The 115,343-nt window shown below is 40.9% G+C and carries 94 protein-coding genes, 1 tRNA gene and 2 pseudogenes (1 of these 97 running past the window's edge); 88 read left to right on the forward strand and 9 right to left on the reverse strand.

Annotated features, from left to right (window positions below; genetic code table 11):
• The first annotated feature begins 188 nt into the window (after positions 1–188).
• Positions 189–1,580: an ATP-binding cassette domain-containing protein gene (locus J2S23_RS01795; RefSeq protein WP_307121059.1), complete on the forward strand. Its 1,392-nt coding sequence runs from the start codon at positions 189–191 to the stop codon at positions 1,578–1,580.
• Between the two features lie 628 nt (positions 1,581–2,208).
• Here the strand turns inward: J2S23_RS01795 and J2S23_RS01800 are convergent.
• Positions 2,209–3,396: a helix-turn-helix domain-containing protein gene (locus J2S23_RS01800; protein ID WP_307121060.1), complete on the reverse strand. Its 1,188-nt coding sequence runs from the start codon at positions 3,394–3,396 to the stop codon at positions 2,209–2,211.
• 121 nt (positions 3,397–3,517) lie between these two features.
• Here J2S23_RS01800 and J2S23_RS01805 point away from each other — a divergent pair, with 121 nt between their 5' ends.
• The 43 genes and pseudogenes from J2S23_RS01805 to J2S23_RS02015 all read left to right on the forward strand — a co-directional run bounded on the left by J2S23_RS01805 (position 3,518) and on the right by J2S23_RS02015 (position 60,754).
• A complete protein-coding gene (locus tag J2S23_RS01805) occupies positions 3,518–4,900 on the forward strand; it encodes an MFS transporter (RefSeq protein ID WP_307121061.1) in 1,383 nt (460 codons plus the stop codon).
• Positions 4,901–4,952: 52 nt separating this feature from the next.
• Entirely contained in the window at positions 4,953–7,688 is a 2,736-nt protein-coding gene (locus J2S23_RS01810) for an alpha-L-rhamnosidase (RefSeq protein WP_307121062.1), read from the forward strand.
• Between the two features lie 111 nt (positions 7,689–7,799).
• A pseudogene (locus tag J2S23_RS01815) lies at positions 7,800–8,966 on the forward strand (serine hydrolase domain-containing protein).
• Between the two features lie 36 nt (positions 8,967–9,002).
• A complete protein-coding gene (locus J2S23_RS01820; RefSeq protein WP_307121063.1) occupies positions 9,003–11,540 on the forward strand; it encodes a beta-glucosidase in 2,538 nt (845 codons plus the stop codon).
• Between the two features lie 99 nt (positions 11,541–11,639).
• Complete coding sequence (locus J2S23_RS01825) at positions 11,640–12,803, forward strand: AraC family transcriptional regulator (RefSeq protein WP_307121064.1); 1,164 nt, start codon at positions 11,640–11,642, stop codon at positions 12,801–12,803.
• A 283-nt stretch (positions 12,804–13,086) separates the two neighbouring features.
• A complete protein-coding gene (locus tag J2S23_RS01830) occupies positions 13,087–15,723 on the forward strand; it encodes a glycoside hydrolase family 3 protein (protein WP_307121065.1) in 2,637 nt (878 codons plus the stop codon).
• 10 nt (positions 15,724–15,733) lie between these two features.
• Positions 15,734–16,696, forward strand: a complete 963-nt coding sequence (locus tag J2S23_RS01835) for an alpha/beta hydrolase (protein ID WP_307121066.1) — start codon at positions 15,734–15,736, stop codon at positions 16,694–16,696.
• Between the two features lie 281 nt (positions 16,697–16,977).
• Positions 16,978–18,795, forward strand: coding sequence for a family 43 glycosylhydrolase (locus tag J2S23_RS01840; RefSeq protein WP_307121067.1), 1,818 nt, complete (start codon positions 16,978–16,980; stop codon positions 18,793–18,795).
• A 27-nt stretch (positions 18,796–18,822) separates the two neighbouring features.
• Positions 18,823–20,157, forward strand: a complete 1,335-nt coding sequence (locus J2S23_RS01845; protein WP_307121068.1) for an MFS transporter — start codon at positions 18,823–18,825, stop codon at positions 20,155–20,157.
• A gap of 91 nt (positions 20,158–20,248) precedes the next feature.
• Positions 20,249–22,009: a sulfatase gene (locus J2S23_RS01850; RefSeq protein WP_307121069.1), complete on the forward strand. Its 1,761-nt coding sequence runs from the start codon at positions 20,249–20,251 to the stop codon at positions 22,007–22,009.
• Positions 22,010–22,027: 18 nt separating this feature from the next.
• Complete coding sequence (locus J2S23_RS01855; RefSeq protein WP_307121070.1) at positions 22,028–23,137, forward strand: radical SAM/SPASM domain-containing protein; 1,110 nt, start codon at positions 22,028–22,030, stop codon at positions 23,135–23,137.
• A 9-nt stretch (positions 23,138–23,146) separates the two neighbouring features.
• Positions 23,147–23,917, forward strand: coding sequence for an SGNH/GDSL hydrolase family protein (locus tag J2S23_RS01860; protein ID WP_307121071.1), 771 nt, complete (start codon positions 23,147–23,149; stop codon positions 23,915–23,917).
• Between the two features lie 53 nt (positions 23,918–23,970).
• Positions 23,971–26,475, forward strand: a complete 2,505-nt coding sequence (locus tag J2S23_RS01865) for a glycoside hydrolase family 2 protein (protein WP_307121072.1) — start codon at positions 23,971–23,973, stop codon at positions 26,473–26,475.
• On the forward strand, positions 26,469–29,258 hold the full coding sequence (locus J2S23_RS01870) for an alpha-L-rhamnosidase (RefSeq protein ID WP_307121073.1): 2,790 nt from the start codon (positions 26,469–26,471) through the stop codon (positions 29,256–29,258). The genes J2S23_RS01865 and J2S23_RS01870 overlap by 7 nt, the downstream gene beginning before the upstream one ends.
• Before the next feature lie 91 nt (positions 29,259–29,349).
• Entirely contained in the window at positions 29,350–30,243 is an 894-nt protein-coding gene (locus J2S23_RS01875) for an alpha/beta hydrolase (protein WP_307121074.1), read from the forward strand.
• 584 nt (positions 30,244–30,827) lie between these two features.
• The gene (locus J2S23_RS01880; RefSeq protein ID WP_307121075.1) at positions 30,828–31,301 is read left to right on the forward strand and encodes an 8-oxo-dGTP diphosphatase; all 474 of its coding nucleotides are present in this window, start codon (positions 30,828–30,830) and stop codon (positions 31,299–31,301) included.
• A gap of 9 nt (positions 31,302–31,310) precedes the next feature.
• On the forward strand, positions 31,311–31,739 hold the full coding sequence (locus J2S23_RS01885; protein WP_307121076.1) for a GNAT family N-acetyltransferase: 429 nt from the start codon (positions 31,311–31,313) through the stop codon (positions 31,737–31,739).
• 9 nt (positions 31,740–31,748) lie between these two features.
• The gene (locus J2S23_RS01890) at positions 31,749–32,531 is read left to right on the forward strand and encodes a class I SAM-dependent methyltransferase (protein WP_307121077.1); all 783 of its coding nucleotides are present in this window, start codon (positions 31,749–31,751) and stop codon (positions 32,529–32,531) included.
• 24 nt (positions 32,532–32,555) lie between these two features.
• Positions 32,556–33,377 carry a DNA-formamidopyrimidine glycosylase gene (mutM, locus tag J2S23_RS01895; RefSeq protein WP_307121078.1) on the forward strand — a complete coding sequence of 274 codons (822 nt, stop codon included), beginning with the start codon at positions 32,556–32,558 and terminating at the stop codon, positions 33,375–33,377.
• Complete coding sequence (coaE, locus tag J2S23_RS01900) at positions 33,374–33,961, forward strand: dephospho-CoA kinase (RefSeq protein ID WP_307121079.1); 588 nt, start codon at positions 33,374–33,376, stop codon at positions 33,959–33,961. Before mutM ends, coaE begins: the two co-directional genes overlap by 4 nt.
• Before the next feature lie 71 nt (positions 33,962–34,032).
• Complete coding sequence (locus tag J2S23_RS01905; protein ID WP_307121080.1) at positions 34,033–35,547, forward strand: helicase HerA-like domain-containing protein; 1,515 nt, start codon at positions 34,033–34,035, stop codon at positions 35,545–35,547.
• 26 nt (positions 35,548–35,573) lie between these two features.
• Positions 35,574–35,723 carry a 50S ribosomal protein L33 gene (rpmG, locus tag J2S23_RS01910; RefSeq protein ID WP_307121081.1) on the forward strand — a complete coding sequence of 50 codons (150 nt, stop codon included), beginning with the start codon at positions 35,574–35,576 and terminating at the stop codon, positions 35,721–35,723.
• A 45-nt stretch (positions 35,724–35,768) separates the two neighbouring features.
• Positions 35,769–36,002 (forward strand): preprotein translocase subunit SecG, encoded by a 234-nt coding sequence (secG, locus tag J2S23_RS01915; RefSeq protein ID WP_307121082.1) that lies wholly within the window; start codon positions 35,769–35,771, stop codon positions 36,000–36,002.
• Positions 36,003–36,101: 99 nt separating this feature from the next.
• Entirely contained in the window at positions 36,102–38,453 is a 2,352-nt protein-coding gene (gene rnr / locus J2S23_RS01920) for a ribonuclease R (RefSeq protein ID WP_307121083.1), read from the forward strand.
• On the forward strand, positions 38,416–38,883 hold the full coding sequence (gene smpB / locus J2S23_RS01925) for an SsrA-binding protein SmpB (protein WP_307121084.1): 468 nt from the start codon (positions 38,416–38,418) through the stop codon (positions 38,881–38,883). The genes rnr and smpB overlap by 38 nt, the downstream gene beginning before the upstream one ends.
• Before the next feature lie 215 nt (positions 38,884–39,098).
• Positions 39,099–40,184, forward strand: a complete 1,086-nt coding sequence (locus J2S23_RS01930; RefSeq protein WP_307121085.1) for an ABC transporter permease — start codon at positions 39,099–39,101, stop codon at positions 40,182–40,184.
• Positions 40,184–40,873, forward strand: coding sequence for an ABC transporter ATP-binding protein (locus J2S23_RS01935; protein ID WP_307121086.1), 690 nt, complete (start codon positions 40,184–40,186; stop codon positions 40,871–40,873). The genes J2S23_RS01930 and J2S23_RS01935 overlap by 1 nt, the downstream gene beginning before the upstream one ends.
• Positions 40,870–41,280 carry a peptide deformylase gene (locus tag J2S23_RS01940; RefSeq protein WP_307121087.1) on the forward strand — a complete coding sequence of 137 codons (411 nt, stop codon included), beginning with the start codon at positions 40,870–40,872 and terminating at the stop codon, positions 41,278–41,280. The genes J2S23_RS01935 and J2S23_RS01940 overlap by 4 nt, the downstream gene beginning before the upstream one ends.
• Positions 41,281–41,486: 206 nt before the next feature.
• The gene (locus tag J2S23_RS01945) at positions 41,487–42,245 is read left to right on the forward strand and encodes an amino acid ABC transporter ATP-binding protein (protein ID WP_307121088.1); all 759 of its coding nucleotides are present in this window, start codon (positions 41,487–41,489) and stop codon (positions 42,243–42,245) included.
• A gap of 307 nt (positions 42,246–42,552) precedes the next feature.
• Positions 42,553–43,554, forward strand: a complete 1,002-nt coding sequence (locus J2S23_RS01950) for a uroporphyrinogen decarboxylase family protein (RefSeq protein WP_307121089.1) — start codon at positions 42,553–42,555, stop codon at positions 43,552–43,554.
• A gap of 21 nt (positions 43,555–43,575) precedes the next feature.
• Entirely contained in the window at positions 43,576–44,436 is an 861-nt protein-coding gene (locus J2S23_RS01955) for a transporter substrate-binding domain-containing protein (RefSeq protein WP_307121090.1), read from the forward strand.
• An 11-nt stretch (positions 44,437–44,447) separates the two neighbouring features.
• Positions 44,448–45,137, forward strand: coding sequence for an amino acid ABC transporter permease (locus tag J2S23_RS01960; protein ID WP_307121091.1), 690 nt, complete (start codon positions 44,448–44,450; stop codon positions 45,135–45,137).
• Between the two features lie 9 nt (positions 45,138–45,146).
• Complete coding sequence (locus J2S23_RS01965; protein ID WP_307121092.1) at positions 45,147–45,830, forward strand: amino acid ABC transporter permease; 684 nt, start codon at positions 45,147–45,149, stop codon at positions 45,828–45,830.
• Positions 45,831–45,940: 110 nt separating this feature from the next.
• Entirely contained in the window at positions 45,941–48,196 is a 2,256-nt protein-coding gene (gshAB, locus tag J2S23_RS01970) for a bifunctional glutamate--cysteine ligase GshA/glutathione synthetase GshB (protein WP_307121093.1), read from the forward strand.
• Between the two features lie 260 nt (positions 48,197–48,456).
• Positions 48,457–49,605 (forward strand): glycerate kinase, encoded by a 1,149-nt coding sequence (locus J2S23_RS01975; protein WP_307121094.1) that lies wholly within the window; start codon positions 48,457–48,459, stop codon positions 49,603–49,605.
• Between the two features lie 308 nt (positions 49,606–49,913).
• A complete protein-coding gene (locus J2S23_RS01980) occupies positions 49,914–50,375 on the forward strand; it encodes a MarR family winged helix-turn-helix transcriptional regulator (protein WP_307121095.1) in 462 nt (153 codons plus the stop codon).
• A complete protein-coding gene (locus tag J2S23_RS01985) occupies positions 50,375–52,141 on the forward strand; it encodes an ABC transporter ATP-binding protein (RefSeq protein WP_307121184.1) in 1,767 nt (588 codons plus the stop codon). Before J2S23_RS01980 ends, J2S23_RS01985 begins: the two co-directional genes overlap by 1 nt.
• Positions 52,131–53,891: an ABC transporter ATP-binding protein gene (locus tag J2S23_RS01990; protein WP_307121096.1), complete on the forward strand. Its 1,761-nt coding sequence runs from the start codon at positions 52,131–52,133 to the stop codon at positions 53,889–53,891. The genes J2S23_RS01985 and J2S23_RS01990 overlap by 11 nt, the downstream gene beginning before the upstream one ends.
• An 837-nt stretch (positions 53,892–54,728) precedes the next feature.
• Positions 54,729–55,706 carry a LacI family DNA-binding transcriptional regulator gene (locus J2S23_RS01995; RefSeq protein ID WP_307121185.1) on the forward strand — a complete coding sequence of 326 codons (978 nt, stop codon included), beginning with the start codon at positions 54,729–54,731 and terminating at the stop codon, positions 55,704–55,706.
• A 124-nt stretch (positions 55,707–55,830) separates the two neighbouring features.
• A complete protein-coding gene (locus J2S23_RS02000; protein WP_307121097.1) occupies positions 55,831–56,748 on the forward strand; it encodes an ABC transporter permease in 918 nt (305 codons plus the stop codon).
• Positions 56,749–56,757: 9 nt separating this feature from the next.
• Positions 56,758–57,645: a carbohydrate ABC transporter permease gene (locus J2S23_RS02005; RefSeq protein WP_307121098.1), complete on the forward strand. Its 888-nt coding sequence runs from the start codon at positions 56,758–56,760 to the stop codon at positions 57,643–57,645.
• A gap of 71 nt (positions 57,646–57,716) precedes the next feature.
• Entirely contained in the window at positions 57,717–59,330 is a 1,614-nt protein-coding gene (locus tag J2S23_RS02010) for an ABC transporter substrate-binding protein (RefSeq protein WP_307121099.1), read from the forward strand.
• An 8-nt stretch (positions 59,331–59,338) separates the two neighbouring features.
• Positions 59,339–60,754 (forward strand): glycoside hydrolase family 32 protein, encoded by a 1,416-nt coding sequence (locus tag J2S23_RS02015; RefSeq protein ID WP_307121100.1) that lies wholly within the window; start codon positions 59,339–59,341, stop codon positions 60,752–60,754.
• Positions 60,755–60,805: 51 nt separating this feature from the next.
• Here the strand turns inward: J2S23_RS02015 and J2S23_RS02020 are convergent, their stop codons facing one another.
• Positions 60,806–61,381, reverse strand: a complete 576-nt coding sequence (locus J2S23_RS02020; RefSeq protein ID WP_307121101.1) for a TetR/AcrR family transcriptional regulator — start codon at positions 61,379–61,381, stop codon at positions 60,806–60,808.
• Positions 61,382–61,489: 108 nt separating this feature from the next.
• Between J2S23_RS02020 and J2S23_RS02025 the strand changes: the two genes are divergently transcribed.
• From J2S23_RS02025 to glpK, 3 genes are all read left to right on the forward strand, one after another.
• A complete protein-coding gene (locus J2S23_RS02025) occupies positions 61,490–62,191 on the forward strand; it encodes an ABC transporter ATP-binding protein (protein WP_307121102.1) in 702 nt (233 codons plus the stop codon).
• A 10-nt stretch (positions 62,192–62,201) separates the two neighbouring features.
• Positions 62,202–64,832 (forward strand): ABC transporter permease, encoded by a 2,631-nt coding sequence (locus tag J2S23_RS02030; RefSeq protein WP_307121103.1) that lies wholly within the window; start codon positions 62,202–62,204, stop codon positions 64,830–64,832.
• Positions 64,833–65,409: 577 nt separating this feature from the next.
• Entirely contained in the window at positions 65,410–66,918 is a 1,509-nt protein-coding gene (gene glpK, locus J2S23_RS02035; RefSeq protein ID WP_307121104.1) for a glycerol kinase GlpK, read from the forward strand.
• Between the two features lie 520 nt (positions 66,919–67,438).
• Here glpK and J2S23_RS02040 read toward each other — a convergent pair.
• The gene (locus J2S23_RS02040; protein ID WP_307121105.1) at positions 67,439–68,518 is read right to left on the reverse strand and encodes a M24 family metallopeptidase; all 1,080 of its coding nucleotides are present in this window, start codon (positions 68,516–68,518) and stop codon (positions 67,439–67,441) included.
• 170 nt (positions 68,519–68,688) lie between these two features.
• On the opposite strand from J2S23_RS02040, the gene ccpA reads away from it, so the two are divergent.
• From ccpA to J2S23_RS02070, 6 genes are all read left to right on the forward strand, one after another.
• Entirely contained in the window at positions 68,689–69,693 is a 1,005-nt protein-coding gene (gene ccpA, locus J2S23_RS02045; protein WP_307121106.1) for a catabolite control protein A, read from the forward strand.
• 97 nt (positions 69,694–69,790) lie between these two features.
• The gene (locus J2S23_RS02050; RefSeq protein ID WP_307121107.1) at positions 69,791–70,786 is read left to right on the forward strand and encodes an LTA glycolipid anchor biosynthesis glycosyltransferase, IagA/BgsA family; all 996 of its coding nucleotides are present in this window, start codon (positions 69,791–69,793) and stop codon (positions 70,784–70,786) included.
• Positions 70,787–70,789: 3 nt separating this feature from the next.
• Positions 70,790–72,118 carry a glycosyltransferase family 4 protein gene (locus tag J2S23_RS02055; protein WP_307121108.1) on the forward strand — a complete coding sequence of 443 codons (1,329 nt, stop codon included), beginning with the start codon at positions 70,790–70,792 and terminating at the stop codon, positions 72,116–72,118.
• A 22-nt stretch (positions 72,119–72,140) separates the two neighbouring features.
• Positions 72,141–72,518 (forward strand): hypothetical protein, encoded by a 378-nt coding sequence (locus J2S23_RS02060; protein WP_307121109.1) that lies wholly within the window; start codon positions 72,141–72,143, stop codon positions 72,516–72,518.
• Between the two features lie 371 nt (positions 72,519–72,889).
• Positions 72,890–74,836, forward strand: a complete 1,947-nt coding sequence (gene thrS, locus J2S23_RS02065; RefSeq protein WP_307121110.1) for a threonine--tRNA ligase — start codon at positions 72,890–72,892, stop codon at positions 74,834–74,836.
• Between the two features lie 94 nt (positions 74,837–74,930).
• Positions 74,931–75,272: a DUF2500 domain-containing protein gene (locus J2S23_RS02070; protein ID WP_307121111.1), complete on the forward strand. Its 342-nt coding sequence runs from the start codon at positions 74,931–74,933 to the stop codon at positions 75,270–75,272.
• A gap of 30 nt (positions 75,273–75,302) precedes the next feature.
• On the opposite strand, the gene J2S23_RS02075 is transcribed toward J2S23_RS02070, so the two are convergent.
• From J2S23_RS02075 to J2S23_RS02085, 3 genes are read right to left on the reverse strand one after another with little or no spacing between them, the layout of a single operon-like run.
• Positions 75,303–76,118 carry a TIGR03943 family putative permease subunit gene (locus tag J2S23_RS02075; protein ID WP_307121112.1) on the reverse strand — a complete coding sequence of 272 codons (816 nt, stop codon included), beginning with the start codon at positions 76,116–76,118 and terminating at the stop codon, positions 75,303–75,305.
• Positions 76,118–77,014: a permease gene (locus J2S23_RS02080; protein ID WP_307121113.1), complete on the reverse strand. Its 897-nt coding sequence runs from the start codon at positions 77,012–77,014 to the stop codon at positions 76,118–76,120. The genes J2S23_RS02075 and J2S23_RS02080 overlap by 1 nt, the downstream gene beginning before the upstream one ends.
• 2 nt (positions 77,015–77,016) lie before the next feature.
• Positions 77,017–77,151, reverse strand: coding sequence for an SPJ_0845 family protein (locus J2S23_RS02085; RefSeq protein ID WP_307121114.1), 135 nt, complete (start codon positions 77,149–77,151; stop codon positions 77,017–77,019).
• A 147-nt stretch (positions 77,152–77,298) separates the two neighbouring features.
• Here J2S23_RS02085 and J2S23_RS02090 point away from each other — a divergent pair, with 147 nt between their 5' ends.
• From J2S23_RS02090 to ilvD, 34 genes and pseudogenes are all read left to right on the forward strand, one after another.
• Positions 77,299–79,458, forward strand: coding sequence for a Tex family protein (locus J2S23_RS02090; RefSeq protein WP_307121115.1), 2,160 nt, complete (start codon positions 77,299–77,301; stop codon positions 79,456–79,458).
• Complete coding sequence (locus J2S23_RS02095) at positions 79,445–79,891, forward strand: SprT family protein (protein WP_307121116.1); 447 nt, start codon at positions 79,445–79,447, stop codon at positions 79,889–79,891. The genes J2S23_RS02090 and J2S23_RS02095 overlap by 14 nt, the downstream gene beginning before the upstream one ends.
• A 120-nt stretch (positions 79,892–80,011) precedes the next feature.
• Positions 80,012–81,274, forward strand: coding sequence for a UDP-N-acetylglucosamine 1-carboxyvinyltransferase (gene murA / locus J2S23_RS02100; RefSeq protein WP_307121117.1), 1,263 nt, complete (start codon positions 80,012–80,014; stop codon positions 81,272–81,274).
• A 114-nt stretch (positions 81,275–81,388) separates the two neighbouring features.
• Entirely contained in the window at positions 81,389–81,964 is a 576-nt protein-coding gene (locus tag J2S23_RS02105) for a GNAT family N-acetyltransferase (protein WP_307121118.1), read from the forward strand.
• Complete coding sequence (locus tag J2S23_RS02110; protein ID WP_307121119.1) at positions 81,951–82,811, forward strand: methionyl aminopeptidase; 861 nt, start codon at positions 81,951–81,953, stop codon at positions 82,809–82,811. The genes J2S23_RS02105 and J2S23_RS02110 overlap by 14 nt, the downstream gene beginning before the upstream one ends.
• Positions 82,812–82,820: 9 nt before the next feature.
• A pseudogene (locus J2S23_RS02115) lies at positions 82,821–83,639 on the forward strand (YihY/virulence factor BrkB family protein); the annotation flags it as partial.
• A gap of 75 nt (positions 83,640–83,714) precedes the next feature.
• Positions 83,715–84,407 (forward strand): phosphoserine phosphatase SerB, encoded by a 693-nt coding sequence (gene serB / locus J2S23_RS02120; RefSeq protein WP_307121186.1) that lies wholly within the window; start codon positions 83,715–83,717, stop codon positions 84,405–84,407.
• Positions 84,408–84,717: 310 nt separating this feature from the next.
• Positions 84,718–84,918, forward strand: coding sequence for an ATP synthase F0 subunit C (gene atpE, locus J2S23_RS02125; protein WP_307121120.1), 201 nt, complete (start codon positions 84,718–84,720; stop codon positions 84,916–84,918).
• A gap of 38 nt (positions 84,919–84,956) precedes the next feature.
• Positions 84,957–85,670, forward strand: coding sequence for a F0F1 ATP synthase subunit A (atpB, locus tag J2S23_RS02130; protein WP_307121121.1), 714 nt, complete (start codon positions 84,957–84,959; stop codon positions 85,668–85,670).
• A 24-nt stretch (positions 85,671–85,694) separates the two neighbouring features.
• Positions 85,695–86,195 carry a F0F1 ATP synthase subunit B gene (gene atpF / locus J2S23_RS02135; RefSeq protein WP_307121122.1) on the forward strand — a complete coding sequence of 167 codons (501 nt, stop codon included), beginning with the start codon at positions 85,695–85,697 and terminating at the stop codon, positions 86,193–86,195.
• 1 nt (position 86,196) lies between these two features.
• Positions 86,197–86,733, forward strand: a complete 537-nt coding sequence (locus J2S23_RS02140; protein ID WP_307121123.1) for a F0F1 ATP synthase subunit delta — start codon at positions 86,197–86,199, stop codon at positions 86,731–86,733.
• Positions 86,734–86,747: 14 nt separating this feature from the next.
• On the forward strand, positions 86,748–88,253 hold the full coding sequence (atpA, locus tag J2S23_RS02145) for a F0F1 ATP synthase subunit alpha (RefSeq protein WP_307121124.1): 1,506 nt from the start codon (positions 86,748–86,750) through the stop codon (positions 88,251–88,253).
• 24 nt (positions 88,254–88,277) lie between these two features.
• Positions 88,278–89,153, forward strand: coding sequence for a F0F1 ATP synthase subunit gamma (locus J2S23_RS02150; protein ID WP_307121125.1), 876 nt, complete (start codon positions 88,278–88,280; stop codon positions 89,151–89,153).
• A 19-nt stretch (positions 89,154–89,172) separates the two neighbouring features.
• Positions 89,173–90,579, forward strand: coding sequence for a F0F1 ATP synthase subunit beta (atpD, locus tag J2S23_RS02155; RefSeq protein WP_307121126.1), 1,407 nt, complete (start codon positions 89,173–89,175; stop codon positions 90,577–90,579).
• 10 nt (positions 90,580–90,589) lie between these two features.
• Entirely contained in the window at positions 90,590–91,006 is a 417-nt protein-coding gene (locus tag J2S23_RS02160) for a F0F1 ATP synthase subunit epsilon (protein ID WP_307121127.1), read from the forward strand.
• Positions 91,007–91,359: 353 nt separating this feature from the next.
• Positions 91,360–93,336, forward strand: a complete 1,977-nt coding sequence (locus J2S23_RS02165; protein WP_307121128.1) for a DUF2207 domain-containing protein — start codon at positions 91,360–91,362, stop codon at positions 93,334–93,336.
• Positions 93,337–93,709: 373 nt separating this feature from the next.
• Positions 93,710–94,720, forward strand: coding sequence for a tryptophan ABC transporter substrate-binding protein (gene trpX, locus J2S23_RS02170; protein ID WP_307121129.1), 1,011 nt, complete (start codon positions 93,710–93,712; stop codon positions 94,718–94,720).
• A 36-nt stretch (positions 94,721–94,756) separates the two neighbouring features.
• Positions 94,757–95,620, forward strand: a complete 864-nt coding sequence (locus tag J2S23_RS02175) for an ABC transporter permease (protein WP_307121130.1) — start codon at positions 94,757–94,759, stop codon at positions 95,618–95,620.
• Complete coding sequence (locus J2S23_RS02180; protein WP_307121131.1) at positions 95,617–96,375, forward strand: ABC transporter ATP-binding protein; 759 nt, start codon at positions 95,617–95,619, stop codon at positions 96,373–96,375. Before J2S23_RS02175 ends, J2S23_RS02180 begins: the two co-directional genes overlap by 4 nt.
• A gap of 184 nt (positions 96,376–96,559) precedes the next feature.
• Positions 96,560–97,990 carry a 6-phospho-beta-glucosidase gene (locus J2S23_RS02185; RefSeq protein ID WP_307121132.1) on the forward strand — a complete coding sequence of 477 codons (1,431 nt, stop codon included), beginning with the start codon at positions 96,560–96,562 and terminating at the stop codon, positions 97,988–97,990.
• Positions 97,991–98,036: 46 nt separating this feature from the next.
• On the forward strand, positions 98,037–98,375 hold the full coding sequence (locus J2S23_RS02190; protein ID WP_307121133.1) for a PTS cellobiose transporter subunit IIB: 339 nt from the start codon (positions 98,037–98,039) through the stop codon (positions 98,373–98,375).
• A 96-nt stretch (positions 98,376–98,471) separates the two neighbouring features.
• Positions 98,472–98,786, forward strand: a complete 315-nt coding sequence (locus tag J2S23_RS02195; protein WP_307121134.1) for a PTS cellobiose transporter subunit IIB — start codon at positions 98,472–98,474, stop codon at positions 98,784–98,786.
• A gap of 55 nt (positions 98,787–98,841) precedes the next feature.
• Positions 98,842–100,854: a BglG family transcription antiterminator gene (locus J2S23_RS02200; protein WP_307121135.1), complete on the forward strand. Its 2,013-nt coding sequence runs from the start codon at positions 98,842–98,844 to the stop codon at positions 100,852–100,854.
• Positions 100,851–101,165 carry a PTS cellobiose transporter subunit IIA gene (locus J2S23_RS02205; RefSeq protein ID WP_307121136.1) on the forward strand — a complete coding sequence of 105 codons (315 nt, stop codon included), beginning with the start codon at positions 100,851–100,853 and terminating at the stop codon, positions 101,163–101,165. Before J2S23_RS02200 ends, J2S23_RS02205 begins: the two co-directional genes overlap by 4 nt.
• Before the next feature lie 25 nt (positions 101,166–101,190).
• Positions 101,191–101,697, forward strand: coding sequence for a hypothetical protein (locus J2S23_RS02210; protein WP_307121137.1), 507 nt, complete (start codon positions 101,191–101,193; stop codon positions 101,695–101,697).
• Between the two features lie 30 nt (positions 101,698–101,727).
• Positions 101,728–103,074, forward strand: coding sequence for a PTS cellobiose transporter subunit IIC (gene celB, locus J2S23_RS02215; protein WP_307121138.1), 1,347 nt, complete (start codon positions 101,728–101,730; stop codon positions 103,072–103,074).
• A 262-nt stretch (positions 103,075–103,336) separates the two neighbouring features.
• Positions 103,337–104,998, forward strand: a complete 1,662-nt coding sequence (locus tag J2S23_RS02220; RefSeq protein WP_307121139.1) for a ribonuclease J — start codon at positions 103,337–103,339, stop codon at positions 104,996–104,998.
• Between the two features lie 66 nt (positions 104,999–105,064).
• On the forward strand, positions 105,065–105,838 hold the full coding sequence (locus tag J2S23_RS02225; protein WP_307121140.1) for an alpha/beta hydrolase: 774 nt from the start codon (positions 105,065–105,067) through the stop codon (positions 105,836–105,838).
• A 129-nt stretch (positions 105,839–105,967) separates the two neighbouring features.
• Positions 105,968–106,675 carry a M57 family metalloprotease gene (locus J2S23_RS02230; RefSeq protein WP_307121141.1) on the forward strand — a complete coding sequence of 236 codons (708 nt, stop codon included), beginning with the start codon at positions 105,968–105,970 and terminating at the stop codon, positions 106,673–106,675.
• 13 nt (positions 106,676–106,688) lie between these two features.
• Complete coding sequence (locus J2S23_RS02235; protein ID WP_307121142.1) at positions 106,689–107,039, forward strand: hypothetical protein; 351 nt, start codon at positions 106,689–106,691, stop codon at positions 107,037–107,039.
• Between the two features lie 83 nt (positions 107,040–107,122).
• A complete protein-coding gene (locus J2S23_RS02240) occupies positions 107,123–109,042 on the forward strand; it encodes an ABC-F family ATP-binding cassette domain-containing protein (protein WP_307121143.1) in 1,920 nt (639 codons plus the stop codon).
• A gap of 230 nt (positions 109,043–109,272) precedes the next feature.
• On the forward strand, positions 109,273–110,130 hold the full coding sequence (locus tag J2S23_RS02245) for a VOC family protein (protein ID WP_307121144.1): 858 nt from the start codon (positions 109,273–109,275) through the stop codon (positions 110,128–110,130).
• A 178-nt stretch (positions 110,131–110,308) separates the two neighbouring features.
• A tRNA-Ala gene (locus J2S23_RS02250) sits at positions 110,309–110,381 on the forward strand.
• Between the two features lie 272 nt (positions 110,382–110,653).
• Positions 110,654–112,354 (forward strand): dihydroxy-acid dehydratase, encoded by a 1,701-nt coding sequence (gene ilvD, locus J2S23_RS02255; RefSeq protein WP_307121145.1) that lies wholly within the window; start codon positions 110,654–110,656, stop codon positions 112,352–112,354.
• A gap of 77 nt (positions 112,355–112,431) precedes the next feature.
• Here the strand turns inward: ilvD and J2S23_RS02260 are convergent, their stop codons facing one another.
• The 3 genes from J2S23_RS02260 to murT form a co-directional block, all read right to left on the reverse strand.
• Positions 112,432–112,773: a metal-sulfur cluster assembly factor gene (locus tag J2S23_RS02260; RefSeq protein ID WP_307121146.1), complete on the reverse strand. Its 342-nt coding sequence runs from the start codon at positions 112,771–112,773 to the stop codon at positions 112,432–112,434.
• 165 nt (positions 112,774–112,938) lie between these two features.
• On the reverse strand, positions 112,939–113,730 hold the full coding sequence (gene gatD / locus J2S23_RS02265) for a lipid II isoglutaminyl synthase subunit GatD (RefSeq protein WP_307121147.1): 792 nt from the start codon (positions 113,728–113,730) through the stop codon (positions 112,939–112,941).
• Positions 113,730–115,073, reverse strand: coding sequence for a lipid II isoglutaminyl synthase subunit MurT (gene murT, locus J2S23_RS02270; protein WP_307121148.1), 1,344 nt, complete (start codon positions 115,071–115,073; stop codon positions 113,730–113,732). Before murT ends, gatD begins: the two co-directional genes overlap by 1 nt.
• Positions 115,074–115,181: 108 nt before the next feature.
• Between murT and cdaA the strand changes: the two genes are divergently transcribed.
• Positions 115,182–115,343, forward strand: the beginning of a protein-coding gene (gene cdaA, locus J2S23_RS02275; RefSeq protein ID WP_307121149.1) for a diadenylate cyclase CdaA. The gene runs 696 nt beyond the window's last position; 162 of the gene's 858 nt are visible here — the first part of the coding sequence; its start codon is at positions 115,182–115,184; the stop codon falls past the right edge of the window.

The raw sequence follows: 115,343 nt of genomic DNA on the forward strand, positions 1-115,343 counted from the left end.
ATGTGTTTGTGGTGAACTACATTATATCTCTCTGAGGTGTTTTTGTATACTTTTTTCTCAACTAGAAAGTGGCTAACTTCATTTTAGAACTTTCGTCTTAATTTCGGGAGTGTTAATAATTATTTTTGTAATAATGATTCAAAAGACCATTTTAAGAGACGAACAATTGAAATGAGGGGATGAAGGTAATGAAAACTATTTTACAAGTCAACAATCTAACCGTCCAAAATGAAAAAGGAATTTTGTTTGAGGTTCCTGATTTTAAAATTACAGAAGGAGAAAAAATTGGTTTTATTGGTGAGAATGGAATAGGTAAGACGACATTTTTTTCTCAGTTATTCACTCAAGAGTGCTCTAATATAAAAAGAGCGACATCAATTGGATATTTAGAACAATTATTGGATTTTAATAATTTAAGTGGCGGACAACAGGAGAGATTACAGTTGGAAAATATCCTATTTTCTGATGATGAATTAATTCTTCTTGATGAACCTACAACCAATCTTGATGCAGAGAATATTGAATGGTTAACTAATATGGTTAGCTTTATAAATAAAACAGTTCTGATGATTTCACATGATAGAGAGTTTCTTGATCGAACAGCTGACCGAATAATTTTTGTGGAAAATGGAAAATTGCAGAATTTTTATGGAACTTATTCAGAGTTTCAAATTTGGGAAGAACATAAAATAGAAAAGCAGCTAGCTCAATATAAACAGGATATCAAAAAGAAAAAACAACTTGAGAAAGCTTTGAGGGAAAAGAAAGAGAAAGCAGATAAATTATTAAAGAAAAAGAAAAGCGTGTCACAATCCGAATGGAAGATGCGATCGTATGTTGGTGACTATGAAGGTAAGGCTAAATCGCTAGCAAAAAGTGCTAAGAGTATGGAGAGTCGCTTATTAAGGGAAGATGTTACCACTCAGCCACAAAGACGTAAGCAATTGACAATTAGGGTCCCTGAAACGTTATCAATGAAGAAGGGAAAATCGCTAATTAGAATAGGGGACAGTAGTTACAAGAATTCTAATAATATTGCTTTAAAGATAAAAAACTTTAGTGTCAAGGCAGGGGATAAAATTTCTTTAGAGGGAAAAAATGGAGCAGGTAAAACTCAATTTCTTGAACTACTCTGTTCAATTAAAGACTTTATCTCTAGGGAGGATTACATATGTGATAATCTATCTATCGGATATTTTAAACAATCTTTAAACCTATTTGATGAGGAAGCCGAGTTGCTAAAAACATTATTACAGGAGTCCGAACAAGATAATCAAATTGTATTCGATACATTAGCTAGTTTAGGTTTTAGAAATGATGAAATGAAACGAACATATGGCCATCTAAGCGGTGGTCAGAAGGTCAAGTCGAACTTAGCTAAAATATTATTAGGAAATTATAATCTTTTACTCCTTGATGAGCCTAATAACTACTTAGATATTGTAGCTACGGTAGCCTTGGAGAATTTTTTGAAGCGCTATGATGGAACATTTATTCTAGTTACACATGATAAGAGGCTTAGAGAGTCAGTGTGTGACAAACAAATTACAGTCGATTCATTGGAGATATGTTCTCAGTGAGAAAGTTGAAAAATATTGGTAACTTGCATACGGAGTTAGATAAAATCAATTAAGAATACTCAATCCATTTTGATTACATGGCAACCTTGGTACAAGCTATTAAAAAATTAGCTATTAGAGATGTTGTTTTGTATGCTGATAAACAGATTGAAGTAACAAAAGAAGTTGTAGCAAAATAAAAAAACGCAGGCTGGGTTGAGCCTGCGTTTTGGATTCCACAAATTTTAGAAAAGACTACGCTATTTCAAAAATTTTTAGGAATGAGAATAAATGACTAGTCTATTTTATGGTGTTAATTGGTGTCAATTTTATCCAAATGAATGGATTTCAGTCCATTTTTATGGAATTTTCAAACTGTAAAATGTTGATATAAAGGGATTTATGAGGATTGAGTATTCTTAGTTTTCAACCGAGAAATTCTCAAAACATTGACCATCACGAAGACTGCAGATTTCACCTATCCGCTGTAAAAATACGAAACTGGGAATTTTTTTCAGAAATAGTAAATGGCTTAGGATAACGTCATCAAAAAACGTTAACTCTAGGCCATTTTGTGTTCTTTACTTTTTAGTAGAAAGCTTAAATTTTTAGTTTTTAAACAACCTCTTTAGTACTTTTTTCTTACCAATTAGAGACTATTTCTATAAGCTAAGGGAGTTTGGTGAAATTTCTTTTTAAATTGCTCTGAAAAATAGCTTGGAGAACTAAAAGAAAGGTAATGACTGATTTCAGCAATTGGGATTTGGGTATTTTTTAAGAGGGAACATGCCTCTTCCATTTTTTCGTTTAGGATGTAGGAATTGATGGATTGTTGAGTTTCTTTTTTAAATTTTTGACTGAGATAATAAGGGGTATATCCCAGTTCATTAGATAGGGCTTCGAGAGAAATTTTTTCAGTAATATTTTGTTGTATATAATTGATGACATCACGTGTTAGTTGACTGAAATTTCGGCTCTTTTGTAGTTTATTTACCCTTTTGACGAAGGTTTCAACGATTTCTTTTGAAAGCATAATAACCTCGGAAATAGTTCTACTTGTCTCAATTTTTTGAATATAGTAATCAGATAAATTGTAAGAAGTTTCAGGTGACATACCACCAAAAATTGCTGCTCGACTTGCTAAAACAATTAGGACGATGATTTCGTTCTTAGATTGTCTAAGTGGGTTACTTGGTGCCATATTTCCAACAGTTCCGCTACTAGTTTGATGATTAGTTTTGTTAAGAAGGTTAAGATCACCGTTTTGGATAGCTTTAAAGAGTTTCTGTTCAATTTGCCAGGTTCCATGCCAATTTTTTTCTTGCCACTCTGGCTCCGTAATGGGTGATATCGGTTGTTGAACTTTAACAACAATCGTTGAAGTTTCTAACGTTTCTGAATAAATAGTGTAATGAAGCATTCCTAGTAAGGAGGTTGCTATACGTAAATTTATTACAGGAAAAAAGGAACGGTGATAGAGAAAATCCTCTAACCACTTTTTATCTTTTTGTTTGAAGTGCAGAAGTTGATTTTCAGACTCATCACTGATAAAAATAGGACCTAATATATGGAAGAGAGAAGACAATTCTCTTTTCTCATAGAGAATTAACCAAACTAGACCAGTTTGCTCACAGAGAATAAGTGGAGAAGAATGATGTTTGAAATGATCCGTTATCATTTCAATGTTAGTGCTTTTGATGAGCTGTTCCAATCCAAAGGTTCGGTAAGGGCAGTTGGTACTATTTAATTGGTAGGACTCGTCTAGTTGCCAATAATAAACGATATGGGTAGATAGAAGTAATTTTTGTAAAAAAGTTAATTGATTTGAATAAGTCATCTGAAAAATCCATTTTTATTTTATTTTAGGCGAAAAAATGATAAAAAACAAGAAAAAACGATAACGAAGACACAGGAAAACGCTTATAATTTAGTTATAAAATATTAAAGGAGTCTTTCAGATGAAAAGGAGAGAGAATCAAAAATCTAATTGGCTGGATCCCAATACAACAGCTGAGAATGAACGATTACCAAAATGGTTTGGTTTAGCATGGACAACTAGAGGCACCTCAGTTACAATAAATGCAGTGTTTATCGCCTACATCACTTATTATGCAACAGATATGCTAGGACTTTCTGCTGGATTAATTGGTTTTTTAATCTTGCTTTCAAAAATATTCGATGCCTTTACGGATTTGATTGCAGGTTTTATTATTGATAAAACCAATACCAAGTGGGGTAAGGCTCGTCCTTATGAAATTTTTATTTTGTTTACTTGGTTATTTACCATTATCATGTTTTCTATTCCAGACTGGAGTACAACAGCTAAGGCAAGTATTATTTTTATCATGTACAGCTTAATTAATGCTGTCTGTATAACTTTTTTGGGAGCAGAAGATGCCGTCTACATGGCACGTTCTATTAGAAATACTCAAAATCGTATTTCAGTAATGTCAGTAAGTGGAGCAATTGGTATGATTGCTGCGGTGGTTTTTAGTATTATTTTCCCTCAATTGATGGCAACAGTAGGTGCTACAAAAGAAGGCTGGTCTTATTTGGCCATGATTATTGGTATTCCATGCGGTTTAATCGGTCTCTTACGTATGGTTCTTATTAAAGAAGTAGTGGTTGATGAGAAAGTGGAGACAACTTCAGAAACCAAGGTAAGCTTTAAACAAACACTAGGTGCTGTAATGAAAAACAAATATATTTTTATTATTGCACTCATTAATTTTATTACTTTCTTAATTGCTAATTTAAGTACAACTGTAACTACTTATTATTTTAAATACATTGTTGGAGATATTAGATTGATGTCAATTGCTAGCTTGGGAGTGTTAGCAACTCCTGTTTTGTTGATTGTTTTTCCTATGCTAACTCGTAAATTTGGTACAACAAATATTATGCGAGGCGCCATTGTCTTCGGAATTATTGGTTTGATTATTCGTTCTATCGGTGGTACAAACATGACCACAATTGTTATTGGAGGTTTGATTGCTAGTATCGCATCTATTCCAGTAACGGTTATGATTAATGCTTACTTAATCGATTGTATGGACTATGGTGAGTGGAAGTCTGGTATCAGGGTTGAAGGTATGTTAAATTCAATTTCAAATTTCATGGCAAAATTTGGAACGGCGGTTTCATCAGGTGTAGTAGGATTGATTTTGAGTATGGCAGGTTATAACGGAGCTACAGAAACTCAAGTTGCTTCAGCTAATCAAGCTATCATCGCTTTATATAATTACTTGCCGCTGGCTCTTTATGTTGTCATGTTTTTACTTGCAATGGCTTATACGATAGATAAATTTATGCCTAAAGTACGTGAATCGTTGAGTAAATAAGAACGGTCAGGGCTGATTTAATTAGCCCTGATATTAGTAAGGGAGCTTAGAAATGGATATAAAGCGTTTAAAAATCAATGGAATTGTGGAGCCCCTGGGTTTTCATTTTGATGATATTATAGTAAGCTGGACGGTTGAGAATTCTACAGGGACACATAGCCATTCGGAATGTATTCTTGTTGCACTAGACAGTGAATTTAAAAATATTATTTTTGAATCAGAGCAAGGATTACTAGATTCTTCAGGTGTTTCTATTCCCATAACACTCGCTCCTCGGACTCGTTACTATGTCAAGGTCCTTGTTGAAGATGATATGGGAGACAAGGCAGAAAAAATCACTTTCTTTGAGACTGGAAAAAGGGATGAAGACTGGCAAGGGCAATGGATTACAACCAGCCAGGATGACGAATTTCATCCCTTATTTTCAAAATCTTTTATCAGTGAAAAAACAGTCAAAAAAGCAAGACTTTATATCTGCGGCCTTGGATTGTATGAAGCATACCTGGGAGCCGAAAAAATTGGGAATGAATATTTAACCCCCAACCTTAATGATTATCAAAGTGCCTTACAGGTTCAAACTTACGATGTTACCCATCTGATTAAGAGGGAGAATACATTTTCTGTCCTGCTTGGGAATGGTTGGTATAAAGGAAAATATGGTGATGAAAATAGTGTTCCTTACGGAGCGCAGTTCGGCTTGGTTGCTGAGCTCCATATCAAATCCACAGATGGAGAAGTTTGTGTGATTACTACTGACCAGAGTTGGACTTATATTCCAAGTAATGTCGAGCAAAGTGGTATATATTTTGGTGAAAGTTATAACAGAATATTATGGGAGAATCATGATAATATGCCAAAGTCAGCTCAATTGATGACCATGAGCGTTCCCTTGATTGATCGCTATAGTTTACCAGTTGTTGTCAAAGAAACCTTAGCCGTTAAAGAGCTCATTGTTAGCCCAAAAGGTGAAACTATTTTAGATTTTGGTCAAAACTTTACTGGTTGGGTTGAATGGGACAACTGTCTGCCGAAAGGTACTAGAGTTCAGTTGGAGTTTGGGGAAATATTGCAAGACGGTAATTTTTACAATGATAACTATAGGACGGCTGAATCAGTTTTTATTTACACTTCAAATGGTGAGAAAGAGCGCGTGCGCCCCCACTTTACTTTCTTTGGTTTCCGTTATGTGAAAGTAACAGGTTGGGTTGGAACTTTGGATACTAGTATGTTCCGAGGCTCTGTTGTTTATTCAGACTTGGAGAGAACAGGATTTATTCAAACAGGTCATGAGAAAATCAATCGACTTTACCAAAACTCTCTTTGGGGAATGAAATCAAACTTTTTAGACTTACCGACAGATTGTCCCCAACGTGATGAACGCCTCGGTTGGACAGGTGATGCTCAAGTCTTTTCCAAAACAGCTTCTTACCATATGGATACAAGAGCCTTTTATCATAAGTATCTGTGGGATATGAGACTAGAACAACAAAAGAGACACGGAGGAGTTCCGGCCTTTATCCCTGTTCCTCCAAATAGTAATTTGGCTTTTGAGACTGCTATTTGGGGAGATGCTGCAACCTTTATCCCAAATACTCTTAAAGAATTTTATGGTGTGTCACAATATTCGGAAATCTACTATAAACAAATGAAGGATTGGGTTGACTTTGTTGCTCGCAGATTAGAGGATGTCAAGGGTACTAAAGTTGCTCTTTGGGATTTTAGCTTTCAATTTGGAGATTGGTTAGCCTTAGATGGACCTAATGAGCAATCGTTCAAAGGAGATACGCCAGATGATTATCTGGCTACGATGTATTTTTGTCGGAGTCTAGAAATTGTTGCTTTGTTTGGTGAAGCCTTGGGTAAGGCTGAATCAAAAACTTATCGTTCCTATTATGAGGAGCTAAGACAGTTTCTTTTAGATACCTATTTTACACCTGTGGGACACTTGTCTTCAGGTACACAATCTTCTTATATTGTTGCTTTGAATTTTAATATTTACAGAAATCGAGCAGTCTTGATTGATGATTTTACTAAATTATTACAAAAGCACCAAAATTCTATCAAGTGTGGATTTGTTGGGGCACCTCTGATCTGTCAAACCTTAGCAGAATGTGGTCGTCATGATCTAGCTTATCAATTGCTTTTTAAAGAAACGTATCCAAGTTGGCTATATGCGGTTAATTTGGGGGCGACTACGATTTGGGAACGATGGAATAGTGTTTTACCTGATGGTCACATGAGCGGTACTGGTATGAATAGTTTAAATCATTATAGCTACGGTAATGTTGTAGAGTTCTTATATCGTTATGCTGCAGGACTAGCTCCCAAAGAAGCAGGATTCAAAACAGTAAAAATTTCTCCTAAACTCAATGGAAAACTGAAATTCTGTGATTGTCAATTTGATTCGGCATATGGTCGCTATCGTGTTAAATGGGAAATTTTGGAAAATCGGCAAGTTACTTATGATTTACAGATACCATTTAATTGTCAAGCTGAAGTTGAGCTAGAAGGTTGTGAAGAAGTCATGGTTTTGGAAACAGGCAATTATCATTTCCAATTTGAAACAAAGAGTGACTATACACAGCGCTATCATGAAGATTCAACTTTGGGTGAAATTTTTGAAAATTCAGCAGCTACTGAAATATTTAAAAAAATTGTTCCTGTGTATGAGTTAATGGCAGATAATGGCGCGATGAGAATCAATCAGTTAAGAGAACTTGTGATGCTAGGACTAAGTCAGGAAACGGAGAAGGAATTATTACGGGAACTTAAACATTTTAAGTATTAGAAAAAGAAACTCAGTCTGGCTAAAATTGGCATAAGCTTGATTTAAAAGATATGAGAAAGGAAAAATAGATGTTTGAAACTCATAAAATTGATGATATTTTAATAAAATTTGTTGAACAAAAATGAAATAGCAGGTGCTTCTATGATTGTTCGTAAGGAAGGGAAAGTGGTTTATCATAATGCTTTTGGCTATGCTGGTATTCAAGGGCAAGTTCCTATGAATACGGATACGATTTTACGCCTTGCATAAATGACTAAGCCAATCACAGCAATAGCAGTCATGCAATTGGTAGAAAAAGGAAACATTAAGCTTTATGAAGATATTAGCCAATATATCCCATCCTTTGCTGAACTTTTAGTTTGCAAAGATAATGTGTTGCAGGAATTTTATGAGGCAGATCCCAATAATCCAACTCAAGCAGGTGCTTTGCAAGCAACAATTGAACAGATGACCTATGTTCCTGCCCAGCGTCACATTACTATTTTTGATTTACTTAATCATAGTAGTGGTATGGAAATGGGACCAATCAGTAATACGCTAGCAGAGACCCTGGGTGGTTACCCAAGTACACTTCAAGAGCGTGTTCAGAAATACGCAGAGCTTCCTCTTGATTTTCAGCCTAGAACAGCATCAGGCTACAGTCCAGTCTTAGCTTTTGAAGTTTTGGCAGCAGTCGTAGAAGTTGTTACTGGACAAAGTTTTAAGGATTATATCAATGAGCACATTCTTTTACCATTGGGCATGATGGATACTTCATTTGATACTATTGATTTCAAACGTCTGTCAGGTCTTTATGAGTATAATGAAGATGAACAAAGTTTAACTGACGTTAGTGACACGGATATAACTTGGTTAAAAATGGATCCCTTGAGGACTGGTTATACTTCTGGCGCGGCTGGGTTATATGGGACAGTAGATGATTATGACAAAATTGCACAAATGTTTCTCAATGGTGGACAAGTTAATGGTATTAACATCCTATCACCAGACACAATTGCTAAAATGTCTGGTCAGGGTATTTCCCATGATAGTCGATTATTCCCTGCTGTTTATTGGGGATTAGGTATGTCTGTTATGGAGCATCCTGAGAGGATTCATTCTGCACGTTCTTACGGAAGTTATGGTTGGAGCGGTGCATATGGTACGCATTTCGTTATTGACCCTCTTAATCACATGACCTATGTTTTAGGGGTAAATCGCTCAAACATTGGAGGAGCAGGTTCTCCGATTTCTTTTGCGGTAGAAGAAGCAATCGCATCTGTTTTTTTTAAAAATTAGACAAGCGATCAATTGTTAATATTAGAAAGGTAACAAATGATGAAACGGATTAGTGATCCAAATATCCAAGAATTTGAAGTTAGACATTTAGAAACAGTCAAACAGGCTGCTTCAGAATGTGTTGTATTATTGAAACATGATGGGAGTCTTCCTTGGAAAAACATACCTACAGTAGCTCTCTATGGTAATGGTGCACGTCATACGATAAAAGGTGGAACAGGTTCAGGAGACTTGGTTGTACGCAACATGCTAAACGTAGAGGAGGCGTTTGAGCAAGCAGGGATTCATGTAACCTCAAAAGCCTGGCTAGATGCCTATGACCAAACTTATTTATTTGCACGTCAGCAATTTTTAAATGGAATTCGAGAGCAGGCTAAAGCACAAAACACAAACCCAGTCATGCTTGGTATGGGAAAAGTAATGGATGAACCAAACTATGATATCCCATTGGAAGCTATGGGTGACACTGCAGTATATGTATTGTCACGTATCTCGGGTGAAGGGAGCGACCGTCAAGCCACAGAAGGGGATATTCTGTTAACACCAACTGAGATTCGAGACATCCTTAAGTTAAATCGAACCTATGAGAACTTTATTTTAGTGCTTAATGTTGGGGGTTTGGTCGATTTAACTCCAGTACTAGAAGTAAAAAACATTTTACTCCTTAGTCAATTGGGAGGCATCACTAGCGAAGTTTTGGTTGATATCCTTAAGGGTGAGTCATATCCTTCTGGAAAACTAGCTATGACTTGGGCACCCATTGAAAATTACCCATCAACCAATGGGTTTGGAGACCCGGATGATACTAGGTACAATGAGGGCATTTATGTCGGTTACCGCTATTTCAATACTGTTCAAAAAGTTCCGACCTTTCCATTTGGATATGGCTTAAGTTTTACTCACTTTGAACAGGAATGTCAAGCTGTGGTAGTGTCTGGAGAAACCGTACAAGTTAAGATTAAGGTTGTAAATACCGGTAACTTTAAAGGAAAGGAAGTCGTCCAGCTCTATTCCCAGGCACCTCAAGGCAGTCTTGATAAGCCTTCCCAAGAATTGATAGGTTTTGCTAAAACAGAGGAGATAGCACCAGGTCAGAGTGATACCGTATTGATTGAGTGTGACTTAAATCAGCTGGCCTCCTATTCTTCTGATTTAAGTGCTTATCTTGTTGAAAAAGGAAACTATCAGTTACTCCAAGGGAATAGCTCAGCGACTACTAAAGCTATCGCTAAGTTAACTTTAAGAGACACTGTAGTTTTATCACAACACACTAAAATTTGTCCAGGATGGGATTTCAATGATTTTGTGCCAGAAACTCGAGCTGAAGATTTTGGTGATTCTTCAAAATATCATCTAGAGCTTTCGCCTGAAAATTTCGGTCAGTCAAGTATGACTTATTCCCCTGCTTCTCAGGAATTGAAAAAACAGGAAGCATTCTCTTGGGATAAGGTGGTCGCTGGCGAACGTTCTGTTGATGATTTTGTCGCTACTTTAACAGATGAGGAACTGGCTTATATGGTTGTTGGGATGTACCCAGAAGAAGAATCTTTCATGGTCAATGTAGGAGCTTCTTCTCAATCAGTTGCAGGTGCTGCAGGTGAGACCAGCGCTAAATTATCTGATAAGGATGTACCTACCGTAGTCATGGCTGATGGTCCCGCAGGAGTTAGAATTAGTGAAACCTATAAAATTGTAAATGGTAGAATTAAGCCCACATCCAATCCGTTAGCAGCAATGATGGAATTCTTTTCACCAGAAGAATTAGAACAAATGGCTAGTATGGCTCCCCAGCCAACTCAAGAAGAATTAGATGCGGCTACCTATTACCAGTATGCTACTGCACTCCCTATTGGAACAGCTATAGCCCAAAGTTTGAATCTATCTTTGGCAGAAAATTGTGGTCGAGTTGTTGGTGAGGAAATGACTCTCCATGGTATTCATCTATGGTTAGCACCTGCCTTGAATATTCAACGCTCTCCTTTGTGTGGTCGTAACTTTGAGTACTATTCTGAAGATCCATTACTAAGTGGCTTAGTAGCTGCCGCTGTTACAAATGGAGTCCAAAGTCAACCAGGTTGTGGTGTTACTATTAAGCATTTTGCAGCTAATAATCAAGAAACCAACCGTTTTGTTTCTAATTCGATTGTCAGTGAACGAGCACTGAGAGAAATTTATCTTAAGACCTTTGAAATTTGTGTAAAAGCATCAAATCCGTCAGCAATCATGTCTTCTTATAATCTTATCAATGGAGAGCATGCTTGTACTTCAGAGGATTTGTTGACGATTATTTTGAGAGATGAATGGTCTTATAAAGGTATTGTAATGACTGACTGGTACGCTACTCAAAATATTATGGCAAAGGAATCCGGTCGAACTAATAAACATGATGTTGCTTCTGCACTTGGTTGTGTTCAAGCAGGAAATGATCTTATTATGCCGGGTACAGAAGCAGATAAACTTACAATCTTAGAGGCATTGCAGAGTTCCGCACCACCTTATGGTATGACAAGAGGACATCTGCAACGAAATGTTGCTAACATTTTAAATTGTATTTTAAAATTAGCTGGGAAATAATGTTGACTAGATAATTCCTTTTGGGGAAGTGCTTTCAAAACTTTTTTTAAAATGATATACTTTAATTAAATACGTTACAGAAAGTTTTATGGTGTACTGATGGATTTTACCTATTTAGACTCTCTATTGTCATTTTATGAAATACCCTTTTGGGTTATTGATAGGGGACAGGAGCAGGTGGTGTTTTCTAAACATTCTAGTCCATTAGTAGACTTCAATTTACTGAAGTCTTGCAGACAGGCTTTTAATCAAAATTTATTACCATTTATTTATGTTCTAGAAAGTAATCTAGGTTATCTATATTGGAGTAATGGTGCTTATGATTTTGTGGGTGGCCCTCTGCTATTGACTGATTACTCTGGTTTGTTTCAGCATCAATTACCTGATTTGTTAGATATTAAGCAAATGAGTGTTGCTGAGTGTCGGCAATGTCTAACCATTATTTCTTATTTTTGTAATCAATCACTTTACCTTTTATCGGACATAGAAGTTCTTTGGGCTCATAATGAGGAGTATTATCATGTGCGAAACCAGGAAATCGATTTTTATCGATTTGAGAAATCAGAAAATGAACGGCGTCATGATTCTATAAGCTATGAAACGACCTATTTAAAATTGATTGAAGAAGGCGATGAAAAACGCTTGTTAGACTTCTTTGACAATCAAAGTTTAGATGAAAAAAACATTGGAAAAATAGCTGAAACCTCATTTAAGCAAATGGAATATATGGCTGTATCCTCTATAACGTTAGCCTGTCGTGCAGCCATTAAAGGTGGTCTTAATCCTGAACTTTCTCATGATTTATCAGACTTATACCTACAGAAAATTGCAAAATGCAAGTCTGAAAAAGAGTTAATTGTAATGACTGGAAAAGCGCAATTTGACTTTTGTAAAGCTGTTGGATCACATAAAGACAGTCGAAGTGATAATATTTTTGTTGAACAGTGTAAGGATTATATTACGAATCATTTGTACCAAATCTGTAAAGTTGGAGATATTTCTAAAAAATTAAATATCAGTCGCCCCTATTTATCGACTCTATTTAAAATCTCTGAAGGCATTACTATTCAAGAATATATAATGAAAATGCGATGTGAACATGCTGCGGAAATGTTAAGTTATTCTGATGAACCACTCTCTGTTATTGCTGAATATCTTTGTTTTTCTTCGCAAAGTCATTTTGGCGTACAGTTTAAAAAATTCTATGGGATGACACCCCGTCAGTATCGTCAAAAAAATAAATATATTAAAACGAATATATAAGCTTTTGATATTTATAATAGTAAGAAAACAGAAACCCTTTAAAAAGACTTAGTTTACAGTATTTTTAAGGGGTTTTTATTATGAGATTTTTGAAATAGGTATATGTTCTCTTGACCTGTCTATTGATATTTTGAGTAAGTGTAACCTATCTCTTTTAGTTTTAAAATCGCGATTCAATTCGGAAAAAAGTTCAGATATAATAAAAAGTAGACATCTGTAATATTTTTAAAGGGTCTTATATTTTAAAATGGTATTGAAAACGTTTTTATTAAAGGAGTAACTTATGTCTGAATTTGATTTTTTAGCTTCAATACCTCGTGGCAAAGATGATAAACCGTTTTTGCTCAGTTTTGGGGAAGTGATTTATAATTTTAACGATATTGATGGACTCTATACAATGCTTGATAAAGATTTTTCGGGTTGTATTATTTTTAATTTCAGTAAAGATATGAATTCTGATAGGGTAGGGAGTGTTGAAGTTGATGGAGTACCTGTTACTAATATTTACCTTAAAAAACTTGCTGTAATGGGTAATATGTGGGCATTGGCGGTCAAAGTTCGTGGTTTAATAAGTGAGTATGATCGTACCTACACATTAACTATTAAAGATTTTGTTGATACAGATGGAAACACAATGGAACCTCAGGATATTGAAGTAAAAACTCCACCTCAAGTCTATCCGGAGGAAAGGTTCGAGGAACATGAATCAATTGCTTATCAGGTAGCTCAAGAAGGCATCGTTTTATTAGAAAATAAAGAGGGTATCTTACCTTTAGCTTCTCAACAAACTATTAATTTGTTTGGTAAGGGAATATTTCAATTTCGAGTTGGAGCAGTAGGAGCTGGGAAGATTAATCCACGATACATCAAAAATATTGTTGATGCGATCAAGGAAGACAATGATTATCAATTAAATGAAAATCTGATTGAATTTTACCGTTGTGATGAGGATAAGTTGCCACCACAAAATCTACTGGACGAAGCCAAAGAATTATCAAATACCGCTATTATGTTAATCACTCGTAGTTCAGGTGAGAATATTGATAATACAACAGAAAAAGGGGAGTACTACCTTTCAGAAGAAGAAGATACCTTGTTAAGCAAACTCTCTGAGACTTTTGAGAATGTTATTGTAATCCTAAATGTAGGCTATCCAATTTATACTGGTTTTGTTCAAAAATATGGAATTAAGGGTCTAGTATATTCTGGTTATGGTGGAATGTTGGGAGGCCCAGCGTTATGGGATACCTTGACGGGAAAAGTAGCTCCATCTGGTAAGTTAACAGATACTTGGGCAAACTATTTAGATATTCCGTCGAGCCAAAATTTTTACGATGCTGCAGGAGTTGAAAGACTAGATGCTAATTCACAGCAGTACATTAATACAGTCTATGAAGAAGATATTTATGTTGGGTACCGCTATTTTGATACCTTCAATAAGCCTGTAGAGTACCCATTTGGCTATGGTTTAACTTATACATCATTTGAAATTGAATCTAAACAATTAAATTTTAATCCAAAAATTGGTTTAGAACTAGAGGTAGAAGTTACAAATACGGGTCAAGATTCTGGTAAAGAGGTTGTTCAAGTTTACATTGGTCATCCTAGAAATAATTTAGAAAAACCAAAGAAAATTTTAGTTGCCTTCGAAAAAACATCGTGCTTATTTGCAAAAGAAAAAGAGCAAGTCGTCTTTAATATACCACTTCAGCATATGATGCTTTACAATCCAGAAGAGTCAGCCTATATGCTAGAAGCAGGTACCTTTACAGTTTATTTAGGCAATGATGTAAATGCGACAGAAATCGGAGCATTTTGTGTAGAAAAAGATACCATTCTTCGTAAAGTAGAGCATCTAATGACACCCCCAATTGAATTTACTCTATTAAGTCAAAATGAACCCGAACAAAGTTACCCTCAAGGAAAGTTAAGCGGAATTACTGATGAAGAAGATTTTTCTTATCTGACTCCAAGACGACAATATAAACCAAAATTTTCAGGTAAAAAACCTAACCAAAAATTAACGTATCAAGATGTAAAAGAAAACCCTCAATTGGTTGAAGATTTTGTCGCTCAATTCTCTGTTGAAGAATTAGCTAGACTATCAATCTGTGGTTCTGCAGGTTGGGGTATGGAAGGAATTGGAGAGGCTGGTCATGTTGTCGGCATCGAAGGCTATGATTTTCCTGAATTACTGGTTGCTGACGGTAATAGTGGCGTAAATATACATGCCACAAATATTGGTATGCCTTCGAGTGTAACTGTATCTTCTAGTTTCAATAAGGAATTGAGCCAAGAAGTCGGTAAAGTGATAGGGCTAGAAGCCAAAAGCTTAGGTATTCCCCTTATTTTAGCACCGGCCTTCAATATTCATCGCAATCCTTTAAATGGCCGTCATCCAGAATACTATAGTGAGGATCCTTATCAAGCAGGCATGATGGCAGGCTATTACGCTAAGGGGATGGAATCTGTTGGAGTAGCAACAAGTATGAAACACTTGATTGCTAATAATTGTGAATCAAGTCGCAAACGAAATCATAGTATCTTGTCGGAGAGAGCTATTCGTGACATCTATTTTAAAGTTTTCGAATTGGCCATGGAAGTGCAGATGCCTGCTTCAATTATGACAGCCTATAATGCATGTAATGGATCGCCAACTGCTTCTGATTCAGAATTGATTCAAGGACTTCTCAGACGAGAAATCGGTTTTGATGGTTTTGTTATGACCGACTGGACTACTTACGATACAGTTCCTATTGTTGATATGATAAAAGCTGGTAATACCTGGATAACACCTGGCTCCCTAGATGAAACCTATACAAGTCAAATTATTGACGCGGTTAATAATGGTAATTTAAATCTGTTGCAACTTCAAGAAAATGTTAGCTGGCTCATTAAAACGATGATTCGATACGTGTGAGGTAACGTTTATGAAACAATTTAATACTCTATTATGGACAAAGGATGAGTATTCGTATTCAACTGTTGGAAGTTTTATTCCAAGTATCACAGCTTATTTACATGAAGATAATAAGCCTCGTCCAGCTTTACTTGTTGTTCCCGGGGGTGGGTATAGGATAGTTTCACCCACTGAGGGTGAGATAGTTGCTAGGAAATTTTATGATATGGGTTACCAAACTTTTGTGGTGACCTATTCAGTAAATATTAGTAATGAACCTTTGTTTTTACAACCCTTAAAAGATTTATCAAAAGCTGTACAACTGGTGAGGAAAAAATCAGATGAGTGGCTTGTCGATAGGAAGAAAGTTTATGTCTGTGGATTTTCAGCCGGAGCTCATTTGGCCGGAAGCTTAGCAGTACATTATAATCATAAGGATATTAATTGTCAGGGAGAAAACAGACCAGATAAAGTCATTTTATCTTATCCGGTAGTTACATCAGGAGAATTTGCCCATAGGGATTCTTTTGTAGCCTTACTAGGTGAGGCCCCATCGCAATCAGATTTAGACTTCTTATCAATTGAAAAAAATGTCTCATCAACTACACCTCCTATGTTCATTTGGCAAACTCGAACTGACGAGACTGTATCTGTAGAAAATTCATATCTTCTCGTTCAAGCTTGTTTGAAAGCAGGAGTTTCCTTTGAACATCATGTTTTTAATGAAGGTCCTCATGGTTGCTCTTTGGCTGATGAAAAATGGGCTAATGGAGATTATAAAGGATCTTATACCCTTCAGCAATTTCAAGATTATTTTGAATATTGTTTGGAAAATGAGATTGTACCTGCGCCACCATTTTCTACTTTTGCTGATTTTCCAAAAGGGACAAATTTTGCTGACCTCCTACTGTCAGGGATGAAAGAGCATATGGCTCCTAAACCAATACCTAGTGTTAGTGTTTGGCCTAAATTAGTTAAAAATTGGTTAGATTAATTCCTGGCCATAAACCTTTTAAATCACTGAAATATTTTTATTCAAATTCTCTACAATTTTAAAATGAATAGAGTCATAAATTGGAATAACACGATGAGAAGAACGCTGCTATTTTGTGGCGTTCTTCTTTTTAATGCTAGATTTGATTTGGAAAAAAATTAGAGATAATTTTTACTTTATTTTAAAAACATTAATAACAAAAAATTTACAATGATAATATTTAAAACAATAAAAACTCAGTATACTTGAATAGAAGTAAGCGTTTTCTAAGTGGAGGTTTCATGACAAACTATTTTTGTAATCCTATCAATATTGATTATAGGTATCAATATTACAAGAATAACACCAATGCTTTCAATAGTCTCTATAAGAGGTTTCGAGAAGCTGCTGATCCAACATTAATAAATTTTAATGGTGAGTACTATTTGTTTCTCTCTATGACAGCTGGTTTTTATTCTAGTTCAGATTTAAAATCGTGGAAATTTTATCCTTACCAAGGTGATATACCAATCTACAATTATGCACCTGATGTCTGTGAAATCAATGGTTATCTCTATTTTTCTAGCTCAGAAATGACAGAACCAACAATTTTTTACAGAAGTAAGGATCCAAAGACTGAACCTTTTGAACCAGTAGGAGGGAGTTTTCCTATTTGGGATTCTCATCTATTTGAGGACGATGATGGGAGAGTGTATTGCTATTGGGGATGTTCCAATCAAGAACCAATCTATGGTGTTGAAATGGATATCGAAAAAATGGAACCTAGGGGTGACAAAATTGCATTAATTTACTCCGATATAAATAATAACGGTTTCGAGCGATTTGGTGAAAACCATATCCCTCCTAAGACAGAGGAACAAATCTCAAAATCTGTTGAGGAAATGTTGGTATTCGTAAAACAAAAATATACGGACCAAGAAATTGAACAGGATCAGACGGATGATGCAATTCGGGAAATGCTTAGAGGATACTTGGGGAACAGCCCTTATATCGAAGGAGCTTGGATGACAAAACACGAAAGAAAGTATTATTTACAATATGCAATTCCAGGCACTCAGTACAACATTTATGGTGATGCTGTTTATGTAGGTTTACATCCCTTAGGTCCTTTTACAAAGGCAAAAAATAATCCCTATTCTTACTTCCCTACAGGTTTTATTACGGGAGCAGGTCACGGTTCTACCTTAAAAGATAATGCCAATCGATTTTGGCATACCTCTACCATGAGGATTAGTCAAAATGGAGAATTTGAACGTAGAATTGGAATGTGGCATGCCGGTTTTGATCAAGATGGTGAACTTTTCTGTGATCAACGCTTTGGTGACTGGCCTATTCGTTTTGGCGCTAATCCTTTTGAGGGCCCGGACATGTTGTTGCTTTCATATAAGAAGACTGTTACTGCCTCATCAGGAATTGGAATAGAGAATATAGTTAATGAAGATATCCGAAATTATTGGGAGGCTGCTTCCAATGCAGAAGGAGAGTGGATAGAGATTGATTTGGGTCAGATTCAAACAGTTCAAGGAATTCAAATCAATTTTGCAGATGATGATTTCGAATATCATTTAGATACGGGTCTCTGTCCCATTGAAAAGGGATCGGATGCTGAGCGTTATTTAGATACTCAGAAAGAGGTTATTCAATGGCGACTAGAAGGTTCCCTAGATGGTGAGACCTTTGAAGTTATTAAAGACAAATGGGATGCTAATACTGATTTACCACATGATTTTATTGAATTAGAATGGTCTTCAAAATACCGCTTTATCAGGCTTACCATTCGTCAAGTTCCTTATGGAGTTACACCAAAAATATCTGGACTTAGAATTTTTGGACGAGGTAATGGTGAACAACCAGCTAAAGCAAGTTCAATACAAGCAGAACTAAAATCACCAATTGATTTACACTTATCTTGGCAAGGGGAGACAAGGGCCAATATTCTTTGGGGACACGACCGTGATAAACTTTATCATAGCCGATTAAACTTTGAGGGTAACGATTGCCAGATAGGTGCTCTTACCTCTGAACAAGCTATCTATGTTCGCATAGATACTTTCAATGAAGCGGGTGTCACACAAGGTGACGTTGTTAAAATACGATAAAAAATATATTTTAGAAAGGAGAACAAAATGGCTAAAGAAAAAAACAAAGACAAGCTTGGTTTTACAAAATTCTGGGGATGGCAACTTCGAGGTGTATCCCTTGGATGTATGACAATTATTATTGGTTACCTTCAAATTTATTGTACAGATACTTTAGGTTTAAATGGTGCAATAATTGGTGCTATTATGCTAGGCTCAAAAATTATAGATGCCTTTACCGATTTAATCGCTGGATTTATTATTGAAAATACGAAAACAAAACTTGGAAAGGCACGACCTTATGAGCTTTGTATGATTCCTCTTTGGATTTGCACCTGGTTGCTATTTTCAGTTCCACAAGATTCAAGTAATACTATCAAATATATTTGGATTTTCTTTATGTATGTATTCATCAATTCTATCTTTTCAACTTTCTTGATTAGTAACCAAACTCCTTATATGCTAAGAGCTTTTGATTCTCAAGAAAAGATTGTTAAAGTTAATTCATACGGAGGTATCGTTGTTACAATTGGTTGTGCGGTGGTATCAATCCTATTCCCACAAATGATGGCAACTATGGCAACGTCTTCGGCTGGTTGGTCAAGTTTAGTTGGTATTTTCTGTTTGCCACTATTTGTACTTGGAATGATGCGTTTCTTGTTTGTGAAAGAGACAGTTTCTATAGATGGAGAAGAAGATAGTAAAATTACGCTTTCGGAAGTAATTGATGTTTTGAAACATAATAAATACATTTATATTGTATGTGGCATCTCAATCCTCTATAACGTGATTATTTCGATGAATAGTTATACTTATTATTTCAAATGGATTGGTGGTGGTATTGAACGTTACTCTAGTTTAGCAGCTATTTCAATGCCCTTATTACTTGTAATGTTTATTTTCCCTATCTTAATGAAAAAAGGGATTGCTATGTCTCGTATTATCTTATTCGGATCAGTTCTAGGTGTTATTGGCTATATATTGAACTTTTTTGCAGGAGATAATATGGGTATTCTACTTACTGCGGCGGCCCTGTACAGTTTTGCTGGCTTACCAATCGCTTATTTGTCTGGACTTTTGATTCTTGACTGTAGTGAATATAATATTTTAACAGGTAAGAAAAGAATGGAGACTACCATGAGTGCTATCAGTTCTTTTGGTACGAAAGTTGGTGGTGGTCTCGGAAGTGCCTTGGTAGGAGTGATCTTATCCGTGTTTGGCTACAATGGTGCTGCACAGGTACAAACTGCTTCAGCACTTACTGGTATTAAAGTTATCTTTAGTTTTGTTCCAGCTATTATGTATGCAATTATTGTAATCCTTTGTATTTTTTATAAGCTAGACAAAGTACTGATAGAAAAACGTCAAGAATTACAAAAATAAGGAAAAATTTACTTTTAATAATAACGTAAACAACCTGCCGCTTTAATTTGTTGTTTACGTTATTAATTTTAGATATAAGGAGTTGACTTGGATGAAAGCTATAATGGTAATGTTTGATTCTCTAAATCGAGAGATGTTAGAACCATATGGTTGTGAGTGGATTAAAACTCCTAATTTTGATAGGTTACGCCAAGAATCTGTTACTTTTGATTCTAATTATGTTGCTAGTATGCCCTGCATGCCAGCTCGTCGTGATCTTCATACAGGTCGTTATAATTTTCAACACCGTTCTTGGGGTCCAATAGAACCTTTTGATGATTCCATGCCTGAGCTTTTAAAAAATAATGGTATTTATACCCACCTTACAACTGATCATAAACATTATTGGGAAGATGGAGGTGCCACCTATCATAATAGATATTCATCTTTTGAATTACATCGTGGTCAAGAAGGAGATAACTGGAAGGTATTACCAGAATTAATTGAAGCAACACATCAGTGTTTAATCGGAAATTCACAAAGAAATTATTATGATGAAGTAAATCGTAAATTTTTGGATTCTGAGGAAAAAATGCCACAGGCTCAAACATTTAAATCAGGTTTAGACTTTATTGATGCTAATCATAAAGAAGATAACTGGTTTTTACAAATTGAGACGTTTGATCCCCATGAACCATTTTTCTCTCAAGAAATCTATAAAAAAGCGTTTGAGCATAATTATGATGGAACATTGGGTGATTGGCCGCCTTATTATCCTATTACGAATGAAACATCAAAAGATATTGAGCATATGAGGTATGAATACGCAGCTCTTATCACAATGTGTGATTTTTATTTAGGTAAAGTTCTAGATAAGATGGACGAGTATAATCTTTGGGAAGATACTTTGCTAATTGTAAATACTGATCATGGCTTTTTATTAGGAGAGCATGATTGGTGGAGTAAGTCAATTATGCCTGTTTACGAGGAAATCGCCCACACCCCCCTTTTTATTTATGATCCAATTTCAAAAATAAAAAAAGAAAGACGTCATCAGTTGACGCAAATTATTGATTTACCCGTCACCTTATTGGATTTCTTTAATATTAAAAAACCTAAAGATATGCAAGGGGTATCTTTGTTAAGTACAATTGCGAATAACTCACCAACTCGCAAGCATGTTCTTTTTGGTTACCATAATGCCCATACGAATATAACAGATGGGGAATGGGTCTATATGAGAGCTCCTCGAGAAGGAACAGAATTTTATGAATATACATTGATGCCGACTCACATGAGTAGTAGATTTCAACCTTCTGAAATGATCAATTTAACTTTGCAGGAACCCTTTAAATTCACAAAGAATTTACCCACTATGAAAATTAAAGCGAATATTGGTCTTACCGATCCTATTAATTTTGGAAGTAAGCTGTTTAATATAAAAAATGATCCTAAGCAGCAACATGAAATTTTAGATAGCTCTCAAGAAACAGAGATGGCCAATGCAATGATCAAACTCATGAAGGAAAATGATTGTCCTCCAGAACGACTTACACGTTTTGGGTTTCCTCAAGAAGGTACTATTAGTCAATCTCTAATTGAGAAACAGAGAAAAGAAGAGGTTCAAGTTCGTATTCCAGAGGCTTTGAAGTCAAAAAAATGGGAGAGAGGAGCTGTTAACATCTATTGTGACATTATAAGATATTTACCAGAAGAGCATGTTTCGACAGTAACTAATATTTTGATATCCTCAGTTTCTAATAAGGAACTAATTACTGTACAAGAAATGTTTACTTGGATTGACACTGTATTTCCTCCCGAACAATCTCCGATGATGAAATATATTGCCGTCTTGAGTAGTAGATTTCATTAATATTAAAGAGGATTCATTATGAAGCATATTTCTGTGATGATAAAGCCTACTTCCTCCATTTGTAACATTAGATGTAAATATTGTTTTTATGCAGATGTAAGTTCAATGCGTGAAGTGACTTCTTATGGGAAGATGACACCTGAAATCACAAAGAATATGATAGAACAAATTTATTTGGATTTAGAAGATGGAGATAAATTAACGCTAACCTTTCAAGGTGGTGAGCCAACTTTAGCAGGGTTATCTTATTTTGAAAATCTTGTTGAAGTAGTTAATAAACAGGAAAAGAAAATTAATGTTCAATATGCTATTCAAACAAATGGAATGATTATAACCGAACGTTGGTGCTCTTTCTTTAAAAAGCATAATTTCTTAATCGGTTTATCTATAGATGGGTTGCCTGAGTTTCATGATTTATCCCGAATTGATGTTAAGAAAAGGGGGACATACTTTCGAGTAAAAAAAACAAAAGAATTATTCGAGAAATATCAGTTGGATTTTAATATTCTTTGTGTTTTAACAAATTTATTAGCTAGGGAACCTAAAAAAGTATACAAATATCTAAAGGAAGAAAAAATTGAATATGTTCAATTCATACCTTGTTTAGATGATTTAATTAAAACCAAGAAAAATAAATTTGCACTTACCCCCCAGCGTTTCTTAAGTTTTTACAAAAAAATATTTGAATTATGGATGAGAGACTTAGAAAAAGGACAGTATATAAGTATAAAGCTATTTGATGATATCTATAATTTATTCGTTAATGGACAAGTCAATGCTTGTGGTATGTTAGGAAACTGCTCTATTCAATATGTTATTGAAGCTGACGGTAGTGTATTCCCATGTGATTTCTATGTATTAGATGATTTTAAAATGGGAAATATTCAAAACGAACGATTAAGAGAATTATTTAATAGTAAACAAGCTCAACAATTTATATCAGAAAAAAATCCGATAAATATAATGTGTCATAGTTGTCCTTTTAAAGAGGCTTGCTATGGAGGATGTAAACGAATGAAAGACGCTATGTTTATTGATGAGAAATATAGTATGTGTGGCTACAGAGACTTATTAAAAATTTTTATCCCTAATTTAAGGAAAATAAATACACTTCTTAATAATATTTAGGAGACAGAAATGAAAGTAAAAAAAATAATGAAAATTGTTGGATTAATTCTAGTTGTTTGGAGTCTTATCAATGCAGGAGTTTTTCTCTATTTAAACCAAAAATGGCGGTTCAATAAAGGCAATGATAGCACTTACGCAGTTGAAAATGTAAAGACTAAAGAAAATAGTCTATTAAAAGGTAAAAAAATTATCTTTTTAGGTTCTTCGGTCACAAAAGGGGCAGGTGCTGGTGATGAATCTTTTGTTGACTATTTAGTCAAGCTTGATGAAATAATCGCTACGAAAGAGGCCGTAAATGGAACAACACTAACTGACTCTGGTTCTAAATCCTATATTAAACGAATGGAATCTAACATTGATCCTAGTATTCAAGCAGATTTATTTGTTGTTCAACTTTCGACTAATGATGCTTCAAAGAAAAAAGATTTAGGTTCTATATCTGATTCTAAGGATAGAAAGGAATTTGATACTTCAACAATCATTGGTTCTATGGAGTACATCATTTCCTATGCTCAAGATACTTGGAAATGCCCTATTGTTTTCTATACAAATACCTATTATAAAAGTGAAAGGTATGAGGAAATGGTGACTGCAGTCAAAGCATTACAAGATAAGTGGGGAATTGGACTTATTAATCTGTACGATGATCAAGAAATGACTAATGTTAGTCCAGAACTTCGTAAACTTTATATGGTTGATGCTATTCATCCAACTAAAAAAGGATATTTAGAATGGTGGACACCAAAATTTGAAACTTATTTAGAGTCTTATTTGAAATAGAATTATTTTCTAGTAGAGAATTTTAATGAATAAACAATTCAGGGAGAAATATTATGTTAAATGTTAATTGGAATTCAGACTGGCTATTTTCAAAATCAGAGATCAATATTTTTGATCCAACAGCAAATGGGGGAGACGTTGAAACAGTTCATCTTCCTCATGATGCGATGATTTTAGAAAAACGAACAGAAGATACAAAGAATAAACATCAAACAGGATTTTATCCTGGAGGAATTTATTACTATAATAAAAACTTTTTTGTACCTGAAGATTGGGCTTCTAAAACTGCAATTGTTGAGTTTGAGGGAGTTTACACGAATGCTCGAATTTTTGTGAATGGAGATTTTGCGGGTGGATGTAAGAACGGTTACAAAACTTTCTCTATATGTTTAGATGAATTTTTGAAATACGGTCAAGAAAATACTATTAAAGTTGTTGTAAACAATAGTATGGAACAAAATAGCCGTTGGTATTCAGGAAGTGGTATTTATAGACCTGTCCATTTGCACTTAGCAAATTTAACCCACATTGAGTTACATGGCGTAAAAATTGATACTCCAGAAGTTTCAAAAAATGTGGCAACTGTTTTAGTTCGAACAAAAATAAATCATCAAGAAAAATTAACAAAAAAAGTTTTATTGAAAACTACAATTTTTGATTCAAATGCAGAAAAAGTTAATGAAATAATAACTCCTGTAACTTTATTTGGATTTACGAGCGAGATATTTTCTCAACGATTTGTCATAAAAAATCCTCAACTTTGGGATGTCGAAACACCACACCTTTATCATGCAAAAATAGAAATTGTAGAAGGTACTGAATTACTTGATAGTAGTACTGAAAATTTTGGTATAAGAAGTTTGAGTTTGGATAGTGAAGAAGGATTAAAACTCAACGGTAAGCCAACTAAGTTAAGAGGCGCGTGTATTCACCATGATAACGGTGTTATTGGAGCTGCAACTTTTGCTGATGCCGAAGAAAGACGCGTGAAACAACTAAAAGAAGCAGGTTTTAATAGCATTAGAAGTTCTCATCATCCAATTAGCAAGAGTATGCTAGAGGCATGTGATAGATACGGTATGTTGGTCCTCGATGAATTATCTGATATGTGGACTAGGTCAAAAAATATTAATGATTATTCGAATGATTTTCTTGAGAATTGGGAATCAGACGTGGAAGCTTTAGTAGAAAAAGATTACAACCATCCATCTGTTATCATGTATATCACAGGGAATGAGATTCAAGAAGCAGGAACTCCTAAAGGAGCAAAGCTAAATCGTGATATTCACTCTAAATTTAAAGTATTAGATCCTTCTCGCTACACAACAAGTGCCATTAATGGTTTGATTGCTGCTATGGATAAGATGGGTGAAATTATGGCTCATATCATGGGAGTTAGTTTAGAAGAACTAGCTGCCCAGCAAGCTCAAGCACAAGAAGCCAACAATAGTGGTGAAGGAAGTGATCAGGCGAATTCTATGCAAAATATCCTCCGAGGACCTTTAGCAGATGCGTTTGCAGTTGATAGTATTTTGTCTGAAACTTTAGAAGAATTTACTGCAGCTACAGATGTTGCAGGCTATAATTATCTGACTGCTAGACATGAAATAGAACATGATTCTCACCCTAATAGAGTCGTTTTGGGAACAGAAACATTTCCAGTTGATATCGCTAAGCTTTGGCGTATTGTTGAAGAAAATTCCCATGTAATTGGTGATATGACATGGACTGGATACGATTATCTAGGTGAAGCAGGTATTGGAATTTTCTACTACGACGGCCGAATGGGCTTTATGCCAAACTGGCAGAGTAGTGTTGCTTATATTGGAGATATCGATATCACAGGATTTAGAAGACCGATATCATACTATAGAGAGATTGTTTTTGGACTCAGAAAAGCTCCATTTATAGCTGTTGAGCGTTTAAATCGCAAGGGGCAAACTCCGAATCAAACTGCTTGGATGTGGAAAGATAATATTGCAAGCTGGACTTGGAATGGATTTGAAGGAGAAGTTACTAATGTCGATGTTCTTTCTAACAGTCCTACAATTGAACTCTTTTTAAATGGAAGAAGTCTTGGTCAAAAAGCAACTGGTGAAAGAGAAGAGTACATAGCAACTTATGAAGTACCATATGAAAAAGGTGAGTTGTTAGCTGTTTCCTATGATTCTGCTGGCAATGAGACAGGCCGAGATTATTTAGTTACAGCAGATAAGGCATCACAAGTAAGCGTAGATATTTCTAAGTCAATTTTGAGAAATAATTCTGAAGACTTAGCCTATCTTGATATTTCTCTTGTAGATGACAGTGGCTTATTTAATAATCAAGATAGTAAAATTGTTAATGTAGAAGTCACAGGAGCTGGTACTCTGCAAGGTTTTGGAAGTGCAAATCCAGAAATTATTAGTCACTATCAAGATAATTCTTGTGAAACTTTTGATGGAAAAGTTCTTGCAGTTATTAGAGCTGGTCAAGAACTCGGCAACATCTTTGTTAAAATTCAGGCAGAAGGCTTTGCAACTAAAGAAGTAGAAATTGAGGTGAAATCAATATGTTAAAAGTAAAAGAGCTAACAATTGAAGGTCGTAAGTCCCCAATAGGTTTAGATAGCTTGTGTCCGGCCTTTTCTTGGAAATTGGAGTCAGACATCTCTGATAATAAGCAAGAGGATTATCAGCTAGTCATTAAAAAAGGGGACCAAATCATATGGGATTCAGGTATCACCAAGGCAGAAGAAACGCTTTTTATAGATTATCAAGGACCTGAATTAGAAGCGAAATCAATCTATAAAGTCTATCTAAATGTGACAGACATTAATGGAGAACAGGCTGAATACGAAAGTTCCTTTGAAACTGGTCTATTGAGCCCAGAAAATTTTAAGGCTAAATGGATTACCCATGATTTTGAAGATGATGAAGAAGCAATTATTGTTTATTCTAAAAAGTTTAAGGCAAATCAGGGTTTTAATGGACGCTTATATATCTCAGCTTTGGGAATCTATGATGTCAAAATTAATGGACAAAAGGTTGGAGATGCTTATTTTGCACCAGGTTGGACAACGTATAGCAAGCGTCTGCAGTATCAAACATATGATATTAGTTCCTATTTACAAGAAGAAAATACAATCGAGATTGAAGTTGCAAATGGATGGTACAAAGGAATACTAGGATTCAGTAATGAAGGAAATCATTTTGGCAATCGAACGGCGCTTTTGGCTCAGATTGAGCTAACAAATCAAAGTGAGGACCGATTGTATCATCTCACAAATGAGGAATGGACTTGCCGAAGAAGTCAACGTCGTTATGCCGAAATTTATCATGGTGAAACAATCGACTATTCTCAAGACATTGAGCAAGAACATCCAGTTCATCTTTACGAATTTGACAACTCTGTTCTAGTATCTCAAGAGACAGAACCTGTTCGGATTGTTGAAGAATTAGCAGCTAAAGAACTTTTGATCACTCCAAAAGGAGAAGTCGTACTAGATTTCGGTCAAAACTTAACCGGTGTAGTTCGTGCATCTATTAAGGCTAAAAAAGGAACAGAGGTTATCCTACGTCATGCAGAAGCCTTAGATGAAAATGGTAATTTATTTACTATCAACTTAAGAACAGCAAAAGCAACAGATACTTTTATCACAAGTGGTAATGATGATGTATTTATGCCAATATTTACCTTCCATGGTTTTAGATATGTAGAAGTTAAGGGACTGGGAGAAGATATTCGACCGAAAGACTTTGTTGCATGCGTAATGCACACAGACTTTGAGTCAACTGGTAAGATCGAAACTTCTGATGAAAAAGTAAATCGTCTATGGGAAAATATTGATTGGACTTTACGAGATAACCACTTAGATTTGCCGACGGATTGTCCGCAACGAGACGAACGTCTCGGATATACTGGAGATGCTGGTATTTTTATCAATACTGCTGTTTTCCATAAAAATGTTAATTTAATTTACCAAAAATGGTTGCGTGATGTTGCAGCAGATTCGAGTCGTGAACTTGGTGTTCCAATGGCTAGTCCAAATATTTTAGGACCTGGGGGTGGTATTGCTATTTGGCATGATGCTGCAGCAATTATTCCATGGGCTCTTTGGCAATATTATGGCGATAAACGTATTCTTGAAGAGCGCTATGAGACCATAAAGGATTGTGTTGAATATAGCCGAGGACTGGCTTCAGAAAATGGCTTAATCTATCAGGGACAGCAACTCGGCGATTGGGTAGCTTTAGATGCCGAAAAAGGTCCAATGCGTAAACCAACGGAAGACTTGTTGAATCCAACACTTTTAGAAAAACGAGGGACAACCGATCGCTACTTTGTTACCAACGTATTCTACTTAAATTCAACAAAAATACTTGCTGATACCGCGAAAATTTTGGGAAATGAATCGGATTATGAAACATATAACCGTCTCTATCAAACTATAAAGTCGGCTATTCAAGAGGAATATATTACTCGTACTGGTCGAATTGTGAGTGAAACGCAAGCAGGATTTGCTCTAGCTTTGTTCTTCGATTTATTAGAAGAAAAAGACCAGAATCGAGCAATTCAAGGTCTATTGGACAATTTTAATGAGCATCGTCAGCATTTAACAACAGGATTTGTTGGGACTCGCCTATTACCTTTAGTTTTAAGTGAGACAGGAAATCACGATCAGGCAGGTGCACTTTTCCTAAAAGAGGATTGCCCATCATGGTTGTACAGTGTTAATCTAGGAGCCACTACAATCTGGGAATTATGGGATGGTGTTAACGATGACGGTAGCTTTAATAAATATGAAATGAACTCACTTAACCACTATAGTTTTGCATCTATCGGTGAGTGGATGTATAAAAAATTAGGTGGACTTGAAATTATTGAACCAGCTTACAAAAAATCTCTGATTAAGCCTCAGTTTATTAAGGGAATTACCGAAATGAAGACTAGTCTTGAGACACCATATGGTCTTCTTTCCTGTCATGCTAAATGTGAAAATGGACAATATAGTTTCGATGTTGTTGTACCTTTCAATACAACCGCGGTTATTGAGTTGCCAGAAAAAGAAAGTCTTGAAGTAGGCTCTGGTCAGTATCATTTTGAATATGAAACAGATCTTTCTTATGAGAAAGAATTCTACACAATGGACAGCTTATTTGGTCAGGTTCTAGAACATCCTGTTGGAATTGGCATTCTTCAACAATACGCACCTGAATTGTTGGAAAATAAATTATTCTTACAATTTGCGTCACAAAACAGTATTCAAGAGGTTTGTAACGTACTACCTAATGAAGCTAAAGGTTTAATTACTTTTGCCCTTGCTGAAATGAATAAAGCTGAGAAAACAGTTGACAGATAAATTTATTTGATAAATTACAAGAAAACTACAACATTTATTTGAACTTGCTCAAGAGAATCTCTAAAAATAGTTATATAAAGTAGGAAAAGTAATGAGTCTACAAGCCTTTATTATGAATTATTTTTTGAAGAAGATGAATCAAAAAAATTCTCATGACATCATAGATTATAATATGATAAGAGAAAATAATAAGAAAATAATTCATAATTTTTCAAAAAAAATTATATTTAAAAAAATTATACATAATGGTTTAACTATCGAAGAAGCAACAAAAACAGATAATGATAAGCTACTATTTTATATTCATGGTGGCGGATTTACTACAGGATCTGCTGCTGAGAGAAGAGAAATCGTAGAGTTTTTGGTGACAAAGTTTGGCTATCATTGTTTTTCAATCGATTATAATCTATCTCCGGAACACAAGTGGCCTCGACATTTAGATGATGTATTGGAAGCCTATCTATATTTACACGAAAGAGGTGTCGATGTTTCTAAGATGGTAGTAGCAGGAGAAAGTGCTGGTGCAACGTTGGCGCTTTCCCTATTACTAAAATTAAAAGAACTCAATTTATGCATGCCTAAAGCAGTTCTAGCTTTTTCTCCTTGCACAAATCAAGCTGACGGCTTTCCTAGTCATAGAGAGAAGGCCAAGACGGATTATATGCTTGGAGATACAGTTAATAGTAAACTTCAGAAACAGGCTATTTTCGGAGACAATTGGAATGACTTAACTTATTTGAGGTCTCCGCTAATCTCACCTTTTTATGGAGATTATGATAGCCTTCCTCCAATTTTTCTTTCCGCATCTGATAATGAAGTTTTGTATGATGATAGTGTTGAGTTATATCAGAAGCTAAAACAGAGAAAACACAAGGTTGAGATAGATATCCAACATAATGTTTTCCATGCATATCCCATGTTTCCTAAAATTCCAGAAGCTAGAAAAACATTGAAAAAAGCTTTTGATTTTGTGCAAGGGAAGTAGCTCAAACTTCATTGATAGTTGTTACTAAGATTATTGTACAAATGAAGAACAGAAAACAAGACAATTCCTACTAAAATTTATCTAAAAAAAAACAAAATAATGTACAAACAGTTCTACATATTTTATGAACAATAAAAGAAAACGCTTACCAAAAGGAAGATATTATGACTTATTTTGACGCAATTCCAACAATCACATTTGAAGGTAAGGACAGCCACAATCTATATGGAATCATTAATTACTTAACTAAGATATGTTGACTAAAGAAATCGTTAACAATCATATTGATAAAGTAGAGGTTGACTGTCTTGGCTTCTTTAAAGTTATCTACAAATAATTAGAGGAGACTTGAATCGTATCAAGTCTCTTTCTTGATAAAAACTATGTGGTATAATTAGAGAGTAATTTAAATGAAGAAAAGTGTCATTTACTTGACATCAGAGGGTAAGGGGAATGATAAGGAACTTTTGAAAGTCATCATTTGATGGCTTTTTTTGTTATAATAGAGAAAATGAAAAGAGCGAAACCCCGATAGGTATGTATCCCTAGGAATGTCATAGAATAGAAGGCAAGAAGGAGAATTTATGGCCCGCGATTCACAAGTGATTTTAACCAATATGTGTCTAGTCGAAAACGACCAAGGCCAATTTGTCATGCAGATCAGAAGCCCAGAGCGTTACGCTTGGGATGGGGCTGCTTTGCCTGGCGGACATGTCGAGAATAAGGAGAGTCTTCATGCCTCAGTTGTCCGAGAAATCTTTGAGGAGACTGGTTTGACCATCTCTAATCCCGAGTTAGTCGGCGTCAAGCATTTTCATACCCGTGGAGACGGCATTCGCTACCTGGTCTTTCTCTATCGGACTGCTGAGTTTACAGGTGAGATTCAGTCGTCTGAAGAAGGGGAAGTCGTTTGGGTAAGCCGTGAAGACATTGCCTCAGGCAAGGTTGAGCTGGCTGACTCTATGGGAGATATGCTGGATTTTTACTTTGAAGAAAATGCCTCAGAGCTCTTTTACGAGCGAGACGCAGACGATATCTTACAGCGAGTGTTTTTGTAGGAGGGCATGATGGCTGCTATTAGACCTGTTTGTAATCACGACATGTCAATCTGGGCTGAATTAGCGGCTAAGGTTTGGCAGACGAGTTCGTCCAAATTGATAGAGAGATTTCAGTCTGGTGCCTTTCCGTATGAATTTCTTTATTGGGAAAATGGCAGAGCAGTCGCCTTTATCAGTCTGTCTATCAGGCAGGACTACGTCGAGGGAGCGACTCAAAAACCTGTAGCTTATTTGGAAGGTATCGGTGTTTTAGAAGTTAGTCAAAGGCGAGGAATCGCTGGAGAATTGGCCGATTTTGCTCGTATCTGGGCCAAGGACCAGGGATTGACACAACTCGCTTCTAATTGTGATCTGTCTAACACCATTAGTCAAAACGTTCATCAGGCTCTTGGGTTTCAGGAAGTGAGCCGGACGGTTAACTATATTTTAGATTGTTAAGAGGAAAGTATGACGGTAGAAGATTATTTAACTTTTAATCAAAAGAGATGGGACAGGGTCTCCAAAAATAGAGCCAATGCTTATACCAAACCTATTGGACACGAAGAATTGATGGCAGCACAGAATAACCCGATTGCGGTATCGCTGACAGTGGGTGAGACAGTACCAGCGACTTGGTTTGATAAGACAAGGGGAAACAAACTTCTAGGACTTGCCTGTGGTGGCGGCCAACAGGGACCGATTTTTGCTCTTAAAGGGTACGATACAACGATTATGGACTATTCCAAGGAGCAATTGGCATCTGATCAGCTGGTAGCAGAGCGCGAAGGATTGACCATCAAAACCGTTCAGGCAGATATGACCAAACGGTTTCCTTTTGAGGATGCTAGCTTTGATATTATCTTTTGCCCTGTATCCAATGTCTATATTGAAGACTTGACCAATATGTGGCAGGAATGTTATCGTGTATTAAAAGCTGGTGGTCTTTTGATGGTTGGCTATATGAATCCGTGGGTTTATATGCTTGACGGGGACGTTGTCTGGGATCAGCCAGACCAAGACTTAAAACTCACCTACAAACTCCCTTTTAACGTCAAACACTTAGAAGCAGAAGGGATACGATCTGTAGATCCAGCCTATGGTTATGAATTTAGCCATACTCTGGAAGCGCAAATTAGGGGACAGTTGCAGGCAGGTTTTGCTATGATTGATTTTTACGAATCAAAGAATCCAGAACATCGCTTGTCTGAGTACAGCAGTGACTATCTGGCAAACCTCAGTGTCAAATGGTAGGACAAACATAGAGAAAGGAATCCTATGCCAGAATTACCAGAAGTAGAAACCGTTCGACGCGGTTTGGAGCGTCTTGTGCTAAGAAAGAAGATTGTGGCAGCAGAGGTGCGCGTGCCCCGCATGGTGTCGCCTGAGCCCGAAGCTTTTGTCCTGACAGTGGCTGGCCAAGCCATTCAAGCCATCAGACGGCGGGGCAAGTACCTGATTTTTGAGCTGGACGAGTGCCTCATGATTTCCCATTTGCGGATGGAAGGCAAGTATCTGCTCTTTGAGGAAACGGTCCCCGACAACAAGCATTTCCATGCCTTCTTTCAGTTAGACTCTGGGGAAACCTTGGTCTATCAAGATGTTCGCAAATTTGGAACCTTGGAATTGATTGCCAAATCAGATGAAGAGGCTTTCTTTGTCCAGAAAAAAATCGGTCCAGAACCGACTGAGCAAGACTTTCAGCTCAAACCATTTGAGACGGCTCTGCTATCCTCCCAAAAGAAAATCAAGCCCTACCTCCTAGAGCAAAGTCTGGTAGCTGGTCTGGGCAATATCTATGTTGACGAGGTTTTGTGGGCGGCCAAGGTCCATCCCGAGCGAGTAGCTAGCACCCTTAAGAAAGCGCAAATCAAGCGCCTGCACGATGAGACGATACGGATTTTGCAGTTGGGTATTGAAAAGCGGGGGTCTACCATCAGAACCTATCGCAATGCGCTTGGCGAAGACGGGACCATGCAGGATTTTCTCATGGTCTATGGCAAGACTGATCAACCGTGTGCTCGCTGTGGCCGGACCATTCAAAAAATCAAAGTGGGAGGACGGGGTAGTCATTTCTGCCCACGGTGTCAAAAAGTATGAGTCAAATCATTGGATTAACAGGTGGGATTGCCTCTGGCAAATCAGCAGTGACCGCTTATCTGAGAGAGCAAGGCTATGTGGTCATCGATGCAGATGAGGTGGTCCATGAACTTCAAGCCAAGGGCGGTCGCCTTTATCAGGTCTTGGTCGATTGGCTAGGACAGGATATCCTAAAAGCCGATGGTGAGCTGAATCGGCCTGTTTTGGCTGAAATCATTTTTGCCAATCCTGACAATAGGGCCAAGTCAGCGGAACTTCAGAATGGGATTATTCGTGAAGAATTAGCCAAACGCAGGGATGAGGTGGCCCAGACAGAGCGACTGTTCTTCATGGATATTCCGCTCCTCTATGAGTTGCAATTTGACGGGTGGTTTGATGCGGTTTGGCTGGTCTATGTCGATCGGAAAACCCAGTTAGAGCGCCTGATGGCGCGAAACGGCTATACAGCCCTTGAAGCCCAGCAACGACTCGCCTCACAGTTGTCGCTGGATGAGAAGAAGGAAATGGCTGACCTTGTCATTGACAATAATGGCTATCTTGAAGAAACCTATGCCCAGCTGGAAGCTGCCTTAAAAGAATGGTAGCTTTTCGGGCGAAATTGGTCTGGAATTTGGTATAATGGATAGAGATAATCGGTGTGAAAAAGGAGATTAGAATGGCAAGGATTCAAATAGCTAAGGGCGCAAATCCTGTTGAACTAGAATTAGGGATGCTTAACCGCCACGGCTTGATTGCAGGAGCAACAGGGACCGGTAAGACGGTCACCTTAAAAGTCATTGCAGAACAGTTGAGCCTATCAGGGGTTCCTGTCTTTCTAGCAGACATCAAAGGGGATTTGACGAGCCTAGCTAAGCCAGGTGAAGTGACTGAAAAATTAGCGGGTCGAATTGAAAAGCTAGGCCTTAAAGATAGCTTTGAACCGCAGTCTTTCCCAGTACGTCTTTGGGATGTCTTTGGTGAGCAAGGGCACCCTGTCAGGACGACGGTTTCTGAGATGGGGCCTTTGCTCTTGTCCCGCCTTTTGAACCTCAATGAAACCCAGACTGGGGTCATGAATATCGCCTTTAAAATTGCGGATGAAAAGGGCTGGCTGTTGATTGACCTTAAGGATTTAAAAGCTTTATTGCGCGAGCTGGCGGATAATGGTAAGGCCTATACCACAGAGTATGGGAACATTGCCAAGGTCACTGTCGGTGCTATCCAACGTAGTCTTTTAGCCTTGGAGCAAGAAGGTGGGGAGCTTTTCTTTGGCGAGCCAGGTTTAGAGCTTGCTGACTTTATGCAGCTGGATGGCAATGGTCAAGGGATTATCAATGTCCTCAGTGCTAATCGATTGTTCCAATCGCCACTCCTTTATTCAACCTTCCTTTTGTGGATGTTAGCGGAGCTTTATGAGACACTTCCAGAAGTTGGTGATCTTGATAAGCCGAAACTGGTCTTCTTCTTTGATGAAGCCCATTTGCTCTTTAAGGATGCGCCTAAAGTCTTTGTAGATAAGGTCGAGCAAATCGTCCGTCTGGTTCGCTCTAAAGGTGTAGGGGTCTTCTTTGTGACGCAAAATCCCATCGATCTGCCAGAGACAATCCTAGCTCAGCTTGGGAACCGGGTGCAGCATGCCCTTCGTGCTTACACGCCTAAGGAGCTCAAGGCAGTCAAAACAGCAGCCGAAACCTTCCGACAGAATCCAGACATCGATGTGGCGACAGCCATTACCGAATTAGAAGTTGGGGAAGCCTTGATTTCTTTTCTAAACGCTTCAGCGCAACCAAGTATCGTTGAGCGGGCGCTAGTCTTTCCACCGATGAGTAGCTTTGACACAGTAGACACTATGACCATCCAAGGATTGATCAACCAATCGCCGATGGAACTCAAGTACCGAGAGCCTGTCGATCGCGAATCTGCCTTTGAACTGCTAGCTGAAAAACTCTTACAAGAAGAGCAAGAAAAAGCGGCCGCAGAAGAAGCGGCGCGTCTCGAGAAAGAACGCATTGCTGCTGAAAAAGAAGCAGCTAAAGCGCAAAAAGAAGCTGAAAAAGCAGAGCGAGCAGCTGCACGAAAACCAAAATCAGCGGTTGAAAAAGCAACTGATAGCTTCATCAATTCAGCTGTAAGGACCATCGGTCGTGAATTGGCCCGCGGTATTTTGGGCAGTCTGCGTGGCAAGCGCTAAAAGAATAATACAGAAGGTGAGCAAGTGTGCGCGTTAAAATTAATTTAAAATGTAGTGACTGTGGCCAGCTCAACTATCTGACCAGTAAAAACACCAAAACCCATCCTGAAAAAATCCAAGTGCCTAAATTCTGCCCCAAAGAGAGAAAAGTAACCTTGCATATTGAAAGTAAGTAGCTTTTGTGGTAGAATAGAGAGAATTGATTTTAGAAAGTGACGACTATGTACAACATTTTATTGACAGTTTTCTTAATTTTATCGGTTATTACTGTAATTGTGATTTTTATGCAGCCTACAAAGAACCAGTCATCAAACGTCTTTGATGCGAGTTCAGGGGCGCTCTTTGAGCGTACCAAGGCCCGTGGTTTTGAAGCAGTGATGCAACGTTTAACAGGGATTTTGATTTTCCTCTGGTTAGCGGTTGCTTTAGCTTTGGCCATTATTTCAAGTCAATAATTCAGAAAAAGGGCCGACCAGGCCTTTTTCTATTGTCTAGACAAAGGACTAGATGAGAAGACTTTTGGTCGTCAGGGCGATTGCCCAGAGAGAGGACACATGAAAACAGAGATTTTAGAACAGTTAAAAGCCCAAGGCCCTATGACTATGGATGCCTTGGCAGACCGTCTTGGCCAAGCAGGTGCTAAGAACTTTACCAATTTAGTCAAGACCGTTTCAGACATGGAATCCCGTCGCCAACTGACCTTTAAAAAGGATGGAACCATCGGGATCAGAGAAAAGAAACCAAAAGCCATGACCTTGAAGGGACGTTTTTCAGCCCACAAAAATGGTTTTGGTTTTGTTATGCTAGAAGATGATGTCGAAGAGGTCTTTATTGGTCGTAACGATGGGGGTTATGCTATCGATGGAGATACGGTTGAAGTCGTTGTGACCAAACCCGCAGATCGACTCAAGGGTACTGTGGCAGAGGCCCGTATTGTTGATGTCTTGGAACATAGCCTAACGACAGCTGTTGGGACTTTGGTCCTTGATGATGAAAAGCCCAAGTATGCTGGCTATATTCGTAGCAAAAACCAGAAAATTTCCCAGCTTATCTACGTTAAGAAGCCAGCAGTAATCCTCAAAGGAACTGAAGTGGTTAAGGTGGATATTGTCAAATACCCTTCTCGTCATCACGACTATTTTGTGGCAGAACTCCGGGATATTGTTGGACATGTGGATGATCCTGGGATCGATGTCCTTGAGGTCTTGGAAAGCATGGACATCGTTTCAGAGTTTTCAGAGGAGGTCCTAGCAGAAGCCAATGCCATTCCAGAAAAGCCTACGGAGGCTGATTTTGAAGGACGATTGGACCTGCGTGATGAAATTATCTTCACTATTGATGGGGCGGATGCCAAGGACTTGGACGATGCCATTCATATCAAGGTCTTGCCAAATGGCAACTTTGAGCTTGGGGTTCATATTGCGGATGTCTCCTACTATGTAACGGAAGGCTCCGCCCTTGACCAGGAAGCCCTTCGCCGTGGGACCTCTGTCTATGTGACCGACCGTGTCGTTCCTATGTTGCCAGAGCGTTTGTCAAACGGCATATGCTCACTGAATCCTAATGTCGACCGCTTAACCCAGTCAGCTATCATGGAAATTAATGACAAGGGGCGCGTGGTCAACTATCAGTTGGCACAGACCGTCATCAAAACCACTTACCGCATGACATACACTGCGGTCAATGAGATGATTGCGGGTAACCAAGAGACTATTTCAGAGTTTGGTAAGATTGTAGCTTCTGTGGATCACATGGTGACACTTCACAAGATATTGGAGGAGATGCGTGTCCGTCGGGGTGCTCTCAACTTTGACACTAAAGAAGCTAAAATCCTGGTCAATAATCTTGGAAAACCCGTTGACATCACGGTTCGTCAGCGCGGGATTGCAGAACGCATGATTGAGTCCTTTATGTTGGTTGCCAATGAAACGGTGGCAGAGCATTTTGACAAAAAAGAACTGCCATTTATCTATCGGATTCACGAGGAGCCTAAGGCTGAGAAACTCCAGACCTTTATCGATTATGCCTCAACCTTTGGGATTCCGATTCACGGAACGGCTAGTAGCATTGGTCAGGAAGCTTTACAAGACTTTATGGCGAAGGTTTCAGGCCAGCCAAATAGCGAAGTCCTCTCCATGATGCTCTTGCGCTCCATGCAACAGGCCAGATATGCCGAAAACAACCATGGTCACTACGGACTTGCTGCGGGGTACTACACCCACTTTACCTCACCGATCCGCCGTTACCCTGACCTTATGGTCCACCGCATGATGCGCGATTACGGGACCAAGGCTGTGAGTGAAACAGCGACGCATTTCGAGGCAATCGTTCCTGAGATTGCTAGCCAGTCTAGCCAACTCGAACGCCGTGCCATTGAGGCCGAGCGTGAGGTGGAGGCTATGAAGAAGGCTGAATTCATGCAGGAATTTGTTGGCGAAGAGTTTGATGCGATTGTTTCCAGCGTTGTCAAATTTGGGCTCTTTGTCGAGCTGCCAAACACTGTGGAAGGCTTGATTCATGTGACCAATTTGCCAGAGTTCTTTAACTTTAATGAACGCACCCTGACCCTTCAAGGGGAAAAATCTGGCGTGGTCTTCCGTGTTGGCCAACCGATTCGGGTCCAATTAACCAAGGCAGATAAACTGACAGGTGAGATTGACTTTGAATGGCTCCCATCTGATCAAGACGTTATTGAAAAGCGTCTCAAATCAAGCAATGACCGTAAGGATAGAAAAGGCCGCAGAGGACCTACAAGAGGTAAGGCCCAGGGGCATTCCGGTGCTGGGAAAGATAAGAAAAAAGCCTCTGCCTCTAAAGGCAAGGGCAAGAAACCATTTTACAAAGAAGTAGCGAAAAAAGGAGGCAAACATGGCAAAGGGCGAAGGACAGGTGGTCGCGCAAAATAAGAAAGCGCGCCACGACTACACCATTGTCGATACTGTCGAAGCAGGTATAGTCCTGACAGGGACCGAAATCAAGAGTGTGCGAGCCGCTAGAATCAACCTTAAGGATGGCTTTGCTCAGATTAAAAAAGGCGAGGCCTGGTTGGTCAATGTCCATATCGCACCCTATGAAGAGGGCAATATCTGGAACCAAGACCCGACCAGAACTCGAAAACTCTTGCTTCGCAAGAAGCAAATTGCTCAGTTAGAGGGCGAGGTCAAGGGGACTGGGATGACCTTGGTCCCACTCAAGGTCTACCTCAAGGATGGCTATGCCAAGGTCCTGATCGGCCTTGCTAAAGGGAAACACGATTACGACAAGCGTGAATCCATCAAACGCCGTGAGCAAGACCGCGATATCAAACGCCAGATCAAAAACTTTAATGGCAGATAGGACTTGAGCCTTCGGAGATCGGAAAACACATCAGCTCTAGACTGTTTTTAGAGAATGTGGATATACTTAGTTTTCTATTAGTATGGTACTGCGTGCTCAATCCTGGACCTTATTTTCAACTTAATTAGACCAGCCTTGAGCTGGTTTTTTTGAGCTATTACTTAGGAAATTCATTCCTAAAAGGGTATAATGGGAAGACAGAAAAGGAGCTAAGAATGAAGCACGCATGGGCTGAGATACGCTATAATTGGAAAAAATACCTGATGATTGAACTTTTGATTGTACTCATGATGTTTATGGTGGTCTTTTTGACGGGACTAGCTGGAGGATTAGCTGAGCAATCTTCAGGCGCCTTGAAAGAACTGTCAGCAGAAGGTTTTGTTCTGTCAAGCGATGCTAAAAATCTATTGGCTGATTCTAGCATGAGCCTAGAAGAGGCGGACAATCTCCAGTCAGAATTGAGCGGGCGCGTGACCGCCTTTAGTGTAGAGCGCTCTGGCTTAAAAAAAGAGGACCGTGCTGAAAAACAAGATGCCGTTTATTTTGTTCTTGAAGAAGACAGTTTTCTGATGCCAGAAGTCCTTGAAGGCAATAGCCTCCAAGCAGGCGAAAATCAGGTTCTCTTAAGTGAAGAGTTTGCTGAAGCTGGGATCGAGCTGGGGGACGTATTACTCGACACAAAATCTGATTTGACCCTTGAAGTCGTAGGTTTCATAGAGCGTCAAACCTATACCTTTGCTCCTCTAGCCATTATTTCCCAAGAGACAGATCGTCAGATGAAATTAGCCATTAACCCAGCTGCAGAAGAGCGTTACCAAAGTTTAGCGCTCGAAGACTCGAGTCAAATGGTTACGACAGAAGGTTTTACAGTGTCCTCCAAATCAGACCTAATTGAACAAGTACCGGGCTATGCGGCGCAGCAACTAACAGTTAATCTGATATCAGGTGTCCTTCTTTTTGTATCAGCAGCTATTTTAGGGATTTTCTTCTATATTCTGACCCTACAAAAACGGCAACAATTTGGTGTTATGCGTGCCATAGGGCTATCTATTCGTGAGATTGTCAGTATCCAATTTGGGCAAGGTTTCTTCTTAGCCATTCTTGGTGTAGGACTTGGAAGTGCACTCGCCTTAGGCACCATGAGTCTTCTTCCGAGCAAAGTGCCTGTTACGATCGATCTAAGCAGTGCTTTATTTGCAGCAGGTATTTTTGTTGGTATGGCTGTGTTTAGTATTTTGGTCTCTTGCTTACAAATTGTGAAAATAGACCCTGTCAAAATCATCGGTGGAGGTGATGTGTAATGAGCTTGCAATTAAAAGGCATTTCGAAAGCCTATCAGGATGGGCAAGAGAAGAATATTATTTTAGACAAGGCTGACTTGACGGTGCAACCAGGTGAATTTGTCGCTATTTTAGGACCGTCAGGAAGTGGTAAGTCAACTTTTCTATCGATCGCTGGTCTTCTGTTGACAGCAGATGAGGGAGAGACTTTATTGGACGGTAAACCGGTTCATGGTTTGTCTGACAAGGAGCGAACGAAGCTTCGGCGGGAAAAAATGGGTTTTATTTTTCAGAGCCATCACCTTATTCCTTATCTACCCATGGAGGAGCAATTACGTCTAGTAGCGACCAAGGAATTAGCCCGTGAAAAAACATCGTTAACGGACCGCATCGACTCTCTCCTTACTGGTTTTGATTTATCAGCTCAACGTCGATATTTACCTCAGCAACTCTCTGGTGGACAAAAACAACGGGTGGCCATTGCCAGGGCTCTTATCAATCAACCGAGCCTTCTGTTGGCAGATGAGCCGACAGCTAGTCTGGATGGCAAACGGGGACATCAGGTGGTTGAGCTGATGAAGCGTGAAGCTAGTCAACGCGGAACAGCAGTAGTCATGGTGACGCATGATGAACGTGTTCTGGATTTGGTCGATACGATTTATGTCCTCAAAGACAAACAATTGCTTTTACAAACCGAGGTAAGGAAATGATTAGAGAAATTGTCAAAGATACGTTTTTCCTGCAACAATCGTCTCAAGAAGCTAGTAAAGAAGATATGACCATAGGGCAAGACTTGCTGGACACCGTACAAGCCAATAAGGACAGGTGTGTTGGTCTAGCTGCTAATATGATTGGTCAGCAAAAACGCATCATTGTCGTTAGTCTGGGGTTTGTCGATTTGCTCATGTTTAACCCTGTCATTGTCGAGCAATCAGGACCCTATAAGACGGAGGAATCCTGTCTATCCCTAGAAGGCAGTAGGCCGACTAAACGCTACCAGACCATTAAGGTTACTTATCTCGATCAGAACTGGCGACGAAAATCAGTTGTTCTCAAGGATTTCCCTGCCCAAATCTGCCAACACGAGATAGACCATTGCGATGGGATTGTCATTTAACTGATTGATCAAAAAAAGAACCAACAAAAGCTACGAAAGATAACTGATTTTAATTTCTTTTAAAAAATCTCTCTAAAGATAATAGCTATTTCCAATCAAACCACAATCGATGGTTTGATTTTTTTATAGATGTGATAAAAAAAATATATTTGGGTGTTTGTTGGAATCGTGGTAAGATAAGAAAAAATAATCTGGAGGAAATGACGATGATTGAGGTTAAAGGCATAAAAAAAGCATTTGGAGATAAAGTCGTTTTAGATGGGGGTTCCTTAAAAGTGAACCAAGGGGATGTGGTGGTTATTTTAGGGCCGTCTGGCTCAGGGAAAACAACATTTTTACGATGCATTAACCATTTGGAGACGGTTGATGAAGGAGAGCTTGTCCTGTCAGGTAAGGATTATTCTTTAGCGCAATTGAGCCGACAGGACATTTTAGAAATTCGTCGGAAGACTGCCTTTGTATTCCAGAATTATAGCCTTTTTAACAATAAAACAGCTCTCGAAAATATTTTAGAAGGTCTGGTGATTGCCCGAAAAGTGCCGAAAGACGAAGCTCTTAAAATAGCAGAAACAGCTTTAACCAAGGTTGGTTTATGGGACCATAAAGATAAATACCCTCACCAGCTTTCTGGTGGGCAACAACAACGGGTCGGAATCGCACGGGCCATTGCAGTCAAGCCTGAAGTAATTCTTTTTGATGAGCCAACCTCTGCCTTAGATCCAGAGCTGGTTGGTGATGTGTTACAGGTTATGAAAACCTTAGCAGAAGAAGGCATTACGATGATCGTCGTTACCCATGAGATGACATTTGCCAAGGATGTTGCTAACCACGTCGTCTTTTTTGATGGTGGTAAAATTGTAGAGGAGGGCCATCCGTCCGATTTCTTTACCAGTCCAAAAGAAATGAGAACGCGCCAATTTTTGGCCCGGATTCTGCCTGATTTTGCCATCGATTATGTTTTATAATAATGCTGGAATTTTCTGTTTTTACCTAAGAATACTTAGGTCTATGATTGTGGAAAAAAGTTTTTTCAGCTATCTGTCTAGCTATCTAAGAAGGAGGAGGAACACTATCTAAATGGTAGGTGTTTTTCTCTTCTTTTTTATTTTGTGATTATTTAAACAAGCTATAAAGAATTCTTATCTGATTGATAGTTTATTTCTAATTTGAAAAATTTTAACGGAGTGATAGCTAAAATATATTATGCAAATGCATGGTGGCATGATAAGATAGTTCTCAAAAATAAACAGCACATGGTGCAAGGAGGCGCTTATGGTATCAAAACGTGAGTTAGTTGAGCAGGCATTTAATGGCGAAGTGGTAGACCGAGTTCCTGTTGGATTCTGGTTTCACTTTACAGAAAAAGACGAGTGGCTTAATGGATTAGATTCGGAAAATATCTATCAAAAAAATCTACATGGGCATCAGAAATTTCTTAAAACAGTAAAACCTGATTTTATAAAACTAATGAGTGATGGTTTCTTTAGATATCCTAGCCCATTAATCCATGAAGGTGTTAAATCAGTAAATGAATTAGCAGCAATCTCTCCCTTACCTGACAATCATCCTTGGTTTGACAAACAGGTTCAGCTTGTTAAAGACATTAAAGCTTCGTTTGATGAAGACATTGTTGCTTTATATAATATTTTTTCTCCGGCAACACATCTAAAGTGGCAGCTAGCGAATGAAGTCTCGTCAGGAGACGACCAACTTGCTGATTTGTTGTTAGAAAATCCTGAAACGGTTCAAAACGTTTTAACTGTTATCGCTAATGATTTGGCAAAACTTGTAAAACGGTTATTAAAAGAAGTGCCAATCGATGGTATTTATTTCAGTGTCCAAGGGGTTCAGGATAATCGTATTAATTCAGATGTCTATCCAACCTATATTCAACCTGCAGATTTGATTGTACTTGAAGCTGCAGGTGGTGAAGATGGACTTAATATTTTACATATTTGTGGCTATGAGGGCGCTAGTAACAATATAGCAGTATATAAGGATTATCCTGCAAAAGTATTTAATTGGGCTGTCAAACCAGAAAATGTATCTCTGAAAAATGGTCGGGAATTGTTTGGTGGGAAGACCGTTCTAGGTGGTTTTCAAAATGAAAAAAATAGCTTGATTTACAAGGGAACCCGTCAGGAGATTGAACAAGAGGTCAAAACGATTCTGTCTGAAAACGGTAGACAAGGCATTATTTTGGGGGCAGACTGTACCATTCCAAGTGATATTGATGTTGAACGCATTCAGTGGATTCGTGATGCAGCTCATTAATTTATGTAAGGAGAAAATAAAATGAATAAGAAAAAATGGTACATTGTCGGTAGTGTTGTCATTATAGTAGCTCTAGTAACAGTTTTAGGACGACAACTATTGCAATCTGATGAAAAGGCATCTTCTGATGTTGTGACTTTACGAGTTGCCCATACCCAATCTTACGCTCCCTACGATTTCATCAATGATGAGGGAGAATCAGATGGTTATGAGGTTCAAGTTTTAAAAGCGATTGATGAAAAATTAGAAGGATATCAGTTTGAATATACTGGGACAAGCGATGAAGATTTGCTTGTTGGGTTAGAATCAGGAAAGTATGATATTGGTACAAAAGGGGCATGGTATACTGAAGAAAGAGCTAAAAAGTTTTTAATTCCTGAGACTGCTATAGGGGCAAGTGTCATTGGCTTTACTATCCGTAAGGAGGATGAATCCAAATTCAAATCAATTGATGATTTTGCTACTGCAGAGGCAAAGTTAGTTCCCATTTCACCCCAAAATGCGCAATATAATGTAATTAAAGACTACAATACAGAAAATCCGGATACCCCAATTGAGTTAACAGCGGCTGAATCATTTACAGTAGCAGATGCTTACGCATGGGTCCTTGAGGGACGCTATGATGGGTATTTCGATATCAAATTGTCTTACGAAAATGCCGTGATTGCAGAAGATGGTGCTTATCACAAGTATGCTGATCAATTAAGTTATTTCCCTTACCGTGGCATTGAAACTTATCCGTTGATCCATAAAAATGCCCAAAATGAAGCGTTTGTTGAAGCTTATGAACAAGCCATAAAAGAACTTGAAGAAGAGGGTGTATTAGCTGAACTTTCTGAACAGTATTTCGGTGAAAATGTTTTTAACTATGTGACAAAATAGGAGAGGTTAGAATGGTTGAATTTTCACTTGCTCGAGTTGGGGACTTTATTCCTCAACTCCTTCCTTTTATACCAGTAACAGTTGGCCTTATTGTAATAACGTTTTTAATAGGTTCTTTATTAGGAGGTTGTCTGACTTGGATGCAGTTATCAAGAGACAATGTTTTGGTAAAAATAGCAGAAACTTATATTTTTATGTTAAGATGCACTCCTCCGATTGTCTTATTATTTCTTGTTTTTTATGGTATTCCAGAATTTTTGAAATGGTGGCTAGAAGTAGATATCAACCATTGGCCCAGAAGTATTTTTGTTGTAGTGACATTGGTTCTTCTTTTTTCAGCAATGATGGCGGAGGTGTTTAAATCTGCTTATCTAGCCTTACCTAAAGGCCAGGAAGAAGCTGCCTTAAGTATTGGGTTAACCCCGTGGCAAACCTTTTATCGTATCGTTCTTCCACAAGTTTTTAAGTTAGCCTTACCGAATATGACAAATGCTCTTTTAAATTTATTGAAAGATGCAGCCCTAGCCTATACAATTGGGATGGTTGATATTATGGGAGCAGCTAATTTGTTAGTTGGTCGTAATTTGGGGAATTACTCTTTAGAAACTTACACGGCAGTAGCTGTTATCTATTGGGGGATTTCTTTGGTGATTTCTGTTATTTCTCAATGGATGGAACGGTCGTTGGCGCCGAGGATTTAGGAGGTTGTTTTGGACTACATTATTCAAACCTTTTTCAAAACATTAGCTGGAGTTCCGGTCACTTTAGCGATTATGATTGTCTCTTTAGTGATTAGCTTCCTGCCTGCTTTGTTATTAGCTTTAGGGCAAATTTATAACATTAAAGGTGTTAAAACGTTTTCTCTTATATACCTTGCTTTTATAAGGGCTACTCCACCGATAGTCATGATATTATTTTTCTATAGCTTATTTCCGAGTCTTCTAAATAGTATCTTTAAAAATCTAGGTATTACGATCAATGTTTTTGATTTTAATCCAATAGTTTATGCTTTTATTATTTTTAGCATCATGACAACAGGGTCTTTATCGGAAATTATTCGATCAGCCTTACTTGCCATCAGTAAAGGACAGTTAGAAGCAGCTCAAAGTATTGGAATGAGTTCAAGTCAAGCCTATAGGAGAATCATCTTCCCACAGGCTTTTAAAGTAGCTTTGCCTAATCTCTGTAATTTGGTTATTAACTTGGCGAAGGGGACATCACTAGTTTTTGTCATGACAATCAAAGATATCACAGCAATTGCGCGTGTTGAAGCTGCCTACGGTTATCAATATTTTGAATCTTATTTTGTCATTTTTATAATTTACATTCTTCTGTGTGGAACTATTCAACTAGTATTTAATCACTTGGAAAAACGGTTTACCTTACCTGCATAATAGGATGTGGAGAAAAGTTTTATCTTTTCTCCACATTTCGTGTGAGAATCTTTGATTTCCCTCTTCTTTTTTGGTAAGTTAAGGGTAGTATTTAGACGAGGTGGAGAGCTATGTCACTGAAGGCAACAATTCTGGATAAGGGTCTTGAAGGGCTTTTTGTTCAGGCGACAATTGGGATTGAAAAAGAAGGGCAGCGCGTGGATCAGGATGGACAAATTAGCCAAAATTTGCACCCTAAAAGGTTTGGTTCCCGTGACTTTCACCCCTATATTCAGACAGATTTTGCTGAGTCGCAGTTAGAGTTGATAACGCCAGTCTGTGGGGCGTCGACGGATGCCCTAAGGTTTTTAGGGGCTGTTCATGAAGTGACCATACGGCAGCTAGCTGAGGATGAGTACCTTTGGCCCTTGTCGATGCCAGCAAGACTGCCAGAATCCAGTGCTATTTTGGAAGCTCAAATGGCAGATGAGGATCGACGGTATCGTGAATATTTGACCGAGAAATATGGCAAATACAAGCAAATGGTCTCTGGGATTCATTACAATTTTGGCCTAAGCCCAGCCTTCTTTCAGGCTTTAGCGAGTGAAAAGGGTTCTCTTACGGAGACACGTAATCTGGTTTACATGAAGCTAGCTCGGCAATTCTTGCGCTACCAGTGGTTGCTCATTTATCTTTTGGGGGCGTCCCCGCTTGCCCCAGACCGCTATTTTGAAGGCGGAGAGGCCTTGGATTCTCCAGCACGTTCCATTCGGTCCAGTCGTTTTGGGTATGTCAATGAGCCTCATGTTCACGTATCCTTTGACAGTTTGGACCAGTACATTAAGGATTTGAGACATTTGGTTGACACAGGAGACCTGATTGCTGAGAAAGAGCTGTATGAAACCGTGCGCTTTAGAGGAGCCAAATCTGTCAAAGATTTACCGGAAAAAGGTATTGAGTATTTGGAGTTTCGCCTGTTTGACCTCAATCCCTTTGCGCCTTACGGCATGACGCCTGAAGATGCCCGATTTGTTCACCTCTTTTTGATGGGTCTTCTTTGGATTGAGGAAACTCCGGATTATCGTGCGGGCCTGCCCCTAAAAGAGGCCACAGCCCTAGCCCATCCCCTGACACCTGCTGCAGATATAGCAGAAGCTGAACTGGTTTTTGAGGCCTTGCTGGAAATGGCAGAGCAGATAAGCCTTTCCGTCAGCGACCGAGAGCTTTTACTAGACAAACGTAGCCAGATTAGCCAGCCCGAGAAAACGGTGGGAGGTCAACTCTGGCAGACCTATGAAGCCTCAGGCAGCATGCTCGAGGTAGGCCTCAACTTGGCCCGCTCTTATAAGTCAGCTGTTATGGAGAAACCCTTTGGCCTTCAAGCCTTCTCTGAGATGGAATTGTCAACCCAAGCCTTTTTAGCTGATGCGATTCAGTACGGGTTTGCTGTTGAAATCCTTGATGAACGCGATCAATTTGTCAAGCTGACCTTTGCAGACCATATCGAATATGTCAAGAATGGCAACATGACTAGCCAGGATAGCTACATTTCACCACTGATCATGGAAAATAAGGTCGTGACTAAAAAAGTTCTCGCGCAGGCAGGATTCCAAGTTCCTGAAAGTATCCAGGTCACCAGCCTTGAAGAGGCTGAGCAAGTGTTCTCACTGGTCTGCTCAAAACCCATTGTCATTAAACCCAAATCAACCAACTTTGGCTTAGGCATCAGTATTTTTGAAAAGGGGATAACGGATAAGGGCGACTTTTTAAAAGCTGTTGAACTTGCTTTATTAGAAGACAAAGAAGTCATGGTGGAAGATTTCATCGTAGGAACGGAGTACCGCTTTTTTGTGCTTGGCGATGAGACCAAGGCTGTTCTTCTGCGCGTGCCAGCCAATGTCATAGGAGATGGTGTCTCTACGGTCAAGGAATTGGTCGCGGTCAAAAATACTAATATTTTAAGGGGAGATGGCAAATCAACTCCGCTCAAGAAAATTGAACTGGGAGAGTTGGAACAGCTTCAGCTCAAGGCTCAAGGTTATACTGTAGATAGCGTTATTTCAGAAGGCGAGACGGTCTATCTGAGGGCTAATTCTAACATCAGCACAGGTGGTGACTCCATCGACATGACCGATGAGGTCCATCCGTCTTATAAGACGATTGCGGTTGCGATTGCCAAGGTCATGCAGGCTAAAGTCTGTGGAGTGGATTTGATAATCCCTGATATTACGTTACCAGCAGACAGCAGTCCGACGAGTTATGGGATCATTGAGGCTAATTTTAACCCCATGATGATGATGCATATCTTTCCAGCAAAAGGTACCTCTCGTCGTTTAACGACAGATGTCCTTAAAATGCTTTATCCAGAGTACCCCTGGTCTTCTTAGCACAAACGCTCAACTGTTGAGCGTTTTTTAAACCCATCAAAAGGACTAAAAAGCTTTTTATTGGACATGTTTAAAATGTCAATTTTGTGTGGGACAGTGTTGGCCTGTAATTGCTTGTATTGCCTGTAATGTTCTGTAACTATGCCATCGAGCTGCCAGATTAAGACTGAAGACAAAGTCCTCTCATTTTGGTAAGATAAGAAAAAGAAGTTTTAACATTTGACGATACTTTTACTGATGAGAGAAGAAAAGGAGATATGATGCCAAAAGTCATTATTGCTATGGATTCCTTTAAAGGAAGTGCCAGCTCGTGGCAAATAGGACAAGCGGTGAAAGACGGTGTATTGAAGAGCTTGCCAGAAGCTGATGTTCAGGTATTAGCAGTAGCTGATGGGGGTGAAGGAACGATTGCTGCCTTTTCTCATAATCTGGCAGGGCAACGCATCACCGTAGAAGCGACTAGTCCAGATGGTCGATTGATAGAGGCGGATTATTTTCTCAGTGAAGACTCGGATTACGCGGTTGTCGAAGTTGCTCAAGCTTCTGGGATAACGCAGATTGATGACACTGACTCTCAACTGTTGCAATACAGTAGCTATGGGACTGGTCAAGTGATTGCCCATGCTCTAGATCAAGGGATCAAACGGTTATATATCGGCTTGGGTGGGTCAGGAACGAACGATTTAGGGTTAGGATTACTAGCTGCCCTTGGGCTTAAGGCATTTAATGACTCGGCCCAAGAAGTAGAGATGATTCCAAAGCATTTTTCCAACATCACTCGTTTTGAAAGCGGTGGTTTGAAACCTGAGCTTCGGGGTGTCGACATTCAGTTTCTAGTCGATGTGTCCAACCCCCTTTGTGGAGCAGAAGGTGCTAGCCAAGTGTTTGGCCCTCAAAAAGGGGGTTTAGATGAGGAAATCGCCTACCTCGACCGAGAGTTTTACCGTTTGGCTGAGCTCCTGAGCCCTGAAAATCCAGACCATCTTCGTCTCTTGCCTGGAGGCGGTGCTGCTGGAGGCATTGGAGCAGGGATTTATGCTTTTCTTGCATCAGACAAAGTCAGCATGGTGCCAGGCATTGAAACGATTCTGAGTCTGGCTGGTTTTAAAGAGTCTTTAACAGATGCTGATTTAGTGATGACTGGGGAGGGCAAAATGGACCAGCAGACCCTATACGGGAAGGTTCCTCTCGGAGTCCTGCAACTGGCTAAGCTGGAGAATGTCCCGGCGGTTGCTATTGTGGGAAGCCATTCGACAGACTTATCCCAGCTTTACGACCTTGGTTTTGCAGGGGTATTTTCAATCTGTCCTGGTCCACTGACCCTTGAAACGGCCATGAAAAATGTTCTCCCCTTAGCGGAACAGACTGGTCAAACTCTGGCTAGATTTTACAAGGTTGTTTCAGAGTAAGTTTGTGGAAAATGTTGGCTAACAGTCTTTCATTTCAAGAGGTTGGGTGACAATCCCAGCCTTTTTTGTTATCGGTAAAAAAATAGGGGTTTAGACTGTAACTTGCGGGTGACTTTGGTGGCATTTTACTCTAATGTGATTTGTGAACGGATAGTTGTATTTTTAATCTGTCCATCAAGAAATCATTCTAATCAGTGAGTTTTTTAAAATTTCAAAAAAAGTTCTCAAGAGAACTTTTTTGCTTGACGAATGATTGTCAAAGTATTAAACTAGTTCCCATGATTACTAAAAGAAAGGATTGATGATTTTTGAAAAATCCAATCATGCAAGTAAGGCATTTTTTGAATCAATTGGAGCATGTTATGGATGTGACAGCAGTCAAGTATGACGTGAAACACTTAGGTGGACCGCAAGGTCACGTGATTCTTTTTCTGACCCGTCATCCTGATAGGGAGATTTCCATACGGATGATCGAAGAGGAATTAAAGATTTCAAAATCAGTTGCGTCCAGTTTGATTAAGCGGATGGTCAAGAACGGCTTTATAGAAGTTGTTCCATCTCAAGAAGATAAGCGATATAAGCATGTCTATCTAACGGAACTAGGCTGTCAGAAAGCCATTGCTTATCAAGAATTTTTAGATGCTATTCATTTACAATTACTCAAGGATGTTTCTATTGATGATCTTAGGTTATCCTATACAGTGGTTAAAACGTTAGAGCGCAATATTGAGTCCATTTTAGAGGCTGAAACAGAAAAAGGGGGACAATGATGTTTAAATTGATGAAACGCTTCACCAAAAAAGAAGTCGCAGTGATGGTGTTGACACTGGGCTTGGTTTTCTTAAGCGTATGGCTAGACTTGGAAATTCCATCCTATATGTCTGAAATCACAGCCTTATTGCAGACACCAGGGACAGAGGTCAGTGCCTTAAAAGAGCCAGCGATTAAGATGCTCAGTTTGTCTTTTGGAAGTTTTATTGTTGCAGCAATCATTGGCTTTTTGGCTGCAAGAACGGCGGCTTCTTATACCACACGGCTAAGAAGTCAAATCTATACTAGGGTTATGGATTTTTCACAAGCTGAAATTAAACAGTTTTCGATTCCTAGTTTGTTAACTCGGTCGACCAATGACTTAACACAGCTTCAGGTACTTATCACCATGGGATTGCAAGTCATCACTAAGGGACCTATTATGGCGCTTTGGGCCATTAGCAAAATCGCTGATAAGTCAGGGGAATGGGTGGCTGCTGTAGCGGTTGCTGTAGTCATTGTTCTTTTAATGTTGACAGCCTTTTTATTCCTCGCCTTCCCTAAACAGCGTCGAATTCAAAAATTGGTGGACCGTCTCAATGCAATTACGAGAGAAAGTTTGATTGGGATTCGTGTCATCAGAGCCTATAATGCAGAAGGTTATCAGACAGATAAATTTAATGTCACCAATGATGAGTTAACCCGTCTTCAACTCTTTGTTGGGCGTATCTTTAGTCTGATGGGCCCTGTCATGTCTCTTATTTCATCTGGTCTGACACTGGTTATTTATTGGATTGGGGCACATCTGATTTCTGAGGCCGTTCTTGAAGCCAAAATTGGTTTATTTGCGGATATGGTCGTCTTCAGTTCATACGGGATGCAAGTTGTTATGGGATTCATGATGATGATGATGGTCTTCATGATTTTACCTCGTGCCCTGGTTTCTGCAGGTCGGATTAACGAAGTCCTTACATTAGATAATAGCTTGACTTATCCTGAAAAGACCTCAATAGAACCAAGGGGACAAGGGCATATTGTTTTTGATGACGTTTCTTTCCGTTATAGTAAAACATCAGAAGCTGTCATCGAACACGTTTCCTTTAGTGCCAATAAGGGAGACACGATTGCCTTTATAGGTTCAACGGGTTCAGGGAAATCGACCTTAGTGAATCTCATCCCACGATTTTACGATGCGACTCAGGGAACGATTAAGATCAATGGTGTTGATGTTAAAGCCTATGATCAAAAAGAACTGCATCATCGGGTTGGCTATATTCCTCAAAAAGCTGTTCTATTTTCTGGAACCATTCGGTCAAATATTGCAATGGGGGATTCTGCAGCAGGTCAACTCTCAGATGATGCCATTTGGGAAGCCCTTGAATTGGCACAGGGGAAAGACTTTGTTGAGGCTTTAGATAAGGGCTTAGATGCTGAAGTAGCTCAAGGAGGAACGAATTTTTCGGGTGGGCAACGGCAACGCTTGGCGATTGCCAGGGCTTTAGCTCGCAAACCTGAAATCTTAATCTTTGATGACTCGTTTTCTGCTCTTGATTATCGAACTGACAAGGCTCTTCGGCAAATGCTTTCTGAGCGAACGCAGGACATGACCAAATTAATTGTCGCTCAGAGGATCTCTACTATTATGGATGCAGATGATATTTTAGTCCTTGATCAAGGGAAAGTGGTTGGTCAAGGCACACACAGAGAATTATTGGCAACTAATCCAATCTATCAAGAAATAGCCTATTCTCAATTATCTAAGGAGGAGTTAGAACATGGAAACTAAAAAGCCGTCCTTACTAGAACAAATGAAACCCTTTATCAAAGGATTCCAGCTTCCTTTTGTTATCGCTGTTATAGGAGCCGTCGTTGCTAATTTTATTACCGTTTATGGTCCTAGACAGGTCGAAAAATTAACCAATAAAATCACAGAAGGTTTAATGGGACAGATGGATCTTGAAGGGATTGGAAAAATTGCCGGTTTTCTGGCAACACTCTACCTCATTAGTGCAGTTGTCAATTACCTTCAAGCCTTCATTATTAATACGATTGTTCAAAAATATTCACAGCGGCTTCGAACGGCCATCGCTAGTAAAATCAACCGTGTACCATTAGCTTATTTTGACAGTCATTCTCAGGGCGATACTTTGTCACGAGTGACCAACGACGTTGACACCGCCTCTCAATCGCTTAACCAAAGTTTAGGAACTTTAATTACTGCGACTACCTTATTGATTGGGTCTATTGTCATGATGGTGATTACGGACCATTGGCTTGCTCTGACAGCCATTGCATCAACCGTGATTGGCTTTGTAGGGGTAGCTCTGATTATGGGGAAAGCCAGAGGTTATTTCGAGGCCCAACAGCGCAATCTTGCTGCTGTGAATGGGTTTGTTGAAGAAACGTATTCTGGGCACAATGTGATCAGCAGTTATAATGCTATCGATGAGACCAAAACATCATTTGAAGCCTTAAACGATAACCTTTACCAGTCCATGTGGAAATCTCAGACCATCTCAGGAATTATGATGCCTATGATGACCTTTATCGGTAATTTTGGGTACGTCATGGTCTGTATTGTCGGGGCTGTTCTCTTACTTGATGGGAGATTGACCATGGGAACAATTGTTGCTTTTATGATGTATATTCGTATTTTTACGCAACCTCTTCAACAGATTGCGCAAGCATTGACACAATTCCAAGCTGCAGGAGCAGCCATGTCCCGTGTTTTTGAATTTCTTAACCAAGACGAACTAGAAGATGAAACCGGTAAAACGAAACAATTAAATCGCTCAAAAGGAAATGTAACGTTTGATCAGGTCTCTTTTGGTTATCTTCCGGGGCAACCCATTATTCATAACTTTACAGCTCAGGCCAAATCAGGGCAAAAAATTGCAATTGTAGGCCCTACGGGTGCTGGTAAAACAACAATCGTCAATCTTCTTATGAAGTTTTATGACATCGATAGTGGTCAAATCTCAATTGATGGTAAAGATCTTAAATCAATGACTCGTGCGGAAGTTCACGACCAGTTTGCAATGGTTTTACAAGATACATGGCTGTTTGAAGGTACGATTCGCGACAACCTCATTTATAACCAAGAAGGGGTGACAGAAGACCAGATGATAGCAGCCACCAAAGCTGTTGGAGTGCACCATTTCATCATGACCTTAGCCGATGGTTATGAAACACGCTTAGACGATACCGTTAGTTTGTCTGTCGGTCAGAAGCAATTGCTGACGATTGCTCGGGCACTCTTGAAAAATGCCCCTCTCTTAATTTTAGACGAAGCAACCTCATCAGTAGACACACGAACGGAAGAAGTTATTCAGCGGGCTATGGATCGGTTGATGGAAGGTCGGACAAGCTTTGTGATTGCTCACCGACTGTCGACCATACGGAATGCTGACCTGATCCTAGTGATGAAAGAAGGCAACATTATTGAACAAGGGACCCACGAAAGCCTTTTGGCTCAATCCGGCTTTTACGCTGACCTTTATAATTCTCAGTTTGAAGAAGACCCTGAAGAGGACTAGTGACTAGCTTATTGGTCAGTACAGAATTCATCAGGACGAAAAGTTTGAACGCGTTTCATCTGTGAAAGCTTTTCTGAGTGCTCACAGTGGGTCTATCTGCTTCCATAACACTCCTGATTCAAGCTTTCTTAAAAAGCAAGTCACAGAAACACTAAAAATGTAACTAGCTAGAAGGCAACCGTTGAGAGCACGACGGTTGCCTTTGTTGCTTAGGAAACCAATCACACATATAAATTTTTTAAGATGTCATAAAAAATCGGTAACCGAATAGGTTCGATTTCCCCTCCCTTTTTCATTTTTAGCTTCCGCATAGCTCAAACAGTCAGAAAGTGACTGTTTGAGGTTGGAAATAGTGGAAACGACGTTTCCCTCTATTGTTAGGGCTGTAAAAGCTGATGAAATCAGCGAATGAGAGCCCACTCAGCAGTGGCTCATTGGTGCTGAAGCACCTAATGACCTGTGCAGGGGTAACACTAAAACTGACATAGCCAGTGAGTGTCACTCCCAACCACTGCGTCTTGTTTAACGGATGATAAATAATTAGAAGGCTAGGACATTTTTCCCAGCTTTTTTCTAATAATCAACTGAATGCTTAATCAGTGGACATTGTGCTTACTCAATTTTGTAAATTCATTGACAAGGTTTTTGATATCCTGTGACTGAAAGCTAAGTGTATATATTATAGACCAACTTTATAGATGGTTTTTACATGAACAAGTCAATAGACTCATAACCCCTAAAAATTTTTTAGAAAAACTCTTTACAAAGATAAAAATTCATGATATACTGGAAACGTTTCCAGATAGATAGAAATAGAAATGCTTTAGAAAGGAGGATATCATGGCAACTATGAAAGATGTTGCTCACTTAGCAGGAGTGGGAGTTGGTACGGTGTCAAGAGTGATTAACAATGGCCAAGTTAAAGCAACGACTCGCCAAAAAGTTGAAGAAGCCATTGCACAGCTTAACTATGAACCTGATAACTACGCCCGTGGGCTGAAACTTCAAAAAACCTTTATGGTCGCCCTTATCCTACCAACTGTTTGGCATCCTTTCTATGGTGAGTTTGCCTATCATGTGGAAAACGAATTGGCTAAACGTGGCTATAAATGTATGATTTGTAATTCTGATGGACGAGCGGATCGAGAGTTAGAATACATCAAAATGATGCAACAAAATAAGGTCGATGGAATCATAGCCTTGACCTATAGTGATATCGATCCATATGTGACCTCTTCCTTACCTTTTGTCAGTGTTGACCGGCATTTTTCAAATGAAGCGATCTCAGTTTCAGCAGATAACATGGATGCTGGTAGGCTTGCTGCTGAAACCTTGATGTCAAAAGGGTGTGATGTCCTTGCTTACATAGGAGGCCAACCGAGATTTCCGACTGAAATTGGCAAGCGTCAAATAGGATTTACAGATACTTGTAATAGCTACCAAAAAGAAAATTATTATCTCTTAGTCCCGGAACCCTTTGTCGATTTAGAAGGACAATTGGAAACGTTCTTCCGACAGCATCCAGATATAACTGGCATATTTACCATTAATGATTTTATGGCTTTGGATGTGATTGCGGTCCTTAACCAAATGGGTAAAAAAGTGCCAGAGGATGTCCAAATAATTGGATGTGATGGAATCCGAATGGCTTCTGATCGTCCACTCGTAGTTTCTACGATTCGGCAACCCATAGAAGAAATGGCCTTAACCTCTGTCAACGCCCTCATTTCATTAATGAACAAAGAGGAAGTGAACCGGTACAATGTCCTTCCAATATCTTATTTAGAAGGAAGTACAACCAAAAAAGTAGTTTAATTACCTAAAATCAACTCTAGTTATCCTAAAGATGGTTTTAGTCAAAAATCTCATAGCGATTTGCTTTGAGGTTTAATCTTAGCAGAAACTGGAAACGTTTCTAAAATGTGCAAAGGAGAAAAATATGGCTACGTCAATAGCTAAAACGTCACTCTGGTCTAAGATAAGCAAGTACAAAATGCTCTATCTCATGCTGATTCCAGGACTTTTAATGACAATCATTTTCAAATACGTTCCGATGTATGGTGTTTTGATCGCATTTAAGGATTATAACCCATTGAGAGGTATTTTAGGAAGTGAGTGGGTAGGGTTTGAAGAGTTCCGCAAATTCTTATCAGCACCCAATCTTGGCATTTTATTAGGAAATACACTGAAACTTTCAATTTATGGACTTTTGTGGGGATTCTTCCCACCGATTATCTTATCCATTATGTTAAACCAATTGATGAGTGACCGTGTGAAGAAGAAACTACAGCTTATCTTGTATGCTCCTAACTTTATTTCACTAGTTGTCATCGTTGGTATGGTCTTTCTATTCTTCTCAATTGAAGGACCGGTAAACAGTTTCCTAGGATTATTTGGCATTAAAGCTAATTTCTTGACCAACCCAGATTATTTTAGATCCTTATACATTGCCAGTGGTATTTGGCAAGGCATGGGATGGGCGTCGACCTTATATACCGCAACCCTTGTCAATGTTGACCCAGCTTTGATTGAAGCCTCTAAACTTGATGGCGCGAATATTCTTCAAAGGATTCGCCATATTGACTTACCAGCGCTCAAACCTGTAATGGTCATCCAGTTTATCTTGGCTGCTGGTAATATCATGAGTGTAGGCTATGAAAAAGCATTTCTAATGCAAACATCCCTTAACTTAACAGCTTCAGAAATCATCTCAACCTATGTCTATAAGCAAGGTTTGGTTTCTGGGAATTACTCTTACTCTACTGCAGTTGGACTATTCAATACTATCATTAATGTCATTCTTTTAATCATAGTGAATAAGATTGTCCAAAGGATTAATGATGGTGAAGGGTTATAAGGAGGACATATGAACGCACATCTTCAAACAGATTTCGATAGACGTATTTTGTGGATTAATAGAATCCTACTAGGTTTAATTGTTTTAATGACATTCGTTCCGCTCGTGTATATCTTATTGGCTTCATTTATCGAGCCATCGGCTCTATTATCAAAAGGCATTAGCCTTAACCCAGATGACTGGACAGTTGAAGGGTATAAACGTGTTTTTTCGGATTCTTCTATCCTAAGAGGCTTTCTCAATTCATTCCTCTACTCTACGGTTTACGCTTTGATTACGGTTGCTTTGTCCATGTTAACAGCTTATCCCTTGTCAAAGAAAGATCTTCCAGGACGTCAATGGATTAACGGGTTCTTAATCTTCACCATGTTTTTTGGTGGTGGATTAGTTCCGACCTATCTCTTAGTTAAGAATCTTGGCATGCTAAATTCCATCTGGGCTATTGTTTTACCAGGAGCCATCAATGTCTGGAATATCATTCTAGCGAGAACCTATTTCCAAGGCCTTCCTGAAGAACTCGTTGAATCGGCGAAACTGGACGGAGCTAATGATTTTCAAATTTTCTTGAAAATCATGCTACCATTAGCCAAGCCGATTATGTTTGTCCTCTTTCTTTATGCCTTTGTTGGCCAGTGGAACTCCTACTTTGATGCAATGATCTATCTCAAAGATCCAAATTTGGAACCATTACAATTAGTTCTCAGAAAGATTTTGATTCAAAATACACCAGAACAAAATATGGTTGGTGGTCAAGCTGCTATGGCTGAAATGAAGCGAATTGCAGAAATGATTAAGTATGCGACAATCGTTATCTCCAGTGCACCGCTCCTGATCATGTACCCATTCTTCCAGAAATACTTTGATAAAGGTGTTATGGTTGGATCCCTCAAAGGATAAAGCTTCGATAGGACATAGTCCAAGTTATTTACTTCATTTTATAAATTAAAAAATATTTAGGAGGTTTTCAAATGAAAACATGGAAAAAACTTGCCGGATTTGGTTTAACAACCCTCTCTGCAATCACTCTTGCTGCATGTGGTAACTCTGGTGGTGGAGCATCATCACCAGACTACGAACTCAGTAATGTCACCTTCCCATTGGAAGAACAGGTCAGCTTAAAAATCACGACAGGGAGTTCAACATTAGCCCCACAAGATCCTAATGATAAGCTGATTTATAAGCGTTTGGAAGAAAAAACAAACCTCCATATCGACTGGACAAACTATACTAGCGACTATGCTGAAAAACGTAACCTAGACATTTCTTCAGGCGATCTTCCTGATGTGTTTTGGAATGCAGGAGCCTCAGATGTTGAATTGATTAATTGGGCAGACGACGGCGTTATTATTCCAATCGAAGATCTAATTGAAGAGTATATGCCAAACCTTAAAAAAGTTTTGGATGATAATCCGGAATACAAGGCGATGCTGACAGCACCAGATGGACACATTTATTCACTTCCATGGATCGAGGAGCTTGGTTCCGATAAAGAGTCCATCCATAGTGTGAATGACATGGCTTGGATCAACACCGAATGGCTTGATAAGCTAGGCCTTGAAATGCCTCAGACGACGGATGAGCTCATCACTGTTCTAAAAGCATTTAAAGAAAAAGATCCTAACGGAAATGGTCAGGCTGATGAAATTCCAATGTCTTTCATTAACAATGGAGGTAATGAAGATTTCAAATTGCTCTTTGGTGCATTTGGTATCGGTGATAATGATGACCATATCGTTGTAGGAAATGATGGTGTGGTAGACTTTACGGCGGATAACGAAGACTATAAAGAAGGTGTTGCCTTCATGCGCCAGCTGCAGGAAGAAGGCTTGCTCGACCCTGAAGCATTCGAGCAGGATTGGAATACCTACATTGCTAAAGGTAATGAACAGCGATACGGTGTTTATTTCACTTGGGACTCTAACAACGTTTCAGGAAGTGAGAACTACGATGTCCTACCTGTCTTGGAAGGACCGGATGGTCAAAAGAATGTGACTCGTACCAATAATATTGGTTTCTCACGCGATCGTATCATCATCACCAGTGCCAATAAAAACTTGGAATTGACAGCTCGTTGGTTGGATCTTATGTATGAGCCACTTCAATCTGTTCAAAACAACTGGGGAACCTATGGTGATGAAGAACAACAAAATATCTTTGAATTTGATGAAGCAAACAACATGCTTAAACACTTGCCATTAGAAGGTACAGCTCCAAGTGAACTTCGTCAAAAAACAGAAGTTGGCGGAGGTCTTGCTATCCTCGATGAATACTATGGCACCGTAACAACAATGCCAGATGACGCTAAATGGCGTTTGGATCTGTTAGAAGAAAATTATGTCCCTTATATGTCTAATGATAATATCTATCCAAGAGTCTTTATGGATCCAGAGGATTTGGAAAAAATTGATCTGATTTCTGCCGACCTGATGGATTATGTTAACCGTAAACGGTCTGAATGGATTGTTAACGGTGGTGTCGAAGAAGAATGGGATGCATACATCCAAGAGTTAGAACGCTTCAAACTTTCTGAATTTGTAGCGATTAAGCAGAAGTATTATGACTCTTATAATACTGAAAAATAGGAGAACACATGGTTGAAGAACGATTTACTTTGCAACGAGCTCAAGATTATATTTCCAAATCTATCGGAAACGTTAATGATCAGTTTAAGCCCGAAAAACACTTAACAGCTCCTGTGGGATGGATTAACGATCCAAATGGTTTCGTTTACTTCCGTGGAGAGTACCATCTCTTTTATCAATACTATCCCTATGATTCTTCATGGGGGCCCATGCATTGGGGGCATGTCAAATCAACTGATTTATTGCACTGGGAGCAGTTGCCTGTAGCTCTTGCTCCTGACATGGCTTATGATAAAGATGGGTGTTTCTCAGGCAGTGCAATTGTCAAAGATGATCGTTTGTGGCTGATGTATACTGGTCATATTGTTGAAGAGGACGGTTCGATTCGTCAGGTGCAAAACATGGCTGTTTCAGAGGATGGTATTTCTTTTACAAAATTAACCTCTAATCCTGTGATGACTGGTGATAGTATTCCGGAAATTAGCTCAGCTGACTTTCGAGATCCAAAACTATTTGAAAAAGACGGTCACTTTTATGCAGTTGTTGCTACAAAGCATGTCGATCAGGTTGGCTGTATTGTTTTGCTAGGTTCAACTGACTTAGAGAATTGGTCCTTCGAATCGATCTTTTTGAAAGGAACGACAGATCAAGGGATTATGTGGGAATGTCCAGATTACTTCAATTTGAAGGGTCAAGATTGCTTAATCATGTCTCCTATGAAATTCCCACAGTCTGGCCAAGATTTTCAAAATCTTAATTCCAACATTATCTGTTTTGGTCATGTAGATTGGTCAACAAAAACATTTGTGCTCGAAAAAATAGACGAGATTGACCATGGTCATGACTTCTATGCAGCCCAATCCCTCGAAGACAATCAAGGGCGTCGCATTATGATTGCTTGGATGCAAGCCTGGGGGAGAAAAATCCCAACACAAGACCTTAACCATAACTGGGCAGGCATGATGACTTTAGCGCGGGAGTTAACAATTGTTGATGGACAATTAGTCCAAACACCATTTTTACCAGGTAAAGGTAGGAATACTGTCGAATTAAGCCAGGGCGACTTATGGGAAGAAGAGTTGAAGTCACCGTCAAGATTGGATCTGATTTCTGAAGAACATGCGAGTTGGACTCTGACTATTGGAGGACCTTATGATTACATTAGGTTATCGTTAGAAAACAATCAATTGACCCTTGATCGGAGCGGACTAGAGAATCAGCTAGGTGGTGAGGAAACAAGTCCTCTCCTAAAACGTTCTGTTCAGTTGCCAAATGGTGTCAATGAGCTAACACTATTTATCGACAAGTCTGCATTTGAAGTTTTTGCTAATAAAGGTAAAATTAGCATGACATCAACCTTCTATGCTAAAGTAAACACAGCCAAACTGACTGTTCAAACAGGAATCAGCAGGCTACAATATTAATCTCAAGAAGAGGCTGTGTTTTGCACAGCCTCTTCTTTTCGGCAGTCTGTTCTAGTCCCTATAAGTCAATTGCACTTGGCTTGTGATGAGTTGGGCAATTTCAGAAATGGGGTCAGTCATGCCTTTTTTAACCCAAAGGAGGAAGACTGAGACGATGCTTGCAATAAACATCTCGTATTCATAGTCTGACTTATACTGTAGAGGTGTGATTTGATCGTCTTGGTCAAGGTCCTTGATGAAGTGGAAGAATTGTTCCATGATTTCTTTTAATAAATCAGAAAGAAAGGTGGTCTGGTTAGACATGACCAGGGCTCGGACAAAAATGTGATCTTCTTTCAGATACTCAAGGGTTTGTGAAATGGTCTGAAATAAGGCATCGTTCTTACCTTGTAACATAGAATCGTTAAGGAGAGCAGTGGTTAAGATGGCCATGAGCTGGTCAATCATATCTGCGACCAGTTGGTCTCTCAAATCGTATTTGTCCACATAATGGTGGTAAAAGGTGCTGCGGTTGATCGCAGCCTTTTCGATGATATCACTAACGGTTAGGCGGTCAAACCCTTTGTCTAAGAGGAGTTCTGAAAAGGCTTGTTTAATCTTAGATTTGGTTTTTGTTTGTCGTTTCATGCGGGAACTCCTTATTTCAACACTCTGTTGAAAATTGTCTGTTGAGTTTTAGTTTTGAAGATTATATAATATTTTTAGGATGAAAGCAATACTGAAAGGAATGGGAAAATGGCTTATATTGAAGTGAAAAATCTGAGCAAGGGATTTCAGGTGGGCGAGACGAAAATCATGGCTAACCAAGACCTCAATTTTGAGATTGAAAAAGGGGAGCTAGTCATGATTTTGGGGGCTTCTGGCGCTGGAAAATCGACCCTGCTAAATATTTTAGGAGGCATGGATACATGCGATACTGGTCAGGTCATCATCGACGGCCAAGACATTGCGCAGTACAATTCCCGTCAGCGGACGGATTACCGCAGGGATGATGTCGGATTTGTCTTTCAGTTTTACAATCTAGTCGGTAATCTGACAGCCAAGGAAAATGTGGAGCTAGCTTCTGAAATCGTCAAGGATGCTCTTGACCCTGAAGAGACCTTAAAAGAAGTAGGGCTAGGTCACCGTTTGAACAACTTTCCGGCCCAGTTGTCAGGTGGTGAGCAGCAACGGGTTTCCATTGCCCGTGCGGTTGCCAAGAACCCTAAGATCTTGCTCTGTGATGAACCAACTGGGGCTCTCGATTATGAGACAGGTAAGCAAGTCCTGAAAATCTTACAGGACATGGCTCGCGAAAAAGGTGCCACGGTGATTATTGTGACGCATAATTCTGCCCTGGTGCCGATTGCAGATCGGGTCATCCACATGCGTGACGCCAAAGTCAAGGACCACTACCTTAACCAAGAACCGCAAGATATTGCGACCTTGGAATATTAGGAGGTATCTGATGGCAAATAGGATTTATTGGCGAGACATTTGGCGCTCGATTCGTAAGACCAAGGCTCGTTTTTTCTCCATTGTTAGCCTGATGGCTCTGGGATCATTTGCCTTAGTCGGGCTTAAAGTCGCTGGCCCTAACCTAGAGCAAACGGGTGCGGCCTTTTTGAACCAGTATCAGGTCGCGGATCTTATAGTGATGGCAGACTTTGGCTTAGGGGAGCATGATCAGGACGAGTTAAAAAGCCTTGACAAGGCGACGGTCAGCTTTGGGTATTTGCAGGATGTTCTGGTCAAGGATCAAGAAGCGTCTTTGCGTGTCTTTTCATTAGATAAAACCTTGTCGCAACCCGTCTTAGTTGAAGGCCATCTGCCTAAAACGGACCAAGAGATTGCTTTATCTGCCAACCTGGCAGAAGACTATCAATTGGGGGATACCATCACCTTTGAATCAGACGACGATGGGACCTTAACAGCTGACACTTATACTGTATCAGGGTTTATCAAGGCTAGTGATATTTGGTCAGAAACCAGCTTTGGAGCCAGTCAAAAAGGGTCTGGCGAGTTAGACGGGTATGCTATGGCTGACGGGTCAGCTTTTGATGCTGAGGTTTATAGTTTAGCTCGATTGCGTTTTGAAGATTTAGAAGATCTCAATCCTTTTGATTCTACTTATCAGAAAGGCTTGGCAGAAGAAGAGTCTGCTTTGGAAGACCTTTTAGCTGATAATGGTATGGAGCGGTTAAAGGAAATCAAGGAAGAGCCAGAGGCAGAGATTGCTAAGGGACAAAAAGAATTAGACGATCTCAAGGAGCAACTGGATGGTCAAGAAAAAGCTTTGAAAGCTCTGGGACGAAGTGCATCAGATGTGCCAGAACTGGTCAAGCTCCAAGAGACCTTGACAACAGAGCAAGCCAAATTGGACGACGCCCAAGAAGAATTGGACGAATTAAAGGAGCCGACCTATCGGGTTTCTAACCGCCGGACCATGCCAGGAGGTCAGGGCTATCAGACCTATGGGTCCTCGGCAGCCTCCATTTCTCAGGTGGGCAATGTCTTTCCTGTGGTTCTTTATTTTGTGGCAGCCCTTGTCACCTTCACGACAATGACGCGGTTTGTAGATGAGGAGCGGACCAATGCAGGGATTTTTAAAGCCCTTGGCTACAGCCGCAAAGCCATCCGTCGAAAATTTATCATTTATGGCTTAGTGGCAGGAACTGTCGGAACCCTTCTTGGAACTTTGGGGGGCCAATTTATCCTAGCTCCCATGATTTCAGGTATCATTTCAACCGGTACAGTCATCGGGAAAGCAACCCTCTTTAGCTATCCTGTCTATTACGTCTTATCTCTTATTTTATCTTTGATTTCTGCTGTCTTACCAGCCTATTTGATTGCTAATAAAGGTTTGAAAGAGCAGACGGCTTATCTACTCCAGCCAAAACCACCGGTGAAGGGGGAAAAGATCTTACTGGAACGCCTTGGCTTTATCTGGAAACGGATGAGTTTTACGAATAAGGTAACAGCCCGTAATATCTTTCGTTACAAACAACGGATGTTCATGACCATCTTTGGAGTTGCCGGGTCCATTGCCCTCCTTTATGCTGGTTTAGGGATCCGGTCATCGCTCAGTGGGATTTCAGAGACCCAGTTTGGACAGATTTTAACTTACGACATGCTAGTGGTTGAAAAAGAGGATGCCAGTGAAGCAGACCAAAAAGACCTGGACAACGCCCTAAATGGCTCAGACATCAAGGCGTATCTCCCAATTTATACTGATAGTTTGACCCAGGTTTTTCCTGAGGTTGAAGACAAACAGAGTCTGACTCTGATGGTGACAGAAGGGCGTGATTTTGGGGAATTGCTCCATATGCGAGATGCAAAAACCAAAGAAGAGCATTCCTTATCTTCAGATGGTGTTGTTATTTCTGAGAAATTAGCCAAACTCTACGGCGTTAAAGCAGGCGACGAGATAAGCTTGACACGGGATGATCAGACGGTAACGGTTCCTGTGACGGGTGTGGTTCAACTTTTTACAGGTCACTTTGTCTTTATGACGAGTCAGGCTTATGAAGAAGCTTTTGAAGAAAGCTATGCATCGGATGCCTATTTGATAGGGTTAAAAGCTAATGATGAACAAGCGATTAAGGACCATGCTGCGCAGTTTTTAGAGTTGTCAGCAGTTTCTGCAGTCTCTCAAAACCTATCTGTGGTCGAGCAGGTTAATCTGATTGTGGATTCCTTGGCTTCAACCATGATGTTATTGGTAGCTGTGTCGATTTTGCTTGCGATGGTGATTCTATATAATCTGACCAATATCAATGTGGCAGAGCGTATCAGAGAGTTATCAACGATTAAGGTTTTAGGCTTCCATAACAAGGAAGTGACGCTTTATATTTACCGAGAAACCATTGTCTTGACCTTGATTGGGATTGCTCTCGGGTTACTGTCAGGGCATTTTCTGCATCTCTTTTTGATTGAGATGATTGCACCAGACAGCATGATGTTTAACCCACAGGTGACACCGGAAGTTTGGGTAATTCCGATTGTGACGATTATCTTAATCTTGGCGGTTCTCGGTTGGTTGGTCAATCATCGCCTGAAAAAACTAGATATGTTAGAAGCTTTGAAGGCAAATGAATAAGGAAAGAAGGCTGGGTCATCCCAGCTTCAGATTGAAGACAAAGTCTGTTTTGAAACTTTCCTTAGCTGATAACGGACGGTAGCGACTCCCTTTGGACGTCTGACTCAAGCTATTGCTTGCTCTATTTCCAACCTTTAACAGTCTCCCAGACTGTTAAAGCAAACCTAAGTTTTGAGCCTAAGGTCTCAAAACTTCCGAGTACCTGAAACGCAATAGTTTCAGGTACTTTTATCACAGCGGAAAGTTTCGATACTTGCTCGCTTAGCTCGCAAAAAATCAACTTTTTAAATCCCTGGTAGAACCTCGTAATGTCTTTTTGATAGAAAACTAGGGTTTGTCTACGTCCTCGGCTGGGTAGTCCCAGCTTTTTTGTCGCTAAAAAAGCCATTGAAATGACAGTAAACCTTTCTACCATTTATAATCTTCAGTTCTGAAGATGAATTTCGTCCTGATTTTCATCAATATCTCTGAAAACAATCAAATATTTTTGAACGGCTATCGTTAGCTAGGTTTTGAGAATTAGGATATAATAGAAAACACATAGAAATCGTTTTCAACAAGTGATGAGGAGATCAGTATGCCATCAGAAGAAAAATACATCTTAGCAATTGACCAAGGAACGACCAGCTCACGTGCCATTGTCTTTAATAAACAAGGTGAAAAAGTGGCGAGTAGTCAGAAAGAATTTCCACAACTTTTCCCACAACCGGGATGGGTAGAGCATAATGCCAATCAGATTTGGAACTCGGTGCAATCCGTGATTGCGGAGGTTTTTATCGAAGGCCACCTAAAGCCCAATCAAATCCGAGGGATAGGAATTGCTAACCAACGTGAAACGACAGTTGTTTGGGATAAAGAAACTGGACTTCCGATATACAATGCCATTGTTTGGCAATCTCGACAAACAACCCCTCTTGTAGAACAGCTCAAAAAAGAAGGGTATGTGGATTTCTTCCATCAAAAAACTGGGCTGGTCATTGACGCCTATTTCTCTGCCACAAAAGTCAGATGGATTTTAGACCAAGTTCCGGGTGCGCAAGAGCGCGCTGAAAGGGGCGAATTGCTTTTTGGGACGATAGACACTTGGTTGGTTTGGAAGTTGACCGATGGTGCTGTTCACGTGACCGATTATACGAATGCAGCTCGGACCATGCTCTTCAACATCAAGGAACTGAAATGGGATGATGAGATTTTAGAGCTTCTCCATATTCCAAAAATCATGTTGCCCGAAGTCAAGTCAAATTCTGAAATCTACGGCTATACCACTAGTTTTCATTTCTATGGAGGAGAAGTTCCCATCTCTGGCATGGCGGGGGATCAGCAAGCAGCCCTCTTTGGTCAGTTGGCTTTGGAGCCAGGAATGGTCAAAAACACCTATGGGACAGGGTCTTTTATCATCATGAATACTGGAGAAGACCTGCAATTTTCTAAACATAACCTGTTAACAACCATCGGCTATGGCATTAATGGAAAAGTTACCTATGCTCTAGAAGGTTCTATTTTTATCGCAGGAAGTGCCATCCAATGGCTCCGAGATGGTCTTCGAATGATTGAAACATCACCAGAGTCAGAGAGTTTAGCAGCAGCATCTACTAGTGAAGATAACATTTATGTGGTTCCAGCATTTACAGGCTTAGGGGCACCTTACTGGAATTCAGATGCCAGGGGGGCTGTTTTTGGGCTAACTCGCGCTACCAGTAAAGAAGATTTTGTGAAGGCAACCCTCCAATCCATCGCCTATCAAGTTCGTGATGTCATAGACACCATGCAGTTGGATTCAGGAATAAGCATTCCTAAACTCCGAGTTGATGGTGGTGCGGCAATGAATAATCTGCTCATGCAGTTTCAAGCGGATATCTTAAACATGACCATTGAACGGGTCAAAAATTTAGAAACCACAGCTCTGGGAGTTGCCTTCCTAGCAGGCTTATCTGTTGGGTACTGGTCGGATATTGAGGAACTGAAAACTCTCAACCACACTGGTCAACTGTTTCAGCCCGAGATGACAGCAGAACGTCGAGATTTCTTGTACAAGGGATGGAAGAAAGCTGTTAAAGCTACCCAAGCTTTTGCAGCAGAAGAATAATGCTTTGGAATAATTTGCTATCATTATTGATGTGCAGGACAATTTGAGGGCTACTAATCCGATGCGAATAAAAACTAGGACTTTTTGGGAGTCCTAGTTTGAGAGCGTAGACAAACCCTGTTTTCTGTGTTAATAATCTTCAAAAGTTTGGCTAATGATTTAAAATAATGGATTTTAGCGAGCGAGGCGAGGCGAGCAAAACCGGAAACTTTCCGCTGTGATAAAAGAGCCTAAAACGTAATAGTTTCAGGCTCTCGGAAGTTTTGGGGTGAAAGGGTCCAGTGGACTATTTCAGGTCTGAGCTTGGAAATGAAAAAGCGAAGAAGGCTCAAAAATTAGGTTTTCTTTAACAGTCTGGGAGACTGTTAAAGGTTGGAAATAGAGCAAGCAATAGCTTGAGTCAGACGTCCAAAGGAAGTCGCTACCGTCCGTTATCGCCTAAGGAAAGTTTCAAAAATAACATTGTCTTCAGACTGAAACTAGGACTTTTTGGGAGTCCTAGTTTTTATATAGTCTTTGCTTAAAAATAAAGTAGTTCTTTTGGTGTCTTGGTGAAGAGGTCAAAGCCGTCCTTGGTCACGACACCACAGTCTTCGATACGCACGCCAACTTTTCCAGGGATATAAATGCCAGGTTCTACGGAGAAGGCCATACCTTCTTCAAGCACCAAATCATTGCCTTCCATGATAGACGGGAACTCATGCACACTCATTCCAATTCCATGACCAAGCCTGTGATTAAAGTATTCCCCATAACCTGCCTTGGCAATGACATTGCGGGCAGCGGCGTCTACTTCTGCGGCAGTCACTCCTGGCTTGATAAAGTCAAGCGCAGTCAATTGGGCTTCCAAACAAAGATTGTAGATGTCTTTTTTAAAGGAATCTGGTTGGCCAACAGCAACTGTGCGTGTCATATCAGACATATAACCGTTATTTTCAGTTCCAAGGTCAAAGAGCAGAAGGGCATCGTTTTGGATCAGGTTCGCCCCGGGATGGCCGTGAGGGTTAGCAGCATTGTCAGCGGTTAACACCATGGTTTCAAAACTCATTTTAGACACACCGGCTTTTTTCATGCCAAATTCAATTTCTGTAATGATGTCTGTCTCCGTTTTGTCAAGAGAAATCGCCTCAAAACCAATTTGCATGGCCTTGTCCGCAAAGGTCCCAGCATACATCAGTTTTGCGACCTCATCAGCTGATTTGATGAGTTTCATGCGGTTGATGTAGGGAGTTAAGTCAGTGAAATCTGTTTCAAAGACCTGCCGAAGACCGTGGTATCTCGTTAAATTGAGACTGTCAAACTCCGCTAGAATAATGCCTTTAGGCAAGTCCCCGATAGCGGTAGTGATTTTTTGCCAGGGATTTTCAGAGTCTTGATAGCCAACGACGTCAAAAGGAACAATTGTTTTGGCACCAGCCATTTCCATAGCAGGTAAGAAGAGGAGAGGGTCACGATCTCTAAAAACAAAGAGAAAGAGATGGCGCTCGTGGGGATCGCTGTAAAATCCTGTCAAATAGTTGATAGAAACAGGATCTGAAAAGATGGCTAGACTTGCTTCTTGGTGATCGAGATAACTGATAATTTGCTGGATTTTTTCCATAATAAGACCAACTTTCTAAACAAACAAAATAATGACACTCTCATTTTTCCAAAAAAACCATGAAAAATCAAGAAAAAAGAGCGTTTTCACTTGAAAGAGTTTCCACAAAGTGATAAACTAGAAATGGAATGTAAGCGAAATTTTCAAAAAAGTAGAAAGGACATTCATCTATGTTAAATACTGACGAAACTGTAACCATATACGATGTGGCTCGTGAAGCTGGTGTTTCCATGGCAACGGTCAGCCGGGTTGTCAATGGCAATAAAAACGTTAAAGAAAATACACGGAAAAAAGTTCTCGAAGTGATCGAGCGTCTGGATTATCGTCCTAACGCAGTTGCCCGTGGCTTAGCGAGCAAAAAAACGACAACTGTAGGGGTCGTTATCCCTAATATAGCTAATGCTTATTTTGCGACTTTGGCACAAGGGATTGATGATATTGCCGAAATGTATAAATACAATATCATTATTGCTAACAGTGACGAAAATGATGATAAGGAAGTCAATGTTGTCAATACGCTTTTTTCTAAGCAGGTTGACGGAATTATCTTTATGGGCTATCATTTGACCGATAAGGTCAGGGCTGAGTTTTCACGGTCTCGCAAACCAATCGTTTTAGCAGGTACAGTTGACTTAGAACACCAATTGCCAAGTGTTAATATTGATTATAAACAATCAACAGCAGATGCGGTTAAGATTTTAGCTAAACACAATAAAAAGATCGCCTTTGTCTCTGGTCCATTGTTGGATGAGATTAATGGGAAACTTCGTCTTAAAGGCTACAAAGATGGTTTGAAGTCCAGCAAATTGGCCTTTAACGAAGGACTTGTCTTTGAAGCCAAGTACAAGTACCAAGAAGGCTATGCTCTTGCAGAGCGCGTGCTTAAATCGGGTGCAACTGCTGCTATTGTAGCAGAAGATGAAATCGCAGTTGGCCTGTTAAATGGTATTGAGGATGCAGGTGTGAAAGTTCCTGAAGACTTTGAAATTATCACAAGTAATGATTCAACAGTGACCAAGTTTGCCCGTCCAAACTTGACGTCTATTAGCCAACCGATTTACGATATCGGTGCCATTGCTATGCGCATGTTGACGAAAATTATGCTCAAAGAAGATTTAGAAGACCGTGAAGTGATTCTTAATCATACCATCGCTGAGCGCAAATCAACCAAATAAATTTTCATTAAACCAGTCGCTATCGGCTGGTTTTTTAAGCTCTTTGGAGCTATGGCCTTTCATTGTCTTTTTAAAGGGAAAAGGATATAATAAGACCATGAAGATTTTGCTGTATTTAGAAGGAGAAAAACTCATCTCCAAATCAGGCATCGGCCGAGCGATTAAGCATCAAGAAAGAGCCTTGACTTTAGCTGGAATTGATTACACTACCAATGTTAAAGAGGATTACGACATTGTTCACATCAATACCTACGGCTTTAGGAGCCTAAGGCTTCTTCGTCAGGCCAAAAGACAGGGGAAACGCGTGATTGTGCATGCGCATTCCACCAAGGAAGACTTCGAAAATTCCTTTAAAGGGTCTAATCTGTTAGCCCCGATGGTAAAAAACTACCTGGCCCATTTTTACCAGCAGGCAGACCACATTATTACACCAACCCCTTATTCAGAGAGTCTATTGAGAAGCTACGGGATTACGCGTCCTATCTCAGCAATTTCAAACGGAATAGAGCTTTCCAAGTACCAGCCGGATCCTCAAAAAGAAACTCGTTTTAGAGAGTATTTTAATCTGGAGCCCCATCAAAAAGTTGTCATCAGTGCAGGCCTTTATTTTAAGCGCAAGGGGATTGTCGACTTCGTCAAGGTAGCTGAGCAAATGCCCCATGTGCGCTTCATTTGGTTTGGTCAGATTAATAAGCTCTTGATCCCACATGATATTGTTGATCTTGTGGAGAAAAATCATCCAGCCAATGTCAGCTTTCCTGGCTATATTAAAGGTCCCGTATTTGAAGGGGCCATGAGTGGTGCGGATGCCTTTTTCTTCCCATCTCATGAGGAAACAGAAGGAATTGTTGTTTTGGAGGCTTTAGCCAGTCACCAACACGTCTTGGTCAGAGACATTCCAGTGTATCAAGGCTGGTTGGATAGGACGTCTGTGACCATGGGACGAACTAATGAAGAATTTGTGGCAGCTCTCGATGATATTTTAGGGGGACAGATTGATCGCCGTGAAGCTGGCTTTCAAGTTGCCAAAGGACGAGCAATAGAAGAAGTTTCTCGTCAATTGGCAGCCGTTTATCGTAAGGTTATGGAGTAGATTATGCGTATCGGAATTTTTACGGATACCTATTTTCCGCAAGTTTCAGGGGTAGCGACATCTATCAAAACCCTTAAAACAGAGTTAGAGAAATTAGGACATACGGTCTTTATCTTTACCACAACGGATAAAAATGTCAATCGCTATGAAGATTGGCAGATTGTCCGTATTCCCAGTGTTCCTTTTTTTGCCTTTAAAGACCGCCAAATTGCCTATGCTGGTTTTACGGATGCGGTTAAAATAGCCAAACGCTATCATTTGGATATTATCCATACCCAGACGGAATTTAGTCTTGGAATTCTAGGGAAAATGATTGCCAGAGAGCTTAAAATCCCTGTCATTCACACCTATCATACCAACTATGAGGACTATGTCCATTATCTGGCCAAGGGCAGAATCATTCGACCAGGGATGGTTAAATACATTGTCCGATCCTATTGTACCCAATTGGATGGGCTGATTTGCCCGAGCGCTATTGTTGAAGACATGATGGCAGGTTATAAGGTTAATGCTCCAAAGCGTGTCATCCCTACTGGGATTGAACTTGAAAAGTTCCGCCGCCCCGAGTTAACACAAGAAGATGTTCAAGGAATCAGAGACCAATTAGGAATTGCGGATGATGAAGTCTTCTTGCTCAGCCTTTCTCGTGTCTCCTATGAAAAAAACATTCAAGCGGTCATTCAGGCGATGCCGTTAGTCCTTGCTCAAGGCATGAAAGCCAAACTAGTGGTGGCAGGAGATGGTCCGTATTTGCCTGATTTAAAGGCCTTGGTGACAGAGCTTGGCCTTGAAGACACTGTTCAATTTACTGGGATGATTGCCCCTGGGGAGACAGCTCTCTATTATAAGGCGGCTGACTTTTTCGTCTCTGCCTCAACCTCTGAGACCCAAGGATTAACCTACCTAGAGGCCTTGGCGACCGGAACTCCCATTATCGCTCATACGAATCCCTATTTAAAAGATTTGATATCAGACCGTATGTTTGGAACACTTTACAGCTATCCTCAAGATTTGGCAGATGCTATTGTTGATGCCATCATTGCGACGCCTGAAATGACACCCCAAGCCTTGGAAGACAAGTTATACGACATTTCAGCAGAGAACTTTGGTCGTCAAGTGGCAACTTTTTACCTAGATACGATTATGAACCATGAGGTGCGTAAAGCCAATGGTGAACTAGCTCCAATCCCTGTTGTTATTGCTAGAAAGGCCACAAAAACCGGTGTTTTGGTCGCTCGAAAGAGCATCTATCTTCCAAAACGTATTTTAGTGAAATCAACCGTACGTTCAAGACGATTCATTAGAGATTTTCGAAAAAGCAGGGACTCCTAAGTCCTAGAAGAGGCGTTAGCGAATGAAGAAATATGTTTGGTATGTTCTTGTCCCGTTTTTAGTCTACTGGCTAGAGGCTATATACTATCATTTAGCTCATTTGGGAATGTTTCATTTTGACGAGATGCTCCACAAAGGATTAGGGGTCAATGGTCTCTTGCTCTATAATCCAGTCATCATTGCCCTTTCTTCCTTTGTTTTTGGAATCAAGTATGGCTTTTCCTGGAAATTACCGGTTTTTATCGGCCTATCTTGGTTGCCCTATGTGGTCTATATTCCGCTTTTTTACAATGCGGCAGGGACAGAAGTCTATCTAATACCGTATATCCTGATTTCCCTTATCTTTGTAGTGCTAGGGAGCCTTGTAAAAAAAGGACTTGCCCACTTGCAAAGAAAGTAGAAAGTGTGCTATACTAATCCTCAGAGACATGTCAAATGGATAAGAGCTGGTCATAGAGAGTGCGCGGTTGCTGCAAGTCGCACCCAGTGATTGATTTGGTACTCCTCGGTAGGATTTTATGCAAACATAAAAGGGTGGTCACCTTAGAACCATTTCGAGGCACAGCCTATTTTTTAGCCTGTGTAAATGAAGGTGGAACCACGTTGCGACGTCCTTTTTGAGGACGTCGTTTTTTGTTTTTAAATTAGTATGTTGTTTCTAAGTTTGAAGTAGCTACTATCAGAAATAAAATCAACCTTTGAGGACAACGAAGATTATCAAGAGAATATATTCATATTGACAGCAATAGACAACAAAAGGAGAACATGAAAATGATCCATATTACTTTCCCAGATGGTGCCGTTCGTGAATACGAAGCTGGTAGCACAACTTATGACATTGCCCACTCTATCAGCCCTGGTCTCGCAAAAAAAGCCCTGGCTGGTAAGTTTAACGGCAATTTGATTGACACGACGCGTGCCATTGAAGAAGATGGTACCCTTGAAATCGTGACCCCAGACCACGAAGATGCCTTGGACATCTTGCGTCACTCGGCAGCTCACTTGTTTGCCCAAGCGGCCCGCCGCCATTTCCCAAATCTTCGCCTTGGTGTTGGTCCTGCTATTGAGCATGGTTTCTATTACGATACCGACAATGAAGCGGGTCAAATTTCCAATGAAGACTTGGCTAAAATCGAAGATGAGATGCGTAAAATCGTTAAGGAAAACCATCCATCTATCCGTGAAGAAATCACCAAAGAAGAAGCCCTTGAGCTCTTTGCAGATGATCCTTACAAACTAGAGTTGATCCAAGAGCATGCGGGTGCTGGCTTGACCGTTTACCGCCAGGGTGAGTTTGTGGACCTTTGCCGTGGCCCACACGTGCCGTCAACTGGTCGTATCCAAGTCTTCCAACTGCTTAACGTAGCAGGTGCCTATTGGCGTGGGAACAGCGACAATGCCATGATGCAACGGGTCTACGGAACAGCTTGGTTTGACAAAAAAGACCTCAAGGCCTATATCCAAATGCGTGAAGAGGCCAAAGAACGCGACCACCGTAAACTGGGTAAAGAGTTGGACCTCTTCATGATTTCTCAAGAAGTAGGTCAAGGCTTGCCGTTTTGGTTGCCAAATGGTGCGACCATCCGTCGTACCTTGGAGCGCTACATCACTGACAAGGAATTAGCGTCAGGCTACCAACACGTCTACACACCACCTCTTGCTTCAGTAGAGCTTTACAAGACTTCTGGTCACTGGGAGCATTACCAAGAAGATATGTTCCCGACCATGGACATGGGAGATGGGGAAGAATTTGTTCTTCGTCCAATGAACTGTCCGCACCACATCCAAGTCTACAAGAACCATGTGCATTCTTACCGCGAATTGCCAATCCGTATCGCTGAGCTCGGCATGATGCACCGCTATGAAAAATCAGGTGCCTTGACTGGTCTGCAGCGCGTGCGTGAAATGACCCTTAACGACGGCCATATCTTTGTGGCTCCAGAGCAAATCCAGGAAGAATTCCAACGTGCCCTCCAGCTCATCATCGATGTCTATGCGGACTTTAACTTGACCGACTACCGTTTCCGCCTGTCTTACCGTGATCCAGAAGACAAGGAAAAATACTACGACAACGACGAGATGTGGGAAAATGCCCAAGGCATGCTGAAAGCTGCCCTTGATGAAATGGGTGTAGACTACTACGAAGCAGAAGGCGAAGCAGCCTTCTACGGTCCGAAATTGGATATTCAAGTCAAAACAGCTCTTGGAAACGAAGAGACCCTCTCAACCATTCAGTTGGACTTCCTCTTGCCAGAACGCTTTGACTTGACTTACATCGGAGCAGATGGGGAAGAGCACCGTCCGGTTATGATCCACCGTGGAGTTATCTCGACCATGGAGCGCTTCACCGCTATCTTGATTGAAACCTATAAAGGAGCCTTCCCAACCTGGTTGGCACCACAACAAGTAACGGTTATCCCAATCTCTAACGAAGCCCATGTGGACTATGCTTGGGAAGTAGCCAAAGCCCTTAAAGACCGTGGCATTCGTGCCGAGGTTGATGAGCGCAATGAGAAAATGCAGTACAAGATCCGTGCTTCGCAAACCAGCAAGATCCCTTATCAGCTCATCGTGGGGGACAAGGAAATGGCTGACCGTGCGGTCAATGTCCGCCGGTATGGTAGCAAGGCGACCCATACCGAATCACTGGATAACTTTATTGACATTATCCTAGCCGATATCGCTCGTAAATCCCGTCCAGCAGAAGATGCTGAATAAACACTAAAACCGAAGCCCCAGGGTTTCGGTTTTGCTTGTTTTATCCATTTTCTTTTAGTATAATAATTTTAAAAAAGAAGATAAGGTGGGCGTGATGGGACAGTTGGTTTTTATGGTAGTACAGGTTGGAATGGCTTTGGTGTTGGGTTATGTGATTTTTCAAATAGGACGAAACGTTTTAGATTGGAGTCGCAACAATCAGTCCAGTGAGCAATCCGTTAAAGCTAGAGTAATCAGTAAACACCCCAATTTATTGCATAGTGGTGATGCCAAACGGACACTTCACAAGGTTATTTTTCAACTACCAGGCCAACAAAGCCTTGAACTAAGGGTTAGAGGTGAGGCCTTTGATCAATTGCTAGAGGGAGATGAAGGAGAATTGACCTTTCAAGGGAATCGTTTCCTTGCGTTTAAGCAGAAGAATTTAAAAAACTAGGAAATATTTCCTAGTTTTTCTATGTTTTCCTTAAAAGACGCGATAAACATAAGGGTTATCTGGTTTTTCAACGGGTGTAATACTTTCTAGCTCGACCGATGGGATGGATTGATTGAGGCTTTGATGATAGGTGATTTCGATGGTACCTGTGGCTGAGACCCAGGTATCATTTTCAAATTCGGTGGGGCTATCAGTGACTAAGAGCCCAAAGACACCGGAGTCAGCGATACAGTGAATGACACCAAATCGGAAGAGGAACATGTCGCCTGGATTATCAGGATCTTGGTATACGAAACCTGTAAAAGTGATTGTTTTGCCGACGAAACGGTTAGGATAGTCGTAGATGATTTCCATGACTTCCATGTAGTTTTCCTTGGTGACTTCTATATGGTCTTGACTGGCATAGATATCCATCGATTTCTGCATCTCCTCAGAGTAGGCAGATTTTGTAAAGAAGGATGAGGTATCTGGCCTCAAGTATTGGGTACTGGTACCTTCTTGATCTTGTGTTTCAAGGTCATTGTCAGCAGATAGAGGAAAGGTGTATCCTTTAGCTGAGACAGTTGTGGCATCAAGGCTGACTGTTGGGAAAAAGAGGCCAACAATCAAGGGAATAAGGAGTAGACCATAACTTTCTACTTTGTCTGTCCATTTAGTCAAGTGAGTATGAGGGGTCATTTTTTTCATCCAAATGATTAATTGAACAATAGCAAGAATGAGAGCAATGACCATTGAAATATAGGCTAAGTAAGAATAGCGCATATTGATATATTGGTCAAGCTTTCCAGATAGATAAAGGTAGAGTGTCAGCTCAAAATAGCCCAATAAAATTAGAAAACGAATCATTAAAGAACTCCAATCAAAAGCGTATAAAGGATCGCAATGACACAGGAAACAGTAATAAACTGAATGATGGCCTTGCTATTGAAATAACTCGTCATCATCAGAAGGTTCTTAACATCGATGATAGGTCCAATGATGAGAAAGGCAAGGACAGGAGCCATGCCAAAGCTTGACAAAAGTGAGGCACCAATAAAGGCATCCGCCTCGCTACAGAGTGATAGCAAGAAGGCCAAAAGCATCATGAGGAGAATTCCTGCAAGAGGTGTCGTTGAAATGCTGAGCAGGATACGTGTTGGCACGTAAACCTGGACAATGCTGGCAAAGAGACAGCCAAAGACCAGATAGCGTCCTGTGTTAAAGAACTCATCGATAGCTTGGATTAACGCCTGAAAGAGTTTACGCCAGCCAGTCAAGTCAGAAAAATCATGAACATGAGCAGCTTCGCGGTCAGGCTTTAGAATGCTGTCTTGCTTTACAAAACCTAGCAAGATACCAAGCGTAAAGGCAATGAGAGCAGATCCCAGAGCTCGTAGCAAGGTCATTCGCCAGCTATTGCCAAAGGCCGTATAGGTCGCAAAAAGGACAATCGGATTGATAACCGGGGCCGTTGCCAAGAAAGGAATGGCTGTGTAAGTGGGTACGTTTTTCTCCAAGAAGCGATTGACGATTGGCACAATCCCACATTCACAGGATGGGAAGAAAAATCCAATAAAGGTTCCAAATATAATTTGCAACAAACGGTTCTTGGGCAGGTACTTATGGACACGGTCAGGCGTGATGTAGACTTCAATGACACCTGAGATTAAGGTCCCAATAAAGACAAAGGGTAAGGCCTCGATCATGATGGACATAAAGATAGCCCCAGCCTGGAGGACACTGGTAGGAAGGTTTTGGAACATGATTAAGCGTCCTCAGTGTTCTCAAAAGCTTCTTTAGCGTTGGGATCAGGAAATTCAACATTTTCAAGGTCATCAAATGATGCAAACTGCTCTAACAGTTTATCCCAATCATCTTGTTTTTTAAAAGTTACAGGCATGGTTATCTCCATTTCTAGACTTCATTTGTGTCTCTATTATACCTCAAAAACGTAAAAAAGGGGAATTGAGAGGAATTTCGCTCTAAATCTAAGTTTGAAGCGGATTAGCTTTCTCCATTTACTAGGAATCATGATATAATAAGGATTATGGATAAGAAATATTTACAGATGAGCGAAGCGCTCCAATTGACCCTAAAACAGATTGACACGGTTTTGAATTTGACGGCTGAAGGCAACACCATTCCCTTTATTGCTCGTTACCGTAAAGAAGCCACTGGTGACCTAGATGAGGTGGCGATTAAGGCCATTATCGATATGGATAAGAGCCTAACGGCCCTTGCAGACCGTAAGGAAGCTGTGCTAGCCAAGATCGAGTCTTTGGGCAAGCTGACCGAGCAATTGCGGGCAGAGATTGAGGCGGCTGAAAAATTAGCTGATGTGGAAGAACTCTACCTTCCCTATAAGGAAAAACGCCGGACCAAGGCAACCATTGCCCGTGAAGCGGGTCTCTTAGACTTGACTAGACTAATTCTGCAAAATGTAGCTGATCTTGAGAGTCAGGCAGAAAAGTTTGTGTCAGAAGCCTTCCCGACGGCAGAAAAAGCCTTGGCTGGAGCGGTAGATATCCTAGCAGAAAGCTTAGCGGAGGACACCAAACTCCGTGCTTGGACCTACAATGAAATTTGGACTAACTCTAGCTTGACCTCACAGGTCAAAGATGAAGAAGCTGATGACAAACAAGTCTTTCAGCTCTATTATGATTTTTCAGAACCCGTAGCGAAACTCCAGGGCTATCGCACCCTTGCTATCAACCGCGGTGAAAATCTTGGTATTTTAAAGGTTGGCTTCAGCCACAATTTTGACAAGATGACCCGTTTTTACCAAGCTCGTTTTAAAGCTATGAATCCGTATATTGAGGCGGCTGTCGCAGATGCCATTAAGAAAAAGATTGTGCCAGCAATGGAGCGTCGGGTTCGTGCGGAGTTGACGGAAAGCGCCGAAGATGGGGCGATTCAACTCTTCTCGACCAACCTGCGCAACCTTCTCTTGGTTCCACCTCTTAAGGGCAAGACGGTGCTTGGATTTGATCCTGCTTTTCGGACAGGGGCTAAGCTCGCGGTTGTTGACGCGACAGGGAAGCTCTTGACCACGCAGGTTATTCATCCGGTTAAGCCGGCTTCTGCCCGCCAGATTGAGGAAGCTAAAAAAGAGCTTTCTCTCTTGATTGACCAATATGGCGTGGAGATTGTTGCTATCGGTAACGGGACAGCCAGCCGGGAAAGTGAAGCCTTTGTGGCAGAGATTTTACCGAATCACCCAGAGGTTTCCTATGCCATTGTCAATGAGAGTGGGGCTTCTGTTTACTCGGCATCTGAACTCGCTCGCCATGAGTTTCCAGACTTAACAGTTGAGAAGCGCTCTGCCATTTCCATCGCCCGCCGTCTTCAGGATCCGCTGGCAGAACTGGTGAAGATCGATCCGAAATCGATCGGCGTTGGTCAGTACCAGCATGACGTTAGCCAGAAAAAACTTAGTGATCAATTGGACTTCGTGGTCGACACAGTGGTTAACCAAGTCGGTGTCAATGTCAACACAGCCAGTCCAGCGCTTCTAGCTCATGTGGCTGGCCTCAATAAGACCATTTCTGAAAATATTGTGGCCTACCGTGAGGAAAATGGCGAGCTTAAGAGCCGTCAGGAGTTGAAAAAAGTGCCTCGCTTGGGTGATAAAGCCTTCGAGCAGGCGGCAGGTTTCTTACGCTTGCCTAATGCTGTTAACTTTTTGGACAACACAGGTGTTCATCCAGAGTCCTATCCGGCTGTCGAAGCACTATTGGAACAGTTAAGCATCAGTCAGCTGGATGAGGAAGCCCATGCTAAACTTCAAGCTTTGGATATTACTAGAACAGCAGAGGATTTAGGCATTGGGCAAGCGACCCTGAAAGATATTGTGGCTGACCTCTTGAAACCAGGTCGTGACCTGCGGGACAATTTTGCAGCACCTGTCCTTCGTCAAGACGTCCTTGACATGAAGGATTTGAAAATCGGTCAAGAATTAGAAGGTGTGGTTCGTAATATCGTTGATTTTGGGGCCTTTGTGGATATCGGTGTTCATGAGGATGGCCTGATCCATGTTTCTCGCATGATGGAACGAAAACGCGATAAGAAAACAGGACGTCTTCCCCAATTACCTCACCCAAGCACGCTTCTTGCGGTAGGGGATATTGTGACGGTTTGGGTAACGGAAGTAGATGTCAAACGTAGCCGTATCGGCCTTAGTCTGGTGAAACCGCGTGAACTTGACTGATTATGTGAAACAGGTCTCTCAGGAAGACTTTGGAAAGCCTTTTAAGCACACAGCCCATTGGAACAAGCGTCTCAGGTCAACTGGTGGCCGCTTTTTTCCAAAGGATGGTCATTTAGACTTCAATCCTAAAATTTACGAAGAGCATGGATTGACCGTTTTTCGCCAGATTGTCCGACATGAACTGTGCCACTACCACCTTTATGCTGAGAGAAAGGGCTATCGCCATGCCGATGCCGACTTTAAAACCTTGCTTCAGGCTGTAAATGGCCTTCGTTATACCCCCAAGATTGCAACACCCCAGAAATACAAGACATACACCTGTCAATCTTGCGGGCAAATCTATCATCGCAAACGTCAAATTGACACGAAAAAATACCGTTGTGGAAAATGTCAGGGATTACTGCAATTTGACGGTATGGTGACAAGAGATTAAAGATGTTAAAAGTAGTTGACGAAAGTTCTTTTGATGACCGTCGGTGGATATATTTTAAAATTATGGTATAATTAAAATTGCTGTTATTTTTAAGATAGAAGTGAAAGTGAATCGTTTCGTATGAAGAAAATCAAGATAAATGGGAATCGTCCCTTAAGCGGTGAGATAACCATTTCAGGTGCTAAAAATTCGGTTGTTGCCCTCATTCCAGCAGCTATTTTGGCGGATGGGATTGTGACCCTAGATGGCGTTCCTGACATCTCTGATGTTGATAGTTTAATTAGTATTTTAGAGATTATGGGTGTTAAGGTAACCAGAGATGGTGAGACCTTAACTATTGATCCGAGCGGTCTCCAATCCATGCCTATGCCTTATGGTAAGATCAATAGTCTGCGTGCCTCTTATTATTTTTATGGCTCCTTACTAGGGCGTTTTGGGATAGCTACAGTTGGCTTGCCAGGGGGCTGTGATTTGGGACCTCGACCAATCGACCTTCATTTAAAAGCTTTTGAAGCCATGGGAGCTGAAATTAGTTATGAGGGTGAGGCGATGACCCTTAAAGCGGTTGAGGGGCAGTTACACGGGGCAACCATCTATATGGATACCGTCTCTGTAGGAGCAACGATCAATACCATCTTGGCTGCCGTTAAGGCTAAAGGCAAGACCGTTATTGAAAATGCTGCCCGAGAACCAGAGATTATCGATGTAGCCACATTGCTCAACAATATGGGGGCACATATTCGTGGAGCAGGAACGGATGTCATCACGATTGAAGGTGTTGAAAACCTATCTGGAACGAGACATCAAGTCATTCCAGACCGCATCGAAGCTGGGACCTATATTGCTTTAGCGGCTGCTGTCGGGCAAGGCATTCAGATTAACAATGTCCTTTATGAACACCTGGAATCTTTTATTGCAAAATTAGAAGAAATGGGCGTTCGTATGACCATCTCAGAAGATAGTATTTATGTAGAGCCGCAGGAAAACTTAAAGGCAGTCACAATTCAGACCTCACCTTACCCAGGTTTCGCAACAGATTTGCAACAACCTTTGACGCCACTGTTGCTCAAGACACAAGGTCAAGCGACGATTAAAGATACGATCTATGAAAAGCGCGTGGGGCATGTGGCAGAATTGGCACGCATGTCAGCCGATATAGAGGTCAAAGGGAACCGAATCGTTTACCAGGGTGGTAAAACCCTAGAAGGAGCAGAGGTTAAGGCAACGGACCTTCGGGCTGGCGCCGCTCTTGTTATTGCAGGATTGATGGCAACTGGTGAGACAGTCATCTCCAATGTTGAGTTTATCTTGCGTGGTTACTCTAATATTATTGAAAAATTAAGTGCCTTGGGTGCCAATATTCAGTTGATAGAAGAAAACTGATGGTGAGACTTTAATCGTCAGGAAAAGTAAGATACCTGCCTTGTCGTTTTAAAGGTCTAACATCTGAGGAAACACACTCGGCTGAAAGGCAGGGTGTGTTTTTTAGGAGAAAAAATGTGGAAAAAATTAGCCGAATGGGCCCAATTTGAAACAGAACGTTTAATCCTGAGACCATTTACATACCAAGATAAGGATGACCTGCATGCCATCATGTCAAACAAAGAAAACACAACCTTTCTTCACCCGCCAATCGAAAGTAAGGAGCTCTGTCAGCAACTGTTAGTAGAAGGCTTCATGCGTCAGCCTTTAGGTATCTGGGCGATTGAAGAGAAAGAAACAAAGCGGATGATTGGCTCTACTCGCTTGGAAAATATTCAAGGGCGCCAAAAAAAAGCTGAAATTGGCTATTTCTTGCATCGAGATTTTTGGAGAAAAGGATATGGGACAGAGTCCTTGGAAAGTATTGTATGGTTATCCTTTACACAGTTGGGTGTCGGTCAACTAGTCATCAAAACGCATGCTGAAAATAGAGCTAGCCAGGCCTTGGCCCAAAAACTGGGATTTCGCTTGGAGAAGGAGTACAAAGGGAGCGATCGCTATTCTCATAAGATGAGAGCCTTTAAGGATTACTGTCTTGACAATAGGACTTGGATTAATGGAAAAAGAGGAGATAAGTATGATAACAATTAAATCGGCACGAGAAATTGAAGCTATGGATAGAGCTGGTGATTTTTTGGCCAGTATCCACATCGGCTTGCGTGACCTTATCAAGCCAGGATTAGACATGTGGGAAGTAGAAGAATATGTCCGTTGCCGCTGTAAAGAGGAGAATGTCTTACCCCTACAGATTGGAGTGGATGGGCATGTCATGGATTATCCTTATGCGACCTGTTGTGGTCTCAATGATGAGGTGGCCCATGCCTTTCCAAGGCATTATACCTTGAAAGAAGGTGACCTTCTTAAGGTTGATATGGTTCTTTCAGAACCTCTAGATAAGTCCATTCTTGATGTTGCTAAACTCGATTTTAATAACGTAGCAGTGATGAAAAAACATACCCATTCCTATAGTGGTGGCTTGGCGGATTCTTGTTGGGCTTATGCGGTAGGGCAGGTCTCAGATGATGTCAAGCAGCTGATGGATGTTACCAAAGAATGCCTCTACCTTGGAATTGAAAAGGCTGTTGTGGGAAATCGTATCGGGGATATCGGGGCCGCCATTCAAGAACATGCCGAAAAAAATGGTTACGGGGTTGTCCGTGATTTGGTTGGACACGGTGTTGGGCCGACCATGCACGAAGAACCTATGGTTCCCCATTATGGTAAAGCTGGCCGAGGGTTGCGCCTTAGAGAGGGGATGGTCCTCACGATTGAGCCGATGATCAATACGGGAACTTGGGAAATTGACACAGATATGGAGACAGGATGGGCTCACAAGACCCTTGATGGCGGCCTTTCCTGTCAATACGAACATCAATTCGTGATTACAAAAGATGGTCCTGTTATTTTAACCAGTCAAGGCGAAGAAGGAACTTACTAGGTATAAAGTATGAAAGCATTCGTTCAGAAAGTTGTTAACCACCCTTTTGTGCAGTATTTTATAAAACTCTATCAGGGGTCCGACATTGATTTGTCCAGTATTGCGGTAGCTTATTATTTTTTGGTGGCTGTTTTTCCAATCCTCTTTATGATGAGTTCAGCCTTACCATTTTTGCAAATCAATGTGGCAGATGTTCTAGGATTCCTAAAAACAACCCTGCCAGCAGAAGTTTTTGAAAATGTCAGCGGTATCGTAGAGAGCATTTTAACCAATCCATCCTCTGGTTGGTTGGGAATTTCTATAGCGACCGCCTTATGGACCTTTTCACAATCTATGATTATTTTGCAAAAGGCTTTCAATAAAGCATATGGTGCTGAGCAGCACAGGGATATGATTGTTGGCCGATTGGTAGGTATCTTAATTGGTCTTATCCTACAAGTGACGATCTTCTTAGTCCTGTCCGTTGGGGTGTTTGGTGAAACGATTATTAATTTCATCCACCGTTTCATTGATATTGATTTGGAATTCTTCCAGACCGTCCTGTCATGGACACAGCCGGTCATCTATGGTGGCTTTATCTTTGTCATCTTTCTTTTGTACTACATTTTACCCAATGTTCGCATTAAGAAAAAGCGATATGTCATCCCTGGAACGATTTTTGTGATCACGGTATTAACTGCAACTACTAATCTCGTGTCCTTCTATCTTAGCCAATATATGAACAAGTTTGAAAACTTTCAACTGGTTTCCTACGTTGTCTTGCTCTTGGTCATGGTTTGGTTTATCCTGATTGCACAGGTCTTAATTATTGGTGCCATCTTAAACGCCTCCTTCCAAAAATTGGACGAGCCCAATTTTACACCAAGAAGGGGTACAATCGTAGGAGTAAAGGAAAAGTGGCTTATGTTCAGACGAAAACGTGAGAATAAGGTAAGAGGTGTTAAGGGACTTCTAGTTATGGATGTGGATAGCACCCTGATTCGGGAAGAAGCGATCGATATTCTGGGAGATTTAGCTGGCGTCGGTGATCAGGTTGCTGCGATTACAGAGCTGGCTATGCAAGGAAAACTTGATTTTGAAGAAGCTTTAGAAGAGCGTGTATCCCTTCTAAAAGGCCTACCTGAAACAATCTTTGACCTGGTGGTCAATCAAATTACTCTGACAAAAGGGGCTAAAGAGTTGGTTGATGAATTGCATTCCAGAGGCTATAAAATTGGTCTTGTTTCAGGTGGTTTTCATGAGAATGTCGACCCAATCGCTAAAGAACTGGGAATTGATTATGTCAAAGCCAATCGTCTAGAAGTCCGTGATGGTGTCCTAACAGGACGGACAGAAGGAGAAATTGTCACCAAAGCCACCAAGGTAGCTATGCTACGGGCCTGGGCAGATGACAATGATTTAGACTTATCTGAAACGATCGCCATGGGAGATGGGGCCAACGACCTCCCAATGATTGAAACAGCAGGAATCGGTATTGCGTTTAATGCGAAGCCTATCGTCAGAGCTTTAGCCCCTTACCAAATTAATGTTTATGACCTGTATCAAGTCATTCCCATTATAGAAGAGGTCAAGGCTAAAAACTCAGAGAATGATTAAATTCATCCACTGAAGATCTCACTAACCCTAACTTAATTATAAAAAGATTGTTGTTTTCCTGATTACACAGAATCACTTGCAGACAGCAATCTTTTTTTGACGTTTTACAGTCCTGTTTGTCATTTTTTGAAACAAGGCTGAGGCCGTATGCCACTAAACGATAGCCCGGTTTAGTGCCGTCAATTTTCAGAATATTACTGAATCAAAAGTAAAACGTTTTCGTTTTGACTTTTGGTTGACATTAAAAAAAAATAGGACTACACTAATGAAGGAAACTACATTTTAATTCAATATATTGGAGGAAAACATCATGAACTTAGGAATTCTCGCACTTGGTATAGCAACACTTGGTGTCGGTATCGGTGTTGGTACCATGGTGAGTCGATTCTTTACAGCAGCGGCACGTCAGCCTGAGATGTACGACAAATTATTTACAACACTCTTTGTTGGGGTTGCCTTTATTGAGGGATCATACTTTATCACTTTGGCCATGGCCTTTGTCCTTAAGTAAGGTCATTTCGTCTTATTTAAAAGAGAAGGAGGTCTACAGTGGAATCCCATACTCCCCAACTAACAGTTGGCCCAATTACCTTTGATTTAACAATCTTAGCCATGACGCTATTAACGGTTTTACTGGTTTTTTTATTGGTGCTCTGGGCTAGTCGTGACATGCAACTAAAACCTAAGGGCAAGCAAAATGTCCTAGAGTGGGTTTATGATTTTGTCATTGGTGTGACTGCTCCAAATTTGGGACAGACATTGGCAAGAAAGTACTCGCTATTTTACTTTACCTTATTTACCTTTCTTATTGTTGCCAACAATCTAGGTTTGGTTGCTAAAATCGAAGGGCATCATGAACTGAGTTACTGGATGTCACCGACAGCCAATATGTACTATGCCCTAGGCTTGTCCTTGATGATCACCCTTTTTAACAATTACCAATCCCTCAAAATCAATGGGATGAAAGGTTATTTCAAAGAATTCATCACCCCACCAGCCATGACGTTTTTTAATGTCTTAGAAGAATTTACCAATTTTTTATCTTTGGGATTACGGTTATTCGGGAATATCTATGCGGGTGAAGTGGTCATTGATTTGATTATTCAAATGTCAAAAGTTAATGTTTTCACAGGGCCGCTTAGTTTTGTCCTCAGTTTGTTATGGATTGCTTTTTCGGTCTTTATTTCGTGTCTTCAAGCCTACGTTTTTGTTCTCTTGGCGTCCATGTATTTAGGCAAGAAAATTAAACACCACAGCGAATAAGCTTATTGAAAGGGAATTGAAATTATGATTATTGCAGCATCTGCATTAAGCTCTATGCTAGGTCATTTTATTATTGTAACAGGCGCCTTTATTTTGCTCTTTATCTTGTTACGTCTTTTTGCTTGGTCTAAAATAACCGGCATCTTTGAAAAACGTGCCAGTCATATCTCAAGTGAAATCGATCGGGCCGAAAAAGCTAAAGCTGAGGCAACTGATTTAGTCAACCAACGGCAAGAAGCATTGGCTGAGGTTCGTAAAGTAGCTGATGGCATATTATTGGAAGCCAAGCAAACTGGTGAATCCATGAAAAAACGCATGGTTGCTGACGCTGAAAAACAAGTTGATGACATGAAAGCAAAAGCTGAACGTGATATAGAACGCAACCGCGCAGAAGCCATGGCTTCAATGCGCGATGAGGTCTCAGCCATGTCGCTTGACTTAGCTCAACAAATCCTGATGAAAGAACTGGATCCTGAGGGACAAAGCGACCTCATTGATCGCTATCTGGCAAAATTAGGAGAATAAGATGGAAACGAATAAATATGAGTTAGCCATAACTTACTCCCAAAGATTGGTTCGTCAAGCGAGATCAGAAGGCAATCTGTCTGACTTATTCAAGGAGATTGAAGAGGTTTTAAGCGTTTTTGACCAACAAAATTTAGAGAAGTTTTTCGCTAACAATACCATCCCAGAAAAAGATAAGGCTAATATTCTGCATTTATTTCAGCAGGAGATTTCGCCGATTTTAGCGACCTTTTTTGACCAAATTATTTTAAATACAGAATACGACATTTTATATGCGAGTTTGGCTGAAGTGATTCATCATTCGCAAACAGCGATGGGCCAATATGACATGAGAGTGACTACTGCTGTGCCATTAACCTCGAGCCAAAAATTACAGATGATTGCTAAAGCTGAAAAACTCCTGGGCTTAAAGGTTCGACAAGTGATAGAAGAGATTAACCCTGGAATTATTGGTGGCTTTATCATTGAAGTCAACCATAAAATTATTGACGCAAGTGTTCGTCATCAGTTACAAAATGTCCAAAATCAGATGAAATAGGAAGTGGTGTCGTTTTGTCTATTAACACACAAGAAATTTCTGCTTTAATTAAACAACAACTAGATCAATATACACCAAGTTTTAATGTCACCGAAACAGGGGTTGTGACCTATGTCGGTGATGGTATCGCCAGAGCACAAGGACTTGAAAATGCTATGAGTGGTGAATTACTTCGCTTCAGCAATGGGTCCTTTGGAATGGCTCAAAACTTAGAAACCCAAGATGTCGGGATTATCATTCTTGGTGATTTTTCGGGCATTCGTGAAGGAGATGTCGTCTCTAGAACTGGGAAAATCATGGAAGTCCCTGTTGGGGAAGGACTGATTGGCCGGGTTGTTAATCCTCTCGGTCAGCCGGTCGATGGGCTTGGTGTCATCAAATACCAAAAGACACGTCCCATTGAGGCTCCAGCTCCAGGGGTCATGGATCGTAAATCGGTTAAGGAACCTCTTCAAACAGGTATTAAGGCAATCGATGCCTTAGTGCCAATCGGTCGTGGGCAGCGGGAACTCATTATTGGGGACCGTCAGACAGGAAAAACATCTATTGCCATTGATGCCATTTTGAACCAAAAAGACCAGGACATGATATGTATTTACGTGGCTATCGGTCAAAAGGAATCAACCGTTCGAACACAGGTGGAAACCTTACGGCGATATGGTGCTCTTGATTACACCATTGTCGTGACTGCTTCAGCTTCTCAACCGTCTCCCCTGCTCTTCCTTGCACCTTATGCAGGAGTTGCCATGGCGGAAGAATTCATGTATCAGGGCAAACATGTGTTAATCGTCTACGATGACTTATCCAAACAAGCAGTCGCCTATCGGGAATTATCACTCTTGCTTCGTCGCCCACCAGGTCGTGAAGCTTATCCTGGGGATGTCTTCTATCTTCATAGCCGGCTCCTTGAGCGGTCTGCCAAGGTTTCTGATAACTTAGGTGGAGGTTCTATTACAGCTCTACCATTTATCGAGACACAGGCTGGAGACATCTCTGCCTACATTGCTACGAATGTGATTTCCATTACAGATGGACAGATTTTCCTAAAAGATAATCTCTTTCACTCGGGCATTCGACCAGCGGTTGATGCAGGGTCTTCCGTATCACGGGTCGGAGGGTCTGCCCAGATTAAGGCCATGAAAAAGGTGGCTGGGACCTTACGGATTGATTTGGCGTCTTATCGAGAGTTAGAAGCCTTTACACAATTTGGCTCAGATTTAGACGCCGCAACCCAAGCTAAACTTAATAGAGGCCGTCGAACCATTGAGGTTCTAAAACAGCCTTTGCATGACCCCATTCCTGTTGAAAAACAGGTCTTGATTCTCTATTGTTTAACACACGGCTTTTTAGATGCTGTTCCTGTTCAGGACATTCCTGAGTTTGAACGGTCTTTGTATGACTATTTTGACCTGCGCCATCAAGACCTCCTTGACCATATTAGAAAGACTAGTGATTTGCCGGAAGAAGCCCTGTTAGACGCAGCTATTCGAACCTTCAAAGAAGAAGGGTCTTATAAATAATTTAGTAAGAAAGGAGAATCAGTAATGGGGAATTCTCTCAATGAAATTAAAACGCGAATAGCATCAACTAAAAAGACTAGTCATATCACAGGAGCCATGCATATGGTGGCTGTCTCTCGTCTAGCTCGATCTGAGTCCCATGCTAAATCCTTTCAAATCTATACTCATAAAATCCGTCAAATTACGACAGACTTGATGCAGGCAGAGTTGGTTAAAGGATCGACCAACCCCATGCTCATTGAGCGTGATATTAAAAAGACAGCTTATCTAGTGATTACTTCTGATAAGGGATTGGTCGGTTCCTATAATTCGACGATTCTAAGATCTGTTATGGATATGATCGACCAGGACCATGATTCTGAAGACGAGTATGTCGTTTTATGCCTAGGAGGGATTGGTGCCGATTTCTTAAAAGCTCGTGGCATTACACCTATCTTTGAAATGCGAGGTCTGTCAGATCATCCTAGTTTTGAAGATGTCCGTCAGATTATTTCAAAGGCATTGGGAATGTATCAAAACGAGCTGTTTGATGCTCTTTATGTCTGTTATACGCACCACATTAATAGTTTGACCAGCCAGGTTCGGGTGGAGCAAATGCTTCCGATTTCTCATCTGGATCCTAATGAAGCGGATGGGTATACGAAAACCTTTGACTTAGAACCTGATCGGGACGCTATCTTGGAGCAACTCTTGCCCCAATACGCGGAATCGATGATTTATGGGGCTATTATAGATGCCAAGACGGCAGAGAGCGCAGCCAGTATGACAGCCATGCAAGCAGCGACAGACAATGCTAAGCAGATTATATCGGATTTAACCATCCAATATAATCGTGCCCGTCAAGCAGGAATTACACAAGAGATTACCGAAATCGTTGGTGGTGCCAACGCTATTTCATAAGTTTGGAAAGAGGAAGAAAATGAGTTCAGGAAAAATTACGCAGGTCATTGGACCAGTCGTGGATGTCCGTTTTGAGCCAGACGCCAAAATCCCTGAAATTAATAATGCCCTAGTGGTTTACAAAAATGATGGCTCGAAACAAAAAGTTGTCCTGGAAGTAGCGCTAGAATTAGGTGATGGTATAGTAAGAACCATTGCTATGACTGCGACAGAAGGGCTGACTAGAGGGCTAGAAGTCATGGATACAGGCCGCCCTATTTCAGTTCCTGTTGGAAAAGAAACCTTGGGACGCGTCTTTAATGTCCTTGGGGATACCATTGATTTGGAACCTGAGATGGCAGAAGACGTGAAACGCGAGCCAATCCATAAAAAAGCACCGACCTTTGACCAGTTATCTACGTCAACTGAAATTTTGGAAACAGGGATTAAGGTTATAGACCTCTTAGCCCCTTATCTCAAGGGCGGAAAAGTTGGTCTCTTTGGCGGTGCTGGAGTTGGAAAAACGGTTCTTATCCAAGAATTGATTCATAATATTGCCCAAGAACACGGTGGGATATCAGTTTTTACAGGTGTTGGTGAGCGAACCCGTGAAGGGAATGACCTCTACTGGGAAATGAAAGAGTCAGGCGTTATTGAAAAAACCGCCATGGTCTTTGGACAGATGAATGAACCGCCAGGAGCTCGTATGCGTGTTGCCTTAACAGGACTGACCTTGGCAGAGTATTTCCGCGATGTTGAAGGACAGGATGTCCTCCTCTTCATTGATAATATATTCCGTTTCACGCAAGCAGGGTCTGAAGTATCTGCCCTGATGGGGCGTATGCCTTCGGCTGTAGGCTATCAACCAACCTTGGCTACAGAAATGGGACAATTGCAAGAGCGGATTACCTCGACCAACAAGGGCTCTGTAACATCCATTCAGGCTATCTATGTCCCTGCTGATGACTACACAGATCCGGCTCCGGCAACAGCCTTTGCTCACTTGGATTCAACGACTAACTTGGAACGTAAGCTGACTCAGTTAGGAATTTACCCTGCGGTCGATCCTCTAGCCTCTAGCTCACGAGCCCTTGCTCCAGAAATTGTCGGGGAAGAGCATTACGAAGTGGCAACAGAGGTTCAGCATATCTTGCAACGCTACCATGAGCTGCAAGACATCATTGCCATTCTAGGAATGGATGAACTCTCAGAAGAAGAAAAAACTTTGGTTGCTCGAGCACGTCGGGTACAATTCTTCCTTTCTCAAAACTTCAATGTCGCTGAGCAGTTTACCGGTATTCCAGGATCTTATGTTCCCGTCAAGGAAACCGTTCGAGGCTTTAAGGAGATTCTTGAAGGGAAACATGACGGTTTGCCAGAAGATGCCTTTCGTAATGTCGGAACGATCGATGATGCCATCAAAAAAGCTGCCCAGATGCAACTTTAAGAGGTGATTTATGAAGCAGATGACTGTCCAAATTGTAACGCCTGATGGGATTAAATACGATCACCATGCAACATACATCCAATGCAAGACAACCGTCGGTGAGATGGGAGTATACCCAGGGCATTCCAATCTCATTGCTCCTTTAGATATTGCAGAAATCAAGGTCCGACGTATCGACGATGTCAACCATGTGGACTGGATTGCGGTCAATGGGGGAGTCATGGAAATTACTAATGATATCATTACCATTGTTTCGGATGCTGCAGAGCGTGCTAGAGACATCGATGTCAGTCGGGCAGAGCGTGCCAAATTACTGGCTGAACAAGAACTCCAAGAAGCTGAAGAAACGCATTCTATCGATCAGGCTAGACGCGCTCGAGTAGCCATGCAACGTGCTATCAACCGTATTCATGTCAGCAAGCACTAAGAAAAAATAATAAAAAGGAAAGTAGGACGATCGTTCTACTTCTTTTTTGGCTCTGTTAAAAGTGGAAAAGCGTCACGATGCCATTCAATACTAATCAGCACTAGAATAGAAAGTGCAGATTGGGATACAGTGAAGGTTGATTACATCAAAGCTTTGTTAATGGTGACTGTCAAAGGAATTTAAACGGTGACCTCCTCCAGCTCTTTTTTAGAAAAAATGAAAGAGTCCTCTAAAAAATGATATACTATGAGTAAGGGGTTACATCATCAGTCTAGAATGAGTTGAAATTCTCCTAAAAAATTCAAAATAGATCATTTGTATAGCAATTGTGTGGGAAAGGGAGAGGTGTTTCAATGCCGGCTCAAAAAAGAAAAACTATCATCTTAATAGTCGTTATTATCGTTGCTATCCTTGGTGCTATTACCGGTATTTTAGTGCAATCCGGCAGGAAGCAAGCAATCGGAGCCTATGGGATTACAAAGTATAAGGGGCATTTGACCATTCATGAGGACAATAGCGCTGTTTTTAGGCAAGTTCTGTCTTACCAGTACAATGATTCCTTTAATGGTCAGTATGTGAGCCTCGGTACAGCAGGGGATATGCCTCAAGGATTTCGAATCCAGTCAGATGACATTCAATATAGGGTTTATCGCAATGGTCTTTTGGTAAGCTCTAGCTATCCTGGAGAATTAGCTGTTCCAAGACCAGTCTCTGTTGAGAACATGGGGGATGGCTATCGGCTAAAAATTTATAATGCGGTAGGCGAAGGAGATACAGTCAGAATTGAAGTAGACTGGCCCCTTCAAAATATCCTATTTCCTTATCAAGATATTGCTGAACTCAATTGGGTTCCGATTAGCGACTGGGATGTTGCCCTGCATAATGTTGAGATTCAAGTCACAGCACCAGAATATCAAGAAAGCCAACTTGCGGTTCACACAGGCTATCTTAGAGAAGCAGCTCAGATTGACAAAAAAGGGGCTGATTATGTGCTCAAACTGGATTATTTAGGACGAGGAAAAAAACTAGAATTGCATGGTTATTGGAATAGTGACATCTTGTCTGCTGTGTCCAAAGAGCAAATGATACCTCAAAATCGTCTGTCTCATTATCAAGCAACCGAAGCTAATATCCAGAAATACTCCCAGTGGGTAGAGCGGATAACCTATTTTATCTTTCCTCTAGTATCCGTCCTTGTTATCCTTTTGGATGGTCTAAGGTGGTATTTCTTTAAAAAGCATGTTGATTTGCGGACTAAGATGCTAAAAAATGGAAGGCTATACGAGAGCCCAAGTGATTTGAACCCCATGTTGGTAGCTAGAAGCATTTACAATATTGATTTTGATAAGATCAACCCTGCTCAAGGAGGGGCGCCTCTCATTGATTTTGACCATGTTGCTCAGGCGACTATTCTGGATTTGATTGATAGGGGAAATCTAGCCATTGAAGAAAAGGCTGAGCAGCCTGTCTTGACCCTGCTCACCAACAAAGGCCTTGCAGAGTCAGAAGCTATCTTTCTTGATATGGCATTTGCTGGCCACATGACTTTAGAAATGGACCAGTTATTCTCTGATTTTTCGGCTGAGAATCATTTCCTAAAGACAAGAACCAAAAGTCAGCAAACCGCTATTCGTCGAAGTGGAGAGAGCCTTATACAGCGATATAACAAAGCATTTAAAGACTTGCGACAAGCAGTAGAAGATGACCATAACCAGCTGAGGTTACCAGCTTATTACCGTAACTTAGATGCAGCAGAGAAAAGAAAATGGACTGGAATTGGGTTGCCTTCCCTCCTCGTTGGGATTGCTGGTTTGCTCTTTTATCTTTATTTGCTCCTACAGTTTTCAACACAAAGCTGGATTCTGTTACTTGTTTTAGTGGTGATGCTTGGCAGTATTGTCTTCATTTATGCCAGCAAAAGCGAGTTGTCTCGCCAGGGCATTTTAACAGAGGCAGGATTAGAACAGTATCACCTTTGGGAATCCTTTAAAAATATGCTTCGTGATATTGGAAAATTCGATAAAACAGAAATTGATGCGGTTATGTTATGGAACAGGATTTTAGTGTATGCAACTCTTTTTGGGTATGCTAAGGAAGTCAGTCGTGTTCTAAAAATACATGACATTCAATTGGAAAATCCGTCACTTAATGCCTATGTTTACAGAGGTTATTCACCATTTTTGAGTTCCCGAACAGGTTCCTTTAACCAGGATGTCAGGACTGCGAGAGAGGCAAGCAACTTCAATGTTTCGTCAGGAAGTAGCGGAGGCGGCTTTTCATCAGGTGGTTTCTCTGGCGGAGGCGGCGGAGGTGGCGGAGGATCCTTCTAAGGAGAATCTAACATCCCTAAAAATAATTTTGCCAAAACTATTGACAAAGGGAAAAATCTTGCCTATAATAACGATATCAGAAAAGTAATTTAAAGGTGTTTTCAGGGAGCTTGTGGGTATTGTGAACAAGTAGCATCTCTTTATGAAAATTGGGCTGATATCACTAATGAATTCTAATACATAGGATTTCGGGGTGCACCCCTTACCGTGCAGCTTGTTGATTGACAAGTACGAGATGATGGATTATTCTAGACATTTCCATCAATTGAGGTGGCACCGCGGTTCCTATCGCCCTCACTTTCCTTAGGGAGAGTGAGGCTTTTTCTTTTCCTAAAGAAAAGTATTGGAACATAAATTAAAAAGGAGATTTCACATGAAAAATAAAAAATTATTGTCAGTTATAGCTGCTTTAGCTGTATTAGTTATTGGCTATCTAGGTATTACAGGACTAACTGGACAAGACGGTGAGCAAACTGCATCAGAAAAGTCTGAAACAGTAGCCATCGGTGTTTTGCAATTTGTGACCCATGAATCTTTAGATGAGATTTATCGGGGGATTGAAGCTGGGCTTGCTGAAGGTGGTTACGCGAAAGACAGCAACTTAACGATTAACTTTATGAATGCTGAGGCAGACCAGAATCAGATTCAAAAAATGAGTGAAAAATTAGTTGCCGATAAAAACGCAGCATTGATTGGGATTGCGACACCTGCAGCTCAAGGTCTTGCCAATGCAACTAAGGATATTCCAGTTATCATGGGAGCAGTAACAGACCCTGTTGGCGCTAACTTGGTATCAGACTTGAAGAACCCTGGTGGCAATATCACAGGGGTTTCAGACGCTACCCCTGTCGCTGACACAGTTGAATTGATTCAGGAAATCTCCCCTGATGTGAAAACGATTGGTGCCCTCTACTCAAGCAGTGAGGATAATTCCTTGTCACAGGTAGAAGCCTTTACGGAAGCGGCCGAAAAAGCAGGTTATACTGTAGTGCCATACGCTGTGCCATCAACCAATGAAATAGCAGCAACCGTAAACGCCATGTTACCAAAAGTAGATGCCGTATGGACACCTACTGATAACACGATTGCGTCAGCTTTTCCAACCGTTGTCTCTGCCGCTAAAGAAGCCAAAAAACCAATCTACACCAGCGTTGAAACCATGGTTGAACAAGGTGGGATTGCCTCAGTGACCCTTAGCCAATACGATTTGGGGGTTGCTACTGGTAAAATGGCAGCAGCGATCTTAGACGGTGCAGATCCAGCAACGACACCAGTTGAAATTTTCAGCGAAGGAACCATTGTTGTCAATAAAAAAGTTGCGGAAGAACTTGGTTTGACTATTCCAGATAGCTTGCTGGAAAAGGCAGCAACAGTGATTGACTAATTCACAGTTAATGATAAATATTTAGAAAGTAAACACATGATTTCAACCATTTCTCAGGGACTCCTCTGGACCGTACTAGGTCTTGGAATCTTTATGACCTTTCGGATTTTAAATTTCCCAGACATGACGACGGAAGGCTCCTTTCCTTTGGGAGGAGCAGTGGCAGTCACCTTAATTACCAAGGGGGTTAATCCTTTTGCAGCGACACTTGTGGCTATTTTAGCTGGGTGCTTAGCAGGTTTCGTGTCAGGACTTCTCTATACCAAGGGGAAAATCCCTACCCTCCTATCCGGTATTCTAGTCATGACATCTTGTCACTCTGTGATTCTCATGGTCATGAAGCGGGCTAATCTGGGACTTCTGAATCAAACGGTAGCCCAAGATTACTTGCCATTTTCTAACGAGATCAACCAATTGGTGTTAGGTCTTATCGTAGTCGCCTTGGTCATTGGTTTAATGATTGCTTTCTTGGATACGCGGTTGGGACAGGCTTATATCGCTACTGGTGATAACAGAGATATGGCACGCTCCTTTGGCATCAATACGGATAAGATGGAACTGATGGGATTGGTTCTCTCCAATGGTATCGTCGCCTTGGCAGGAGCTCTTATTGCTCAACAAGAAGGTTATGCGGATGTCTCTCGAGGAATTGGGGTTATCGTTATCGGTCTGGCTAGTTTGATTATAGGTGAAGTCATGTTTTCAAATTTGACCATGTTAGAGCGTTTAATAACCATTGCTATCGGTGCCATTGCTTATCAATTCTTGATATTAGCAGTCATTAGTCTAGGCTTTAATACCAGCTATTTGCGCATCTATTCAGCTATGATTTTAGCAGTTTGCTTGATGGTTCCAGAGCTAAAAGCTAAATTCTTTAAGGGAGTGAAGGTGAGCAGATGACAGCAGTAGTAGAACTGATCGATGCCACCAAGGTGGTTAATAATGGCTTTAATGAAGAAAAAGTTATTCTAAATCATGTTAATTTGACCATTTACGAACGGGACTTTATAACGATTCTTGGGGGAAATGGTGCAGGCAAATCAACTCTTTTTAACACCATTGCAGGAACCTTGCCGCTCAGTAGTGGGCAAGTCCGTATTCTCGGAGAAAATGTGACCCATTGGCCGGCTGAAAAGCGAGCCAAGTACTTAGCTCGCGTCTTTCAAGACCCTAAGATGGGAACAGCTCCTCGGATGACAGTGGGAGAGAACCTCCTTATTGCCAAATACCGAGGGGAAAAGCGAGGCCTCATTTCTCGGAAATTAGCCAGCCATAGTGAACTTTTTCTAGACTTGCTAGCTAAAACTGGAAACGGTTTGGAAAAACATTTGGAGACACCGACAGGACTCCTCTCAGGTGGTCAACGTCAAGCGCTAAGTCTCTTAATGACGACACTCAAACAACCAGAATTGCTTCTTCTAGATGAACACACAGCAGCCCTTGATCCTAAAACGAGCCAGTCGCTAATGGCTCTAACAGACCAATTTGTCAAAGAGGAAAAATTGACAGCCCTGATGATTACCCACCGCATGGAAGACGCTCTCCAGTATGGTAATCGCCTTATTGTGATGAAGGACGGGCAAATTGTCAAGGATTTGAATACAGCCCAAAAAGCGACCATGTCCCTAGCGGACTATTACCAATTTTTTGAGTAGACAAATTTCAGCCTCCAGCTAGTTTGAGGTGCTAACCATATAATGGCTTTAGAAAAAGAATTTTAAAGGGAGATGCTTAGAAAGTGTCTCTCTTATTTTTTCCGTATCACTGTGGAAAAAATCTCTATTTTGATACCGTTTTCAGTGGCGTATACTAGAGGTAATAAATACTAGGAGGTGCCATATGGCAACATTTAAAGATGGATTTCTTTGGGGTGGTGCAGTTGCTGCCCATCAACTAGAAGGTGGCTGGCAAGAAGGCGGTAAAGGCATTAGTGTCGCTGATGTGATGACCTCAGGTCGCCACGGTGTCCCGCGTGAAATTACGGCTGGTGTTCTTGAAGGGAAATACTACCCTAATCATGAAGCCATTGATTTTTACCATCGTTATAAGGAAGATATTGCCTTGTTTGCAGAAATGGGGTTTAAATGTTTCCGTACATCAATCGCCTGGACCCGTATTTTTCCTAAAGGAGATGAGTTAGAACCTAATGAAGAAGGGCTACAATTTTACGATGACCTTTTTGATGAATGTTTAAAACACGGTATCGAACCAGTTGTCACCCTATCTCACTTTGAGCTTCCATATCATCTGGTGACAGAATACGGTGGATTCCGTAATCGCAAGACCGTTGACTTTTTCGTTCGTTTTGCTGAAACTTGCTTCAAGCGATACAAAGATAAGGTCAAATACTGGATGACCTTTAATGAGATTAATAACCAGGCTAACTACCAAGAAGATTTTGCACCATTTACCAATTCTGGAATTGTTTACCAAGAAGGTGAAAATCGTGAAGAAATCATGTATCAAGCGGCGCACTACGAGTTAGTAGCTTCTGCTCAAGCCGTTAAAATAGGTAAAGCCATTAATCCGGATTTCGAAATTGGTTGTATGATTGCGATGTGTCCTATCTATCCAGCAACCTGCAATCCAAAGGATATCCTATTAGCTCAAAAAGCTATGCAAAAACGCTACTACTTTACAGATGTTCATGTTCATGGATTCTACCCAGAACATATCTACAAATACTGGGAGCGTAAAGGTTTTACGATTGACATAACTGACCAAGATAAGCAAGATCTATTAGAAGGTACAGTTGATTATATTGGATTCAGTTATTATATGTCCTTTGCGATTTCTTATCATCGTGACAATCCGCACTACGATTATCTGGAAACTGAAGATCTTGTCAAAAATGAATACGTAGAGGCTTCTGAGTGGGATTGGCAAATTGATCCTGAAGGTCTAAGATACGCGCTTAACTGGTTTACAGACATGTATCATCTTCCACTCTTTATTGTCGAAAATGGATTTGGCGCCATCGACCAAGTCGAAGCAGATGGGATGGTCCATGATGATTACCGCATTGACTACCTCAGTGCCCATATTAAGGAAATGAAAAAAGCAGTCGTTGAAGATGGTGTTGATTTGATGGGCTACACCCCTTGGGGCTGTATTGATTTGGTGTCTGCAGGTACAGGAGAAATGCGCAAGCGCTATGGCTTCATCTATGTGGATAAAGATGATGAAGGTAAGGGTACGTATGAACGCTCTCCAAAGAAATCCTTTGCCTGGTATCAAAAGGTCATTGCGACAAACGGCGAAGAAATCTAGGACTTCTGTGTGATAGGTCACATGGATTTTACCGAGGAGGAAAATTGTGGTTAAGCAAGTGTTACTCATGTGTGCTGGCGGGATGTCATCTTCCTTAATGGCTAAAAAGGTGACGGCTTATTTACAGGAGAAGGGGCAGACGATAGAAGTTGTGGCTCGGGGCATAGGTTATGGCAAGGAAGAACTCAAAAAAACAGCTGCCTATGACCTCTATCTGGTCAGTCCTCAGGTCAGGATGTATTTTGAAACCATAGAGAAACTTGCAGAGCAGGCCAAAAAGCCAGTCTTACAAGTTCCAGCCCCCGCCTATGTTCCCATTCCAAAGGGAATTATGGCTATGGCAGTCTTAATTCTAGCCCACTTTTCCGCAAATCAATTAGATTGATACTAAGATTTCCGCATTGATGCGGAAAAAAGCTCTCTTCACAATGTAAGCGTTTTAACGTATACTGAAATTATCAATAAAAAAGGAGCTATTATTATGGCAAAAGCATTAATTATTTGTGCAGCTGGCATGTCTTCGTCTTTAATGGCTAAGAAAACCACTGAGTTTCTCAAGTCTAAAGGACATGACATTGAAGTGGATGCGATCAATGCTAACGAGGGGGGCAAGGCTATTGATAAGGGAGATTTTGATCTTTATCTCATCAGCCCACAGACCAAAATGTACTTTAAACAATTTTCCGAAGCAGCGGAACGATCAGGCCGTAAAATTGCCCAAATTCCTCCACAGGCCTATATTCCAATTCCGATGGGAATTGAAAAGATGGCAAATCTTATCTTGGAGAACCTTTAATTTTTTTCTAACATGTGGTATGGTAAATCTGACTGATTAAGGTGGAGGCAGTGATATGCTCACAAACAAGGAAAAAACACTTGTTCAGCATTTGCTGAAACATAGGGAAGATTATACGACCAGCATGGAGCTAGCCGAACTTTTGTCTTGTTCGGATCGAACCATTCGAACCTATATTCGCAATATCTCTCAGGAATTGGCAGATGTTGCAGGTGTCGAGTTAGTTTCTAAACAAGGTCAAGGCTATCAATTGAGGGTTCAAGATGAAGAAACCTTTAAACAATTGACCAAAGAATTTGGCCAGGCAGAAGTCGCCTTTAGTTCCCTTGAAACGACTGACATCAACGATCGGCATAGTTATATTCTAAATAAACTATTGCTGGAGCAGAAGAAACTTTTCTTTGATGATTTGGCCGAGGAGCTATTTGTCAGCCGTTCAACCCTTTCCAGTGATTTTAAAAAGATCAGAAAAGACTTAGCGCCCTATCACCTCAAGATTGAAAGCAGAGCGAATAAAGGGGTCTATGTCGAAGGGGAAGAACAGCAAATTCGCCGTTTTATCATGGATTATTTCTTTAGCAGTGGGTTTTTCCAGACTCTTTACCAGTATGTGGACGAAGAGCTGGTTTACGGAAAAATCAACTTTGAAGCCCTGACGGTTATTGTCCTAGACGAGTGCCGAGAGGCAAAACTCAAACTATCTGATTTTGTCATTCAAAACTTAGTGGTCCACCTTGCCCTTGCCATTCGCCGCTTAGCACAAGGCTTTCATATTTCTGCTATTGATGAGGTCATTGGCAATCAATATGTAAAAGAATTTGAAGTGGCTAGGAAAATCATGGATCGTATCAGTCTGGCGACAAAACTTCATTTTCCTGAGGAGGAAGTTGCCTATATTGCCCTCCACCTCATTTCCAAAGGAAAGATAGAAAATGGCAGTTCGCATGATCTAGACGATGTGTCTCGAATCCGTCAGGAACTGAATCAGGCCTTAGAAGGGATTGGTGATCAGTACCTTGCGGGCCTCCAGCAGGATTTTCAATTGTTAGAAGGTCTCCTAACGCATTTAACAACGCTCTACCTGCGGAGCAGCAACGGGATTGTTCTTGAAAATCCTCTGCTAGAGGACATCAAAACCAACTACCCTCAGGCTTTTGAACTAGCTAAGGAAACCCTAGAGATCATGCCATCCTTTCAAGATTTTGTCTTGTCAGATGATGAGATTGCCTATGTGGCTCTTCATTTTATGGCTGCTCAGGAACGTTACAAGGAACAGTTCAAATTCAATGTTTTGGTCATCTGTGCGACCGGCTACGGTTCAGCTCAAATGCTGCGTAGCCGAATTGAGAATGAACTGAGACAGTATGTGACCATTAGCGATGTGGTTGGCTACTACGAGATTACCGATGAGAAGTTCAAGGGTATCGATTTTATCATTTCGTCTATCGATCTTTCCAATCTGATTTTTAGTGTCCCTGTTTACACAACATCAGTCTTTTTAAAAGAGGACGAACTGGCTGATATTCGTCAAAAAATTGAGCAATTAGATCAAGTTCGCCACCAGAACAAGCAAAAAGCAGACGTTAATCATCAAGATATAAGCCAACTCTTTGATCAGATGTTTTCAGCCGACTATTTTATCAGCTATGACACATCGATTCCATCAAAGAATCAGGTTTTAGAAGAACTGGTAGACAGTCTCAGTCGTCATGAGCAATCCCCTTATAAGGAACGGATGCTGGAATTGATGACTCAGCGGGAACGGCTCAGTTCGGTTCTCTTTAGCGAATCGATCGCTGTGCCGCACCCCATCAAGCCAGTATCAGAAACCTTAAAAATTGCAGTTGCTCTCATTCCGTCAGGCCTTAACTGGGAGGATGAAGCAGAAAGTATCAAACTGGTCTTTCTCCCCTCCCTCAGCACAGGGAGCAATGACGGGCTAAAAACGATCACCAATGCCATTGTCGATCTTGTAGACCAGCCTGATTTGATCGAAAAAATCAGCCAATCTCAAGATTTTGAGACATTTAAACGATTATTTGTAGAAGAATTAGGAGGAGAGAGATGAACCCTGAAGATGTACAGGTTGCTGCCTTTGAAATCATTTTAAATAGCGGCAATGCTCGGACTGTTGTCCATGAGGCCTTTGCTGATATGAGAGAAGGTCGCTATGAGGACGCTGCCAAAAAATTAGAAGATGCCAATGAGGAGCTCTTGCTAGCCCATCAGGCACAGACCCATCTTCTGCAAGAATACGCAGGTGGGACCGAAATTAAAATAGAAATCATCATGGTTCATGCTCAGGATCACCTGATGACAACCATGACCTTGAGGGAAGTTGCTCTTGAGATGTTAGAGTTATATAGAAAAGTGAATTAAAAGTATTAAGGAAGGAGGAATGACGATGCAAGAACATGAAAAAAAAGTCTTGGAGAAAAGGAAACAGGATGCTGCGATTAAAACAATGTATTATAATCGTTATTTTATGATTAGATATGTGACAGTATTCTTTTTAGTTATTAATCTAAATTGGGTGGCCATCCTCTATCTGATGGATTCTCCCACTATGATGTTGATTCCTTGCTTGCTTCTTGTTTTTGCAATTCGAGCTATGTGGGAACAGTATACAATGTATACCAAGGACCAAAAGAAAGCGCGCTATACCAAATATTTTCATTGGACAAGTATGGTTATCAACTTAGTAATCATCATCCTAGTCATATTTCAGCAGCATCAGTCGCTTTTTCCTTTCATTAAGATGTCTTTAGCAGGGACAATCACTGTTATTTCAATCCAACTCATTGGTCTGTTACTTTCATCATTAGTACTTGTAAAACTTAAAAAAATAAATCTCAAAAAAGATAAGCAATATAAAAGAGTTAAGCACTATTTAGCATCTATTAAATTGTAAAACAATGAAACACAAATAAGGAGGAAAATCATGTTTCAGTTTTTAGAAAAGTACCTTATGGGTCCTATGACGAAGATTTCTTCGTATAGACCTGTTCGAGCAATTGTTGCTGCAGGGATGGCAACTATTCCATTAACGATAGTCGGTTCTGCTTTTCTTGTATTAGGAGTCATACCACAAGCGTTTCCTTTTTTAGCAGATATTTGGGCTGCTTCATTTGACAAATTCGCAGCTCTAACGCTATTAGCTTACAAGTGTTCAATGGGTATATTCTCTCTTTATTTCGCATTCGTCATGGGCTATGAATATACAAAAATATATCAGGAAGAAGAGGGTGTCAATATCAACCCAACAAATGGTGGACTTCTTTCAGTATTTGCTTTCTTTATGACAATTCCTGAATTAATTTGGACAAATGGTCAGATGGAGCTAGTTAACGGAGAATCTACTATTAATGGTTGGACAGTTGGCGGAGATAGCTTAGCCCGTTTGGCAAGTTCAGGAATGTTTACGGCTATCCTTATGACAATACTTGCTGTGCAACTTTATAAACTTTGTGTAGTTAAAAATTGGGTAGTTAAAATGCCTGAGGCCGTACCAGAGGGAGTATCTCGTTCGTTTACAGCTCTTATTCCAGCATTTGTAGTAGCCTTTACTGTTTTGCTCATCAACTGTATCTTCATTTTCATGGGCACTGATATTTATAAAGTGGTTGCTATTCCATTTGCGTTTGTTGCAAATATAACCAATTCTCTTGGTGGAGTTATTGTTATTTATTTCCTAGTACACGCATTATGGTTAGTTGGTATACATGGAGCAACTATTGTTATGGGCTTGGTTAATCCTATTCTTCTAGCCAATATGGCCCAAAATGTTAATGGTGAATTCTTTGCTTATGCTGGTGAGTTCACAAATGCCTATGTCACAGTTGGTGGTTCAGGAGCTACTCTAGGAATGACAATATTTATTGCATTTTTAGCTAAATCAGAACAATTAAAAATGTTAGGAAAAGCGTCACTTGGTCCTGCGATCTTCAATATCAATGAGCCAATTATCTTTGGTTTACCAGTTGTTTATAACCCAACCTTAGCCATTCCATTTGTCCTTGCTCCGATAGTCTCTGCTGTTATTGGTTTCTTGTCAGTCAATTATGGGTTTGCAGCAAAAGCTATAGTCCAAACCCCATGGCCATCTCCTGCAGGTTTAGGAGCATTTGTTGGTTCAGGTGGTGATTTTAAAGCAGCCCTTACAGCTATTATCTGTGTTGTCGTAGCTTTCTTCATTTGGTTACCATTTATAAAGTATTATGATAATCAGCTCTACAAACAAGAGCAACAACTGGCAAGTGAAGTAGACTCTGATGCAGTTGTTTCCTAAAAATTTTAGTATTGATAACATTTTAAAAACCTTGTCGTGGTCAAAGACCTGACAAGGTTCTTTATTCTCGCAAGCGATTTTCTCCGTCTCCTTCTTTGTCATTCATTACAAATTACGGTATAATAAATAATGATAATGTCACTCAGAGTGGCATAGGCTGTAAATCGACTCGGTCAAACCCTTTGGCGACCGAGGACCGTATGTAATGAATAACTGAACGTGAGCCTTGGGCTCTTGATTCGCAAAAGGAGTAAAAATAGAAATGGCAAACATTAAAATAATGGCGTTAGGAGGTGTCCGTGAAAACGGGAAAAACCTTTACATCGCTGAAATTGAAGACACTATATTTGTCTTAGATGCCGGATTGAAGTATCCAGAAAACGACCAATTAGGGGTAGACCTTGTCATTCCGAACATGGATTATTTGGTGGAGAATAAAGGTCGTGTTGCAGGTGTCTTTTTAACACACGGGCACGCGGATGCTATCGGAGCTCTTCCTTACCTCTTGGCCAAGGTAAAAGTACCGGTCTTTGGGTCAGAATTAACGATTGAGTTAGCTAAATTGGTGGTTAAAGGGTATGACCCTACTAAGAAATTCAATGATTTTCATATTATCAACGCTGAGACGGAAATTGACTTTGGTGTCTCTGAAGTGTCATTTTTCAAAACGACTCACTCTATTCCTGAGAGTTTAGGAATTGTTTTGAAAACCGAGACTGGCAATATTGTATACACTGGAGACTTCAAGTTTGATCAGGCTGCAGAAACTGGTTATCAAACGGACTTTGCCCGTCTTGCAGAAATTGGTCGAGAAGGCGTCTTGGCGTTATTGAGTGATTCTGCGAATGCAGACAGCAAAATCCAGATTGCTAATGAACAAGAAGTGTCTAAAGAGGTTGCACATGTTATGGCTGAGTGTGAAGGCCGTGTCATTGTGGCGGCTGTAGCCAGCAACCTTGCACGGATTCAGCAAATTTTTGAAGCTGCTGATGTGACGGGGCGTCGTGTTCTATTGACTGGCCATGATGTTGAAAACATTGTCCGCACAGCGATGAAACTAAATAAACTTAAGATCTCTAATGAGCGTTTGATTATCAAGCCAAAAGATCTACCAAGATTCCAAGATCATGAACTAGTGATTCTGGAAACGGGTCGTATCGGAGAACCGCTTGAGGGACTTCGGAAAATGGCGATAGGCCGTCACCGCTATGTTCAAATCAAGGAAGGCGATACGGTCTTTGTAGCGACAACGCCAACAGTATCTAAAGAGGCAGTTGTAGCTCGCGTTGAGAACCTGATATACCGCGCAGGGGGTGAAGTGAAATCCATCACCAATAACCTAAGAGTATCAGGGCATGGGAATTCTCGTGATTTACAGATGATGATCAACATCCTCAACCCTCAATTCCTCTTCCCTATTCAGGGAGAATACCGTCAGTTAGCAGCGCATGCCGAGGCGGCTCAGGAAGTTGGTGTTCTACCCGAAAACATTCACATCATGAAGCGCGGAAATGTCATGGTTTATCAAGGGGATAACTTCTTGCATGAAGGCACTGTAGCTTCTGGAGATGTTCTTTTGGATGGACAAGCCATTGGTGATGTTGGGAATGTCGTTCTTCGTGATCGCAAGTTGCTTTCAGAAGAGGGAATCTTTATCGTTGCCATGACCATTAATCGGAAACAGAAAAAAATTGTGGCTAAGGCAAAGGTTCATACACGCGGTTTTGTCTATGTTAAAAAGAGTAAGGATATCTTAAGTGAGGCAGCAGATATTGTCAATACAGCTGTTGAAACCTATTTGGCTCAAGATAACTTTGACTGGGCAGACTTAAAGAATGTTGTCCGTGATGCCTTGGGTAAATACCTCTTTGACCAGACGAAACGTCGTCCAACCGTTTTGCCAGTTTTGATGGAAGTACGCTAGACATTATAGTACAAGTTTTTAGAGGCTGGGGCAACCCAAGCCTCTCTTTTAAAAAAGGAGAAGAAAATGGCTGTTTTTCAAATCGAATACCGCTCTGAAATTTTGGATTTAGAGTATCCTGTCAACGTCATCTATCCGGACTTGTCTCGAGTTGACAAGCCAGATGATACAGATATTCCGGTCCTTTACCTCTTGCATGGGATGAGCGGCAATCACAATTCCTGGCTTAAACGGACTCGTCTAGAACGCTTAGTCCGCACGACCAATCTGATTATCGTGCTTCCAAATGTGAACAATGCTTGGTATACAAACACTCAGTATGGTTACCGTTACTTTGACGCACTGACAGAAGAATTGCCAAAAGTTCTCCAGCGTTTTTTCCCTAATATGTCGAAGAAGCGTGAGAAAACCTTTATTGCAGGCCTCTCAATGGGAGGATACGGTGCCTATAAAATTGCGCTGGAAACCAATCGCTTTAGCCATGCAGCAAGCCTATCGGGAGCCTTGAGTTTTGATGGCATGCTGACTGAGTCCTTAGATAACCTCGCTTATTGGGAAGGTATTTTTGGCCCTATTCATCAATTTCAAGAGCAGGCTATGCCTCTGCTTGAGTCAGCTGAGCTGTCGGATAAGAAAACGAAGTTCTTGGCTTGGTGTGGCGAACAAGATTATCTCTTCCATCAAAATAACCTCGCGGTTGAAAAATTAGCTGAAAAAGGGATTGAAATTGACTATTCAACAAGTCCAGGGACCCATGATTGGTATTATTGGGAAAAGGAAATCGAGACGGTTCTTAAGTGGCTACCAGTAGGCTTTAAACCAGAGGAACGCCTGTCTTAAACGGATTTAAGAAATTCTTTAGGAAGCGATGGTAAACTGGTCAGTCCATAGGGTTAAACTTAAAAACAGTATTAGCTTTTAGAGAGCAATGGCCTGATAACAGTTAACCTGATAGTAAGGAGGCTTTTTATGAAACGTATCTTACTGTTTCCTTTTCGTGTGCTTGCGTTTATCATACGATTTTGCATGACTATTGTCACGACCACGGTCGTAGCTGGTCTTGCTTTTCTCAGTTTTGTATATGTGTTAAACACGGATACTTTTGCTAATTCTGCCTTGACACAGGCGATTAATGCAGGCTTATCTCAAGTGGTCCAAACAGTTCAAGATCAAACCATTAGTCAGGATTTATCCCATTTAACCACGGATGTGGTTCAGACTACTGAAGGAGCACGTTGGGAGACGGCGCAAGCCACAGTATATATCGCTTCGACTGACCCTACCTTTTATGAGGCTTATCAGCAGGCCATTGCCAATTGGAATGCAACAGGAAGTTTCACCTTTATCATTGTGGATTCTAGTGAGGAAGCAGATATTATCGCAACCGACTATGCTGATTCAGAAACGCCGGCAGCGGGACTAGCGGAAACAACAGTAAATCCTGTAACCAAGCGCTTGGTCACTGCAACGGTTAAGCTTAATAGTCACTATTTACTAGATCCTCAATATGGGTATGAAATGGGCCGTATTGTTCACACAGCCGAGCATGAATTAGGCCATGCGATTGGGCTAGGCCACGAAGACAGTCAAACATCTGTCATGGCTTCAGCAGGCTCATTTGATGGCATCCAAGAAGCGGACATATTGGCCGTTCAGGCCCTTTACAGCACACCATAAAAAAGGAGGAGCGGTGAAGCATTTAAAAAACCTATTCTTTGTATATCCCCAGCAGGTTCTACTTTTTATCCTTAACACAGGCCTGTTTTTAACCTTTCGATGGCAAATGGCTAACCTCGCCCAAACCACAGGGTTGGCTGATTTTTATGATCAGTATGCACCTTTTTGGATGCAAAATATGACAGCAGGCAGTCTGGAGCGTTTCCAAGTTTTCTTGGAAACCTCTTCCTGGGCCTGGTTGGTCGCCAGTATCATCTTGCTCATCCTCTGGCGCTGGTTGTCCAAACTCCTCAGAACAGTTTTTATGTTTGGTCTCTTAATACTTGCTGGATGGCTCATCTGGAAACTGCAACTTATGGTATAACAAAACAGGCTTTGGTCTGTTTTTTCTTTATCCTAGAAAAAGATTTCTAGGATAAACCTTCTAAAATCTGCTATAATAAGAACATGATTATCTTACATGCTAATAATATTGGGCGCAGCTTTGCGGGCGACGTCCTCTTTGAAAACATTGACCTTCAGATTGATGAACGGGACCGGATTGCTCTAGTTGGCCGCAATGGCGCAGGCAAATCAACTCTGTTAAAAATTTTAGTGGGAGAAGAAGCTCCAAGCACAGGCACCATCAGTAAGAAACGCGACCTTTCTCTCTCTTACCTGGCTCAAGATAGCCGGTTTGAGTCCAGCAAGACTATTTATGAGGAGATGTTGGCCGTCTTTTCAGACCTTCGTCAAAGGGAAGCTAACCTACGGCAGATGGAAAATCAGATGTCTAAGCTTTCAGGCGCAGACCTAGAACGCTTGATGACCGACTATGACCGTTTGTCTGAAGCCTTTCGACTCGAGGGAGGGTTTACCTATGAGGCTGATATTAAGGCCATTCTCAATGGCTTTAAGTTTGACCAGATCATGTGGGATAAGCCGATCGCAGAGCTCTCTGGTGGGCAGAACACTCGTTTAGCCTTGGCCAAAATGCTCCTGGAAAAACCTGATTTGCTGGTGCTTGATGAACCGACTAACCACCTGGACATTGAGACCATTGCCTGGTTAGAAAATTACCTTGTCAACTACAAGGGCGCCCTTCTCATCGTCAGCCATGACCGTTATTTCCTAGATAAAGTAGCGACGCTGACCATGGATTTGACCCCGACTCGTCTGGACCGCTATGTGGGTAATTACTCCCAGTTTATGGATTTAAAGGCGCAAAAGTTAGCGACAGAGGCCCAAAACTACGAGAAGCAACAAAAGGAAATTGCTAAGCTTGAGGATTTTGTCCAACGCAATATCGTCAGGGCCTCGACCACCAAGCGGGCCCAAGCACGTCGTAAACAACTGGAAAAAATGGACCGTCTGGACAAGCCAGACCTCCACACCAAGTCGGCTCACATGACCTTCAAGTCCGCTAAACCATCTGGCAATGTGGTCTTGACGGTCGAGGATGCGGCCATTGGTTATGACGGCGATATTCTATCAGCACCGATTAACCTTGACCAGCGCAAGTACGATGCCATTGCCATTGTGGGACCAAATGGAATCGGTAAAACAACTTTCCTCAAGTCGGTGCTAGGCACCGTTCCCTTCATCGCTGGGGAAGCTAAGTATGGGGCTAATGTGGATGTTGGCTACTACGACCAGAACCAGTCGGATTTGACCCCCAATAACACCGTGCTAGACGAGTTGTGGAACGACTTTAGGACAACGCCAGAGGTCGACATCAGAAACCGACTCGGAGCCTTTCTTTTCTCAGGAGACGATGTCAAAAAATCGATAGGGATGCTGTCAGGTGGTGAGCGGGCGCGTGTGCTCCTTGCTAAACTCTCCATGCAGGACAAGAACTTTCTCATTCTGGATGAGCCGACCAATCACTTGGACATTGACAGTAAGGAAGTTCTGGAAAATGCCCTCATCGACTTTGACGGGACTCTCCTCTTTGTCAGCCATGACCGCTATTTTATCAACCGCGTGGCGACCAAGGTCCTAGAATTATCAGAATCTGGCTCGACCCTCTACCTCGGTGATTATGATTATTATGTGGCCAAAAAGGCAGAGCAGGAAGCTAACCTCGCCACAGAAGTAGCAACTGTGAGTGGACAGGACCTCTCAGACCAGTCAGCGCCAGCCAGCCAGTCTTATCAGGCCAGCAAGAACGCCCAGAGAGAGCAGCGCAAACTGACGCGGCGCATTGAGCAAATCGAGATCGAACTCGAAAGTCTGGAAGAATCCATTAGCCAACTGACCGAGCAGATGGGAGAGACCAATGATGCGGGTACCCTGATCGACCTGCAAAAAGAGATCGACCAGCTGACCCAGCAAACGGAAAACCTTATGGAAGAATGGGAAGCCCTCAGCCAGCAGTTGGAAGGCTAAAAAGGGAGGAGCAAACTAAAAGAGGCTGGGGAAAAAGGTCCTAGCCTCTTTTAATTTATCATCAGTTAAACAAGGCGCAGTGGTTGATTGGAAGCCCTAAAACGCTTACTAGGCAATCGTTAGAGGCCGTCCTAATCAACTGTCCCACTCTCTTTTTGAGTCTAATAATTAGCTATTTTGAGAGAAAAAGAGTATACTTTTTATATCAATAATTAGTGAGAACACAAATAATGAATACGTTATATCCTTACGAAGCCCATTTTGAACTGGGAGTCGTCGCTTTAAATGTTGCTGATTTGAACAAGCAAAAGCTTTTTTATGAGCAAGTTTTAGGGCTGACAGTCCTCGAAGATAGTTCGGACAAGGTTGTCCTTGGAGTGGCTGATCGCCCCTTGGTTGAGCTGATTCAAGTGTCAGACCTCACCCCGATATCAGCCAGCTATGGCCTCTATCACTTGGCCATTTTGCTTCCTGACCGCACGAGTCTCGGCACCTTATTTCGGCATTTCCTCAAACATCAGGTCCCCCTTATCGGAGCTAGCAATCATGGTTACAGTGAAGCCATTTACCTAGAAGACACAGAAGGCAATGGCATCGAGGTCTATCGTGACAGGGCTTTTGAGAAATGGGATGTTCGTGAAGATGGGCAGATTCTCGGTGTGACCGAGGAGATGGATGCTCAGGCTGTCTATGACGCTGGGACAGATACAGCAGGTCCCTACAGAATCCCTGTCGGGACGACCATGGGCCATGTCCACCTCAGTGTACGTCATAGCCAGGAAAGTTCGTCAGCCTATCAGACCGTTTTGGGCATGACCGCTAAATTCGCCATGCCAACTGGAGCTTGGCTTTCTTCTGGTCGCTACCACCATCATCTGGCAGTCAATGAGTGGGCTGGCCAAAAACTTTCCGACCGCAAACCAGGCCAACTCGGCCTTGTCTATTTTACCCTGAAGGTGTCTAACCCAATGGTCTATAAAGGCATACTAAAACAGGCTGAAGACCAAGGTTGGCAGATTGAGCTGGGGTTAGGGCAAGCAGAATTAACGGATTCAAATGGTATTGTGACTCGAGTGCGTCTAGACTAGTGAACTTAGCATCCATAACCGGGTGCTTTTTTAGCTAGACAAGATATTAATTTTTCGATATAATGATACCGTTAACTGTGTGGCTATGTACTAAGGTGAACGCGGGTCAGGGCCAGCGGACATGAGATGCTCCATGTTCCCATAATGTTAACTGTTCACTAGTGCTAATTTATGAATTGGGGCCTTAGCTCAGCTGGGAGAGCGTTTGGCTGGCAGCCAAAAGGTCAGGGGTTCGATCCCCCTAGGTTCCATCTTTACTTCCGCTCGTTTCGGGTGGTTACCGCTAGCGTTGATTTATCAACGTTTTTTTCTTTAAGTTTGATTAAGGAAAAAAAGAGCACGAATAAAGTAGATGTCAGAATATTTGCCAAAATTCAGAAAATAACTGCTAAAATTGTCTTTTTGACTGCCAAATTTTCCTGAAGTTTGGTATAATGAGACTAGATGAATGAGATAAATAACAGATGAGCTAAATGCTCTTAATGTTTAGTTCCGTTATCAGAGAAGGTAAAGGGGTGTAAGAATGACAAATGATATGAAACAACGAAGTCAAATTTATAATGGGATGGTTAAGTCTCCGAACCGTGCCATGTTGCGGGCAACCGGCATGACTGATAGTGATTTTGAAAAGCCAATTGTCGGTGTTATTTCGACTTGGGCAGAAAATACTCCTTGTAACATTCACCTTCATGATTTTGGTAAAATCGTCAAAAAAGGGGTTCAAGATGCTAATGCTTGGCCTGTCCAATATGGTACCATTACTGTCGCAGATGGGATCGCTATGGGAACACCTGGTATGCGTTTTTCCCTACCATCACGGGATATTATTGCCGATTCGGTTGAAGCCGCTATGGGTGGCCATAATGTGGATGCCTTTGTGGCCATTGGTGGCTGCGATAAAAACATGCCTGGATCAGTTATGGCTATGGCCAATATGGATATTCCTGCTATCTTTGCTTATGGTGGAACCATTGCTCCAGGAAATCTCAATGGAAAAGACATTGACCTTGTATCGGTCTTTGAAGGGATTGGGAAATGGAATAATGGTGATTTAACAGAAGAAGAAGTGCGTCAAATCGAATGCAATGCCTGCCCTGGACCTGGAGGGTGTGGGGGCATGTATACTGCTAATACGATGGCGACAGCGATTGAAGTGCTCGGTTTGAGTTTGCCGGGTTCTTCTTCTCACCCAGCCGAATCTGCAGAAAAACACGCAGACATTGAAGAAGCTGGGCGTGCGGTTGTTAAAATGCTTGAACTTGGCATTAAACCATCAGATATTTTGACCCGTGAAGCGTTTGAAGATGCGATTACAGTTACTATGGCCCTAGGTGGCTCTACCAACGCTACTTTGCATCTCTTGGCCATTGCTCATGCGGCTAACGTGGACCTTGCCTTGGAAGACTTTAATGACTTTCAAGAGCGCGTGCCTCACTTGGCTGACCTAAAACCTTCTGGTCAATATGTTTTCCAAGATTTGTATGAGGTTGGTGGTGTGCCAGCCGTGATGAAATACTTGCTGAAAAATGGCTTCCTACATGGTGACCGCATTACCTGTACCGGTAAAACTGTCGCTGAAAACTTGGAGGATTTTGCTGATTTGACACCTGGGCAAAAGGTGATCATGCCTCTTGACAATCCAAAACGTGCGGATGGTCCATTGATTATCCTTAAAGGAAACTTGGCACCAGATGGTGCAGTCGCTAAAGTTTCTGGTGTGAAAGTTCGAAACCACACAGGTCCTGCCAAAGTTTTTGATTCTGAAGAAGCTGCTATTGATGCGGTGCTTTCAGATGATATTGTCGATGGGGATGTGGTGGTCGTTCGCTATGTGGGGCCTAAAGGTGGCCCAGGTATGCCTGAGATGCTTTCTCTGTCTTCGATGATTGTCGGGAAAGGGCAGGGCGATAAAGTCGCTCTCTTGACCGACGGGCGCTTCTCTGGTGGAACGTATGGTCTAGTTGTCGGTCATATCGCTCCTGAAGCTCAAGACGGAGGTCCAATTGCCTACCTCAAAACTGGTGATTTAGTCACTGTCGATCAAGACACTAAGGAAATTACCATGCATGTGTCTGACCAAGAAATCGAAGCGCGGAAGAAAACAACTGTCATTCCGCCACTCTATCAGAGAGGTGTTCTTGGCAAATACGCTCATACCGTTTCCTCTGCTGCAAAAGGAGCAGTAACAGACTTTTGGAATACCGAACGTTCTGGCAAAAAATAAAGATAAAAAGGCCTTCACATTGAGGGCCTTTTAGAGTGGTCATAAAGTAAGACAGCAGGTCATCATTAATACTGCTCTTATCTGGGACTAATGCCTAGAGCGATACGTCCATAGCGGCTGATGCGAGTCATTTTCCAAACGGGTGACCATACGATTTCAACCTTAACCTTTTCAATTTCTTCAATTTCAAGGAGTGATGCAATAATTTCATCCGGAAGTGTATCAGCACAAGAACATCCCATGTCAGTAAAGGTCATGACAAAATGACAGGTGCCATCTTCATCGAGAGTAATTTCATAGATGAGCCCTAAATTATAGATATCAAGTTCGATATCTGGATCATAAATGGTTTCTAATTTTTCAATGAGTTTGGGACTAATAGCAGCCGCGCGTTCATTGAGTTTGATATCGTCTCTCATCTGTCATTCCTCGATTCAACACTTTTTTCTGAAAATTATAACAGTTTCTTTTCCATATTTCAAGGAAAAAAAGAACTAGTCCAAACTCTTAAAAAGTAGAAATCGCCTATTCTCATTTTGAAAGGGAGTCTTCCAAAATTCGAGACAGAAAAAGCCAGGGTATATTTACGACTGGCTCATTTCTGCTTTTGATTTGATATCTTTATATTCTTCAGGTGTTTCTAGACTTAATATATCATCATATGTTGCTAAGGCAATATCCTGACCATAAGTCTTTCGAAGTGCTGTTGTTACCAGGCGATAGGCGAGATTGGCGTTTCGAGAGAGTATCGGTCCATGGAAGTAAGAGCCAAATACATTTTTATAGTGTAGACCTTCCGTTTGATCTTCCCCATTATTGCCATTGCCATAGACAACTCGCCCCAGAGGCTTTTCGTCTTCACTTAAAAAGGTTCGACCTTGATGGTTTTCAAAACCGTAATAGGTTTCATTAAAGGTTTCATTTTCAATTTTAATATCTCCAATGAAGCGGTTGTTTTCTTGGTTGAGGGTATAATGGCCTAGAATCCCAAGACCATCAATTTTTCGGCCGCCAGCTTCGATATAATATTGACCCAATAACTGATAGCCACCACAGATGGCTAAAAGAACACCGTCGTTATGAATATAAGTTTCCAGAGATTGGCGTTTGCGAGGCAAATCCTTGGCAATAATCGATTGTTCATAATCCTGGCCACCACCAAAGAAAATCAACTGGTAGTCCTCTGGAATAAGCTCATCTCCCATGGAGACAATATCAACAGTAACTCTGGCTCCTAATTTTTCAGCCACATATTTGAGCATGAGGACATTACCGTTATCGCCATAAGTGTTCATCAGGTCACCATAGAGGTGAGCGATGCGAAGCTCATAGGAATAGTCACGGTCGGTTGGACTTTGTAAAGATACGTATACCATTATTTCATCTCCTTTCCGACAGCGTGGCGTTGTGCTAAGATTTCCCTTAACTGGAGCATAGCTGTATAAGTTGCGAGAATGTAGGCATGCTCTGTTTCTTGTTGCTCGATTGCATCAAGAACAGCCTCCAATGCGTCTAACTCTTTAATTTGAGTTTCTGGATAGCCTGAGACACGTAAACGACGGGCGATTTCAGAATGGCGAATGCCTCCGGCATAGATGTGAGGGATTGGCATCTCTGTGATCTTTTCAAAGTTAGCATCCCAAATCCAACTGGTGTCAATGCCGTCAGCATAATTAGCATTTAGCAAGACAGATAAGCTGAAATCATAGGGGGCTAGGGCAATTGTTTCTAATGCTTGATTAGCACCAACTGGGTTTTTGATCAACACCAAGGTACATGATTTATTTCCAAGAGTAAATGTTTCCTGGCGACCAAAAACAGCGCGGCTCTTTTCAAAGCCTTTCTTAATGGCAGCAGGAGCTACACCGAAATGTTTAGCGACAGAAACAGCAGCAAGGGCATTGTAGATGTTGTAAATGCCTCCTACGTTAATCTGATAGTCTTGGTGATCGATGGTGAAACGGCTACTTGTATTGGTTAACTCGGTGAGTTCATTTAAGGCATAATCCAGTTGTGGGCGTTTAAAGCCACATTCCAAACAAATATAACTCCCTAAATTGGCATAGGTGTTCATCTTGAAGTGGATGATGTGCTGACATCGAGGACAGAGAACACCCTCTGTATTGTAGTGGGCCAGTTGAGGAGTACCTTCTGGCGTTTCAAATCCATAATACTTAACAGGGTTGACCAATTCTTTGGAATGAAAGAGAGGGCTATCTCCATTTAGAAGGACGGTGGCTTCGGGCGCTTTAGCAGCACCATCTATGATCATTTGGTAGGTTGAGTAGATTTCCCCATATCGGTCCATTTGATCACGGAAGATATTGGTAAACACAAAGAGACTCGGTTTGAGAAATTCAGTCACCTTTGGCAAACTAGCCTCATCGATCTCCAAAACAGCAATTTTACGGTTGTTTTTGGTTTTTGGAGCATTTAAAAAAGCGGCAACAATACCAGTAATCATGTTAGCGCCGGACGTATTGGTCAAAACCGCACCAAAAGCTTCTTCTAAGATTCCAACGGTTAGTGCTGTTGTGAGGGTTTTACCATTGGTACCAGTCACGACAACAACCTCATAATCTTTAGCCAGCGTTTCTAAAACCTGAGCATCTATAGCAAGCGCTATTTTTCCAGGGAGAGTTGAGCCTCGCCCCATTTTTTGAAGCACCCATTGGCTGGCTTTACCAGCTAGGATGCTAATTGCAGTATTTAATTTCATAAAGACATTTTACCATATTTTCTCGTATCATTCATCTGGAAAAAATGATATAATGGAGAAGAGTCATTTTTTGACAGGGTAGTCTTGAAAGCGTAAAAGGGAGTAGGCATGAGTTTCACACAGTTGTTGCAATTTAGTAATCAGTTTTGGCAAAGTTTGGTCGCAGATCCGTGGCGAATCGTTATCAATAGTCTCGATATTTTCTTGGTAACGGCTTTGATGTATATGTGTATCAAGGCCTTGTCAGGAACGCGCGTCATGACCTTGCTT

The organism is Streptococcus moroccensis, assembly GCF_030812835.1.
Taxonomy (GTDB): Bacteria; Bacillota; Bacilli; order Lactobacillales; family Streptococcaceae; genus Streptococcus; species Streptococcus moroccensis.

What these genes read in the sequence shown, in the direction of transcription:
- J2S23_RS02060 (WP_307121109.1), top strand. Translation starts at nt 72,141, where the DNA reads ATGAAGAAATATGTTTGGTATGTTCTTGTCCCGTTTTTAGTCTACTGG.
- J2S23_RS02260 (WP_307121146.1), bottom strand. Translation starts at nt 112,773, where the DNA reads ATGAGAGACGATATCAAACTCAATGAACGCGCGGCTGCTATTAGTCCC.
- J2S23_RS02040 (WP_307121105.1), bottom strand. Translation starts at nt 68,518, where the DNA reads ATGGAAAAAATCCAGCAAATTATCAGTTATCTCGATCACCAAGAAGCA.
- J2S23_RS01960 (WP_307121091.1), top strand. Translation starts at nt 44,448, where the DNA reads ATGGTTGAATTTTCACTTGCTCGAGTTGGGGACTTTATTCCTCAACTC.
- J2S23_RS01830 (WP_307121065.1), top strand. Translation starts at nt 13,087, where the DNA reads ATGTCTGAATTTGATTTTTTAGCTTCAATACCTCGTGGCAAAGATGAT.
- J2S23_RS01860 (WP_307121071.1), top strand. Translation starts at nt 23,147, where the DNA reads ATGAAAGTAAAAAAAATAATGAAAATTGTTGGATTAATTCTAGTTGTT.
- J2S23_RS01800 (WP_307121060.1), bottom strand. Translation starts at nt 3,396, where the DNA reads ATGACTTATTCAAATCAATTAACTTTTTTACAAAAATTACTTCTATCT.
- celB (WP_307121138.1), top strand. Translation starts at nt 101,728, where the DNA reads ATGTTTCAGTTTTTAGAAAAGTACCTTATGGGTCCTATGACGAAGATT.
- J2S23_RS01950 (WP_307121089.1), top strand. Translation starts at nt 42,553, where the DNA reads ATGGTATCAAAACGTGAGTTAGTTGAGCAGGCATTTAATGGCGAAGTG.
- J2S23_RS01835 (WP_307121066.1), top strand. Translation starts at nt 15,734, where the DNA reads ATGAAACAATTTAATACTCTATTATGGACAAAGGATGAGTATTCGTAT.
- ccpA (WP_307121106.1), top strand. Translation starts at nt 68,689, where the DNA reads ATGTTAAATACTGACGAAACTGTAACCATATACGATGTGGCTCGTGAA.
- J2S23_RS02010 (WP_307121099.1), top strand. Translation starts at nt 57,717, where the DNA reads ATGAAAACATGGAAAAAACTTGCCGGATTTGGTTTAACAACCCTCTCT.
- thrS (WP_307121110.1), top strand. Translation starts at nt 72,890, where the DNA reads ATGATCCATATTACTTTCCCAGATGGTGCCGTTCGTGAATACGAAGCT.
- J2S23_RS02090 (WP_307121115.1), top strand. Translation starts at nt 77,299, where the DNA reads ATGGATAAGAAATATTTACAGATGAGCGAAGCGCTCCAATTGACCCTA.
- J2S23_RS01795 (WP_307121059.1), top strand. Translation starts at nt 189, where the DNA reads ATGAAAACTATTTTACAAGTCAACAATCTAACCGTCCAAAATGAAAAA.
- J2S23_RS01870 (WP_307121073.1), top strand. Translation starts at nt 26,469, where the DNA reads ATGTTAAAAGTAAAAGAGCTAACAATTGAAGGTCGTAAGTCCCCAATA.
- J2S23_RS02000 (WP_307121097.1), top strand. Translation starts at nt 55,831, where the DNA reads ATGGCTACGTCAATAGCTAAAACGTCACTCTGGTCTAAGATAAGCAAG.
- J2S23_RS01810 (WP_307121062.1), top strand. Translation starts at nt 4,953, where the DNA reads ATGGATATAAAGCGTTTAAAAATCAATGGAATTGTGGAGCCCCTGGGT.
- atpF (WP_307121122.1), top strand. Translation starts at nt 85,695, where the DNA reads ATGATTATTGCAGCATCTGCATTAAGCTCTATGCTAGGTCATTTTATT.
- J2S23_RS02080 (WP_307121113.1), bottom strand. Translation starts at nt 77,014, where the DNA reads ATGTTCCAAAACCTTCCTACCAGTGTCCTCCAGGCTGGGGCTATCTTT.
- ilvD (WP_307121145.1), top strand. Translation starts at nt 110,654, where the DNA reads ATGACAAATGATATGAAACAACGAAGTCAAATTTATAATGGGATGGTT.
- J2S23_RS02165 (WP_307121128.1), top strand. Translation starts at nt 91,360, where the DNA reads ATGCCGGCTCAAAAAAGAAAAACTATCATCTTAATAGTCGTTATTATC.
- J2S23_RS02200 (WP_307121135.1), top strand. Translation starts at nt 98,842, where the DNA reads ATGCTCACAAACAAGGAAAAAACACTTGTTCAGCATTTGCTGAAACAT.
- J2S23_RS02075 (WP_307121112.1), bottom strand. Translation starts at nt 76,118, where the DNA reads ATGATTCGTTTTCTAATTTTATTGGGCTATTTTGAGCTGACACTCTAC.
- J2S23_RS02005 (WP_307121098.1), top strand. Translation starts at nt 56,758, where the DNA reads ATGAACGCACATCTTCAAACAGATTTCGATAGACGTATTTTGTGGATT.
- J2S23_RS02150 (WP_307121125.1), top strand. Translation starts at nt 88,278, where the DNA reads ATGGGGAATTCTCTCAATGAAATTAAAACGCGAATAGCATCAACTAAA.
- J2S23_RS02105 (WP_307121118.1), top strand. Translation starts at nt 81,389, where the DNA reads ATGTGGAAAAAATTAGCCGAATGGGCCCAATTTGAAACAGAACGTTTA.
- J2S23_RS01975 (WP_307121094.1), top strand. Translation starts at nt 48,457, where the DNA reads ATGCCAAAAGTCATTATTGCTATGGATTCCTTTAAAGGAAGTGCCAGC.
- rnr (WP_307121083.1), top strand. Translation starts at nt 36,102, where the DNA reads ATGAAAACAGAGATTTTAGAACAGTTAAAAGCCCAAGGCCCTATGACT.
- J2S23_RS01850 (WP_307121069.1), top strand. Translation starts at nt 20,249, where the DNA reads ATGAAAGCTATAATGGTAATGTTTGATTCTCTAAATCGAGAGATGTTA.
- J2S23_RS02175 (WP_307121130.1), top strand. Translation starts at nt 94,757, where the DNA reads ATGATTTCAACCATTTCTCAGGGACTCCTCTGGACCGTACTAGGTCTT.
- glpK (WP_307121104.1), top strand. Translation starts at nt 65,410, where the DNA reads ATGCCATCAGAAGAAAAATACATCTTAGCAATTGACCAAGGAACGACC.
- J2S23_RS02240 (WP_307121143.1), top strand. Translation starts at nt 107,123, where the DNA reads ATGATTATCTTACATGCTAATAATATTGGGCGCAGCTTTGCGGGCGAC.
- J2S23_RS02245 (WP_307121144.1), top strand. Translation starts at nt 109,273, where the DNA reads ATGAATACGTTATATCCTTACGAAGCCCATTTTGAACTGGGAGTCGTC.
- J2S23_RS01865 (WP_307121072.1), top strand. Translation starts at nt 23,971, where the DNA reads ATGTTAAATGTTAATTGGAATTCAGACTGGCTATTTTCAAAATCAGAG.
- J2S23_RS02070 (WP_307121111.1), top strand. Translation starts at nt 74,931, where the DNA reads ATGGGACAGTTGGTTTTTATGGTAGTACAGGTTGGAATGGCTTTGGTG.
- J2S23_RS01990 (WP_307121096.1), top strand. Translation starts at nt 52,131, where the DNA reads ATGGAAACTAAAAAGCCGTCCTTACTAGAACAAATGAAACCCTTTATC.
- mutM (WP_307121078.1), top strand. Translation starts at nt 32,556, where the DNA reads ATGCCAGAATTACCAGAAGTAGAAACCGTTCGACGCGGTTTGGAGCGT.
- J2S23_RS02185 (WP_307121132.1), top strand. Translation starts at nt 96,560, where the DNA reads ATGGCAACATTTAAAGATGGATTTCTTTGGGGTGGTGCAGTTGCTGCC.
- J2S23_RS01935 (WP_307121086.1), top strand. Translation starts at nt 40,184, where the DNA reads ATGAGCTTGCAATTAAAAGGCATTTCGAAAGCCTATCAGGATGGGCAA.
- J2S23_RS01875 (WP_307121074.1), top strand. Translation starts at nt 29,350, where the DNA reads ATGAGTCTACAAGCCTTTATTATGAATTATTTTTTGAAGAAGATGAAT.
- J2S23_RS02220 (WP_307121139.1), top strand. Translation starts at nt 103,337, where the DNA reads ATGGCAAACATTAAAATAATGGCGTTAGGAGGTGTCCGTGAAAACGGG.
- murA (WP_307121117.1), top strand. Translation starts at nt 80,012, where the DNA reads ATGAAGAAAATCAAGATAAATGGGAATCGTCCCTTAAGCGGTGAGATA.
- gshAB (WP_307121093.1), top strand. Translation starts at nt 45,941, where the DNA reads ATGTCACTGAAGGCAACAATTCTGGATAAGGGTCTTGAAGGGCTTTTT.
- murT (WP_307121148.1), bottom strand. Translation starts at nt 115,073, where the DNA reads ATGAAATTAAATACTGCAATTAGCATCCTAGCTGGTAAAGCCAGCCAA.
- J2S23_RS01885 (WP_307121076.1), top strand. Translation starts at nt 31,311, where the DNA reads ATGGCTGCTATTAGACCTGTTTGTAATCACGACATGTCAATCTGGGCT.
- serB (WP_307121186.1), top strand. Translation starts at nt 83,715, where the DNA reads ATGTTCAGACGAAAACGTGAGAATAAGGTAAGAGGTGTTAAGGGACTT.
- J2S23_RS02225 (WP_307121140.1), top strand. Translation starts at nt 105,065, where the DNA reads ATGGCTGTTTTTCAAATCGAATACCGCTCTGAAATTTTGGATTTAGAG.
- trpX (WP_307121129.1), top strand. Translation starts at nt 93,710, where the DNA reads ATGAAAAATAAAAAATTATTGTCAGTTATAGCTGCTTTAGCTGTATTA.
- coaE (WP_307121079.1), top strand. Translation starts at nt 33,374, where the DNA reads ATGAGTCAAATCATTGGATTAACAGGTGGGATTGCCTCTGGCAAATCA.
- J2S23_RS01905 (WP_307121080.1), top strand. Translation starts at nt 34,033, where the DNA reads ATGGCAAGGATTCAAATAGCTAAGGGCGCAAATCCTGTTGAACTAGAA.
- secG (WP_307121082.1), top strand. Translation starts at nt 35,769, where the DNA reads ATGTACAACATTTTATTGACAGTTTTCTTAATTTTATCGGTTATTACT.
- J2S23_RS01855 (WP_307121070.1), top strand. Translation starts at nt 22,028, where the DNA reads ATGAAGCATATTTCTGTGATGATAAAGCCTACTTCCTCCATTTGTAAC.
- J2S23_RS02210 (WP_307121137.1), top strand. Translation starts at nt 101,191, where the DNA reads ATGCAAGAACATGAAAAAAAAGTCTTGGAGAAAAGGAAACAGGATGCT.
- J2S23_RS01890 (WP_307121077.1), top strand. Translation starts at nt 31,749, where the DNA reads ATGACGGTAGAAGATTATTTAACTTTTAATCAAAAGAGATGGGACAGG.
- J2S23_RS02085 (WP_307121114.1), bottom strand. Translation starts at nt 77,151, where the DNA reads ATGCCTGTAACTTTTAAAAAACAAGATGATTGGGATAAACTGTTAGAG.
- J2S23_RS02160 (WP_307121127.1), top strand. Translation starts at nt 90,590, where the DNA reads ATGAAGCAGATGACTGTCCAAATTGTAACGCCTGATGGGATTAAATAC.
- J2S23_RS02195 (WP_307121134.1), top strand. Translation starts at nt 98,472, where the DNA reads ATGGCAAAAGCATTAATTATTTGTGCAGCTGGCATGTCTTCGTCTTTA.
- J2S23_RS02055 (WP_307121108.1), top strand. Translation starts at nt 70,790, where the DNA reads ATGCGTATCGGAATTTTTACGGATACCTATTTTCCGCAAGTTTCAGGG.
- J2S23_RS02180 (WP_307121131.1), top strand. Translation starts at nt 95,617, where the DNA reads ATGACAGCAGTAGTAGAACTGATCGATGCCACCAAGGTGGTTAATAAT.
- J2S23_RS02140 (WP_307121123.1), top strand. Translation starts at nt 86,197, where the DNA reads ATGGAAACGAATAAATATGAGTTAGCCATAACTTACTCCCAAAGATTG.
- J2S23_RS01955 (WP_307121090.1), top strand. Translation starts at nt 43,576, where the DNA reads ATGAATAAGAAAAAATGGTACATTGTCGGTAGTGTTGTCATTATAGTA.
- J2S23_RS02015 (WP_307121100.1), top strand. Translation starts at nt 59,339, where the DNA reads ATGGTTGAAGAACGATTTACTTTGCAACGAGCTCAAGATTATATTTCC.
- smpB (WP_307121084.1), top strand. Translation starts at nt 38,416, where the DNA reads ATGGCAAAGGGCGAAGGACAGGTGGTCGCGCAAAATAAGAAAGCGCGC.
- J2S23_RS02230 (WP_307121141.1), top strand. Translation starts at nt 105,968, where the DNA reads ATGAAACGTATCTTACTGTTTCCTTTTCGTGTGCTTGCGTTTATCATA.
- J2S23_RS02050 (WP_307121107.1), top strand. Translation starts at nt 69,791, where the DNA reads ATGAAGATTTTGCTGTATTTAGAAGGAGAAAAACTCATCTCCAAATCA.
- J2S23_RS01845 (WP_307121068.1), top strand. Translation starts at nt 18,823, where the DNA reads ATGGCTAAAGAAAAAAACAAAGACAAGCTTGGTTTTACAAAATTCTGG.
- J2S23_RS01825 (WP_307121064.1), top strand. Translation starts at nt 11,640, where the DNA reads ATGGATTTTACCTATTTAGACTCTCTATTGTCATTTTATGAAATACCC.
- J2S23_RS01945 (WP_307121088.1), top strand. Translation starts at nt 41,487, where the DNA reads ATGATTGAGGTTAAAGGCATAAAAAAAGCATTTGGAGATAAAGTCGTT.
- J2S23_RS01930 (WP_307121085.1), top strand. Translation starts at nt 39,099, where the DNA reads ATGAAGCACGCATGGGCTGAGATACGCTATAATTGGAAAAAATACCTG.
- J2S23_RS01880 (WP_307121075.1), top strand. Translation starts at nt 30,828, where the DNA reads ATGGCCCGCGATTCACAAGTGATTTTAACCAATATGTGTCTAGTCGAA.
- J2S23_RS02205 (WP_307121136.1), top strand. Translation starts at nt 100,851, where the DNA reads ATGAACCCTGAAGATGTACAGGTTGCTGCCTTTGAAATCATTTTAAAT.
- J2S23_RS01820 (WP_307121063.1), top strand. Translation starts at nt 9,003, where the DNA reads ATGATGAAACGGATTAGTGATCCAAATATCCAAGAATTTGAAGTTAGA.
- J2S23_RS01805 (WP_307121061.1), top strand. Translation starts at nt 3,518, where the DNA reads ATGAAAAGGAGAGAGAATCAAAAATCTAATTGGCTGGATCCCAATACA.
- J2S23_RS02110 (WP_307121119.1), top strand. Translation starts at nt 81,951, where the DNA reads ATGATAACAATTAAATCGGCACGAGAAATTGAAGCTATGGATAGAGCT.
- J2S23_RS01940 (WP_307121087.1), top strand. Translation starts at nt 40,870, where the DNA reads ATGATTAGAGAAATTGTCAAAGATACGTTTTTCCTGCAACAATCGTCT.
- J2S23_RS01985 (WP_307121184.1), top strand. Translation starts at nt 50,375, where the DNA reads ATGTTTAAATTGATGAAACGCTTCACCAAAAAAGAAGTCGCAGTGATG.
- atpE (WP_307121120.1), top strand. Translation starts at nt 84,718, where the DNA reads ATGAACTTAGGAATTCTCGCACTTGGTATAGCAACACTTGGTGTCGGT.
- J2S23_RS02020 (WP_307121101.1), bottom strand. Translation starts at nt 61,381, where the DNA reads ATGAAACGACAAACAAAAACCAAATCTAAGATTAAACAAGCCTTTTCA.
- J2S23_RS02030 (WP_307121103.1), top strand. Translation starts at nt 62,202, where the DNA reads ATGGCAAATAGGATTTATTGGCGAGACATTTGGCGCTCGATTCGTAAG.
- atpD (WP_307121126.1), top strand. Translation starts at nt 89,173, where the DNA reads ATGAGTTCAGGAAAAATTACGCAGGTCATTGGACCAGTCGTGGATGTC.
- J2S23_RS01840 (WP_307121067.1), top strand. Translation starts at nt 16,978, where the DNA reads ATGACAAACTATTTTTGTAATCCTATCAATATTGATTATAGGTATCAA.
- J2S23_RS02025 (WP_307121102.1), top strand. Translation starts at nt 61,490, where the DNA reads ATGGCTTATATTGAAGTGAAAAATCTGAGCAAGGGATTTCAGGTGGGC.
- gatD (WP_307121147.1), bottom strand. Translation starts at nt 113,730, where the DNA reads ATGGTATACGTATCTTTACAAAGTCCAACCGACCGTGACTATTCCTAT.